We start from the raw sequence: 112,460 nt of genomic DNA, 5'->3' as shown, positions 1-112,460 counted from the left end.
CGTCATCGGCCGCATGGCCGCAGGCGAGGCCCGGGTGACGGTGAGCGCCTGAGTCGCCGGCGGGCAGAAGATGTGGAAATGATAATATAACGCTCCCTCGTCGTCCTTCCATAAGGAGCGTAGCATGAGCAACCGCATCTCGCGTCGTCACTGGCTTGCCGTCTTCCTCGCTGGTTCCACCGCCCCTGTGTGGGCGCTCAACGCTACGGCCAAACCAGCGGCCGACGGCCCGCCCGCCGCACCGGTGGAGCCGGTCGCCGACAACTACTTCGGCACCGAAGTCGTGGACCCGTACCGCTGGATGGAAGCGCGGCCGCGCAGCGAGCGCTGGGATGTCTGGCTCAAAGGCCAGGGTGACTATGCGCGCCGCCAGCTGGACCGGCTGCCACCGCGCGCCTCCATGCTGCGCCGGATAGAGCACTACACCAGTGATCTCGACCAGCTGGCCATGGCCACGCCGGCCGGCGGCAAACTGTTCCTGCTGATGCGCCCCGCCGGCGCCAACAGCATCCAGTTGTTTGTGCGCGACACGCCGGACAGCCCCCGCCGCCTGCTACTCGATCCATCCGCCGGCGCGGCCGCAGGCGCTCCCACGCGAGCGCTGGACTGGCATATCCCTTCGCCCACCGGACGCCACGTCGCCTATGGCTTGTCGGAAGGCGGCTCCGAACGCAGCACGCTGTATATCTGCGATGTCGCCAACGGCAAGTCGACCGAGATCACGCGCGTGATCTCGCGTGGCGCCGGCTGGAGCGCTGACGGTTCCGGCTTCTTCTCCTACCGCCTGCGCGCGGACGCTGTGCCGGGCGCGCCGGACTTCGGCATGGGCGGCGCCTGCTGGTTGCACCGGCTGGGCACCGATCCGTCCAGCGACCAGAAGGTATTCAGCTCCGGCGAAGGCCCGGATTTCGAAACGATGGAAGACGATGCGCCATTCGTGGATGGCGCGCCAGGCAGCAGCTGGGTGCTGGGCCGCCATCTGTTGAACGGCAACGACCTGGCGCAGCTGTATATCGCCCGCGCAGACGATCTGCTGGCGGGCCGCCCGCAATGGCGCAAGCTGGCGGGCCGCAGCGCCGGCGTGCAAATGGCACTGCTGCACGGCGACAGCGTCTACATCCTGGCGCATGGCCGCAGCGACAAGGGCGAAGTCGTCAAAGTCGATGCCGCCAGCGGCGACTTCAATAGCGGCAAAGTGGTGTTGCCGGCATCGGCCCAGGTGATCGACTTCATGGCCGCCGCGCGCGACGGCGTTTATGTGCACGACATCACCGAAGGTCTGGGTGGCTTGCGCCGCATCGACTACCAGGACCGTGTCGAGCGCGTGCAGCTGTCCCGCACCGGCGCCGTCTGGAGCATCGCCACCGCCGTCGACGAAGACGGCGCCTGGTTCCATATGGATGAACTGACCTGGCCGGCCGAATCCTTCCACGTCGATGCCGCCAGGCTGGCGGCACGCCAGGTGGTGCTGGTGCGCGCCCCGTCGTTCAAGACCAACGACTTCGTCACCACCCGGCTGCACGCGCCCGCGCGCGACGGCGCCAGCATCGCGCTGGAAATCCTGCATCGCAAAAGCACGCGCCTCAACGGCCGCAACCCGCTGCTGCTGATCGCCTACGGTGCTTACGGCACCATCATGGACCCTGGCTTCCAGCCCGCCAAGCTGGCCTTCCTCGACGCCGGCGGCGTGCTGGTGTACGCCCATGTGCGCGGCGGCGGCGAACAGGGCGAGGACTGGCACCGCGCCGGCATGAAAGCGACCAAGCCCAATTCGTGGCGTGATGTCATCGACAGCGCCGAACACCTGGTCAAGCTGCGCTGGACCGGCAAGGGGCACATGGCGTTGTGGGGCACGTCGGCGGGTGGCATCGTCGCCGGGCGGGCGATCACCGAACGGCCCGAACTTTTTTCCGCCGTCATCGGCGAGGTGGGCGTATTCAACACGCTGCGTTTTGAACTGACCAGCAACGGGCCGGGCAACGATGCGGAATTCGGCACCGTCAAGAAAGAGGACGAGTTCAAGGCCCTGCTGGCGATGGACTCCTACCACGCGGTGCGCGACGGCGTACGCTACCCGGCGGCGCTAATCATCACCGGTGCCAATGATTTGCGCGTCGAGCCGTGGGTGCCGGGTAAGTTCGCCGCCCGCCTGCAAGCCGCCAGCACCAGCGGCAAGCAGGTACTGCTGCGGGTCGACTATGACGCCGGCCATTTCAGCAACTCACGCAAGGCCGCCAATGCGCTGTCGGCCGACATCCTGTCCTTCGTGCTGGCGCATACGATCTAGGCGGCTTGTCGCGGCGCCTTCACGCATAGGGCCGACAACGCCGTACCGCGCTTTTCCAGGAAGGCGCGCAGCAGGTCCGGATAGTCGGCCGACACGGCCTGCCGCACAGACGGCCGCGCAGCAAGCGCGGCGCGCCATGCGGCCGTTCGCGGCAGCCCGGCCAGCATGCCGAAATCCGCTATCGCGTCGAACACGTCGAAATAGCGGAACACCGGCGCAAAGACCGCGTCGACCATGCCGAATTGGCCGCCCATGAAATACGGCCCTTCGCCTAGGGCGGCCTCCAGCTGCTCGAAGCGTGCGTGGATTTCGGCGGCCTTGGCGGCCAGCGCCTGCCGGTCGGCGGCGTTGTAGAAGCCACCGATCAGATTCAACAGCGCCGAGCCGAATTCCATCCACGAGCGCTGCTGCGCGCGCAGCAAGGCGTCCGACGGATGCAGGCGCGGCGCGTGAGTCTCGTCCAGATACTCGCAGATCACGGCCGATTCGAACACCGCCGCGCCACCGGCCAGCAGCACCGGCGTCTTCCCCAGCGGCGAAACGGCAAGGAACCAATCCGGCTTGGCCGCCAGATCGATATCGCGCCGCTCGTAGGCCACGCTCTTCTCCGCCAGCACAATCGCCGCCCGCTGCACATAGGGGCACAGCGGGTGGCTGACCAGGACGGGCGTCATGCCGGCACCATGGAGCGGCTGCGGCGCAGCGCAAACGCACCGTCGCCGATCAGCCAAAGCGCCAGCGACGCGGACACCAGGAACACCGGATACTCCCAGCCACCGCCGGCACTGGTGTGCACCCAGCCATTACCCGCATGTACGTACGCCGCTGCTGCCATCACCGGCGCCAGGGCGAGTGAGACCTGGCGTGCGTAAATGCCAAGCACCAGCGCGGCCCCGCCCAGCAGTTCGGCCGCAAACACCGGATACGCCAGGCCTCCGGGGAAGCCCACGCTGACAAAGAACTGCGCGGTGCCGGGCAGCGTAAATACCAGCCACTTCAGCATCGCATGCGCGATCCACATCACGCCCAGGCTCACCCGCAGCAGCGTTACGCCGTAAGCGGCGCTGTTCATTTTTGCATCCATTATTAGCTCCCTCCAGAAGTTCGATGGAGTTAATATACGATTTCAATTTCGCAATGAAAATAGGCGACTTCGCACATGTCCTCTGCAAAAACGCAATACAAACTTGGATCGCAAGATCTCGACATCATCCTGGCACTGGTACGCGGCGGCACGCTGGCCGAAGCTGGAGAGCGGCTGTCGGTGGATGCCTCCACCGTTTTCCGCTCGGTGCAGCGGATGGAGAAAGGCCTGGGCACGCGTCTGTTCGAGCGCTCGCGCCTTGGTTATCGGCCGTCGGAACTGGCGCTGTCGCTGGCACAGCACGGCGAGCAGGTCGAAGCGCAACTGGACGCGGCGCGCGCGGCCGCGCAGCAAAGCCCCGAACAGGTGGACGGCACGGTACGCATCACCAGCACCGACACTTTCCTGCATGCGCTGATCGCGCCCGCGCTACGCGATCTGCAGGCCAGCCATCCGCTGCTGTCCTATGAACTGGATACCAGCAACCAGCTGGCGAACCTGACCCGCCACGAGGCCGACATCGCAGTACGCGCCACCAAGCGGCCACCGGCGCATCTGGTCGGAAAACACATCGGTCCCATCCGCGTGGCGTTGTTCACCGCGCGCGGCGGAAAATGGAAGAAGGCCAATGCCGACAAGGCGCCGTGGATCGCGCCGGACGACGCGCTGCCGGAACACCCGTCGGTCATCTGGCGCAAAAAACATCATCCCAAGGTGACGCCGCAATTCCGCGTCAACAGCATCCTGAGCGTGGCCGAGATGGTGGCGCTGGGGCTGGGTGTCGGCATACTGCCGCTGTTCCTGGCGCGGCAGCGCAAGGAGTTGGCGCAGCTGGGCGGAGTGCTGGACGAAGCGCAAACCGAGCTTTGGCTGCTCAGCCACGCCGAGTCGCGCCACCTGCGGCGCGTATCAACGGTGTTCGGCCATCTGTCCCGCAGCCTGAAGCTGGACTGAACGGCGTAGCGCCTTCAGTACCGGCGCCAGTGCAGCGATCAGATGGGCCGGCGACACGGGTTCGCCGCCCTCTTCCCACGCATTCTGAAACTCCGCGATCTCCAGGCCGATCATCTCCGACTCCGCCAGCACGGCGCAGGCGGCGTGCAAGTCATCCAGCGACAGTCCGTCTTCAACCACATAATCGGTCGGCACGATGCCGGGATTGAGCACATCGCAATCGAGGTGCATGTAGACGGCACGCCCGGCGACTGCCGCGCGCAAGCGGTCGGCCAGTTCCGGGCCGGGCGGCACATGCGTCACCGCGCCGGATTCGATCAGCCGCACCTCCGCCGCGTCGAGATCGCGCTGGCCCACCAGAACCACGTTGGACAAAGCCAGGCCTGCGCCCAATCCCGACTCCCACAAGCCCGCAGGTCCGGACAGCGCCATGCCGCCCAGGTAGTCGCTATCGGTGGTGGACGGCGTATTCAGGTCCGCATGGGCGTCGAACCACACCACGCAGACATCCGGGCGGTGGCGCGCCACCACCGGCAAGATCGCCAGCGAGGCGGCACAGCGGTTTGTCGCGCTCAGCGGCCTGGCGCGGCGGGCGAACACCTCGTCCAGCTGCGCGGCCAGCGCGCGCAGGTCCGGCATGGCCGCGTCCAATTCCGTTTGCCATCCAGCGTTGAGTGCAGGCGCCGGTGTGCCGACGACGGTGATGCCAAGCCCCAGCTGGTCCGCCAGCATGCGTGCGACCGACTTCGCGCCCGGTATCGCCAGGTTATTGTGATCCGCCACGCGGCCCTGGAACAGGGTAATCGCCACATCCATCATTGACCGCCTCCGCAAACGAACATCGAGCCGGCTTATTTGGTCCTGAACACCACGTCAACCGACTTGGCAAACTTCATGACCGTAATGCCGGTCATGTCGGCCGCCGGCTCCAGGCGCCTCACCCGATTGGTGGCGCCATTGCTTGTCACGAGTCCGATCGACAAAGTCAGATTGCGCAGCTGCCCGTCGGTGATCGCCGATGCAGTCGTAATCTGCCGGCCAAATGACCGCGCGATCACGTCCGCCCGCTTGCGCGCGCTCTTGCTGGCCTCCTCCAGCAACTGGTTGTCGATGTCCTCACGCTTCGTGGTGTCAAAGAAGACGGACAGCTTGTCCACGTCAGGCATATTGAGCACCGGTGCGATGACGGCTTTCCATTTGCTGAGATCATCCACCTTGATCCGTACGCTGCACTTCATCTGGACCAACTCCGGATTCCCGTCCTTCGCCGCCAACTGTTCGCGCTTTACATCGCCCACGGACAAGGCATCGGGCAGCGACTGCGCTGTCATCAAGGCCTGAAGCTCCGCGATGCGGCCATTGATGCGCGAAAAAGCCTGCTCCGCGCTCGGGTCGGTCGCCCTCAGATCGAAAACGATTTCGCTGTTATCGGGCGCCACGTACATGAACGCCTCGCCGGAGGTGTGAACAAAATGATAGTCGGGGAATTCAGCCGCAGTACCCATCGCGCAAGCCGCGCTCAAACAAAGCAAGGCCCAGAGTCGTGACAGACGAACCATTAGCATCCTCGTAAAGTGGTGGTTTTTGCAACCACCATCCTACCGCATTTCAGGCGCCCGCAAAGAGGTATCGCCGTTCAATGCAAACGGCATGGCCCTGGCCCAGCGATTGGAGGACAGAGAGAACGTCAGCGCCCGCACCTGGTGGTACCAGCCGGCCGGCACGTACAGCATGTCGCCGGGATTGACGATGACTTCAATCGTGGTCGCCTGGCGCGCCAGCGGGAACTTCTCGAAGTCCGGCGCTTCGGGATCGAAGGGAGAGCCGAACAGGATGGCGTTCGCTTCGTTCGGGTACAGGAACTCGTCGTGATGCGGCGGCGCCAGGAAGATGCGCTTGGTGCCCCAGATCTGCGCGAAGATATTGTCGTCGTAATCGCAATGCAGCGGCGTCACCGTGCCCGCAGGCCCGAGCCAGAAGCGCGGCGGACCCATTTTGTCGAAGTACGTGGGCCAGTGGCACAGCCGGTTCAACTCCCGCAATTCCAGATTGCCCAGATACGGCGGCAGGTCGTGCGTGCCCGCGGCCACCAGCTCCAGATACTCCAGCATCGACATGTCCTGCATGGCGCGGTCGGGCGCGAATGCGGTGTTGATGTAGTCGCCCACCCGCGCCCGCACCGGCAGGTGGCTGTAGTGCTCGCGCAAGGCCTGCGGCGTCAGGCCGCACAGTGGCCAGCGGTCGACCAGCCCTGTCATCAGGAACGGCAGGCCTTCCGCCGCGCGCTTGCGGAAGGCGGCGGCATCGAGCGCGCGCATGCGAGGCACTTCGGTGATCGCGGGCAGCGTGCGGGATACGCGCTTGATCGCCTCGCGCATCGCCTGGATCGACGTGACGCCGCGCACCTGTGCATCCCTGTGCTCGCGCGCCAGCTTTTGAGCGGCAGGGTCGGCGGACCACGCAGACTCCGATTCCTGCCTGGTCGGCGGCAGCCGAGGTGCTTCCACCGCTTTCTTCTGTTTCGACATATCCCGAACTTAAATTTTTCGCAGGGCGATAGTATAACTGCTCGACCTCAAAACAGTTCGTCGAGCTGCTCGAAGAACTCTCGCTTCGCGGGGGCGTCGGGCACGCCCAGCCCATCGAGGAACTGCGTGGCGCTGTGTTCCGATACCTCATCGCGCAGATTGCGGTGGATGAAGGCGATGTCCAGCCAGCGGTCGGCCAGCCCTCCCCGTCCGGCATCGATGAAGTGCAGCTCGCCGCGCTGGTCGACAAACACGTTGTTGTCACACAGGTCGCCATGCGAGAACACCAGGTCCTCGTTGGGCATGGTGGCCCGCAAGCGCGCCAGCAGGTCGGCCGGCGTGGCCAGGCCTGGCCACTGTTCGAAATCGTAGTCCTCGTCGATGAGCCCTTTGCCGACCAGGTAATCGAGCTCGCGCAGCCGCACCGCCGCGCCGGAGTCGAACGGGCAATCGGCCACGGACACCGATTGCAGCTGGCGCAGCGCTTCGCGGAACAGCTCCAGCACCGGACGGCCCTCGGCGATCAGCGACGACAGCGGCACGCCCGGCACGGCGCGCGTAATCATGCATTCGCCATCGTCGGCCAATGCGGAGAGGACTACCTCCGGCACGTTCACCCGTCCGGCCAGCCATTGCAGCACGGCCGCCTCGCGCATCACGCTGTAGGTGGTGGACGCGTACACCAGGGGCGACGTCTTCAGGAAAAACACCTCATCCCCGCGCCGGAAGCGATGGACCTGGCAGGGCGATTCGCCGATCTCGTCCCTCTGCAGGACTGCATCGCCGATAAAACCCGCGATGGCGGATGGCAGCTTGAATGGCATACGCCTCCTTTTTCAGATATCAAAAATGCCACGATATTATTCATTCATGCCGCAGAGGTCAAATCTCCTTGACAGCCACGCCGCCGATCTCGTACATTTAAGGCCATGACCTCGCATCTGCACCTATCCGCTTTCCTGCTGCCGTCTGCTAGCGCCCTATCGCTAGCAGCGCGCCTACTAGCACGCGCTTAATCCGCGTTCCAGCTGTACCCCAGTGCCGGCCACAAGCCGCACCTGTCTACAAATCCCAGGAAAGTTTGCACCGATGTTCCCAGCCTTGTCGCTACTGCTAAAACTACCGATCGGTTGCCGAGCCTAGTATCCCGTGGCCGCACGGCAGCCCCTCGCCACAGCACAGCGCCAGCGCACGACGATTCGTCGAACCGCGGCATCCAGCATTTCCCAATTTGAGACACAGGAGTTCCCCATGATGTTGCAGAACCCAGCAGCGAAGTACCGCGCCTTCCCACCAGTTCAATTGTCCGACCGCCAGTGGCCGAACAACGTCATCTCGAAACCGCCGATCTGGATGAGCACCGATCTGCGCGACGGCAACCAGGCCCTGATCGAACCGATGAGCGCCGAGAAAAAACTGCGCTTCTTCGAACTGCTGGTGAAGATCGGCCTGAAGGAAATCGAAGTGGGCTTCCCTTCCGCCTCCCAGACCGACTTCGACTTCGTGCGCAAGCTGGTCGAGGAAAACCGCATTCCCGACGACGTCACCATCATCGTGCTGACCCAGTCGCGCGATGAGCTGATCCGCCGCACCGTGGAATCGGCGGCCGGCGCCAAGCGCGCCATCGTCCACCTGTATAACTCGGTGGCGCCGGTGTTCCGCAAGGTCGTCTTCGGCATGTCGCGTGAAGAGATCACCAACATCGCCACCACCGGCACCAAGCTGGTGAAGGAATTGATCAAGCAGCACCCGCAGACCGAATGGGGCTTCGAGTACACGCCTGAATCGTTCTCCACCACCGAACTCGATTTCTCCAAGCATATCTGCGACGCTGTCACCGCGATCTGGGAACCGACCCCGCAGAACAAGATGATCATCAACCTGCCGTCGACCGTCGAGTGCAGCACGCCGAACGTCTACGCCGACCAGATCGAATGGATGTCGCGCAAGCTGGCGCGCCGCGATTCGCTGATTATCAGCGTCCACCCGCACAATGACCGCGGCACCGCCGTCGCCTCCGCCGAGATGGCCGTGATGGCCGGCGCCGACCGCGTCGAAGGCTGCTTGTTCGGTAACGGCGAACGCACCGGCAACGTCGACCTGGTCACGCTGGCCTTGAACCTGTACACGCAAGGCGTGCATCCAGGCCTGGACTTCTCCGACATCGACGAAGTGCGCAAATGCGTTGAAGAGTGCAACCAGCTGCCGGTGCACCCGCGCCACCCATATGTGGGTGACCTGGTGTTCACCGCCTTCTCCGGCTCGCACCAGGACGCGATCAAGAAAGGCTTCGCCCAGCAGCAGGAAGGCGCGCTGTGGGAGATCCCTTACCTGCCTATCGACCCGCAAGACCTGGGCCGCAGCTACGACGCCGTCATCCGCGTCAACAGCCAGTCCGGCAAAGGCGGCATGGCCTACCTGCTGGAGCAGGACTACGGCCTGGTGCTCCCGCGCCGTCTGCAGATTGAGTTCAGCCGTGCAGTGCAGGCCGTGGCCGACGCCACCGGCCTGGAGATCACCGCCGAAGGCATCTACGACATCTTCAACAAGGAATACTTCGAGCAGACCTCGCCGTACGCCTACAACGCGCACAAGATGGTGGAAGACACCAGCAGCGACGAGCCGGTGCAGATCGATATCTCCCTGACCCACCGCAAGGCGCCGCTGGCGCTGCAAGGCGGCGGCAACGGTCCTATCGACGCCTTCGTCAATGCACTGGGCCTGGACATCAAGCTGATGGACTACCATGAGCATTCGATAGGCTCGGGCGCCAACGCCAAGGCGGCCTGCTATGTCGAACTGCGCCTGGCTAACGGCCCGACCCTGTTCGGCGCGGCCATCGACAGCAACATCGTCACGGCCTCGTTCAAGGCGGTGCTGAGCGCCGTCAATCGCCAGCTCACGCAGCGCGAAACCGCCGCAGCGCCAGCGGGCGCCGACGCTACCGTATAATCCCCGCACCGGCCAGCTGCCGCCAGAGCCGGATTCTGATGGGCGCCCCACGAGGGCGCCCTTTCACCATCCATCTCATTCCTATCCATGAACCATTTCGCTCTCTCCGCCGCCCTCCTGCTGACGGTCGCAGCTGCCCACGCAACGCCACCTGTCGGCCAGGACGCACTGGCCGGCGCACAAATCAAGGTCGATGTCGGCGGCCGCAAACTCAATATGTACTGCACCGGCAAGGGATCACCGACGGTGCTGTTTGAAGCCGACAGCGGCCGCGCAGGATGGGATTGGTCGGCGGTGCTGCCGGAAGTGGCCAAGCGCACGCGCGCCTGCGTCTACGATCGCGCTGGCATAGGCGCCAGCGATCCGATCATGCGCGCATCGACGGTCGCCAACGCCAGCAAGGACTTGAACTTCCTGATCAAGAACGCCCATCTGGATGCGCCCTTCGTGGTGGTGGGCGCGGGCTACGGCGCCATGGTGGCGCAGCACTACGCGCTGCGCTCACGCGGCGCCGTCACCGGCCTGGTGCTGGTGGACGCGATGCATGAAGATGCGCTGCCCGCAGACCGCGCCACCAATCTGGAAGCGGCGCTGGCCTGCCTGAACGCGGCGGAACAGGGCAAGACCGGCGCCGGCTGCGCTTATCCGGCCACCACCATCAATGGGGAAATCGGCCCGCGCCTGGCGGCGGCCCAGGCGGCGCAGTCAGCGCGGCCTACCTACTGGCGCGCCCGCGCCTCCGAGCTTGACAGCCTGGAGACCAGCGCAAGCCAGATGCGCGCAGCGCGCAAGCCTTTTGGCGACATGCCGGTGAGCGAAGTGGCGCATGGCGAACCGGCGACCATCACCGCCGCCATCATGGAAGTGCTGGACAAGCAGAAGTAAAGGCGGCCTCGCGGGCGGCAAGCGCCGCCCGCTTCTCCCTGAAGAATTCCCAGGCGGCTTCCGCCACTTCGAGATCGGCGTTCTGCGCGCCTGCCAGCTTGCTTATCAGCGAGGGATAGCGCCTGCTGGGACTTGGCTCCGCATGGCCGCCATTTTCGATCTTGTACAACCCCACTTGCAACCCGTCTGCAGCGTCGCCCCACATGTAGCGCGTCACCCGCGTCCAGTCCCACTCGTGGCGATGCGGGATCTGCTGCACGCGGGGTTCATCGGAAAGGCCGGCCAGCTCGCGCCATGTCCGCACGCTGTCGTCGATGCTGCTGATCGGGTCCAGGAAACCCAGCATGTAAAAGTATTTGCCGCCCCGGTAAGGCATCAGCGGATCGGCCGTGCAGCCGAAGAACAGCGCCGGCAGCGGCGCCGTGGGCGCTGGCGCCGCGTGCGGCGGCGGCATGCCGGAAACGATGGTGGAAAACGCCGCCAGCTTGTGCGGGATCTCGACCGCCGCGCGGTAGGTCAGATGGCCGCCACGGGACACGCCGATCAGATAAACGCGCTCCGCATCGGCGTCGTATTCGGCGACCGCCTTGTCGATCAACGCCGAGAGCAGCGCGACATCGTCCTTCTTCTCGACTTTCTCCTTGCTAGCAAAGCAGTCGCTCCAACCACCTGCGCCGGCATCGGGCGCGATCACCAGCAGCCCTTCGCGTTCGGCGATCTCCAGCCAGACCGACAGCGGCGACGGCGGAAACGCCTGCCCCATCACCTGCTCGGCCGAAGCACCAGCACCATGCAGCACGATCACCAACGGCCGCTTGCCCGGCAAGCGCCGCCCGGGTTGCGCCAGCAGGTAGCGGCGCATTCCCTCGGGCCGCGCGAGCGTCTCCACGCTGGTGCGCGCGCATGCCGCCGTGGCGGTGACGGTTCCCAGAAAAGCCGTTTTCAATCCTGCGCGCAGGCGTGTCAGCACGTGCTGCTCCAAATGACAAAAATGCCAAGATACTACGCTTCGTCTACCCCGCGCAACACCAGCGTTGATGAGCGATGTCGCACCGCACCATTCTCGCTATACTGGATTCTCGCCTGGTGCCCTCATGGAGTCGTGCATGAATATCTCGAACCTGAAAATCGGTGTGCGTTTGGCTGTCGCATTTGGTGCAGTGCTGGTGTTGATGGCCATACTGATAGGCGTCGGTCTGCAAAGGCTGAGCAGCATCAGCCAGCTCAATGCGACCATCATCGACAAGGACTGGGTCAAGGCCGATGCGGCGGCCACCGTCGGCAGCACCACCCGTGCCAACGCGGCGCTGACGCTGGAGCTGTTCACCGCGCCCGACCCCGCGCGCACGGCCGACATCCAGCGCGAAATGGACGTCAACAAGAAGACCATCAGCGACGCGCTCGAAACGCTGGACGCCCTGCTCTACACCGACGAAGGCAAGGCCCTGCTGGCGACCATACGCGAGCAACGCAAAGCCTACGTGGCGTCCTTCACGCGCGTCTCCAAAATCCTGGCCGACGGCAAGCGCGATGAAGCGCAGGAGGTGCTGCGCACCGACATGCTGCCCAAACTGGCCAAGGTGCAGGCCAGCATACGCCAGCTGGCGGACCTGCAGAAGACCGTGGCAACCGCCAACGGTGAACTGGTCAAGCACGACATCTCCATGGCCGGCCAGATGATGGCCTGGCTGGGCATCGTGGCGCTGGCGCTGGGCCTGGCCTTCGCCTGGCGCGTGACGCGTTCGATCACCGATCCTATCGGCCACGCGCTGAAGATGGCGCGCGCAGTGGCGTCGGGCGACCTGACCTCCCGCATCACCAACGACCAGCGCGACGAAATGGGCCAGCTGCTAGGGGAGCTGGGCAAGATGAACGACAACCTCGCCAACATCGTCGGCCGCGTGCGCAACGGCACCGGCGCCATCACCACCGCCTCAGCGGAAATCGCCAGCGGGAATATGGACCTGTCTTCGCGTACCGAGCAGCAAGCGAGCTCGCTGGAGGAAACCGCCGCTTCGATGGAGGAGCTGACCAGCACCGTCAAGCAGAACGCCGCCAACGCTCATCAGGCCAACGAGCTGGCGCAGTCTGCCTCGCAGGTGGCGCAGCGCGGCGGCGAAGTCGTGGCGCAGGTGGTTGGCACCATGAACTCGATCAACGATTCGTCTCGCAAGATCGTCGACATCATCGGCGTCATCGACGGCATCGCCTTCCAGACCAACATCCTCGCGCTGAATGCAGCGGTGGAGGCGGCGCGCGCAGGAGAGCAGGGTCGCGGCTTCGCGGTGGTGGCGTCGGAAGTGCGCAACCTGGCGCAACGCTCGGCCAGCGCGGCCAAGGAAATCAAGACGCTGATCGACGATTCAGTGGACAAGGTGGCGGCAGGCGCCCGCCTGGTCGACCTGGCCGGCAGCACCATGAACGAGGTGCAGGACAGCGTGCGCAAAGTGACCGACATCGTCGGCGAGATCACGCTGGCCAACCGCGAGCAGACCGGCGGCATCGAACAGATCAACATCGCCATCAGCCAGATGGACCAGGTGACGCAGCAGAACGCAGCGCTGGTCGAACAGGCGGCGGCAGCGGCGGCGGCCATGCAGGACCAGGCCGGCCAGTTGAATCAGGTGGTCAGTCAGTTCCGGCTGGTGGCGTAGCGGCGAGCGCACGCGACATCATGATCTCGTCATAAAACTCGCCATCGACGATCATCGAATCGGGCTCGCGGCCGAACTCCTTGAAGCCCAGCGATTCATACAGGCCGACCGCTTCCGCATTGCCGGCGGTGACAGAGATCGTCATACGCTGAACGCCCTGCATCGTCGCCGCAAACGCCAGCGCATGCTCCATCAGCTGCCGCCCCAGGCCACGGCCGCGGTGGGTCTGTGCGACGTACATGGCGCGCACAAAAGCCTTGTGCCGCACCTTGAGCGCGGTCTCGCGCCCTACGCCGACGATGCCGACCAGTTCATCGCCATCAAAGGCGCCGAACATATTGCGGCCGGAGTCCGGCGCAAACCTGGCCTCTATCGTTGACAGCGGCGTATCGCATTCCTCTTCGTAGCTGGAACCGAAAGCGGACGCCGACAAGCGCAAGCCCTGCAACCGCAGCGACTGAAACGCGGATGCGTCGGATGAAACCAAACGGCGGATGACCATGGTGCTCCCGGCTATTAGTGAATCGCCAATTATAGCGGCAGCTCGAAACGGTAACCTACGCCGTAGACCGATTGCAGGCATTCGGCGTCCGGCAGCTTGCGGCGGATGTTCTTGATGTGCGAATCGACGGTGCGGTCGCTGATGTCGCGCTGGTCCTGATGGGCGAAGTCCAGCAGCTGCTGCCGCGTGTAGACGCGGCTGGGATTGTCGATCAGCTCCGCCAGCAGGCGGTACTCCAACGGCGTCAGCGCCAGCGCGGCGCCGTTGTGCAGCACGCGCATGCCGGCGCGGTCGATCTGGAACGGCGAGGCCGGTGTGGCCGATACAGGCGGCATCGACGGCGGCTGCGACATCCCTGCCCCGCTGCGGCGCAAATGCACGCGCACGCGCGCCACCACTTCGCGTGGGCTGAACGGCTTGCAGACATAGTCATCGGCGCCGCTGTCCAGGCCTAGCAGGCGGTCTATCTCGTCCACGCGCGCGGTCAGCATGATGATGGGCACCTGCGAGAACGCGCGCACCTCGCGGCAGACGCCTATGCCGTCCAGCTCCGGCAGCATCAGGTCCAGCAGCACCAGGTCGACGCCGCCGTCGCGGATGATGCCCACGGCGCTGCGGCCGTCGGCGATGCAGCAGGTCTGCCAGCCGGCGTTGCTCATGTAGTCCGCCAGCAGCGCGGCGATTTTGGCGTCGTCTTCGACGATCAGGATATTGGGCACGTGCTTGCTCCTATTTTTTCAGCGGCAGACGCATCACCATTTTCACGCCGCCCAGCACGGACGGCGCGGCGGCTAGGCTACCGCCGTGCGCTTCCACCAGCGCCTTGCAGATCGCCAGACCCAGACCACTGCCGCCGCGTTCACGCGTACGGGCGCCATCCACGCGGTACAGGCGTTCGAAGATGCTGCCGAGGACGTCCGAGGGCACGCCTGGGGCGCTGTCTTCCACCATGATCTCCGCATGGCCGCCAGCGCTGCTCAGCGCGACCACGATCTGCCCGCCGCTGTCGGTGTAGCGCAGGCTGTTTTCCAGCAGATTGGTGACGACTTGCTGCAAGCGGCCCGCATCGCCCTGCAGCACCAGCGGCACGGACGGCAGGCTCCAGCTCAGGTCCAGGCCGCACTTCTGCGCGCGCGGCTGGTAACGCTCCAGGGTAGGCCGCAGCAGTTCGCCGAGGTTCAGTTCATGCCAGTGGTAGTGCAGGTCGCCGGCATCGGCCATCGTCAACTGGTGCAGGTCGTCGACCAGTTTGTTCAGGCGCAGCACCTCGGCATGGAGCGATTGCAGCGCGTTGGCGTCGGCCTGGCGGATGCCGTCCAGCAGCGCTTCGATCTCGCCGCGTATCACCGTCAGCGGCGTGCGCAGTTCGTGCGAAACGTCGGCCAGCATCTTGCGGCGCTGGCGTTCGCTGTCTTCCAGCGCTTCGGCCATGGCGTTGACGTGCAGCGCCAGCTCCGCCACTTCGTCGCGCGACAGCAGTGGCGCGCGGGCGCTTAGCTCGCCCAGCGCCAGGCGTGCCGTCACATCGCGCAGCGCGGCCACGGGCCGCAGCAGATGGCGGGCCAGCCAGATCGCGGCCAGGATGGCGAGGGCGATCAGCACCGCGGACATCAGCAGGATCGATTGCAGCTGCTCGCGCAGGAAGACGGTGGCGCTGGCATCGGCGCCGCCGGTCTCCCGCAGCGGCATGAGCCGCATGTGGCCGACCACCACGCCGTCAACCTTGATGGCGCGTTCGGCGCCCACCTGGATGTCCGGAGGGCCGATCAACTTGCGTCCCTGCTCGTCGGTGATGGATATGCGCTGCGCGAAGTCCATCGGATCGTTGCGGCGTGGCGGCGGCGCGGCTGGCCGTGGTTCGGCGGATTGCGCATCGGCTGGTGGCGGATCGGTTTCCGGCGGTGGCGGATCGCGCCGCTCCGGTGGGCGGAGGGCGCCGTACTCGCCAGGTTCATCGCCGTGTTCCGGAGGCGGCCCGGCGTGCGGAGGCGGTGGTGGGCGACGGCCCCGATGCGGACGGCGTGCATCGCCATCCGGCTCGAACACCTGGCTGCGCGGCGTGATCCGGTTCAGCAGCTCGCCGAGCGCGCGCGGCTGGCCGCGCAGCCAGTCGAAATTGCCCTCGGTGCGATAGCGCTCCTCCAGCAGCTCGCGCAACTGGTCGAAATCCTGCACCTGTAATTCATTGAGATAGGCGACAAAACCGCGCTTGAGATTACTGCTGGCGACCCAAGCCATCGTGCCCACGCACAGGATGACGATAGCGATCACCGCCAGCGCGATCTTGCGGGCGATGGTCAACCGCATGGCTGGCTCACTGGCTTCATGCCTCCATCATAACCGCCAAATGTGGGGAAAATATGAGGGACTGGCAAAAACGCGACACCTCCGGCGGCCTTCATTTTTTCTACACATTTGAGCGGCAATCTCGCACCGTCATCACACAAGACGGAGACCACCATGTATCAACGCGCGCTTTACCTGGCACCGGCCATCGCCGCCCTGCTGGCCGCCTGCGGCGGCAGCAGCCCGACAGCGGACAACACCAGCACCACCACCCAGCGCGTAGTGCAAGGCGGCGCACAGGGCGCATCCACCACGCTCGCCGCCGTCACCGTGCAGGCCGCGCCCGCAGCAGCGGCGCCGCCCATCGTACTGGCGCCGGTACCCAACGACGAAGGCGCCTCGCTCACCTTCAGCAGCGCGGGCTCGGTGGACACGGCCAATCCCTTCTTCAAACCCTTCGGCAACGGCCGCTCCTGCGCCACCTGCCATCAGGCGGACAACGGCTGGAGCATAGGCCCGGACAAGCTGGCCGCCCGCTTCACCGCCAGCGGCGGCACCGATCCCGTGTTCCGCCTGGTGGACGGCGCAGTCTCACCACTGGCCGCGACGGCCACGCTGGACCAGAAACGCGTCGCCTACAGCATGCTGCTGACCAAAGGCCTGATACGCGTCGGCCTGCCCATGCCCACCGGCGCCGAGTTCACGCTGATAAAAACCGAAGACCCCTACAACTACGCCAGCGCCAAGGAACTCTCGCTGTTCCGCCGCCCGCTGCCGACCACCAATCTCAAATTCACCAGCAGCGTCATGTGGGACAGCCGCGAAACCGCCAGCGACGCCACTTCCACCCTGTGCCTGAAGGACGTGCGGCCCGCCCAGTGCTTTGCCAGCGTCGACGCCAGCCTGCTGCACCAGTCCAATAGCGCGGTGCGCGGCCACGCCGAAGCGGCGCAAGGCCTGACCGCCGCAGAGCAGCGTGCCATCGTCGATTTCGAGAAGACGCTGTTCACCACGCAGATCAGCTCCATCGACGCCGGCAGCCTGACCGACGCCGGCGCGCTGGGCGGCCCGGCCAGGCTGCCGGCCAACGCCTTCTACTTCGGCATCAACGACCTCGAATCGGGCGACTACCAGACCGGCGCGCCCTTCAACCGCAATGTGATGGCGATGTTCGGCGCCTGGCGCAACCTGGACCGCCCGCTCCCGCCGCCACCGCCGGTGCGCGGCCGCCCTGCTCCACCGCCGCCAGCTCCCAGCGCCCAGAACCTGGCCCGCGCCGCCATCGCACGCGGCGAGCAAATCTTCAACAACAAGCCGTTCAACATCACCGGCGTGGCAGGGTTCAACGACGAGCTGCGACGCCCGCTGCAACGCGGCTCCTGCGCCAGCTGCCACGACACGCCCAACTCCGGCACGCACTCGGTCATCCGCATGTTCAATACCGGCGTATCGGACGGCGCACGCCGCACGGCGGACATGCCGCTCTACACGCTGCGCAACAACACCAGCGGCGAGACGGTGACGACCACCGATCCTGGCGCTGCCATGCTGTCGGGGAAATGGAAGGACATCGGCCGCGTCAAAGTGCCTAGCCTGCGCGGCATCGAATCACGCTCGCCCTACTTCCACGATGGTTCGGTGCACACGATAGAAGACATCGTCGCCTTCTACGACAAGCGCTTCAGCATCGGCTTCACCGCGCAGGAAGCGGCCGACCTGGCGGCCTTCCTGAAGGTGCTGTAGGGCCTACGGTGCCAGGCGCGCGAGCCGCACGCCCGTGAACTGCCAGCGGGCGCCGGCAGGGAAGAAATTGCGGTAGCTGGCGCGCGCGTGGCCGTCCGGCGTGGCGCAGGACGAGCCACGCAGCACGTACTGGTTCATCATGAACTTGCCGTTGTACTCGCCCAGCGCGCCGGGTGCGCTCTGGTAGCCGGGATAGGCCGCGTAGCTGCTGCTGGTCCACTGCCAGCAATGGCCGAACATCTGCAGCAAACCATCCGTGCCGGCCGCGCCGGCCGGATGCAGCGTGCCGGTTTCCACAGCCGCCTGCGCGGCGGCGAATTCCCACTCCGCCTCGGTCGGCAAACGGGCGCCGGCCCAGTGGGCGTAGGCATCCGCTTCAAACAGCGACAAGTGCGTGACAGGCCGCGCCAGGTCCAGCGCCTGCGCGCCGTGCAGCGTGAACTCAAGCCACTGTCCCTGCTCGTCCTGCTGCCAGTAGATAGGACAATTCAAATTCTGGCTGCGCACCCAGTCCCAGCCCTCGGCCAGCCACAGCGCGGCATTGAAATAGCCGCCCGCCGCGATGAACTCCAGATACTCGCCGTTCGTCACCAGCCGCGACGCCAGCTCGAACGGCGCCACATACTGCTTGTGACGCGGCAGTTCGTTGTCGAAGCAGAAGCCGGAGCCTTGATGGCCGATGTCGGTCAGCCCGCCAGCGAACGGCAGCCACGCCATCGGCGGCGGCGCCTTGGCGCGCGCCAGCGGCACGGCCATGTACTCGGGCAGCAGCGCGCTTTGCGCCAGCAGGTGCTTGACATCGGTGAGCATCAGTTCCTGGTGCTGCTGCTCGTGCTCCAGGCCCAGCGTCACCAGCATCGCCAGTTGCGCGCGCTGCTCCGCATCCAGATCGCCGGCCAGCAGCCGGGTGATGCGGGCATCGACATCGGCGCGGTAGGCACGCACCTGCGCCATCGCGGGCCGCGTCAACAGGCCGCGCTGCGCGCGCGGATGCTTCTCGCCGATGCCGTTGTAGTAGGAATTGAACAGCACCCGGAACGCTGGATGGAATGGCTTAAAGCCCGCCTCCATGCGCTCCAGGATGAAGGTCTCGAAGAACCAGGTCGTATGCGCCAGGTGCCATTTGATCGGACTCGCGTCCGGCATCGACTGCGCGCCGCAATCCTCGTCGGTCAGCGGTTCGGCCAGCGCCAGCGAACGGCGGCGTACCTTGTCATAGCGGGCGGAGAGGTCTTGCTGCGGCAGGCGCATATCCATGGGCGTCATCGGCTTTCAGGCAGGGATGGCCCTGGCGTGGATGACGGCAAACCAGTTCGACGGATCGGTCCATACCTGGGCCGTGGCGAAGCCGGCGCGTTCCAGCAGGGTGACGAAGGACTGCCGCGTGTACTTGTAGCTGTCCTCGGTGTGGAGTCGTTCGCCGCGCGCGAAATGGCGCTCGCCGCCATCCCAGCGCACGGTCAGCGCGGTGCGCGCTTCCAGGTGCATTTCGATGCGGCTGTCAGTCTCGTTGAAGAAGGCCCGGTGCTGCCATTGGCCGACGTCGAAGTCCGCGCCGATCAGGTGATTCAGGTGGCGCAGCATGTTCAGGTTGAAGGCAGCCGTCACGCCCAGCGCATCGTCGTAGGCCGCGTCCAGCACCGCGCTGTCCTTGATCAGGTCCACGCCGATCAGCAGGCCGCCGTCGGCGCCGGCGTTGGCGCGCAGGCCTTGCAGGAAGGCGACCGCCTGCTCCGGCGAGAAATTACCGATCGATGAACCGGGATAGAAGAACAGCCGGCGGTCACTCCGCACACTGTCCGGTAGCGCGAAGCCGTTGGAAAAGTCCAGCCCCAGCGCCGTCATCTCGATGTCCGGGAAGCGCTGCTGCAAACGGCTCACGGCCTCGGTGAGGAAGTCGCGCGAAATATCGACCGGCACATACTGCGCCGGTTGCAGCAGCGGGAACAGGCTGGCGGCCTTGGCGCAATTACCGGCGCCCAGATCGACCAGCGTGGTGCCGGTGCCGATGGCTTGCGCCATGGCCGCGCCATGCTCGGCGAAGATGCCGGCCTCGGTGCGGGTGGGGTAATATTCGGGCAGCTCGCAGATGGCTTCGAACAGCTTGGAGCCCAGGCCGTCGTACAGGTATTTGGGGGAGGTGTATGGCTTGGCGGCCAGCAGGCCGGCACTGATCTCGGCCACGACCGCCGCGCTGCCATGCGCGCGCTGCCGCAGCTGCGGCGCCAGCGTGTTGCCTGCATCGGTTGAAACAACACGGATCGCCGAGGAGCGGGACATCTGCATAGTTGCTCTGCCTTTAAAGGTGGTCATCCCAGCTGCGGATAACATTTTTGTTATGATAGCCGAATATTCATTCTGCAGTACCGGGCCGATAAAACTGTGCGGCCCTTCACATTAGTCGCTAAACCGGCACAAATCTTACAAAAAGGGCACTGACTATGAAACTCTCCGCCATGCGCGCACTCAAATCCCTGTTCGCCGCCGGCCTGATGCTGGCCGCCGCCCACTCCCACGCCCAGTCGAGCGACCACGTGTTCCGCGTTTCCGCCATTCCCGACGAAGCCCCGACCGAATTGCAGCGCAAGTTCAAGCCGCTGGGCGAATACCTGGAAAAGAAGATCGGCATGAAGGTTGAGTTCACCCCTGTCACCGACTACGCCGCCTCGGTCGAAGCGCTGATCAACAAGAAGGTCGACATGGTGTGGTTCGGCGGCTTCACCTTCGTGCAGGCCAAGGACCGCAGCAAGAACCAGATCACGCCACTGGTGCAGCGCGCCGAAGATGAAAAATTCAAGTCGGTCTTCATCACCACCAACAAGGACATCAACAAGCTGGAAGACCTGAAAGGCCACACGCTGAGCTTCGGTTCGGAGTCCTCGACCTCGGGCCACCTGATGCCGCGCTCCTTCCTGCTGGCCGCGAAGATCAATCCGGACACCGACCTGAAACGCATCGCCTTCTCCGGCGCGCATGACGCCACCGTGGCCGCCGTTGCAGGCGGCAAGGTCGATGCCGGCGCGTTGAACATCTCGGTCTGGGAAAAACTGGTCGCCGAGAAGAAGGTTGATCCAGCCGTGGTCCGCGTGTTCTACACCACGCCCGGCTACTACGACTACAACTGGAGCGTTCGCACCGACATGAACGCCGACCTGAAGAAAAAACTGACCGACGCCTTCCTGGCGCTGGATGCCAAGAACCCTCAGGACAAGGTCATCATGGACCTGCAGCGCGCCTCCAAATTCATCCCGACCAAGGCTGAAAACTACACCGCGATCGAAGCGGCTGCACAAAACGCGGGCCTGCTGAAGAAGTAATCGATGCCCACTTACCACTTGCAGAACCTGACGGTGCGCCACCTCGGCGCATCGCAGGCGGCCGCACTGCATGCGATCTCGTTGACGATACAACAGGGCGAACAACTGGCGATTATCGGCCCGTCCGGCGCCGGCAAGACCACCTTGCTGGCGACGCTGGCCTGCGCCCACCAGCCATCCGAAGGCAGCTTCCAGATTTTCGACACCGATCCATGGGCGCTGGGCCACGCGGAGCGTCACCGCCTGCGCGCGCAGCTGTTCCTGGCGCCGCAAACGCCGCCGCTGCCGCCGCGCCAGCGCGTGGTGACGGCGGTGCTGGCGGCGCGCCTGCCGCAATGGAGCTTGTGGCGCGCGCTGGTTTCGCTGGCCAAGCCTGCCGACCCGGAGGCGGCGTGGCAGGCGCTGTCGCGCTTCAATCTGGGCGACAAACTGTATTCCCGCGTCGACCGCCTGTCCGGCGGTGAGCGCCAGCGCTGCGGCCTGGCGCGCCTGCTGCTGTCGCCGGCCAAGGCGCTGCTGGTGGACGAACCGCTGTCCGCGCTCGACCCGGCCTTGTCCGAACTGACGCTGGCCACGCTGCGCGACGAGGCCAAGGCCCGCAACGCCACGCTGATCTGCAGCCTGCACCAGGTCGACCTGGCGCTGAGCCACTTCCCGCGCATCGTCGCCCTGCGCGACGGCCGCATCGAATTCGACCTGCCGCGCGACCAGGTCACGCCCGACATGATCGCCGCCTTGTATCAGGGCGAACAGCCCGGAGCCAGCACGCCGCCGCCCGAACACGACGCGATGGCGGTCAAACTCGGCGTCGGCGCCTGCCTGTGATGGCGACGCCCGCAGCCCATCCCGACCCGGCCTGGCGCGGCCGCGTCGCCGCCACCGCCGTCTGCCTGCTGATCCTGTGGCCGATGCTGGTGGTCGCCGAATTCAAGCCGTGGATACTGTTCGACTGGCAGAGTCTCAGCGCCACCGGCCGCTTCCTGGCCGATTTCCTCGTACCCGCGCACGGCACCGAATTCCTCGCCATGCTGCTGGAGCAGACCTGGCTGACCATCGCCATCGCCACCTCCGGCCTGGCGCTGGCCCTGCTGGGCGCTATCCCGGCCACACTGATAATCAACAGCCAGCTGTCCGTCTCGCGCCTGGGCACGGGCCGCATGCGGCCGCTCGCCCGCGTGGCGCGGCAAGCGGTGCGCTGGGCCCTGGTGCTGCTGCGCAGCGTGCCGGAGCTGGTGTGGGCGCTGCTGTTCGTCCGCATCATCGGCCTGGGGCCGACCGCCGGCGTGCTGGCCATCGCCCTCACCTACTGCGGCATGCTGGGCAAGGTCTACGCCGAGATTCTCGAATCGTCCGACGCCCACGCCAGCGACACGCTGCTGGCCAACGGCAGCGGGCGACTGGCCGCGCTGCTGTACGGCGCGCTGCCGGAGGCGGCGTCGGAGCTGATGTCCTACACCGTCTACCGCTGGGAGTGCGCGGTGCGCGGCTCGGTGGTGATGGGCTTTGTCGGCGCGGGCGGCCTCGGTCAGCGCATGGATGAATCGATGAAGATGCTGGCCGGCGCCGAAGTGTCGTCGATGCTGCTGGTGTTCGTGCTGCTGGTGGCGCTGGCCGACCAGTTCTCCAAGATCCTGCGGAGGCGCCTCGGATGAACCATCCCACGATGCCGAAGCCGCCGCGCCGCGACTGGACCGTGCTGGCCATGCTGGCGATGGTGGCCGTGCTGGTGGTGGCCAGCTTCGCCTCGCTGCCGCTGAAGTGGCGCGAGTTCTTCACGCTGGAAGCGGTCAACAGCACGCTGGAGCTGCTGGCAGGCTTCGCGCCGCCCGACCTGTCCGCACCCTTCCTGGTCAAAACCGGCTGGGCCGCCGTCGAGACGATGGCCATGTCCGCGCTCGGCACGCTGCTGGCGGTGGCCGCCGGCCTGGCGTTCTCGCTGTCGGCCTCCGGCCGCTTCGGCCGCACGGCGCGTGCGCTGATGCGCGGCCTGCTCAACGTGCTGCGCTCGATCCCGGAGTTGGTGTGGGCCTCGATCCTGCTGATCGCCTGCGGCCTGGGGCCGTTCGGCGGCACGCTGGCGCTGGCCGCGCACACCGCCGGTGTGCTGGGACGCCTGTTCGCCGACTCGCTGGAAAACGCCGCGCCGCTGCCGGAGCAAAGCCTGCGCACCAACGGCGCCTCGGCCTCCGCCGCCTTCTTCTACGCCACGCTGCCGCAAACGCTGCCGCAGATGCTGTCCTACACCCTGTACCGCTGGGAGAACAATATCCGCGCCGCCGCCATCCTCGGCGTGGTCGGCGCCGGCGGCCTGGGGCAGATGCTCAAGTACCACCTGTCGCTGTTCCAGATGCAGCAAGCCGCCACCGTCATCATCGCCATGCTGCTGCTGGTGGCGCTGGTCGACGGCATCAGCTTTGCACTGCGCCGCGCCCTCACCCGCTAACCTCGATAAACCTTCCATGCTCGAACTGCGCAACCTGTCCAAATCCTATGCCAGCGGCCGTCCGGTGCTGTCCAACCTGTCCTGGAACTTCAAGGCCGGCGAGTTCGTCTCCATCATGGGCGATTCGGGTGTCGGCAAATCCACGCTGCTCAACCTGATCGCCGGCCTCGATACGCCCGATGCGGCAGCCGGCGCATCGCCCATCATCGTCGACGGCGTGCCGATGTCCGGCCTGGACGACGACGCCGCCACCAAGCTGCGGCGCGCGCGCATGGGCTTCATTTTCCAGGCCTTCCACGTGCTGCCGCACCTGACGCTGCTGCAAAACGTCGCCTTGCCGCTGCTGCTGAACGGCCTGCCGACCGAACGCGCCACCGAGATGCTCGATGCCGTGGGACTGGGCGGGCGCGGCGGCGACTTTCCCCATCAACTGTCCGGCGGCGAAATGCAGCGGGTCGCCATCGCCCGGGCTTTGGTGCACCGCCCGGCCCTGGTGCTGGCCGACGAACCGACCGGCAACCTCGATCCCGATACCGCCCACAGTATCCTGACCTTGCTGCGCCGGGAGATCAAAGCCACCGGCGCATGCGCGATCATGGTCACGCATTCGCAGGCTGCGGCCGAAATGACAGACAAAATCCTACAACTATCAAAAACCGGCATACAAGAAACAACAATCGTCAACCCGTTTAAGCAATAAACAAGATAATTTTTTTATCAAACCCTCCCATTATTTTCTCGCCGTAGTATTATTGAAATCAACTTGCATGGTTATCAAGAATGTTGAGTTGCGTACCACATTCAGACCAGAAAAGTGTGGACGCTAGCCTTGCCGGGAAACGTAATTTCTTTCACGTTTTGAGCAAAGGAGGAGCAATCATGAACGTACGGCAAAAAAAGCTGGAACTGATCGAAGCCATGAATCGCGCTCGGGCACTGGAACCATCCAGTTTTGTTCCGAACAAGCTTCTTGATACTTTGATCGAAAAGATGAACCTGAAAAACGACGCAGAACTTTGCCGAGTTTTAGAGGTGCAGCCTCCCATTATCAGCAAGATCCGACATCGCAAACTGGCTGTCGGGGCAACGATCTTGCTGCGTATGCATGAGAAATCAGATATCAGCATACGGGAATTGAAGGATCTGTCGACCGCGTCTATGCATTGAGCAGCCCAGCTGAACTTGCCATGCCAGGCGCCGGCATGCGGTATCCGGCGCCCCTCAAATGCACTAGCGTACAGCCCAAACCCCGCTGAACGCCGCATTATTACTACTTCAAAGCACCACCAGCATCAATAAGCAGGCAAACCGTCATCCGGTTTCACCTCGCGCAGCGACAACATGGATTCCACCGAGGTCACCCCCGGTAAAGTCCGCAGCACGTCTCGCATGAAATCACCATATTCATCCAGATCGGTCGCGACTATCTTCAGCAGGTAATCCGCCGTGCCGGAGATATTGTGGCAAGAGATTACACGGTCGATGGCCAGCACTTCGCGTTCGAAGCGGTCGGCCAGCGTGCGGTCGTGCACACTGAACCTGACCTGTGCAAACGCCAGCACGCCCAGTCCCATGGCCCGGCGCGACAGCGTGGCGCGGTAGCCGGTGATGTAGCCGTCCTGCTCCAGCCGCTTCAGGCGCCGCGTGCAGGGGGTTTCGGACAGGCCCACCCGTTCCGCCAGTTTGGCGACGGGGATGCGGCCATCGCGCGTGAGCACCGCCAGGATGGCTCGGTCGAGGTTATCCAGTTCATTCATGACATGTCGCAGTAGTGGAATCCCCTCAATTTTAAGACTTTTACAGAGAAAATAGCCCAAAATCCCCTCAGAATTCTAGGGCATCATGACGGTTTTTTTAGAGGAGATCGTCATGGTGTCGCCGGATTTGCTGCTGGTGTTTATGGGAGCCCTGGCCGTGGTGTATGCGTTGCCGGGGCCGGACATGGCCCTGGTCCTGCAATCGAGCGGCCGCAAAGGGATGCGGCACGGCTTCGCAGTGGCTGCGGGCCTGGCGATGGCGCGCGCGCTGCACGTCACCCTGTCCGCCTGCGGCGCGGCCGCGCTGCTGCAAAGCGCGCCCTGGCTGTTCACGGCGGTACGCCTGATCGGCGCGGTGTATCTGGCGTGGCTGGCGTTGCAGATCTTCCGCGCGCCGTCGGGCGACACCGATGCCAGCGGCGAGCAAGTCGCCAGCGACGGCGGCATCCGCGCCTCGGTCCTGCGCGGCCTGCTGGGGAATCTGTTGAATCCGAAAGCGCTGCTGTTCTGCTCCGTGCTGCTGCCGCAGTTCATCCGCCCGGCGGCGGGCGCCGTCTGGACGCAGATGCTGGAGCTGGGCGTGATATTGGTGTTGTTCGGCGTGGTCTACGATGTCACGCTGACGGTGGCGGCGAAGCGCCTGGGCAGCTACTTGAGCAAGCACCGCCGCGTGCGGGCGGCACAGCGCTGGATCTTTTCCGGCGCCATGCTGGGCTTCGCGGTGCGGCTGTCGATCGAATAGCGCCTCAGCACTTCTCGTACTTCCAGTTGCGCGCCTTGCCTTCCGCGATCCACTCGACCGCCTGTTCGCGGCGGCGGCTGCGGGTCGCCTCGGTCTTGGCTTCGGCGATCCACTCGGCGTAGTCGCGCTTCTTGCTTGGGCTGAAGGCCTCGAAGTGCCGCTGCGCCGCCGGCACTTCCTTCAAGGCCGCGAGCAGATCGTCGGGGATGACCAGCGGGCGCGGTTCGGCGGGCTTGGCGCGCGCCGGCGCGGAGATGCCGTCGTCGTTCAGCTTCATCGCCTTCTTGATGTAGCCGGTCAGGACTTTCTTCGACGGCAGATCCTTGACCGTCTCGATACGGCCGAACTGCCCCATCGCCTCGCGGTTGGCCTCGTCGGCCATCAGCAGCTCGCCCTTCCAGAAGCCCAGCGCGCAGTGGGCCTTGAAGGCCGACATCCCGCACATCATGCCCTTGTACATAAAGTGCGGGAAACTCCACTTCATGGTCTCTTCCACATCCGGACAGGCCTCGTGCACGATGGCGCGCAGATGGTGGAGGATGGGCTGCGCGAATTCGGCGGACTTGGCGATGTAGGCGTCTACACGCGGATCGATGGTGGGCATTATGATGCTCGACTGGTTGTTGTTTGTCTCAATATACCAAATACTCCGGTGCAATTTAAGCCTATCTCTCTGCAACGTTGCTTGTAACATTTTGTTGCGTCATAAACAAAATGAATACAGCAGCCTGCACAGCTTGGCATACTCTGTTCTTCACACCCAGCCGATAAAGACCTCCGCCATGCTGAAACGAACACTTCCCCTCGCCGCTTGCGGCGCCCTGCTGCTGTTGGGCGGCTGCGCCACGCCGGGCGGCGGGGTCTCCGCCGTCAAGCCGGAGCAGCTTAGTGGTGCGCTGAACCGCGTCAGCTGGGGCGTCAACCTGACGACCTACCAGCAGGCCGAGAAGCTGGGCTATGACGCCTGGCTGGAACAGCAGCTGCATCCGTCTCCGGCGCGGCTGCCGGCCGCCGCGCAGGCGCAGATCGACGCCATGACCATCACCCGCAAGCCGCTGATGCAGTTGAACCAGGATCTGGAACAGCAGCGCAAGGACGCCGACAAGATCGCCAACGACGACGAGAAGAAAGCCGCGCAGCAGGCCTACCAGCAGGAGTTGAACCGCATCGCCAAGGAAGCGGCCACGCGCTCGCTGCTGCGCGACCTGTATTCGCCCAACCAGTTGCAGGAGCAGATGACGTGGTTCTGGATGAACCACTTCAACGTCCACCAGGGTAAGAGCAATCTGCGGATACTGGTCGGCGACTACGAAGACACCGCCGTGCGCGCCCATGCGCTGGGCAAGTTCCGCGACCTGCTGTCCGCCACGCTGCGCCATCCGGCCATGATCCGCTACCTGGACAACGAACAGAACGCCGCCAACCGCATCAACGAAAACTACGCGCGCGAGCTGATGGAGCTGCACACGCTGGGCGTGGACGGCGGCTACAGCCAGCGCGACGTGCAGGAGCTGGCGCGCATCCTCACCGGCGTCGGCGTCAACCTCGGCACGACGGCGCCAGGCGTGAAGAAGGAACTGCAAGCGCAGTATGTGCGGCAAGGGCTGTTTGAATTCAACCCGAACCGCCACGACTACGGCAACAAGGAATTCCTCGGCCAGACGGTCAAGGGACGCGGCCTGGCGGAAGTGGACGAAGCACTGGACCGCCTGAGCCGCCATCCCGCCACCGCCCGCTTCATCAGCCGCAAGCTGGCGCTCTACTTCGTCGCCGACGAAGCGCCGCCTGCACTGGTGGAACGCATGTCGGCCACCTTCCTGTCCACCGACGGCGACATCGCCGCCGTGCTGCGCACGATGTTCACGTCGGCCGAATTCGCGCAATCGCTCGGACAGAAATTCAAGGATCCGGCGCACTACGTGGTGTCGGCCGTGCGCCTGGCCTACGACGACAAGGTGGTCCTCAACACCGGGCCAATGCTGTACTGGCTCACGCGCATGGCAGAACCGCTGTACGGCCGCCAGACGCCGGACGGCTACCAGCTCACGCAATCCGGCTGGGCCAGTCCCGGCCAGATGACCACGCGCTTCGAAATCGCCAAGGCCATCGGCTCCGGCAACGCGGGCCTGTTCAAGACCGACGGCCCGCAGGCGCAGGAACGCGCCGCCTTCCCGCAACTGGCCAACGCGCTGTACTACCAGTCGCTGCAAAAGACCATCGCCCCCGCCACCCGCCAGGTGCTGGACCAGGCCACCTCGCCGCAGGAATGGAACACCTTCCTGCTGTCGTCGCCCGAACTGATGCACCGCTAGGAGCCCACAGATGAAACGCCGCACCCTGCTCAAATCCCTGTCCGCGCTGGCGCTGCCCGCCGTTGCCGGCAATCTGTGGGCCGCACCGGCCAGCAAGATCCGGCTGCTGTTCGTCTTCATGCGCGGCGGCTACGACGCCACCAATCTGCTGGTGCCGATCTCCAGCCAGTACTACTACCAGGTGCGGCCCAACATCGCCGTGCCCAAGCCCAGCGCCGACCTCAATTCCGCGCTGCCCATCGACAGCGACTGGGGCTTGCACCCCGCCCTGCGCGACAGCATCTATCCGCTGTTCACGGCGGGCCAGGCGGCGTTCGTGCCGTTCGCCGGCACCGAGGATATCTCGCGCAGCCACTTCGAAACCCAGGACAGCATCGAGCTGGGACAGGCGCTGGACCGCACGCGCGACTACCGCTCCGGCTTCCTGAACCGGCTGGCGCAGACGCTCACCGCCGACAAGGCCAGCGCCATCTCCTTCACCGACCAGCTGCCGCTGGTGATGCAGGGCGGCGTGCAGTTGCCGAACATGGCGCTGCGCACCATCGCCAAGCCTTCGGTCGATGCGCGCCAGGCCAGGCTGATCTCCGCCATGTACGACGGCAGCGCGCTGTCGCAGCCGGTGCGTGACGGCTTCGCGGTGCGCGAGGACGTGATGAAGGAAATGATAGGCGAGATGGATGCGGCCAACCGCAACGCCATCACCGCCAAGGGCTTCGAACTGGAAGCGCGCCGCATCGCCAAGCTAATGAAGGACAAATACAACATCGGCTTCGTCGACGTCGGCGGTTGGGATACGCACGTCGGCCAGGGCGGCGCCACCGGCTACCTGGCCGGGAGGCTGGACGAACTGGGTCGCGGCCTGGCCGGCTTCGCGCAGGAGATGGGGCCGGACTGGAAGGACACGGTGGTCATCGTCGTCAGTGAATTCGGCCGCACCTTCCGCGAAAACGGCAACCGCGGCACCGACCACGGACACGGCACCGTGTACTGGGTGCTGGGCGGCGGCGTCCAGGGCGGCAAGGTGCGCGGCGAGCAGATACGGCTGGAGCAGGCCACGCTGTTCCAGAACCGCGACTACCCGGTGCTCAACGAATACCGCGCCATGTTCGGCGGCCTGCTGGCGCGCATGTACGGCCTCAATGCCGGACAGGTCGAACAGATTTTCGGCACCAGGGGGCGCGATATCGGGCTGGTATGACGGCCGCACGCTCATGTAGAATGATCTCAAACTGCGGTGGAGATCGACATGGCCCGTGCTGCTGTCTGTGCGTTCGCTTTATCGTTTTTTCTATGTTGCCAGGCCGGCGCCGTCACACTGCGCCTCTGCACCATGGAGTCGGGCATACGGCCCTTCATCACGGCGGCCGGCGGCGGCATTGCCGACCAGCTGATACGCCACGCCGCGCAGGAACTGGGCATCTCCGTTGAATTTTATGCCGCGCCTTTGACGCGCTGCCGCGAAGAGATACGCACCAATATCGCCGACGGTTTTCCCTACGCACCCTATACGCCCACGCTGGCCCAGTTCTACGTCTACCCCATGCATGGCGCAGCGGCCGATGCGGCGCGCGCCGTCAACAGCGGCCGCTCGATGGTGTTCCGCCGCGTGGGCAGCAAGGTGGAATGGGACGGCCAGCACTTCTCGCAATTGACCACGCCGGTGCTGGTCCCCTTCGGCATGGTGATGTTGCACGATCACCTGAAATCGCTGGAAGTCGCGATCGACAACAGCGGCAAAACAATGGAAACCAATTTCGCCAAGATGCTGGCCGGCCGCGCCGATGTCGCCGTCGGCACCGAGTACCACGGCCGCGAGCTGCTCGCCCTGCCGCAGTTCGCCGGCAAGATTGAGGAACTGCCGCTGCCCTTCACGGACGCGCCCTACTTCCTCGTCACCTCGCGCCGCTTCTACGACGCCAATCCGCAGCTGATGGAAAAGCTGTGGGACGCCATCGGCCGCATCCGCCGCACGCCGGCCTACCAGGCCAGCCAGCGCAAGGCCTTCGACGATATGGTCAAACCGTAGGAGGCAACAGGCGCCGCTGCATGCGCTCCAGCGTGCGCATGAACAGCGCCGGTTCGTCGGCGGCGCGCGCCAGCACCAGTGCGCCCTGAATGCCACCGACGGCATCTTCGGCCAGCGCCTGCGCGGTGTCTGCGTCGCGGCCGGTGCGCACCAGCGCTGCGGCCAGCGCACCCACCCATTCGGCGAAGTAGCCCTGCACCTTGAGCGCGTAGCGGTCGCGCTCATGGCCCAGCGCGAACACGCCGACCAGGCATACCTTGCGGCCGGACAGGAAGTAACGGCCGACCGCGACGAACATCCGCTCTATCCCCTGCGCCGCATCGTCGGCGGTGCGCAGCGGCTGGAACACCTGGTCGCGGAACCAGCCGTCGATCTCGGCGAGTACGGCGTCCGCCATTTCGTCTTTACCGCCGGGGAAAAAGTTATACATGCTGCCCTTGCCCAGCTTCGTGCCTTCGGAAATCCGCGCCAGGCTCGCGCCTTCGAAGCCGTAAGTCCGAAACACTTCCGCCAGCAGCGGGATCACGTCGCCGCGTTCAACCATCGTTCTTGCCATGTCTGCTTTCTAAAATCCGAAATCGCTCAACCCGGGGTGATCGGCCGGACGCGGGCCGTTCACATCCCAGTGGAACTTGCGGTCGGCCGCCGCGATCGGCGCTTCGTTGATGCTGGCCAGACGGTGGCGCATCAAGCCGTCTTCCGCAAACTCCCAGTTCTCGTTGCCGTAGGCGCGGTACCACTGGCCGGAGTCGTCATGGTATTCGTAGGCGAAGCGAACTGCAATGCGGTTGCCTTCAAATGCCCACAATTCCTTGATCAGCCGGTATTCCAGCTCGCGTGTCCATTTGCGGGTCAGCAGGCCGACGATGGCGGCGCGGCCGGTGACGAATTCGGCGCGGTTGCGCCAGCGGCAATCCTCGGTGTAGGCCAGCGAGACCTTTTCCGGGTTGCGGGTGTTCCAGCCGTCTTCGGCCAGGCGGACTTTCTGGATCGCGGTTTCGCGGGTGAACGGAGGGAGAGGTGGACGTGTCATTTGATTGCCTTTTCATGCTGTTTGTACCGATCGGTACAAATGAAGTTTAATCCTGGCTTCAGGCGATTGCAAGCGGATTTTTATTTCTGCAGGTTTGGCTGGGGTGCGGCCGCCTTGACGGCAGCCGCGTAGCTGCGGCTGGCGCGCAGCGGGCCGCCACGCGTGAGGTGCAATAACGCGTCGCCGTTTGCCAGCGCTTCGAACAAGCGGATGCGGTCGACCGCGACGATCATGCTGCGGTGGATGCGCTGGAACTGGAGGGGATCGAGACGCGCCGCAAAACGGGATACGGTGTCGCGCATCAGATGCTGTTCCGCGCCGACGTGCAGGGCCACATAATTGCCCTGCGCTTCGATCCAGTCCACCTCCGACAGCGGCAGGGAGATGGCCTGGCCGCGCCGTTTGACCTGCACATGGGTCAGCGCGGGTGCGGCATCCAGCGCGGGCGCCGGAGCTGCTGGACGGGGCTGCGACGCAGTCGATACCGTGCGCTGCAAGCCCACCTGCACCAGCGCAGTCAACGCGGCGAGCGCAAACATCAGCAGCGTGAAATTGCTCACCAGCTGGTCCCAAATTTCGTCCCAGGACGGCAGCCAGCGCCTGGCGAAGACCCACGCCGCCAGCAGGCACGAGGCCACCACCAATGTCAGCGCCAGGCCGGCCGCACCGGCCGCGTGGATCAGCAGATGACGGCCGCGCCCCGGCCCGCGCAATGGGAAGCGCTCAACCAGCGCCTGCACCGCCGACGTGACGGTCGTGCCCAGCAAGGCGGCCAGCAGGATGCGGATGACTTCATGGGACAGGCTCAAGGTCTGGCCGGCCTGGCTGGCGCGCACGATATTGCCGGGTTCAAGCACCAGCAGGAAGGCCAGCCAATACAGCAGCACCCAGGCGTGCGGACGCAGCCAGGTGGGCCAGCGCGTATGCGCCGGAGCGGGATGAGCGGAAATCGTCATGCGGACGATTCTAGCAGCGATCTGGGACGGGCCGAGGGGAAAATGTGACCAGCCGGTCTAGCCGGATCGGCGCCGCCCGACGACACTGGCCGCTGACCAATCGAGGAGGAACTGGCATGGGCAAGACGGTATGGAGGTGGTTGCTGACGTTGCAGTTGTTGGCTTGCAGCGGCGCGCAGTCGGCGCAAGCAGCGCAGACGGCGCCGGTGATGACGGGGGATGGTGCGCTGGCGGGACAACAGCAAGACGGCGTGGACGTATATCGCGGCATCCCGTACGCGCTTCCGCCATTGGACGCATGGCGCTGGCGCCCGCCGCAGCCAGTGCCTGCATGGCAGGGCGTGCGCGACGCAGGCAAGCTTGCTCCGGCCTGCATGCAGCAAGGCGTGTCGATGCCGGGCGAGACGCCGCCGGAGGTCAGCGAGGACTGCCTGTACCTCAACGTATGGGCGCCGCCGCGCCGCGTGGGCCAGCGCTTGCCGGTGATAGTCTGGATCCACGGCGGCGGCTATGCCAACGGCTCGGCGTCCGTGCCGCTGTATCACGGCGACCGCCTGGCCCGCAAAGGCGTCGTGGTAGTGACCATCGCCTACCGCCTCGGCGCACTGGGATTCCTGGCCCACCCGGCACTGAGCGCGGAATCGCCCCACCACTCATCGGGCAATTACGGCTTGATGGACCAGATCGCGGCGCTGGAATGGGTGCAGCGTAACATCGCAGCCTTCGGCGGCGACCCAGGCCGCGTGACCATCGCCGGACAATCGGCCGGCGCGATGGCCGTCAGCGCCCTGCTTTCGTCGCCGCGCGCGAAAGGCCTGTTCCAGCGCGCCATCGCGCAGAGCGGCGGCATCTTCGAACCGCTGCAACTGGCGCCCGGCTACCTGCTGGCCAACGCGGAACGCGACGGCGCCAGCTACATGGAGTCGCTGGGCGCCACCACGCTGGAAGCGATGCGCAAGCTGCCGGCAGATCGCCTGACCGGAGGCGGCGCAGGCGCCGTCACCCATCCCGTAATCGAACCGCATGTGCTGCCCCTGTCGCCGTACGACGCCTACACGCAGGGACGCTATCACGACGTGCCTTTGCTGCTGGGCTCAAACAGCGAAGAAGCGCGGGCGCTGGTCAACGTCACGGCGGTGCGCGCCGACAGCTTTGAAGCCGACATCACCACCAGCGTCGGCGCCCTGCCGCCGGCGCTGCTGGCGGCGTATCCGCACGCCACCGACGCCCAGGCGCGCGAAGGCCGGCTCGGACTTGAACGAGACCTGCGCTTTGGCTGGGACATGTGGGCCTGGGCGCGGCTGGCGCAAAAGGGGCGCAGCCCCGTGTACTACTACAGCTTCGACCATCGCCCGCCGTTCCCGGCCGATTCAGTGTATGCCGGCTGGGGCGCCAGCCACTACGCCGAGCTTTGGTATATGTTCGACCATCTGGGCCAAGCTCCCTGGGCCTGGCGCGCCGCTGACCGCACACTGGCTGCGGTGATGTCGAGCTACTGGGTCCATTTCGCCGCCACCGGAGACCCGAACGGCAAAGGCGTGCCGCACTGGCCGGCGTTTCGCGGCACGGAGGGGAAAGTCCAGCGTCTGGGCGATCCGGTAAGCAGTGGCCCGGTGCCGGCCATCGATCATCTGCGGGTGTTCGACGCCGTTTATTCCGGGCTGCGGGGCAAGGCATTTTAAAGTTTGTCGTTGGCCGGTAATAAATCGACATTATCATAAGATCAAGCAAATTTGATAATGGAGTAAGTCATGCGTGTCCCCACCCTGCTGGCCCTGCTGCTCAGCGCCGCCGCACTGATCCCGGCACACGCCGCCGACGCCTGGAAGCTGGCCGGCGTCGACAAGTTTTACATGCACACGCCGACGCCCAATTCCTTCACAGGCCTGTATCGCAGCCAGGGCATGGCCACCGATGGCAAGCAGTGGTTCTTCTCCTGGCAGTACGGGTTGGAACGCGCCGACAACAACTTCGATTCCGTGCAACGCAATTCCTCGTTCACGCTGCCGGGCAACCTGTCGCCCGGCATCCCCGGCGCGCTGATGGCGCAAGGGCTGAACCACATCGGCGACATCGATTATCACAACGGCGTGATCTACGCCTCGCTCGACTCCACGGCCGGCTACACCAAGCCGCACGTGGCGCTGTTCAACGCATCGGACCTGAGCTACACCGGCAAAGTCTATGAGCTGGGCGGCACGCCCGCCAATCCGAACAAGGACCTGGCCAGCTGGGTGGCCATCGACGCCAAGCGCGGCGTCGGCTATGGCAAGGAATGGCAGGGCGGGAACACCATCAACGTCTACAACCTGGACGACTGGAGCTTCAGCCACACCATCACGCTGGACACGTCGCTGGCGCGCATCCAGGGCGCCAAGGTGGTCGGGGACTGGCTGTACATGGCGTCGGACAATGCGACGCAATCGATCTACCGCAGCAATCTGCTGAGCGGCGCTGTGGAGGAAGTGCTGCGCCTGCCGCAGCCGACAGGTGCGCTGGAGATGGAAGGCATCGCCCTGCGCGCGGGCGCGGACGGCACGCTGGACCTGTATGTGGAACAGGTGGTCGATCCGGACCGCAGCGGCCAGTCGCTGACCAATCCGAATCTGCATGTGGCGCTGTACCACTACCAGCTGGCGCCGGTGCCGGAACCGGCCACGTATGGGATGCTGCTGGCAGGCTTGCTGGCCGTGCAGGCAGCGCGCCGGCGTCGCGGAAAATAACTTAAGAGAACAGCTCCCGGCCCAGCTGCCGACCACTCTCGGTCAGCAGCACGGTGCCGGCAACGCCGCCCTCCTCCAGCTCTAGCGCGACCCAGCCGGCATCGACCAGCATCGTCAGCTGGCGCCGCAGCACCGACATCGGCCGCTCCGACTGTTTGCTCAATTTCGCCAGCGAGCAAGGCTTGTCCGGCCATTCGGCGTTGATGCGCCACAGCGCCTCCAGCACGCCAATCAGCGCGGTCGTAATTTCTTCATCCATTGTAATTATCAGCTCATATTTCGCTTTACATGCGGCGTGCAACAACCGGCAGGTTCCGTCCCGAAGCGGACCTTTATCGAAGCATTGCTCAGGGTATCAGGCCAGCAAAGGCTGGCGCGCGATTAGCCAATCGCTGGCACCCGGCTCCCACGGAAACACGCCGCTAGTGCTCGGCCAGATGATCTGATAGGCTCGAAACGGCCGGCCCTTGTACAGCCAACTCGCCCAGTGCATGTAGTCGGCAACTTGCTCGGAGGACACTTCGCCGATAAGGCACTCGAAATCGCCACCGAGCAGACCGGCGATGCGTGCCCCCGGCGCGATCGGCCCGCCCTCCCTCATCTGCCGATAGCACTCGTTGATGGCGCTGTGGGCCACGTTGGACTTGAGGCCGATGACGATCAGCTCCGGCATGCCGAGCGACTGTTCGATACCAATCGAATAAGAGAACGGTACATGTTCATCTTCTTCCATCACGCTTATGATGTGCAGGCCGTACGTTTCGATGTCAGCAAGTGCCTTGGCGTCGGCCTCGGCTCCGCCGCATTCACGCGGCGCGTCTTCTTCCCCGCCGTCCTGATCGTCTTCGGGGTCCAGCGCCCAACGCTCCCATTTGGCCCCTGCAACGTCGCGGTAGGCCCCCCAGCCGCGCGGAAGATCTGCGATAGCCGCGATGTCGGCGTGCTTCTCGAAAAGACAGCCGAGACACAGCATGACGCATTCGCCGGGCTCGTCCGTGGTACCGTCCAGGAACTGCCAGTCCCCGTTGAAATCGTGGGCCACATGCAGCACATCGAAGTCGCCGCGTGCTACTTTGTCCGTGCAGAAGGTGGCCGTGGGAATGGGATCTGGGAATGGCCAGTGGGGAAAGTTGTGAGTATGTGCGGTCATAAATACAGGCGTGCGCCGTTAGGAGATGTTCGTTGAAGCAAAACTGTTGTCCCGGAGTAGCCTGCCACTGCGGTCTGGAAGGGGCATGCGGTTCCGTTCCTTCGCCCACATGGTTGTTGAACCGCCGCTTCCGGCCGTTACTTGTCGACGGGGTGCATCATGAGCGCATAGAGTTCAGCGACTCGTTCGACGGTAATTCCGTTTCGTTGCTCTACAGCCAGCGGATGGTCCGTGGGTTGAAGTTCGATGTAAGGTCGAATTCCATTGTCCCGAATATGGACCATCGTCTTGAGGCTTACTGTGTCCGGATAAGGTTTTAGCCAGGCATTAAGCCAGCCAAAAAAAGGACCTACATGTGACCGGTTATCCAAGTCATAGCACTTTATCCACGCGGAAAAATTGGCCTCGCTGAGCGAAACCCATACACCCCAGCTAAAGGGCTCTGTTTCACCTAACACCGGAATTTCTATACATCCACGAACGAAAAAAAACTCTCCGTCTACTACGCAATCGTCGCTACCCAAGTCACATCGTTCTTCTCGCTCTCCTTCGGGGACCTCGTAATAGGACAGCGGCGCATGCGCATCAAAGCTGGGCATTCCTTCGTGAACTTCGCCACATGAAGCGCATTTAAAAGAGAACATTTCGGACTTATTTTTTTAGTCTGGGACAATCCACCATCTTGCCACGTGGTTGCATGGATGGCAACAAGGCGGCAGGAATTTGAGCGGGAACTTCTGGCCGCAAGCAGCGGCGCTCTAGGGATTCTTCGGGTCGTGCCATTTTGACCATAAAATCTTTGCAAGTAACCAGAAAATTTCAACCGCCAGTACCGAAACTCCGAACATAGCCAAATTAATAAGTCCAGCCGCTCGGTTTGGACCACACTGCATTTCTAAAAGACATAAAAATACTTTGGGTAGCATGTGCGAGCCAAGCCATGTCGAAAATAAAATTGGAAGTAGTACTAGAGCTACAACAAACCCGCTTCGCCGAGATAAGTCTAGTGGGTACTTTATTTTTCTCTTTATAGCGATTGACCATAAATGCATTGGAATTAAAGAAATTCCAAGCATTCCGAGGACACCGAAGATGTATAGCAAGGGTATGATTAAAATACTCATATACAAAAATCAATGTCCATTTTTTTGCTGTGAATTCAATCGGTCGTCCACGTTCTGGATAGTCGAGCGGCAACACAAGGAGGTCACATCGAATAGGGATTGGACCAGACTAGGTGATCGTCAATCTGTAGCGGCAAACGGCAACGTTCGACATTCCCGCATACCCATTTGCCTGGAATTACGACCAAGGGGATATGCTCCAACACTCGAAGTCGGATGTAGTAATGAAAAAAAGCCCCGAAATAGCCACTATTAACGCTACTGCGATGGCGCGCATGGCTATTCGCGTAATCCTGAGCATGTACGCCTTTAGGTGAAGATAATCACGTCTTGGGGGAGCGCATACGTTCCCAAGAAATTAGTTCAATCCAGAACAAAAAAATGCACAGCCGCTGGCCATATTTACGAATCTAACGTCAAACGGACTTTCTACTGAAGTGCAATCCATGGCACGAGGGAAAAACATTCTACATATTGCCAATCAAAAAATGCTCACCAACTGTCACATAGCCCGAAATCGGCATGACCAAGCGTGACGCAAAACACCCTCCTTCAAGCTCAAAAACGTCATTCTGCACTATACTCCGCTCAACAAGAATCACTGGAATATGTTATGCAGAAGACAAAACCCGAAGGACGCATCGAACCCTACCAACACGCAGCCGCAGGCTGGGGCGCTTTGAAGCAGGTAGCGATCAATCTGGTGCGCGAAAAGGTCAGCGGCGGGAATTACAAAACCCTGCTCAAACAAAACCAGCCGGACGGCTTCGACTGCCCGGGTTGCGCCTGGCCGGACCGCGAGCACGCGTCCACCTTCGAATTTTGCGAAAACGGCGTCAAGGCGGTGGCGGCCGAAGCCACCAGCAAACGCGTGCGCCCCGGCTTCTTCGCCGCCCACACGGTGACCGAACTGCTGACGCAATCCGACTACGAACTCGAACAGCACGGCCGCCTGACCGATCCCGTGTTCTACGACAGCGCCAGCGACAAATACCTGCCGATCGCCTGGGACGACGCCTTCGCGCTGATCGCTCGCCACCTGAAGGCCCTGCCCGACCCGAACCAGGCCACGTTCTACGTCTCCGGCCGCACCGGCAACGAGGCCGCCTTCCTGCTGCAGCTGTTCGTGCGCATGTACGGCACCAACAACTTCCCGGACTGCTCGAATATGTGCCACGAACCGACCAGCCGCGGCCTGCCAGGCACGGTCGGCATCGGCAAGGGCACGGTGACGCTGGAAGACTTCGAACACGCCGACACGCTGCTGATCTTCGGCCAGAACCCGGCCACCAACCACCCGCGCATGCTGGGCGAGTTGCGCGACTGCGCCAAGCGCGGCGCCACCATCGTCTCCATCAACCCATTGCGCGAGCGTGGTTTGGAACGCTTCACCAGCCCGTCGCACCCGATGGAGATGCTGACCAATTCCAGCACCGACATCAGCAGCATGTTCGTGCAGCCGAAACTGAGCGGCGACTTCGCGCTGATCAAGGCCGTGGCCAAGCGCCTGGTCGAACGCGACGACGCCGCGCTGGCGGCCGGTGAAGCCAGCCTGCTGGACCGTGAATTCATCGCCACCCACACCACCGGCTACGAAGCCTTCGAACAGGATTTGCGCGCCCAGGACTGGGACCAGTTGCTGACCGAATCCGGCGTGCCGCGCGCGCAGATCGAGGCGTTGGCCGAGGTCTACATCCGTGGCCAGAAAGTGATCTGCACCTGGGGCATGGGCCTGACCCAGCACAAGGGCGCGGTGGCGACGATCCAGATGCTGTCCAACCTGATGATGATGCGCGGGAATATCGGCCGCCTCGGCGCCGGCCTGTGCCCGGTGCGCGGCCACTCCAACGTGCAGGGCGACCGCACCATGGGCATCGAGGAAAAACCGGCCAAGGCCTTCCTCGACCGCATGCAGAAGGTGTTCGACTTCGAACCGCCGCGCGCGCACGGCTACGACACGGTCGAAAGCATCCAGGCCATGTTGGACGGGAAGGTCAAGGTCTTCTTCGGCATGGGCGGCAACTTCGCCATGGCGACGCCGGATACGCCGCTGACCTTCGACGCACTGCGCGCCTGCGACCTGACGGTGCACGTGGCGACCAAGCTCAATCGCAGCCATCTGGTGCACGGCAAGGATGCGCTGATCCTGCCAACGCTGGGCCGCACCGAGATCGACCTGCAACAAGGCGTGCCGCAGGGCGTGACAGTGGAAGACTCGATGAGCATGGTGCACCTGTCCTACGGCATGAACACGCCGGCCTCCGACAACCTGCTGTCCGAAACCGCGATCACGGCGCGCATGGCGCACGCCACGCTGGGCAGCGGCAAGGTGGACTGGCTGGCCTACGGCAGCGACTACGCCAGCATCCGCGACGCCATCGAAAAAGTGTTCGACGATTTCCACGACTTCAACGCACGCGTGGCCAAGCCGGGCGGCTTCCATCTGAAGGTCGCCTCGCGTGAGCGCGAATGGCGCACGACCAGCGGCAAGGCGCAGTTCCTGCCGCGCGCCGTCGATACCGACACGCCTATCCACCGCGCCCGCGCCAAGTACGGCGAGCGTTTGATGACGCTGATGACGGCCCGTTCGCACGACCAGTACAACACCACCATCTACGGCATGGACGACCGTTATCGCGGCGTGTTCGGCTTGCGCCGCGTGGTGTTCATCAACAAGGAAGACTTGCAGATGCTGGGCCTGCGCAACGGCCAGTGGGTGGACATGGTCAGCGTGTGGGACGACGATGTCGAACGCCGCGCCGACCGTTTCCTGCTGGTGGAATACGACATCCCGCGCGGCTGCCTGGGCTCCTACTTCCCGGAGACGAACGGCTTGATCCCGCTGCACAGCACCGCCGACGGCGCCGGCACGCCGACCTCGAAATCGATCCCGGTGCTGCTGCAACTGTCGGACTATCAGTCGTCGGCGGAATAGCTAGGTATATTCGACGCAGCCGTCCTGGCGGCAGAAGCTCACCAGCTTGACGCCCGCTTCGGCGGCGATGTCGATTGCCAGCGTGCTGGGGGCGGAGATCGTCGCCAGCATCGGAATGTGCATGCGCGCCACCTTGCGCACCAGCTCATAACTGGCGCGGCTGGACATGAAGACGAAGCCGCGCCGCATGTCCACGCCCTCCTGCGCCAGATGCCCGATCAATTTGTCGAGCGCATTGTGGCGGCCTACGTCCTCGCACACGCGCAGCACCGCGCCGTTCGCGTCGCACCAGGCGGCGGCATGCACGCCGCCGGTGGCGCGCATCAGTTGCTGGTGTCCGCCCAGCTCCGCCGCAGCGCGGGCGATCGCCGGCGGCAGCGCATCCGCATCGTGCAACACCGGCGCTTCGATCGGCGACGGCTGCAAATCCAGCAGCTCCAGGCTCTCGACGCCGCACACGCCGCAACCGCTGCGGCCCGCCATCGAGCGGCGCTGCTGCTTGAGCTGCATGAAATCTTCCTGGGCGATGGTAAGGGCGACCTCGAAGCTGCGCGGGTGCTCCCGCAGTTCGATATCGAAAACGTCGGCGGCCTTGCCGACCAGGCCTTCCGTCAGCGCGAAGCCGAGCGCGAATGCTTCCAGCTCGCGCGGAGTCACCATCATGACGGCATGCGAAATGCCATTGAAGACCAGCGCCACCGGGCGTTCCTCGGCGACGTGGTCGGTGGTGCGGCTGGCGTCCGGCGACGCCCCGCCGCGACGGCGCAACACGGACCGCTCCTGCGATCCCGTTCGTTCCGTCTCTGTTTCAAACTTCATCACAGCCCCGCTGAATAAGCACAACGGCTTATTCTACACGGGGCCGTGGCGCTGCGTCAGGCAGCCAGCTGTTCGCCGGCCACGCCGTAGTGGCGAGCGTAGCGGCCGTCCAGATTCGCCAGCGGCAGCAGCAGGAACAGGTCGGCGCTTTCGAAATCAGGATCCCATGCCGGTTCGCCGCAAATCCAGGCGCCCGAACGCATGTAGCCCTTCAACAGCGGCGGTACTTGCGGCTTCTGCGCGGCTTCCAGTTTCGAGAACGGGAACGGCAGGTGCGGGGTGACGCGGTATTCGGACGGCGCCAGATGGGCGGCGGCCAGCGACTGGTAGACGGCGACGGCATTGTGGCCGCCATCGGCCAGGCTGATGCTGGCGCAACCAACCAGGTAGTCGCAATTTTCGCGACGCATGTATTCGGCCAGACCGGACCACAGCAGCATGATGACGCTGCCGCCACGGTAGTCGGGATGGATGCAGGCGCGGCCTGCTTCCACCATGCGGCCACGCAGGTTGTTCAGGCGGCCCAGGTCGAATTCGCCCTCGGAGTAGACGCGGCCCAGTTTGCGGGCGCGCGTTGCGCTCAACAGGCGGTAGGTGCCAACCACCTTGAGCGTGCTCGTATCGCGCACGATCAGGTGATCGCAGTGCTCGTCGAATTCGTCGCTGTCCAGGCCATCCTCGCGGACCAGCGAACTCAATCCCATTGTTTCGATGAACACCTTGTAGCGCAGGCGCTGTACTTCGCGCAGCTCTTCCGGTGTGCTTGCCATACTGAGTACCAGCTTACCGGACGCTGCTCGGACGTCGGCTTGTATGATCGAAGTTTGCATGCTTCATCCTTTCTGTGGGAGACGAAGCAAGCGTAACGGTCGAATACTTCAGGAAAATGACAAGGTGGTGTCAGTTCCGTGACAATGGCCGAAGTGTTGTTTTTTTCTTAGCTTTTCTTTGGACGGCCGGTTTTCAGTTGTGGCAGGCCGGCCAACACATTTTGCAGCGTGGCAAGGTCAATCTGGCTAATCAGCGCGACGCCGATGCGCAGCAGTTCGCTCTTTTTGATTTCGAAACCGGCCTTCAGGCAGGCTTTTTTCACCTGGCCCAGCACCGCGTATTCCTGCTCCGGCATGGTGAAGCTGTCGCGCACCAGCTTTTCCTTGCGTGCCTTGTCCTTGGCGGCTGCGTCCACCGGTGCCGGTTTGGCGGCTGCGGCCTTCGGTGCGGCTTTGACGGCGGCTTTAGGTGCAGGCTTGGCGGCAGCCTTCGGCGCTGCCTTAGGGGCTGCCTTAGGTGCGGCCTTCGCAGCAGCAGGTTTCGCTGCGGCCTTCGGCGCGGTTTTTGCGGCGACCGGCTTGGCGGCGGCCTTTGGCGCCGGTTTCGCAGCAGCTGGTTTGGCGGCGGCTTTCGGCGCTGCAGGCTTGACGGCGGCCTTGGCTACCGGCTTGGCTGCGGCCTTGGCGGCAGGTTTCACAACCGGTTTTTTCGGCAGCGCAGGTGCTTTGCCATTAACGAGAACATTGACAGGTTTATTCATAACAACTCCAATTTTAATTCAACAATATAAACAATATATATCATTTACGCTTTTCTTGCTTGTTCTAGCGCAAATGCAGCGCGACGCGGGCGAACAGCACGTCCGGATTGACCGGCTTGCGTAAGAAATCTACAGCGCCCAGGCTCAGGCCCGTGGCCTCGTCCTCGGGCTGGCTTTTAGCGGTCAGGAACAGCACCGGGATGGCGCTGCTGTGCGGGTCGGCCTTCAGGCGGCGGCAAGTCTCGTAGCCATCCATGTCCGGCATCATGATGTCGAGCAGGATCAGGTCCACCTGTGCGCCGGCGACGATCTGCAGCGCCGTCGCGCCACTGGTCGCGACCTTGGTGTTGTACTTATCCTTCAATAAATTGGACAGCAGCGTGATATTGTCCGGCGTATCGTCGACGATCAGTATGGTCGGCCGTCCGTTCTTGATGTTCATGATCCCTCCTGTTCCTGTGCGACCGCCGCCAGCAGTTTGCCGGCGGCCTCGAATTCGTAGTGCTCCATATGCGCGACCAGGCGGCTCATCGTCACCGGCGGCAACAGCGTCGCCAGCGATGCGCGCACGCTGCCGAAATAATCGACGCTGTCGCCGCTGAACTCCGCCAGCAGCGCCCGCAGTTCAGCCAGCGCCTGGCGCGGCTCCACCACGCCGCCATCGGCGCGCGGCGGCAGCGGCGGGATCGCCCGCATCGACAGCCCGAGCCACCGCGACAGCACGCTGTAAAGGCGCTGCGGGTCCACCGGCTTGGCGATGTAGTCCTGCATGCCCTCCTCCAGGCACTGCGCCTGCACCCCGGCCAGCGCATGCGACGTTACCGCGATCACCGGCAGTTCGTTGAAGCGGCTGTCCTGGCGCAGCTGGCGGATGGCCTCATGGCCGTCCATCACCGGCATGCCAAGGTCCATCAGCACCAGGTCGTAGGTATCGGGGCCGGCGGCCAGCAGGCGGTCCAGCGCCTCGCGGCCGTTGCCCACCACGTCCACCGCGATGCCTTGCAGCTCCAGCAGCTCCAGCGTCACGTCCTGATTGTCCGGGCTATCCTCGGCCAGCAGCACGCGCGCGGCGCGGCGCGGCGACGCATGCAGCGTCAGATCGCCCACCGGCCCATGGTGCACGGCCGCCTGCACCGCCACGGCGGCCGCATCGGACAGCGGCAGCTGCAAATCGAAATGGAAGGTCGAGCCGTGATCCGGCTCGCTCTCGACATCGATGCGCCCGCCCATCAGCCGCACCAGCTGCTGCGAGATCGACAGCCCCAGACCGGTGCCGCCGTAGTGGCGGGTGGTGGAGCCGTTGGCCTGGCTGAAGGCGCGGAACAGCTTGGCCTTCTGCTGCTGCGTCATGCCGATGCCGGTGTCGCGCACCGAGAAGCGCAGCGTGGCCATGCCCTCCGGCGCGGCGGCCGGCCGGACTTCGCAGCGCAGTTCCAGCTCGCCTTCGGCCGTGAACTTGACGGCGTTGTTGGCCAGGTTAATCAGCACCTGCCCAAGCCGCAGCGGGTCGCCCACCAGATAGCGCGGCACGTCCGGCGCCACCGACACCAGGTAGCGCAGATGCTTGTCGGCGGCGCGCTGCGCGGTCACGCTGGAGACGTTGGCCAGCACTTCCTCCAGCACGAAGGGGATGGATTCCATGTCCAGCCGGCCCGCCTCGATCTTCGAGAAATCCAGCACGTCGTTGATGATGCCCAGCAGCGACAAGGCCGCGCGGTGGATCTTGCTGATGTAGTCGTGCTGCTTGGGCGTCATCTCGGTGCGCAGCGCCAGATAGGCCATACCGATCACGGCGCTCATCGGCGTACGGATCTCGTGGCTCATATTGGCCAGGAATTCGGACTTGGCGATGTTGGCCGCCTCCGCCATCACGTTGGCCGTCACCAGCTTCTGTTCGCGCTCGCGGCGGTCGCTGATGTCGCGGATGAAGGCGCAGAACTCGTAGCTGTCCTGCCCCTCCGACTTGACCTGGGTGATCGCCAGTTCGATCGGGAATTCCTCGCCGCTGCGGCGCAACGCCACCACCTCGATGCGCGCATCGAGCACGGTGCCGCCACCGCCGCCGGCCATGTAGCGCTGCATGCCGCGCCGATGGTCATAGCGGTAGCGCGGCGGGATGATGGTCTTGTCCAGCGCCAGCCCCAGCGCCTCGTCGCGGCTCCAGCCGAAGATGCGTTCGGCCTGCGTGTTCCAGCCGACGATGCGACCCGCCAGGTCCATGCGCACCACGGCGTCGAGCGCGGTGTCGACGATGGTTTGCAGCTTGGCCTGGCTGTCGCCCAGCTGCTGCATGGAGCTGGTCAGCTCCCGCGTGCGGGTGGCGATGCGCATTTCCAGGTCGCGGTTCAGCTCCCGCAGCTCGTGTTCGGCGTCGCGCAGGCGGGTCAGCGTGTCGCGGAAGCGCAGCACCGCCCCGGACAGGCGGCCCACCTGGTCCTCGCGGCCGATGCCGGACAGCTTGATGTCGGTCTCGCCACGCGTCAGTTTTTCCAGGCTGGTCTGGATGTCGGCGAAGGGCCGCGCCGCGCGGCGCCCGACCACGAAGATCGACAGCACGATGCCCAGCGCCAGCAGCAGGTTGGCCGCCACCGTGTTGTAGATCTGGCGGCGCAGGTCCTGGTCGATCTGCTTGCGCGAGAAAGCCAGGTCGATGGAGCCGACCGGATAGCTGCGGCGGGCGTCGCTGAAGCTGATGTCGCGGTGCACCTTGATCGCCGCCACCGGCTCGCGCAGCGGCGAGACGTAGCTGGCCAGCTCCGCGCCGTTCGGTGCCAGCACGCGCAGCACCAGCACCTCCGGCGTGGCGCCCGAGGCGTCGACCACGCTGGAGACGGCGGCGCTGTTGATGTCGAACAGCGGCCGCGCCAGCGCCTGCGACAGCACCGCCGTCAGCCGCTCGGCGCGTTCGCGCAGATTCTGTTCGGCCTCGCTTTTCAGCGTCTGCATCACATAGGTGGTGTAGATCGCGGTGGACACGGCCACCGATATGAAGATGCCGAAACCCAGCCGCAGCAGGATGTTGCGGCGCCATGCGCTGCGCAGGCGGGCCAGCGGGCCGCCGCTCAGGGCCGGCTCCTGCGCCGGGACCAGCGGATCAATGACGGACTCCTTCCGCCGCTTCCAGCTTCTTGTAGGCGGCGCTGTTGCGGGCTTCCTCGATGGCCCGCCAGATGCGCTCCGCCAGCTGCGGCCGCGCCGCCACCATGCCGTGCGAGAGTATCAGGAAGTACGGTTTTTCGATGATGGGGATGGGCAGCTCCTCCAGCTGCGGCGCCAGCGGGCCGCGCATCAAACCGTGGGCGTCGCTGCCGCCCACGGCGGCGGCCGCCACGCGGCCGGCGATCAGCTTGCGCGCCAGTTCGTCGGCGCGCTGGCTGCCCTCGTCCACTTCCACGTTCTGCGCCCGCAGCACGTCGCCGACCGAGTAGCCCAGCTGGAAGCCGATGGCGCCGTCCAGGTTGCGGAAGCTCTTGCCATCCCATTCGACCTTGCTGCCTTTTTTGCGGATCACGACATAGCTGTCGATGTGCATGCGTTTGCTGGCGTCGATCTGCTGGCCGCCGGGATACTCGCCCAGCTCGCGCCGGTCCGGCTTGTAGCTGACGGCGAAAGCGCCGTCGACCGCGTTGGACTTCAACTCGGCCAGACAGCGCTTCCAGGGAATGGCTTGATAATCGAAGCGGATATCGAGGCGCTGCTCGACCATCTTCAGCAAGGCGAAATTGAGTCCGCCCTGCTTCTCGGTGCGCCATGGCAGCACGTCCTGCTGCTCGAAGCACAGGGAGACGTTTTCCTTGCCGGCGGCCGATGCCGATGCCAGCGACAGCGCCAGCAGCACCCGGGCGCAGCTACGATGCATGGCGTCGTTCCTCATAAACCTCCCAACAGATTTAGCCGATGGTGCGTATGCTGAAGTCTACCCCAACTTCATCCCACTGCTCCTGCTCCTTTTCCAGCCAGTAGGACAGGGTCGGATGATCGCCTATCCACTCGCGGCGGATTTCCAGTTCGATGCGGTTCTTCATGCGCAGCTTGATCAGCGTGAAGTCGATGTCCATGCGCGAGTGCATGAACAGCACCGCCAGCCGCAGCGCCACCACCGCTTTGGTGAAGTCCGGCTCGGCCAGCGCGTCGGCCACCTTGCGCAGATTACCCTTGTGGGCGGCGATCAGACGGGCCATGGTCTTCTGCTCGCGCGCCGTGAAGCCCGGCAGGTCGGCGTTCTCGATCATGTAGGCGGCGTGCTTGTGGTAGCCGGTGTGCGACACCACCATGCCCATTTCGTGCAGCAGCGCGCTCCAGTACAGGTGGCGCGCGTACTGGTCGCCGGCCGGCTTGGTCTGCATGTACAGCGCCAGCGCGTCGTCGGCCACGCGGTTGGCGCGGCGTTCGTCGCAGTGGAACTTCTGCAGGCAGGCCTGCACCGATTGCTCGCGGCGGTCACGCTTGGTCGAACGCAGGTGCAAGTCCCACATCACGCCCATGCGCAGGCCGGCCTCGATCGGCTGCACCACCGGGATATCGAGCTCGCGCACCAGGCCTATCAGGATGGCCAGGCCGCCGATGATGGTGCTGGCGCGGTCCGGGCGCAGGCCGGCCATCTCGATCTTGCTGACGTGGCCGAATTCGATGAAGCGCTGTTTGAGCGCGTTCAGCGTCTCGGCGTTGACTTCGCGGCCGATGCCGTTCTTGACGATGATGTCGGCGATGGTGCGGGCGGTGCCGGACGAGCCGTAGCACTGCTTCCAGTACTGCGGATGATACGGCGGCGCCGCATCCTCGAAATGGCTGCGGGCCGACAGGATGGCCGCTTCGAACGAGGGGCCGTCGACGCGCCCGCCGATGAAGAACGACAGGCTTTGCTTGACCGTGCCGACGCTGAACGATTCGACCCGCTCGATCTCCTGGCCGCGCCCCAGTATCAGCTCGGTGGAGCCGCCGCCGATGTCGATCACCAGCCGGCGCTCGCCGGCCAGCGCCAGCGCGTTGGCCACGCCCATGTAGATCAGGCGCCCCTCCTCCTCGCCGGAGATGATTTCGATCGGATAGCCGATCGCCAGTTCGGCTTCGGGCAGGAAGGAGGCGGAATTGCGCGCCACGCGCATGGCCGACGTGGCGACCACGCGCACACCATCGAGCTTGTAGGCAGCCAGCACGGCGCGGAAGTTTTTCAGGCAGGCCAGCGCGGTCTGCATGGCGGCCGGCGTCAGGTTGCCTTTGTCGTCCAGGCCTGCGGCCAGGCGGATAGGCTCGCGCACGGATTTCAGAACGCGGATCGCCTCCCCGTCATGCTTGCCGATGTGGAGGCGAAAACTGTTGGAACCCAGATCTACTGCAGCGTACATATGTGGAAGCCTCTCTCGGCAAACGGCAACGAAGGCTCGCGGGTGAATCAAACTAAACGATTTACATGATTATAGTCACGATAAGCGCAGTTTGTTACCTGCTGATGACAGGCTGTTGCAATTCAGGCTTCCAGCGCCCCGGCGCCGGTCTGCGCTTCGGCCACGCGATTGCGGCCGGCCTGCTTGGCCTCCTGCAGCGCCTCGTCGGCGCGCTTGAACAGGCTGACGGTGGTGTCGTCGGCGCGGATGGTGGTCACGCCCAGGCTGGCGGTCATGTTGATGACGGCTTTTTCCGCCTTCACCGGCATCGCGGCGACGGCCAGGCGGATACGCTCGGCCACCATGATGGCGTCTTCCAGCGAGGTGCGCGGCAGCTGGATGGCGAATTCGGCGCCGCCCAGGCGGCCCATCAAGTCGCTGTCGCGCAGTTGTTTTTTGCAGACGTCGACCATGGCCTTGAGCACCTTGTCGCCCACCGGATGGCCGTAGTTGTCGTTGACGCGCTTGAAATGGTCGAGATTGAGGATGATCAGCGAGGTCGGCATGCCGGGTCGGCGCGCCAGCGCGATCCACGGCGTCAGCGTCTGGTAGAAGCCGCGCCGGTTCGGCACGTCGGTCAGCGCGTCCACCACTTCCAGGCGGTCCAGCTCGGCCTGCTGCTTCTCGCGGGTCAGCAGCAGGTAGCCGAAGGCGCTGCCCAGCATCATCAGGTACAGCGCGGCGATGCCGACGCCCTGTATCAGCGCCGGGCTGACCCAGCTCCAGCCGTCCGGCAGCAAGGCCGTCAGCAGGCCGCGCGCCATCACGGCCAGCGCCAGCAGCAGCGACGACAGCACCAGGTAGCGGCGCAGCAGCGTGCCGGCGCTCCAGCTCCGGCCCAGCGCGGCGGCGCCGGCGATGAAGAAGAAGCCGATGACCAGCGAGGCGATGGCGATGCGCTCGGCGGCCGGCAAGTCCAGCAGCCAGGCGCCGGTGAACACGCCGATGGCCGCGCCCAGCGCCGGCAGCAGGTAGCGCCGCCAGACGCGGCGGCCGGCCTGCTCCCACAGGGCGGAGGCGTCCAGCGCGAAGCCGGTGAACAGCAAGGCGTTGGCGAGGGGGATGGTGAGGAAGTCCGGCAGCGTGCCGCGCAGGAACAGCAAGCCCCAGGCCACGGCCTGGAACTGCTTGGCCATGCCCCAGGTGGTGCTGGCGGCCGCCAGGCCGGCGCGGCGGCGCTCCTGCTCAAAAAAGGACAGCGCCGCGCACAGGCTCAGATTGCCCAGCGCCAGCGCCAGTACCAAAGTTTTTATATCCATGACCTGCCGCGGGTCAGACCTCGTGCTCGACGTTGGTGCTGCCGTCGCCCATCTTGCTGGCCCAGGCCTGGGCGAAGTAGGCTTTTTCATCCTCGGAAGGCGCGTCGTGCCAGAACACGATCAGCGTGCCCTTGTGGTCGTGCATCTGGCTGACCTTTTCGATAAAGGACTGCTTGCCGGCCATGTCGGCCAGCGCCACCACGTAACCGTAGACGCGGGTCAGCCGCTCCAGGCGGTCAGGCTCGGTGAAGCTGTTGGTGGCGGTAAGCGTAGGGTGGTCTAAAAACATCGTATCTGTCTCCATGAAGGCCGCCGGAGGGGCTGGCCGGTGCTACCGCCAATGTACCTACAATTTTTCCGTCTGTAAATGCAATGTGGCGCGCTGGCGGGCATGCTACTATAAATTGACCCTGTAAATCCACAATACCGCCCACTTGACACCGTCTTCCCCCTCTCACAACCGCCCGCAGGTCCACACGCGCGGCGACAAACGCCTGCTGGAATTCCAGCCCGGCATGGTCCAGAGCGAGATGCGGCTGTCGCGGCCGGACGATCTGGTGCTCAGCTACGCACGGGCGATGATGTGCTTCGTGCTGTTCCATCCCAGGCCCGAACACATCGTCATGGTCGGGCTGGGCGGCGGTTCGCTGGCCAAGTTCTGCTACCGCTACCTGCCGCACAGCCGCATCACCGTGCTGGAGTTGCGCGCCGACGTCATCGCGCTGCGCGAGCAGTTCGCCATTCCGCGCGACGACGCCCGCTTCCGCATCATCCAGGCCGACGCCACCGAGTACATGGCCGGCCTGGCCGGCGCCGCCGACGTGCTGCTGGTGGACGGCTTCGACGCCGAGGGCTTGCCGCCGGCGCTGGGCAGCGCCGCCTTCTATGCCGATTGCCGCCGCGCGCTGCGGCCGGGCGGCGTGATGGTGGCCAATATCTTCAGCTACGATCCGCAGTACGGTCCCATGCTGCGGCGCCTGCGCGAGACTTTCCAGGGCCGCATCTGCTGGTTCCGCGGCATCGCCGGCAACAACCGCATCCTGTTCGCGGTCAAGGGCGGCAAGCCGTCGCCGGCGCTGGCGATGCAGCAGCGGGTGGCGCGCAGCCATGGCCTCGGCTTCGCCATCCTCAACCGGCTGCTGGCGCACTGGATCGTGCTGCGCATGCGCTGGAACGGCCCAGCCTGACGCAGCCCGCCCTTATTTGACGGGCTTGCCGCGCACCGCCACCACCTCGATCTCCACCAGCGCCTTGGGCACCACCAGCGCCGCCACCTGCACCGTGGCGCGGGCCGGCTTGTTCGGCTGGGCCGCCGTGCCGAAGCATTCCTTGTAGGCCTCGTTCATGCCGGCGAAATCCAGCTTGCCGGCGGCGTCCGCCACCAGATAAACCCGCATCTGCACCACATCGCCCATGCCCAGGCCCTGCTCGCGCAGCGTGGCCTCGAACTGCTTGAGCACGTCGGCCGTCTGCGTGCGCGTGTCGCCGTCGAAGGACTTGGCCAGCTTGCCCGATACGTACAGCGTGTCGCCGGCCCACACGGCGTTGGCGATGCCGCTGTCGGCGCTCTGGATATGCTGCACCCTGGTCTGGGCGGCGGCGGGCAAGGCCAGCGACAAGCTCAGGGCGGCGGCCAGCAGGCCTGGCATGCGTTTGAGGGTCATCCTCATGGTCATCCTCATGGTCATCCTTTCAGTGAAAAAAATCAGGCGCGCACCCGCGCCGCCAGCTGCTCGATGGCGTGGTGGGCCGACAGCACCGCGCCCTCCTGCCACGAGCTGAGGTAGCCCAGGTATTCGCCGGCGAAATACATCACGCCGTCCGGCTGCTGCAACAGCCGGTAGACGGTGTCGAACTGCTCCGGCTTCCATTCGGCCCAGGAGCCCAGGCTGTGCGGCACCTTGGGCCAGGCGATGTTGACGCCGCCGCGCACCATGCCGCGGTAGCCGGGGTGGATGGCCTCGCCCGCCGCCAGCGCCTTCTCGATGCGCTCGGCCAGCGGGTACTGGCCCATGTCGTCGCCGGGGAAGGCGCCGAAACAATAGGAGCCGACCAGCACGCCGTCGGCCTGGCCGATGCCGTGCGAGGGATAGAGGATTTGCGTGACATCGCGGCTGGTCCACGACAGGCCGCCGTAGATGCCCTCGTCCTGCTCCCAGAAGCGGCGCGGCGCATAGAACGCGGTCTTGGCCGAGCGCGCGTACTCGACCTCGGCGATGGCCTCGCGGTAGGCCGGCGCGAAATCGTTGGGGATGTCGCGCAACACCGACAGCGGCAAGGTGCAGATCACATAGTCGCTGTCGATGACGCTGCGGACGCCGCCGTGATGGCAGACCACGCGCGCGCCATGGGCCGTCTTGCGGATCTCGTCGACCAGCGTGTCGTAGCGGATCGCGTGGCCCAGCCGCCGGGCGAAGGCGGCCGGGAAGCGGTCCATGCCGCCCACCGGCTGCAGCATGGTGCCGGCCTGGTCGAAGTCTTCGCCGAAGGCCGCCTTGAATTGCCAGAAGTCGGCCCGCAGCAGCTCGGACAGCGGCAGCGGCGCGCGCACCGTGCCGTGCGGCAGGCCGGGCGCCGGCGTCGCGCTGTAGCCGCTGCGCGATGTGCCGGTGTAGCGGCCGTCGCGCTGCAGGTCACCGAAGGTGGCGATGGCGGCCAGCAGCCGCTCGCGGTCTTCCCCGCTCAGCTCCTGGTCCAGCCGGCCGGTGGAAACGGCCTTGCCCAGCAGCTCGCCGAAATAGCCGTGGCTGTCGCCCAGCACCTGCCTGGCCTGCACCGGCCGGCCGCCGAACGCCTGGTCGTCCTGCAGCCAGGCGGCGCGGTTATCGTTCATCATGATTTCCAGCGGCACGCCGAACTCGCGGCAATAGCCCAGCACCGCGCGGTGGTGGTGCGAGATGCGGGCCGGACCCGGATTGAGGTAGAGGTGCGGCGCCTTGGGCCAGTGCGCCTGCTGCACGCCGTCGGCCTGCTCGAAGCGGTCGCCGCCGCGTATGGTCCAGCTGCGGCCGCCGGGACGGTGGCGCGCCTCCAGCACGGTGCAGGCGAAGCCCGCCTTGCCGAGCTCGTAGGCCGCCGTCATGCCGGCCACGCCGGCGCCGAGGATGGTGACGCGCTTGCCCTTGCCCAGCCCGCCGGGCAAGGCCGGCGGTCCACGGTAGGCGCGGTCTTCGCCCCAGGCCAGGCCGGCGCCGCCGAGCGCGTCGAGCGCGGCAAACGCTGCGGCGGCGCCGCCGGTACGCGCTATGCGCGCCAGGAAACTGCGACGGGTAAAGCCATGAGCCTGCTTCATGACGTATGCTCCTGTGGCGCCGGGGACATGGCAATATAACATCAAACCGGCCGGCGCAGACGGGCCAGGCGTGGCTTGCATAAGACAAGCGCGAGCACCGCCCAATGCCAAATTGCTGTTGCAAAAGCATGAGTTATGACACACTAGCATCGTCCGCCAGCCCGCCGTCCCACTAGAAAGCGCCGCATGCCGCTGTCCCTCAAGTCACCCTCGATCTCGCTGGCCGCGACGCTGACCTTGATCACGGGCCTGGCCGTGACCGGCATGCTGTTTGTCGCGGTCAGCGCGCTGGAGTACGGCAAGATGGAGCTGAGCTTCCAGCAGCGCGCCCAGGTGCGCGCGGCCGCCATCCGCCGCGGCCTGGACGACACGCTGGAACTGGTCACCATCATCAACGACCTGTTCAAGTCGGCAGGGCCGGTCAGCCGCGAACAGTTCGGCGACTTCACGCGGCCGCTGCTGGCGCGCTATCCCTTTGTCCAGGCCTTCAACTACCACCGCGTGCTGGACGACGAGGCGGCGCGGCGCCACGAGGCCGAGCTGCGCGGCCACTACCCCGGCTACCGCATCCACGACGGCGGCAACCAGCCGCTGACGGCGCGGCCGCTGCATGCGGTGGTCGACTACCTGGAACCGATGCTGGGCAACGAGGCGGCGTTCGGGCTGGATGTGATGTCGCTGGGGCCGATGTCCAACACCGTCCGGCAAGCGGTGGCGGCCGGCCAGACGATGGCCACGCCGCTGTTGCGGCTGGCGCAGGAGCGCGGCAACCAGAAAGGCTTCGTGCTGCTGATGCCGGTCTACCGCGCGGGCGCGCAAACGGCCACGGCCGAGCAGCGGCGCGCGGCGTGGATAGGCAACACCGGCGCGGTCATCCGCTCGACCGACCTGATCCACAAAATCCTGTACGCCGCCGAGCTGCTGGACGACACCTCGCTGGTGGTGCAAGTGTATGTCGGCGACGACGTGCGGCCGGACAACCTGATCTACCGCTACGGCCAGCCGACCGGGCAGGAAGCGGCCGCCAAGCCGCTGCAGCGCTGGCTGGCCTTCGACTACCACGATGTCTACACCCGCACCTTCAACGCGGCCGGCAAGGCCTGGCACGTGCAGGTGACGCCGCTGCCGCGCTCCTTCCTGTCCAGCCACCTGGGTTCGCTGTCGACGCTGATCGGCGGCCTGCTGTTCTCGCTGCTGACGGCGGCCTTCGTCAATTCGCTGGCGCGGCGCTCGGTGCGGGTGCAGCGCCTGGTCGACGAGCGCACCCGCGATCTGCAACTGAGCAACCAGCGCCTGAACGAGGACGTGGCCGTCCGCCAGCGCACCGAGGAAGCGCTGCAGGAAAGCGAGCTGCGCTTCCGCCGCCTGCTGGCGCTGTCATCCGACTGGTACTGGGAGCAGGACCACGAATTCCGCTTCACCAGCATCACCGGCGGCTTCTTCGACAAGGGCAAGCAAGACCCGGCCGGCTTCATCGGCAAGACGCGCTGGGAGCAGCATCCGGAAATGGCGCAGGCGCGCTGGGGCCAGGACCACATCGCGCTGCTGGAGGCCCACCTGCCCTTCCTCAACTTCGAATACGCGCTGCCCGGCACCGACAACCAGCTGCACTGGTTCAGCATCAGCGGCGAGCCGCTGTTCGACCAGGACGGCGGCTTCAAGGGTTATCGCGGCACCGGCACCGACATCACCGAGCGCAAGCTGTCCGAGCAGCGCATCCACCACATCGCCCATCACGACGTGCTGACCGGCCTGCCCAACCGCGTGCTGCTGCAGGACCGGCTGACGCAGGCGGCCGCCTTCGCCAACCGCAGCGGCATTCCGCTGTGGGTCATGCTGATCGACCTCGACCGCTTCAAGTTCGTCAACGACAGCCTGGGACACAAGGCCGGCGACCTGCTGCTCAAGACCGTGGCCCAGCGCCTGCAGGACAGCGTGCGCGAGAGCGACACCGTGGCGCGGCTGTCGGGCGACGAGTTCGTCGCCATCCTGACCGAGTATCCGGACGAGGCGCTGTCGCTGGACGTCACGCAGCGCATCATGCGGGCGGTGGCGCAGCCGGTGCTGTTGGAGGGCAAGGAGTTCTTCGTCACCTGCTCGATCGGCGTGGCCGTCTACGACCCCGACGGCACGCCGGCGCAGCGCTTGATTGAGCATGCCGACATCGCCATGTACCGCGCCAAGAAGCTGGGCCGCAACAACACGCAGTTCTACCAGCCGGCCATGAACGAAGAGGCGCTGGAGCGGGTGCGCATCGAGACGGCGCTGCGCAGCGCGCTGGAGCGCGACGAGTTCATCCTGCACTACCAGCCGCAGGTGGATCTGCGCAGCGGCCGCATCGTCGGCATGGAGGCGCTGATACGCTGGCAGCATCCCGAGCTGGGCATGGTGGCGCCCTACCGCTTCATCGGCCTGGCCGAGGAGACCGGGCTGATCGTGCCGATCGGCGCCTGGGTGCTGCGCACCGCCTGCGCCCAGGCCAAGGCCTGGCAGGACGCGGGCCACGGGCCGCTGCGGATCGCGGTCAACCTGTCGCCGCGCCAGTTCGGCGAGCCGAATCTGCTGGCGTCGATCGCCGAGGTGCTGGAGCAGACCGGCCTGCCGCCATCGTGCCTGGATATCGAGCTGACCGAAGGCCTGTTCATGAACGACGTGGCGCTGGCGGTGGAGCTGCTGCACAAGCTCAAGGCGCTGGGACTGGCGCTGTCGATCGACGACTTCGGCACCGGCTATTCGAGCTTCTCGTATCTGCGCAAGTTCCCGATCGATGTGCTGAAGATAGACCGCTCCTTCGTCAGCGACATCGGCGCCGATGACGAGGCGGCCATCGTGGTATCGATCATCGCGCTGGCGCACAACCTGAAGCTGCGCGTGATCGCCGAGGGTGTGGAAAGCGCGGCGCAGCTGGAGTATCTGCGGCTGCACGGCTGCGATGAAATCCAGGGCTACTACTTCAGCCAGCCGGTGGCGGGGGATGCTTTCGAACAGATGCTGATCGAGGGCAGGAACCTGGCCAGTACGGCGCCCATCACTGCATGAGGTGCGCTTAAGCGCTATTCGTCGTGCAAGTCGATGTCCGCCCGCTCGTTCTCGCTTTTGCCCAGCCAGCGCTTGTGCAGCATGCGCTCCAGCGGGTGGCCGAGCAGGAACAGCAGCATCACCAGGATCAGGCCGATGCCGGCGACCCGCCATGCGCCCATGCCGCACACGATGCCGATGCCCGCCGTCACCCAGATCGAGGCGGCCGTGGTCAGGCCCTTGATCTTGGAGGTCTCCGCGTGGAAAACAATCACCCCGGCGCCGAGGAAACCGATGCCGGTGATGACGCCCTGCACCGCGCGGCTCAAGGCGTCGCGGCCGTATTCGCTATCCAGCGGAGCGAACTGCATGCTGGCCATCGTCACCAGCGCGGCGCCGAGCGCGACCAGGCCCAGCGTCTTCATGCCGGTCGGCTTGCCGCGCAAGTTACGCTCCAGGCCAACGATGCAGCCGAACAGCAAGGCAATCGCGAGACGGGCCGTGATATCCCAATAGTCCAGCATCTGTGAAGGCCTCAGGAACGGCGCCGCTTCTTGGGCTCCAGCATGGTGCCGGTACAGCCCGGCGCGCCGCAGTGGCAGGCGAAGGAGCGCTTGATGGCCGGCGTGTGGCGGCCTTCGTAGATCAGCGGATAGGAGTAGCTGAGCTCGTCGCCGCAGCGGATGTCGTGCAGCGCGTAGATGTAGATGCGGCCCTCGTCCTCGATGGCCTGGCAGTTCGGCTCGCACGAATGGTTGATGTAGCGCGCCTCGTTGCCCTGGTCGCCGCCGTCGATGACGTTGCCGTTGGCCAGGCTGAAGAAGAAGGTGTGATTGTGCGGCATGTTCTGCGCGGCGGCGCGCTCCAGCGCCTCCGACCAAGGGATCTCGCGCCCCGTGTACTCGATCACGCATTCGCTGACCGCGATGTCGCGGTTGGCGAACACGCCGCGTCCATGCACCGGCGACGTCCTGACGACGTAGGCCAGCTGGTCGGACAATACTGCGGAACTTTCCAGGACGTTTTCAGTGAGCATAAGTACGGATCAGGTTAAGTGGCATCGCCGCCGGGCGGCTTGAACAGGTCTTCCAGGTCGGCGCGGCTGGTGGGCTTGCGCACGACGTCGCGCCGTCCGGTGAATTCATCCTCGATATTATCGCGGTAATAGCTCCACGCGGCGCCCGATGTGGACAGCTTGCGCCACACCTCGTTGCCCACGCCGGAGTAATCGATGGCGCTGCCGTCGTCGAACTCCACCCGCAGCATGCGGTCGCGCGCATCGTACCCGATGGCGCGCAACTTGCCGGCATTGATGCGCTTCATTTCCATACAGCCTCCTCAGGCTTTGCGAGCTCCATGCACCATTTGACGGGCCTGCTTGCGCAGCAGGGCCTGGTCCCAGCGTTGTTTCTGTTCGGTGGTTTCCGGCACCAGCGTCGGCACTTCGACCGGCTTGCGGCTTTCGTCCACCGCCACCATCGTAAAGTAGCAGCTATTGGCGTGGCGCACCAGACGCTGCTGGATATTTTCCGTCACCACGCGGATGCCCACCTCCATCGACGTGCGGCCGGTGTAGTTGATCGACGCCAGGAAAGTGACCAGCTCGCCCACGTGGATAGGTTGCAGGAACATCACCTGGTCCACCGACAGCGTCACCACATAACTGCCCGAATAGCGGCTGGCGCAGGCGTAGGCCACGCTGTCCAGGTACTTGAGGATGGTGCCGCCGTGGACGTTGCCCGAAAAATTGGCCATGTCCGGCGTCATCAGCACGGTCATGCTCAGTTCATGGGCGGTCCAGCTCATCGGTTTTTCCATTGCATACTCCCTAGTTGTTTTCTACATGCTATCCGCTCATGTCCTCATTCGCAAATAGTTATCAAAAACAACTAACTTTATCGTATGCTTTGCGCTTCACGCACAAAGGAGCACTCATGAAATGGAAAGTCCTGGCCGCCAGCGTCATGCTCGGCATGGCCGCCACCGCCCAAGCCGTCACGGCTGACGAGGTCCACACCTTCACGCTGGCCAACGGCATGAAGTTCATCGTGCTGGAGTCGCACACCATCCCGAACGCGAATATGTACACGTTCTGGAAGGTCGGCTCGCGCAATGAAGCGCCCGGCATCACCGGCCTGTCGCACTTCTTCGAACACATGATGTTCAACGGCTCGAAGAACTTCGGCCCGAAAATGTTCGACCGCACCATGGAAGCCAAGGGCGGCTCCAACAACGCCTACACCAGCAACGACCTGACCGTGTACCAGGACTGGTTCCCGGCTTCGTCGCTGGAAACCATCTTCACGCTGGAAAGCGACCGCATCGCCCACCTGTCGATCGACCCGAAAATGGTCGCCAGCGAGCGCGGCGTGGTGCTGTCCGAGCGCAGCACCGGCCTGGAGAACTCCAACATCCGCGCGCTGCACGAGGAAATCAACGGCGTCGCCTTCCAGGCCCACCCGTATTCGTGGCCGGTGATCGGCCACGAGTCCGACATCAAGGCCTGGACCCAGGACGACCTGCAGCGCTACTTCACCACCTACTACGCGCCGAACAATGCGGTGTCGGTGATCGTCGGCGACGTCAAGACCGACGAGGTGAAGAAGCTGGCCACCAAATACTTCGGCGGCATTCCGAAGCGCGCGCTGCCGCCGGCCGTACGCACCGTCGAGCCTGAACAGAAAGGCGAGCGCCGCCTGTTCGTCGCCAAGGAATCGGCCACCTCGGCCAATCTGGTGATCGCCTACAAGGTCCCGGCCGCCAACAGCGCCGACTACTACGCACTGGAAGTGCTGCAAAGCATACTGGGCGACGGCAAGACTTCGCGCCTGTACAAGGCGCTGGTCGAGCAGCAGCTGGCCACCCAGGTCAGCGCCAGCAGCATGGATGGCTTCGACCCGGGCCTGCTGTACCTGTCGGCCGTGGCTACCGCCAAGACCGCGCCGGCCCAGCTGGAGCAGACGCTGCTGGCCGAAGTCGAGCGCCTGATCAAGGACGGCGTATCGGCCGACGAGCTGCAAAAGGTCAAGAACCAGAAGCTGCTGAACCTGTACCGCGAACAGGAAACCATCAACGGCAAGGCCCAGCAGCTGGGCAATTACGAGGTGTTCTTCGGCGACTACAAGAAAATGTTCGACGCCCCGGCCGCCTACGAAAAACTGACGCCGGCCGATATCCAGGCCGTCGCCGCCAAATACCTGAAAAAATCGCAGCGCACCGTCGGCGTGCTGGCTGCGAAGGAGGATTGATTACATGAGCATCAAAGTAACTGTGATGGCCGCCGCCGTGCTGGCGACCATGGCCGCCGCGCCGCTGGCCGGCGCCGCCGATTTCCGCCTGCCGGCCTTCGACACCGTCACCCTGCCCAACGGCCTGACCGTCTACCTGATGGAGCGCCATGAAGTGCCGCTGATCTCGGTGCGCGCCGTGGTCAAGGCTGGCGCCGTCAATGACGCCAAGCAGCCTGGCCTGTCCAACCTGACCGGCGACGCCCTGCTGCTGGGTAGCAAAGCCCACAACAAGACCGCCATCGACCAGGCCTTCGACTTCCGCGGCGCGCGTCTGGCCGGCGGCGCCGGCACCGAGGCCAGCACCGTGCAAGCCAACTTCGCCCGCGCCGACAGCGCCACGCTGCTGCCGCTGTTCGCCGAGATCATCCAGCAACCGAGCTTCGACGAAGCCGAGCTGGTCAAGCTGCGCGACCGCAAGGTCAACGGCCTGAAGCAGGCCAAGGAAGCGCCGCGCAACGTGGTCAACAACTACTACAAGGCCATGCTGTTCGGCACTTCGCCGTATGCGATTCCGGCCAGCGGCACGGTCAGCAGCGTCAGCGCGCTCAAGCAGAGCGACGTGCAGGGTTACTACCAGCACTACTACCGTCCGGACAATGCCGCCATCATCGTGGTCGGCGACTTCCAGGCGGCCGAGATGCGCAAGCAGATCGAATCGCTGTTCGGCGCGTGGAAGGCCAGCGGCCCGGCGCTGCCGCAGCAGGACAACGGCAAGGTGCAGGCCGACAAGGCGCGCGTGTGGCTGGTCAACAAGCCGGATGCGATTGAGACCACCTTCCTGATCGGCGGCGTGGGCATCGCCCGCAACGATCCGGACTACGTGCCGCTGCAAGTACTCAACACCATCGTCGGCGGCCGCTTCACGTCGTGGCTGAATGATGAGCTGCGCGTCAACTCGGGCCTGACCTACGGCGCCCGCAGCGAATTCGCGACGCTGTCGCAGACCGGCACCTTCGCCATCTCCAGCTTCACCGCGCTGCCGAAGACCGAGGCGGCGCTGGCGCTGGCGCACAAGACCTATCAGCGTCTGTGGGACAAGGGCATCGACAAGGCGACGCTGGAATCGGCCAAGGCCTACGTCAAGGGCCAGTTCCCGCCGCGCTACGAGACCAGCGAGCAGTTGGCCGGCTTGCTGGGCGATATGTACGCGTCCAAGGTAGGCCGCGAGCAGATCGACAACTTCATGAAGGACGTGGACAGCCTGACGCCGGAGCGCGCCAAGGCGCTGGTGGACAAGCACTTCCCGCGCACCAAGCTGCAAACCGTGCTGGTGGGGAAAGCCGACGCCATTCGTGATATCGCCAAGACTTACGGTGAAGTGACCGAGCTGCAAATCAGCGCGGATGGTTTCCAGCCGCAGTAATCCGTCGGCTGCTGTGTTCGACTCACGAGAGAGCCGGCAATTTATACAACGCTGAAATCAAAGGGTTGGCCTTGTGCCAGCCCTTTTTTGTTCGGCGGGCGCTGATTGCACGCGCCGTTGGAGCCTTGCGGCTCCGGTTGACGTGACAATCCGAGAATATTCCCTTCATGCAACCTGCTATGCTAGGCGCTTGACGGCTGGCTGAGTTCGGCCAAAAGCAGACGATTCGTACTATGTGGCTACCTCAATGATCAGCCTAGTAAAATAGCATGATAAAAATACTTTTTATATCAATATTATTTATCGCTAAACTGGCATTTGGTGCAGATGAAATTACGCTTCCCCCGGAGGGTTTTTCCTCGGCTGAAAGCATACGCAAATGTGAAGTCCAATTAGCTCAATTGAAAAGCTATCAGAAGAAGGTAAGCGAAACGGCAAACGGCTACACGAAAATAGATCCAAATGCAGATTCATTTATTTATGTTTTTACTACTCCGGCAGAACCTGCTCACCCAGCCATGATAAGAATCACGCTCCACCGCATGGCTGATTTTCGCCATCCCGCGCAGAGTGAAATCGAGACTTTTGGCTCCTACGCGGGCAAAGAAGATGATTTTCTCGCTTGGGGAAAGCGCATTACATATGATCTAGGACGGGGTTTTGGCGATGCAGTGAATGGCAATAAGTAGCCACTTTCAAGACCTGGCTTGCGCCGCAATCGGCCAAAAGCCGTCACTCATCACGATACCGATTTTTTGAAGTTAAATTTATTGCGAATGGAAAAAAATGAATTTTCTAACCGATGTGTCGCCGCTATTGATTCCAATAATCGCTCTTCTCGTCCCGATTGCTGCAATCATTGCATGGGCCGTAGTGAAAATTACACGAATGAATTTATTGCATGAAACGGCACGGCATTTGAGTTCAAATGGCCAGTCAATTCCGCCCGAGCTATTGGCTGAGATAACGAGCCACAAGAATTCGTAACTGATATGATTTTTTAGCTAGTGGCCTCGTGAACGATGATAAAGACCCGCTTCCGTAAGTGGCCAACAGCCGCCATTAAAACTTGACGATAGATTTGTATGAACGAACGTCCAATACCTACTGCAGCACAAAGGGACGCGGCATCGGTGGAAATGCTGCGCGTATGGGTAGCTGAAAAGCAATTGCATTGCTCATTGAAGATCGGCATGTACAGGGACGGGATGGGCGTTGACGAGGAATTGGCTTGGGGGACGATACTTGCGGATGCGGCTCGGCATATTGCGCGAGCACTTCATCCTGAAAATGCTGATGAAGAGCAGGTAGCTCTGCAAAAAATTCGCCGTGGGTTAAACGAGGAGCTCGCCGCGCCGACCTCGGATCTCAAAGGTGGGTTTGTATAATCGACTCAGTTCGGCCAACAGCAGACCATCGCGAGACGACCATGAAGAACAAAGGAAAAAGGCTACTCTTGGCAAGATAAGATTCTTCGCAAGGCGGGCCCGGTAATTAAAGCAAATGTTAGGGAACCACAGTGCTAATTCGTACACTCGTTATTTCTACACCGTTGTTTTTGCTTTCGTTGATAGCTGGAGGAGCTGCGGCTTTGGAAACAGATTTCTCTAAACTGAAACCTACACCGGAGATGATTCAAGAGGCGAGGAAGCACCCGAACGGTTGGGTGTACGTTATTGATGGCACTTACGGGCCAAATGATACTGTTCCGCCGGAAGCGATTGCCGGAGCGTGGGAGGTTGACGCTATAGGAAATATCGTTCCAAACAGTTTTCTAGCTAACCCGAAGTACAAGCCCAAACAGGGCAAGTGATGCACTCAAAATAGCGTCAGCCATTGAAGGCTGAAACCGGCCAATAGCGGCCATGTTCAGATACGATAAAGTAAGCATCAATGAACGAAAACATGAGTGAACCTGAAATTTTAAAATGGGGGCGATATCGCGTGATGCGATTCCTTCCTGGGGACAAGATTGCGTCTCTTCGATCTTATGCTGAGCAGAATGCTGACGGTATAAGTCTTTCATCTCGTGATGGATGTTCAATCGATTCACTCAAGGTGCTTAGCGAATTTAAGGGATTGAAGATACTTCTTCTCCGGGGACTGCCTGATTTAGACATGGAGGGATTAAGTGCTCTTCCAGAGCTGGAGGAGCTATCGCTTGATGACGTAGTTCGAGTAATTGACCTTTCGATGCTACCGCCTCTTAGAAGGCTGTCTGGGGATTGGAGGAAGAACTTACTAAGGAATGCACATCAATCAGGTATTACATCGTTGAGATTATCGAAGTACAAATCTGTTGCAGGTGATCTTGCTGATTTTCCAGCCTTTCCCGAATTACAGGAACTTGAATTGGTTCAGTCGACAATTCACAGCTTAGGCGGGGTTTCCAGATTTGATAAATTAAGGAAAATTGAGTTGCATTACATGAATAAGCTTGAGGCGCTGGGGCCGTTGCATCTGCCGCATCTACGTTCTTTCATTGTTTCCGACTGCAAGAAGATAGCCGATTACGAACAACTGGGGAATTGCGGAAATCTTGAAGAGCTGAAGTTACATGATTGCGGCCCGATAAAAACGATTGCATTTGTTGAGCGCCTAAAGAAGCTGAAAACCTTTCGGTTCATGAAGACCGATGTCTTAGACGGCGATCTATTGCCTTTGCGACGACTGGACGATGTGTACTTTACCGAAAAGAGGCACTTCTCTCACAAAACGTCTGATTTGAACCAAAGTTCTTATTCCGTTGCATATAAATAAGGCTGCGCCAGGGGGCCCTGTCCGTGTTGATTTGCATTCGGATATGCCCCGGTCTCAAGCATAGATTACTCCCGCTTTGGGGTGATTTCGATAATAAGTGCGAAGGTCCGAGATGGGGCGTAACCGGAAGTGCATGAGTTTAATTTCCCAAGATTGCTGTTTAATTTTGAAATAAATTGAACAAAATCAGGCAAAACTCAATGAACATCAGGCGCCGGCTGGGTCCAGCTGGCGCACCAGATGTTGGACGTCGTCCTGCACGCCGGGAACGGCGTCCAGCACCAGGGTCAGTTGATCCCAGGCTGCATCACCGGTTCCAGCCTTCAGCGCCAGTTCGGCCAGTTGCGACAATCCGGCCAGGCGGTCGGCGCCTACCGTGCCGGCCAGGCCTTTGAGCGTATGCAGTAGTGGCAGCGCCGCACCGGCGTTGCCATCGACATGGGCAGTTTGCAGTTTCCCTGAGAGCTGTCCCGCCTCCACCACAAAACTCCGCAAGGCCATCAGGTAGACCGAGTGCAAGCCGCCCAGGCGCTTCAGCGCGGCCGCGCTGTTGATGCCCGCTTCCGGCAACGGTACCGCGCCGGCAGCAGTGCTGGCGTTTATGGCCGCGGTCGCTGCGGTGACAGCGGCCGCCGCAACTCCGTCACCTGCCGCCGGCGCTGCACCATGGCGCCGCGCGTGCTTCAGTATCACTGCGATCAACTGCGCCAAGTCGAAAGGCTTGCCGATGTGATCGACCATGCCCGCGTCCAGCGCGGCGACGCGGTCGGCCGGCATGGCGTTGGCCGTCATCGCCACGATGGGCGGCGCCTTCGCGCCCAGCTTGCGACGGATCGCCGACGTCGCTTCGTAGCCATCCATCTCCGGCATCTGGATATCCATCAAAATCAAATCCGGCAGCGGCCCGTGGCGCGACACGGCGGCTATCGCCATCGCCCCCGAACTGGCGACCTCAACCTCCGCGCCATCATTGCTCAACAGTTCGCTGGCGACCTGCTGGTTGGCCGGATTGTCGTCCACCAGCAGCAAATGCAAGCCCTCCAGCCGCCGCATCGACGGCAGCGCGACTGCGGCCAGCGGCGCCCGCTGCTCCATGCGCGCATCGGCCACCGCGTCGAACAACATCGAGGCCGTCACCGGCTTGACGACAAAGCCATCCAGTACCGGCTCCATTTCCAGATGACGCTGCGCCAGCAATTCACGGTCATGCGCCGTCACCATCACGATCAGCGGCAGCTTGCCTGACGGCGCCAGCCGGCGGATATGGCAACTGGTTTCCCAGCCATCCAGCGCCGGCATGCGCCAGTCGATGAAGACCACGTCGTAAGCTTCGTTGCGCACCATGCGGTCGCCGACAGCCGCCAGCGCCTCGTGGCCGCCCTCGGCCACGTCGACCTGCCAGCCGAACGACAGCGCCATCTCGCGCAACACCATGCGCGCGGTCGGGTTGTCGTCCACCACCAGGCAGCTCAGGCCGCTCAACGACGTCTGATCGGACGGCGGCTCAGACGGCGCTTCCTGCTGCGCCTCCGCCACACCCAGATCGACGATGAATTCGAACACGCTGCCCTTCGCCAGTTCGCTGGTGACGCGCAAGGTGCCGCCCATCAAGCGCACCAGACGCTGGCTGATCGCCAGGCCCAGGCCGGTGCCGCCGTAACGGCGCGCGGTTGACGCCTCGGCCTGCGAGAAGCCGTCGAAGATGCGCTGGCACTGTTCTTCCGAAATGCCAATGCCGGAGTCGCGGATGGCGAAGGCGATCGACAAGGCGTTGCCCTTGCGCTCCAGCAGCCGGGCCGACAGTACCACCTCGCCCCGCTCGGTGAACTTGATGGCGTTGCCCGCCAGGTTGAGCAGGATCTGCTGCAAGCGCAGCGCATCGCCCACCACCATCGCCGGCAGTTGCGGATCGATATGGAACAGCACCTCGATATTCTTGGCGCCGACATTGGCCGACAAAATCACGGCCAGGTCGCGCCACAGCTTGTCGAGCCTGAACGGATGGGGATCGAGCGCCAGCTTGCCCGCCTCCACCTTGGAGAAATCCAGGATATCGTTGAGCAGGCCCAGCAAGGCGCTGGCGGCCGCGTGGGCCTTGGCCGCGTAATCCTGCTGGCGTTCGCTCATCTCGGTCTGCTGCAGCAATTGCAGCATGCCCAGCACCGCGTTCATCGGCGAGCGGATTTCATGGCTCATGTTGGCGACGAACTCGGACTTGGCGCGGCCGGCCTGATCGGCCGCCTCCTTGGCCAGCAACAGCGCCTCGTGCGCTTCGCGCGCCTCGGTGTGGTCGGTGCTGCTGCCGACCCAGCCCAGCACCCTGCCCTCGGCATCCTTCTGCGGCAGCGCGTGGTTGTCGAAGATGCGCCACACGCCGTCATAGCGCAGCAGCCGGCAATCGCAGCGGAAGGCGCCGCCGGTGGCCTGCGCGCGCTGCCACTCGGCCAGCAGCGCCGGACGGTCGTCCACATGCAGCACCGGCGACCAATCGCCGGCCGCAAGCAACCGCGCCGTCGGCACGCCGCTGAAGCGCTCCCAATGGTGGCTCATGAAATCGATGCGCAACTCCGGCGTCACCGTCCACACCATTTGCGGCAAGCCCTCGGTCAGCGAGCGCCAGCGCGATTCCGATGCGGTCAGCTGCGCCATCGATGTCTGCAATGCGCGGTCGGTATCCAACAATTGCAGCACCGACTGGTACTGCTTGCGCATCGCGTACCACACGCCTGCCAGCAGCGCCGCGGCAAACGCCAGCAGCAGGCAGAGGAAGATCACGGCATTGCGCACCTCCTTGTGCCACGGCACCAGGAAATCGTCGCTGGCCAGCCCCACCACCACATAGATGGGATAGTTGCCGACGCGCTCCAGGCTCAACGTGCGTTCGCGGTTGTCGCGCGAACTGAATACGGTGTAGGTATCGTCCTTCTGCCGGCCCTCCAGGATCGCCTGGGTCTGCGGCGACACCTTGATGGTGGTGCCGATCGCCATGTCTTCGACAAAGGGATAGCGGTGCAGCACGCGGCGGCGGTCGTCCAGCAGCAGGATGGAGCCGTTGGGGCCGATGTTCAGCGACGAAAACAGCGTGGTCAGGCGCGAGCTGGTCATCAGTGCGTAGGCGGTGCCGCCGAAGCTGCCGTCGGGCATGGCCAGCGGATAGACCAGCGGCAGCACCCACTCGCCGCTGATGCGCGACTTGACCGGCAAGCCGACAATCAAATCGTGCTCGACCTGGGCGCGCGGGAAGAATTCGCGGACGGTCAGGTCTTGCGGATGGGCCGGGTCGACCTGCTCGCCGTAGATCACGCGGCCGGCGGCGTCCGAGCCGCGCACCGCCTGGGCGTTGGGGATGCGCTCGCGCAGCGTGCGCAGGTAGGCGCTGAATTTTTCGTCGTCGAAGCGGCCGGCCTCGTGCATGGTGCGAAACTCGACGCCGGCGCGGCGCATGGCCAGGTCGACTTCTTCGAAATGCGAGTGCAGGAAGTTTTCCAGCGAGACCGCCAGGTTGTGCGCCGTTTCGGCGGCGTTGGCGTAGTAGCGCTCCTGGCTGACCTGCAGCACATGGACCACGAATAGCGTAACAAGCAGCAGCACCGCAGCGACCGCAGCGACGAGAATGCCGAACAGTTTTCGGAACTTCTGCAGGGTCGTCAATCTCATGGCGGCTTGGCGGTCTCTTCTTGTTTTGTTTTATAGCTCTACATTAACGCAAAAAAAACGCTCCGGCGGAGCGTTTTTTTGTATTACAAGCCTTGGCTGGCGATGTCCGCCAGCGACTCCTTGCCCTTGTCGCTGATCGCGTAGCCACCTTCGGCGCGCGGCACGATGTGCGACTTCTTGCCCAGGAACAGGGCGACGTCGGCATCGATAGCGCTGGCCGGATCGGCTTCAATGGCGCGCAAGCCCAGCACGCAGCGGCGCAGGAACAACAGTTCCTCGCCCTTGTCGGTGAGGGAAATGCGGCCGTTCTTGGCGATGCTGAACAGCTTGAGGCCGGCCAGGCGCTTGGTGTTACGGCCGACGCAGGCGCTGACGCGCTCGCCCTTGATGCCGCGCTTCACTTCATCGAGTGCGTTGTATTCGTCTTGCGTTAATTTCTCGTTCTTCATTGCCATTTTTTCCATAAGAGACTGCTGCGGCCCTCATGGTACGCGCCCGGCGGAGCGACGGCAAGAAAATGCGCCTCTCCCACGCCTCCGGCACGCGACCGGAGGCGGCATGGCCGCTTCAAGACGAGAATAAAGTGTGATTCACAACGCTCGAATCGCCAGCCAGATCAGGCCGATGGTGGCAAACGCCGCTACACAAATCAGGGCTTGGACACGCTTCGCACTAAAGGCGACGCTACGACGGCCGAGGTAGATTTTGTTGTGTAAGGAATTGCCCATGATGCTCTCCGTGAGAGGAAAAACGATGACCTGACTAAATTATAGAAACTCTTTGATTACGCCGGTGTGACGGACAACACAAAGTTTAAAATATGTATCCGTTGAGCAACAACAATCACACTTTGTCACTGTTGGAAACTCAGGTCTTGATCGGCGGTTGCTTGGGCTGGGGCTCTTCGATCGGCGCCTGGTCGGGCAGCGGCATATTGTCCGGCGGCGGATCTTTTTCCGGCTCGGGCGGCGGCATGTCGGGCTCGGGCGTGGTGTGGGCGTGGGTCGTCATGGGGCTGTCCTCCTGAAGTGGGCGGGTTCAAGAAGCAGATTAGGGGAAACGACGGATAAACAAGGAAGCGATGCGCGGCCAGCGTGCGGTGACGCACGCTGGTCGTCGCATTATCCGACTGCTGTCGAGATCCGTCTATTCCTGCATAGGTTGGTCGTCAAGCCACCGAAACCATTCCCCGGCATAGCTATCAGGCACGTTAAACACTGCGCTTCCTGACTCAAGGTCTAAAAATCTCATCAATATCTTGATGACCCCTTGTGCAGTTTCCATACTCCAAGGCGACGCCTCGAAGAGCTGGTCTGGAGGAAGCCGTTCGCCTGTCCGGTCCAAGTACCAGTCTTCAGGCTCGGACTCAACGAGCTTTCGCAACTCAGCTCGCCGCTCAGTATTCAGAACCAATACTCCCTGGAATTGAGAATTGGTAAGATTGCATTCGAATTTTTGGTTGCTGTGAATCAGTATCATTTTAGATGGATAGAGGTATTGAGTAAGCTGTGTCCGCAGCTGTCAGAAGCCTAACCCGAGTCGAACTGCGACCACATAAAAAGGACCAGGTAGCGGCCATAAGTGGAAGAACTTTTCGTTAAACAAAAACGTTACGACTACTAGAGAGAGACTCGATAGGCCAAGCCCCAATATCGTCCAGCGAATGAACATCCTGATTCTTGTACCAAAGCGCCGCGTATTTCGGAAAATTAGATTTCCAATCCACGTCCAAAAAAATAAATCCAGAATAAGCGGAATGACATAGATATCTTTCCCCAATGAAACCGCGACGCCTCTGGAATTCCAAGGAAAAGGGAAGCCAAAGTAAGTTGTTTCTGCTCCATCTAACGCAAGGTCGTAGTTCAAAGACGGAAAGCAAATTAACGCGACCACGATTAACGCAAGTAATATGCGGTCTAAGTTTCTCATCTGCTGAAGTTTTCTCTTATCTTGTATCAACCTTCAATTCTGAGTCCATGCTTACCTTCAAAAATTTTTCGAAGGGCGTCACGAAGGGTTTCCAGCTTACGGGCCTCAATACCAATCAAACAAATTGTATAACTGCCATGGCCGTCAAGTTGCGCCGCAAGCTCGTCATCCAACGCAATGTTCAAAGTCGAACCTTCCAGTACGACGGAAAGATCGCTGACCTTACGATTAACTTGATCAAGCACCATAACTTCAATTTCATTTTCACCTGGAAACCTGGAAAGTGAAAAGCAATAGTTCTGATCTTGGTCAAAACAATAGATCAACGCCATTTGGTAATGGTCGTCAAACGGCGAGGCAGAGAAGGTTGCATTAAGATACATTGGAACTTTTAAGTGTTAGATACAGTGGAACGTCGAGAATTTTCTCATAAGTCGCTTGCAATAAAACCAGATTCGACTTCGGCGCGATCGCCCGGATGAATCCACAGCTGATGCCAGCTAAGTCCGCGTTGAGCTTCTGCTGGTTAGTGATCTCAAGAAGTACCCGAATAATGATGCCCCAAGGTAGAGAAGAAAATAGCCGGGGGTAAGAACGAGGGCATAGAAGAATACCTCAGCACCCTCCCCCCCATTGGGATTTATGCATCACAAGCCACGGCGGGGACAGAATGCATAAGCAGCTTACTGTTGGTGCAATTAAGAGGTAACCAATTTTGCGAGTGCTGAAAAATCCGATTAAAAACGCAGGCAGGACGGCAGCATTCATAATGACGGAGTAATCCAATCTAGTTGAGGATCCAAACACTATCCACACTATGATAGAGAAAAATCCTATACAAAGCGAAAGTAGAATGTTCACTATAGGTTCTTCGTCCTCATTTTTCACAAAGTCTGCGCTCAGAATGACGGCTTTTTTGGCCAGCAGGAGCCTATGCCACCTGCGCTTCCAAGTCAGCGCCCCCCACCCAGGCGGGCCAATACGTCGTCCAGCGCCACCAGTTCTTCTGTGCCCCCTATCGAGGTCGGTACCCCGCCTATGCTGCGCAGGCGCTTGGGGTCGATGAACAGCTTGCCATCCCGCTCGGTCGCCAACGACCAGGAAACGGAGCCGCCCTCCTGGCTGACGACGATCGCCTGTTCGGTCACAGGGAAACTCGCCCCCCATTCGCCGACGCGGGACTTGAATTGCCATATCTCACGGCCCGCATCGCCGCGATAGACGTGATCGGGCTTGACCTCCATAGTCTCGCACCCTCCACCGTTATAAATGCAGATGGCGCGCAGGCCGGTCACCTCAACCAGCACCTCGGCAGGACAAGGCGGCGGACAATTCTCGGTCCCCGACGGCTGCAGAATAACCCTCTGCACATGGCCGACCAGCAACACATCCTGGGCCGACGCCAGCGAGCACAGGCCCAACAGAACCACCATCACGAATTTGACGATCAACATGCGCTTCCCTTCCTGCTTATTTGATGCGGTAGATAACGTCCACGGTCTGCGACCATTGCAGCGACTGGATCGTCAGGAAATCCTTCTCGCCCGCCTTGGCGTTGCTGCCGCGGCGGTTGTTGTACATATCGGTCGGCAGCAGGCCGACGGCGTTGGTCAGGTTGCGCAGCTGGCCGTTGGTGATGGCCGTGACGGCGCCCACTTTCTTGCCCAGGCCGGTCGCCAGATTCTCGGCGCGGCGCTGCGCATCCTTGATCGCAGTGGCCGTCAGTTCGGCCTCAACCTTGAGACGGTCGCTCTTGCCGAAGCTGGTGCTCATGTGGTCGATATTCGGCTTGCCCAGCAGGCCCAGCATGACTGCGCGCCATTTGGTCAGATCGCGCACTACGATGTGCACCGCGCTGCGGATCTCGTAGTCTGGCGCGGCGTTCGGATCGGGATTGGCCGGCTTGCGCATTTCCTTGCGCATGTCGGCGAAGGAAGCCTCGGCTTCGGTCTCCGCGCCGGCATCGCCGCCCTGCTCGGCCAGCAGCGCCTGGATTTCCGCCACCCGCGCCTGCACCACGGCCACGGCGGCGTTGGTGTCGGCGTCGTAGGCGCTGATGTCGAAATCGATCTCGCCCATGTCAGGCATCAGCCGCAGATAGCCTTCGCCGGCGACGTGAATGAAGGGATATTCAGGCAGGTTGGACGCGTGGGCGGCGAACGGCAGCAAGGCCAAGGCAAAAGCGAGCTTCTTCAACATCGGACATCCTCAATAGGGAAAGATTGGAGTATCCAACACTTTTTACTATTTGACAACTTGCAAAAAGCGGCCCTATCCCCATTTGCCACTCCAACAATAATCAACAGGGGATAAACATGCTGGCTCCAATGCGTCCGAGGTCGGTGCACGACAACCGGCCCGTCGCCGTACAGGTGGTCAAGCAGGAAAAGTCGGGCGCCGTCGACAAGCATGTGCTGATCGTCGAGACGCCCAAGCTCACGCCCGAGCCGCCGAAAACGAAATAAACTATTTACCCTTATTGATCTCGCCAATCAGCACGAAGGCTTCGTGGTGGATGGCCTGTTCGGCGGCCTTGAACTCCTGGTTGGCTTTGACAAATGCCGGCTGCTTCAGTTCCGTCTTTTCCTTGGCGGTCGGGACCGGGTCGGCAGGATACAGGCGCGGCGGGCCGTTGTAGGTCTGGTTCAGTACTTTCTGGCCATAGCTGGACTGGTAGTAGCGGGTCATCTCGACCGCCGTGGCGGTGCTCAGCAGACGCGCCACCGGCAGCGCCAGCCGGGTGTAGACGGTTTCATTGGGCAGCTTGTCGAGCTTGGCCATCATCAGCTCGCGCTGGGCCGGGCTCGGGTATTTGCTCATGCCGGCGGTGGTGCGTACCATTTTCTCGGCCTGCATCGCCACCAGCAGATCGTGCGCGGCCTTGACCTGGGCGGTGTCGGGCACGGCGGTGGGCGCCGCCTGGGTACACAGGGCGGTCATCATCAGGCCGGCTGCGGCCAGCGTTTTCATCAGTCTCATTTCTGCTCCTTGTATGTGGGTATTGGATGGTGCTGAAGCGCATCATATTGCTAAAGTCACAAACCTGCCCACATGATTGATGCGTAGAATGTCGGCTCATACAGCAACGAGGGCCAGACCATGCAGCACACACCACTGAACGACGACGAATACGATGCGCTGGACGCGCTGCAGGACGTGTCCTGGCTGGAAGGCTTCCTGACGGCCATGGTCATCGGCCCGGGCGCGCCGGCGCCGGAAAGCTGGCTGCCTGCAGCGCTGAAGAATCCGGCCGCCGAGCCGCTGGCGCTGCGCCACTACCACTACATGCAAACCTGGATGAACAAGGATCCGGGCAGCTTCGAGCCGATCTACGAATGCGGCGGCAGCTGGGGCGCGGAGCAATGGTGCGACGGCTTCATGGCCGGCGTGCAGGCCCATGCGTCCGCCTGGGCGCCGCTGCAAGCCAGCCATCCGGAATGGCTGGCGCCGTTCCAGCATCAAGGCGACGATTGGGAAGACGCCGTCACGCCGTCGGTCATCCAGATCAACGCCTACTGGCATCCGCCCAAAGGCCCGAAAGTCGGCCGCAACGATCCCTGCCCTTGCGGCAGCGGCAAGAAGTACAAGAAGTGCTGCGCTGACGCCTAGCCTATCGTATCGGTCTGCTGGGAGGCGACCAGCGTGGCGCCGCAGGAGGTCTTCATGCCCTCCACCGCGGTGCTGATGCCCATGATGGTGTGCGTGACCGCGCCTTCGACGATGGTGTGCGTGCCGGGGCATTTCGGGCACGACACCTTGTGGCCAACGCCGGCGGCCGGCTTGCCCATGACGATCACGTCCTGATGGCCTTCCAGCACGGTGCCGTTGTGTGAGGTCTTGTCCCCCAGCCTGATGATCGCCTTGCCGCCCATATCGCCTCGCATGAATTCATTGGCGCGATCATAGCATTGCATTTTTCGCCACGTCGCACGCTATGGAAAACGCGGACGAAAAAAAAGCCTCCTCCCGGAAGCTTTTTTTTCTACTGCTATTCGTGGCGGAGAGGGTGGGATTCGAACCCACGGTAGGGTCGCCCCTACGCTTGATTTCGAGTCAAGTACATTCGACCACTCTGCCACCTCTCCTGGTGGTACATTTTCTTACAGCAGCGTTTTGTGGCGGAGAGGGTGGGATTCGAACCCACGGTAGGGTCGCCCCTACGCTTGATTTCGAGTCAAGTACATTCGACCACTCTGCCACCTCTCCGTTTTCCCACCTGCTGCTGCGAGAAGGCAAGATTATAGCAGGCCGCTGGGAAAATGGAAGGAGTATTTACGCCTTCAGATGAGTTAATCCACCCATGTACGGACGCAGCACCGGCGGGATCTCCACCGAGCCGTCCGCCTGCTGGTAATTTTCCAGCACGGCGACCAGCGTGCGGCCCACCGCCAGGCCCGAGCCGTTCAGCGTGTGCAGCAGTTCCGGCTTGCCCTGGGCATTGCGGAAGCGCGCCTGCATGCGGCGGGCCTGGAAGGCTTCGCAGTTCGACAGCGACGAGATTTCACGATAGGTGTTCTGCGCCGGCAGCCATACTTCCAGGTCGTAGGTCTTGGTAGCGCCGAAGCCCATGTCGCCGGTGCACAGCGACATCACGCGGTACGGCAGGCCCAGACGCTGCAAGATGGTTTCCGCATGGCCGACCATTTCGTCCAGCACGGCATACGAGGTGTCCGGATGCACGACCTGCACCATCTCGACCTTGTCGAACTGGTGCTGGCGGATCATGCCGCGGGTGTCGCGGCCGTAGCTGCCCGCTTCCGAGCGGAAGCATGGTGTGTGCGCGGTCATCTTCAGCGGCAGCGCGTCGGCCGCCACGATCTCGTCGCGCACGATGTTGGTCAGCGTGACTTCCGAAGTCGGGATCAGGTAGAAGTTCTCGCCCTCGCCTTCCGCACCGCCTTTTTTCACCGAGAACAGATCGGCTTCAAACTTCGGCAGCTGGCCGGTGCCGCGCAGCGAATCGGCGTTGACCATGTAAGGGGTGTAGCACTCGGTGTAGCCGTGCTCGTCGGTGTGGGTGTTCAGCATGAACTGCGCCAGTGCGCGGTGCAGACGGGCGATGCCGCCTTTCATGACCGAGAAGCGCGAGCCGGTCAGCTTGGTCGCCACATCGAAATCCAGGCCCAGCGGGGAGCCGACATCGACGTGATCTTTTACTTCGAATTCGAAGCTGCGCGGGGTGCCCACTTTGCGCACTTCCACGTTGCCGCTTTCGTCCGTGCCTACCGGGACCGATTCGTGCGGCAGATTCGGGATCGCCTGTACGAAATCGCCCAGCTTGGCCTGCAAGGCGGCCAGTGCCGTCTCGTTGGCCTTGAGCTCGTCGCCCAGACCGGCCACTTCCGCCATCAGGGCGGTGGTGTCTTCGCCCTTGCCCTTCATCATGCCGATCAGCTTGGACTGCGAGTTACGCTTGCCCTGCAGCTCTTCGGTGCGCATCTGGATCGCTTTGCGTTCCGCTTCGAGGGCGTTGAACGCCTCCACGTCGAGCTGGAACTTGCGGGTCGCCAGGCGCGCTGCGACGTTGGCTATATCTTTACGGAGAAGTTGGATATCAATCATGGGAACAAGTGCCGTTGTATGGAGGGTAGGAAGGAGCCGTTTCCGGCATCCCTCCCCCCTAAGAACCGTGCTTGCTACTTTCGCAGCACACGGCTCAAGCAAAATAAAAAGCTTCTATTCAGAAGCCGGTTTCACAAGTTTCAAGCCAAGGCTATGAACTTGGGTATGACAAGCGGGGTGCAGGAGTACGCGATTTCCGAGAACGTCAGTCCCGCCGGCCACACGATAAACTATGTGGTGGTCGTGCCATCCCGTCTCGACATCCATCTCGCACCCGCACAACGCGCACATGCCACGTTGGCAAACGTATAGTTTAACCCATTCCTTGCGGTATCGCATCTTATCCAGCATGCGCTCCTGCCGAAGAGTCTCTCCATATTTTTCCCAATATGGGTCGTAGGGGTGATACTTCCCGACGATTTTCTTGTGACGCTTGATGGGTGTACGCGCTAACGAGTACAACTCCTTCAATTCACCGTTGCCATTTTCATCATACACTTCAGCTGCAAACACCCAACTTCGCGCATCGACCGAATGCCAATACTTCTGGCGTATCCAGCCCATGTTCTTGCTCGGATGCCTGCGTTTCGCCCAACGCATCAATCGCCAAAACAGCAAGCCATCGATGCGCGTGAACGCCTCCTTCGCCACCACGGGACAGTGATACTGCGCCCATCCCCGCAATATCGGATTGAGCAGGCGAATCAAGTCCGCCTGTTTCAAACCGAGATTGCTGCCAACGACATCTCTGAGCTTTTCATAGAACGTCTTAACGTTTTTCTTACTAGGCTTGATCAGCAACTTCCCAGAGTATTTGCGGAAGTTCCATCCGAGAAAGTCAAAGCCCTCGTCAATGTGCACGATCTTGGTTTTGGACTGAGCCAGACGCAGTCCCCGTTGCGCGAGGAATGCTTCCACCCAGGGTCTGATTTCAGTTTCCAGGAACTCTTGTGAAGCTCCCGTCACCACAAAATCATCCGCATACCGTATGACACCAACTTTGAACCCACGGACCTTCGTCACACCCCATTTCGCGTTCAGATGCTCGATGAGCTGGGATTCCAATCCATTCAGCGTCCAGTTTGCCAAGGCGGGGGAAATAATCCCCCCTTGCGGCGTTCCGGCCGTCGTTGCCAATAACTGCGCTCGATCAACGACACCGCTTTTCAACCATTTCCGGAGTATCGACCTATCCATACAGACGTTGTCGAGCATCCAGTTATGATTGATGTTGTCGAAGAATCCTTCGATATCAGCGTCCAGCACCCATTGGGCCGAAACCTTCATGGACATTTTCACGAATATCTGGGACATGGCGTCGGCAGTTGAGCGATTTTTCCTGAACCCGTAAGAGTTCGGATCGCTCAGCGTTTCCAAAATCGGATCCAGTGCGAGCAGATACAACGCCTGCATAGCCCTATCACGCATGGTCGGGATGCCCAACGGGCGCATCTTTCCATTTGATTTGGGAATGAACACCCTCCGCAATGGCAAGGGCCGATAACCTTGCTTCTTCAACCGGGCGATTGCAGCAAATTTCTGCTGCGCCGTTCCCCATAGTTCACGGTCGACTCCCGCCGTCCGTTTGCCTTGATTCTCCGTCACTCGCTTGACTGCCAGCGCTTTCGCGCTAAACGAGCGGGTCAGCGACCTCTGCAAGGCTTTCACCCTGCGCCAGTCGCCTTCCTGTGTTGCCTTCGTTAACCGAATCTGCATGACTCTCACATTCTGTTGCACGCGTCGCCAATCGATGGCGAACCAGTCCGTCGGAATGTGCGAGGACGCAGAACCAATCATGCTGCGATCAGTCGTTTCCATGCTGAACCTCGGATAGTAGATACCCTCCAAGGACGCAGGCCTCCCCCGAAGGGCAGTTTGCGTTCCCTTCGGGGCAGTTAAGAACTATTAAAATCGATACAGTCGTTGCACGACTATTTCACCAGATGGAAGTCTGCACCCTTTCAGGTTGGGACAAATTTTGAATCCCTATCCGCGCCATTACAGAACGGCCTTCGCTTTTTCCATCCTCCTCTGCCCGCTAACTCATCAGCTCGCCTTGCGGTTCACTTGCCGTCACCCGATAACCTGGATGGTGAGGCGAATTATCGGGTTTACCACGTTCCCGGCAATGCCGACGCGATCAAGTGCTTCGCATCTAGCCGTTTAGGGCCTGCCTATCCTCCGGTAGCATATTGACGACGTGCTCCCTGTTTCGACGGAAGCATCCCGCTACACACCATTTGGTTAAGGCCAACAGCAGCTTGGGCCTTTCAATTGTCACGAAGGTTCAAACGACAGTTCACTTGGGTTACCCATGCGGCACTAGCCTAGCTCCTCAACCGTCACGCTGCTAACAGTCTCTGCCGAAATTGCTCACGCAAATTCAGTACCGATGAAATCGGGGATCATTGTCCTCAAGGCTTCATACCCCGCCGTTACCAGCGACGCATGCTTGAGTAGGCTACGAATGGTCGTACATCCGGTCGTGGCATCTGCCGAGCCGAATACTGGCTTGGTGGAGCACGACAAGGCATTGCAGAGCTTTGCGCTCTGAATCTTTGGACCAGAAGGAAAATCCATCAGGTCCTACTTTGAAGGTGACAGAGGTGACAAAAGGAAAGTTGTAAGCAGTTGTATAAATCGCTTACGTTGTCACCGCAACGCATCACTTTTAACCCGGGTCGGGCTAAAAATCAGACAGACTCCCAATCGAGGTTGCGGGAAGACATGCAACTACTTCGATCCTCATCTGTTCCGTGAAGTAAATTATGCTTAGATCATCTCAGCATTGCAGACGATCCTACTTCACAACTCCCCGGAAAATCAGGGACTTACACGCATCCACGTGACATCTTCAAAGGCTTGGAATACTGCAAGAGTCCCAGCTGCTCTGAGCGCGACACGATGTCGCACCGAAAACGTCAATTGTACCAAGAGGATGCCACTTCCCTGCGAGTTTTGAGCAGCCCGCCGGCTGCGGCGATTACAGTGCGGCTTTTTCGGCGGCGCTCAGGCGCTTGGCGGTCACGGTGACGACTTGCATCTTGGCGGTCGACACGGCGACTTTGGCGGCTGGGGCGACCGGTGCGACGGTGGCGTCGGCTGCGGTGGCGAAGGTCGTGGCGGCGGCCAGTACGGTAGCGGCGACGAAGATGATTTCCATGTTTTTAGCGATGTTCATGATGTACTCCTTCAGGTGGTTGGTTTCGCGTTCTTTTGTAACGCTGCTTGGTATGGTTGTACTGTACCTAAAGGCCCTACACGTCGCCATCGGGATGCGACGAAGCGTCCGAAACGGCGGCTGAAGTGCAAAAAACGGGTGGGAAACGGGCGGAGAACGGCGGCGTCAGGCGGCGCTGCGCAGCGCGACCGGCTGGTCGGCATGGCGGTGCACCAGCTCGCCCAGCGTGGCGATGGCGCCTTCGGTGCGCAGCCCCCAGGGGTTGCCGCAGTTGAGGCGCAGATAGTTGCGGAACTTGCCCGTGGCGGAGAACAGCTGACCCGGCATCAAGGCCACGCCGGCGGCCACGGCGTCGCCATGCAGGGCCAGCGCATCGACATGCTCGGGCAGGCCGACCCAGACCACGAAGCCGCCCTGCGGCTCCGACACCGTGCACTGGTGCGGGAAGCTCTCGCAGATCGCGTCCGACATGCGGGCGATGCGCTGCGACAGCGCGCGCCGCATCTTGCGCAGCTGGTTCTCGTAGGCGCTGCCGGTCAGGAAGTCGGCCAGCACGGCCTGGAAGAAATGGCTGGTGGCGCCGCTGGAGATCATCTTCTGCACCACGATATCCTGTGCGTAGCGCCCCGCCACCACATAGCCGACCCGCGAACCGGGGCTGATGGCCTTGGAAAACGACGAGCACAGCATCACATGGCCGCTGGTGTCGTAAGCCTTGACCGGCCACGGCCGCTGCGGCGTGAAGCACAGGTCGCCGTAGACATCGTCCTCGATCAGCGGAATATCGTGCTGCGACAGCAGCTTGGCCAGCCGCTGCTTGTTCGCCTCCGGCATGATGCAGCCCAGCGGATTGTTGGCGTTCGGGATCAGCAGCACGGCCTGCACCAGGCCGGCGTTCATGGCCAGCTCCAGCGCGTCGATCGACGGCCCGGTCTTAGGATGGGTGGGTATCTCCAGCGCCTTCATGCCCAGCGACTCGATCAGTTGCAGCAGCACGAAGTACGTCGCCGATTCGATGGCGATGGTGTCGCCGGCCTTGGCCACGGCGCGCAGGCACAGGCTCAGCGCCTCGGTGCACGAACCGGTGACGACGATCTCGTTCAACTCCAGATGGCCCCAGTCCAGCGCGCGGCGGGCGATCTGGCGGGCGAATTCCGGATAGTTGGTGTCGTAGCAGCTGACCGTGCTCAGCAAGCCCGGATCGCGCCGGGCCACGGCGGCCACGGTTTTCTGCATGCGCTTCATCGGCAGCAGTTCCTGCAGCGGCCAGGCCGAGCCCATCTGCACCAGACCGGGATCCTCGTTGGCCTTCAGCACGCGCATCAGCAGGTTGTTGATGCCGACAAAGGCCGGCTCCTGCAAATGCTCGGTATGCGTCATCACCGCCGACATGCGCGCGCGATGGCGCACGTAGTAGCCCGCCTGCGGCTTGGCGTCGACCAGGCCGCGGTCCTCCATCAGCCGCAGCGCCTGCATCACCGTGCTGACCGACAGCCGCTTCTGCTGCGCCAGGTGGCGGATCGACGGCAGGCGGTCGCCGGGCGCGAACACGCGGCTGGCGATCAGCCCGCCCAGTTCGTTGGCCAGGTGCTCGTACAGGTTCAGTTGATTGGACATAGTGCGATTGTGCCCCGCCCCCGCTACGCCGCGACAGGTACAGCAAGTGAAAATTTCGACCATAACAGTTTAGCCAATACCGCACTGTCACGGTGACAATTTCGATTTGTTGCGTCTGTTATGGTCGGCCGCCGCTGCGTATTCTGGCTGCACGACTCACCACAGCAGGAGGCAGCAATGAAACCGGAATTACTGGCGTTGACACAGGACCAGGCGGAATACCGCCTGACGGCCAACCATCCACTGCGCATCGCCGGCGCGGCGGGCCGCCAGATCGAATGCCTGTCCGGCACCGCCTGGATCACCGCCTACGGGGAGTACACCGATTTCATGCTGCGCCAGGGGCAGCGCTTCGAAGTGCCGAACGACGGCCTGATGCTGATCGACGCGGCCGGCGCCGGCACGGTGCACGTGCGCTTGCCGGCCGATACCAAAGTGCCGCACGGCTGGGCCGCCTTGCAGCGCAAGTTCGCTTCGACGCTGCAGAGTGTAGGATTTCTCCTACGCAACTAATCGTGCGCCACGCTATCCTCGGACTATGTACGATGCGTCAACAGTACAGACCACGAGGAGAGACTTTTGAAAACCACATTCCTGAAAATCGGCGCCGCTGGCGCCGTCATGCTGATGGCAGCCGGCTGCTCGACCATGGGTGGCGCGGCCAAGGACGAAGCACCGCCGCCGGCCAATCCGGCTTTCGCCACCGAGATGGCGAAATTCAATGCCCAGTTCCCGAACGACAAGGCCAGCAAGTACGAGGACGTGTCGATCAACTTCAACAACACGAACAAGCTCGACGAGCGCGGCAACTGCCACGACAAGTCCAAGTATCCGGTGGTGATCGTGCTGACGCTGGACGCCAGCGGCAAAGTCATCCGCAGCACCACCGATGTGGAAAACAGCAAGGCCGAGTGCTTCCGCCAGGCCTACGCCTCGGTGCAGCTGCCGGCGCCGCCGTTCGCGCCCTATCTGAAGCCGATCAAGCTGCGCTGACCGGCCCGGTGCGGGATCAGGCCGCCGCGTCCTGCTCGGCGGCCTCGTCGTTGTCGGCCGGCTTCACCAGCCAGTCCAGCACCACCTCATTGAAGCGCTCGGGCTGGCGCAGCATAGGCCAGTGGTCGGTATCGAAGGCCACCACCTTGCAGCCCTCCTTCGCCGCCAGCTTCTCGGCCCAGCTGTCGGAATGGAACATGAAAGGTTTGCGCACGCCATAGATGAACAGCACCGGCACCTTGGGCACGAAGGGCACCATCGAACGGTAGGAACCGGCCTCGCCGGCCGCCATGATGTAGTAGGGGAAGTTCATCTTGACGCTGATGAATTCCGACGGCGACGGCACTTTGAGCATGCGCGCCATCGAGCGCGTCATCATATTGCCGATCGGCCCGCCGATCGCCCAGGCCAGCGCCAGCGTGCTCTGGTAGCCCTTGACCATCATTTTCTGCGACAGGCTGCGCGAGCTGCGCACCGCCTTCGACTGCGCATCGCCGATGTCGACGCCGATGATGGCCGACACCGCCTGCTTGTTGCGCATATAGTATTCGTAGCCGAACATGCAGCCCCAGTCGTGCAGCATCAGGATCACCTTCTGCTTCTGGTTCACGCTGTTGACGATGTAGGAAATGATGCGGATGGTGGCATCCAGCGAGTAGGCGCGGCGCGGCTTGGTGACGTCGAAGCCCGGCAGCGTGAAGCGCACGCAACGGTAACGATGCTTGAGTTCCTCGACCTGGGCGTCCCACACGCGGTAGGTGTCGGGCCAGCCGTGGATCATGACGATGGTCTCCGTGCCCTCGCCTTCGCTATAGACTTCGATGCCATCGACCTTTGTTACCTGCTGCATTTTCTTCCTCTAAGCCGCCTCGTCAATCCTTCATCTTACATCATCCCCGCGCCCGCAGCACGCGCTCGGCGCCGACGTGGTTGACGGCAAAGCCGTTGCGGCCGGCGGCCTTGACGCCGTACAGCGCCTGGTCGGCGGCGCGCATGATCTCGTCGACCGTGACGGTCGGGCTGGTCGTCAGCGCGATGCCTATGCTGGCCGTCACCGCGCGCTGCGCGCCGCCGCCCAGGAAGGGCTGGTGCATGGCGTCGATGATTTTCCGTCCCAGCACATCGATCTCGGTGTTGGTCGCCAGCTGCTCGAACACGATCACGAACTCGTCGCCGGCCAGCCGGGCCACCGTGTCCGTGGTGCGTACCGCGCCGACCAGCCGGCGCGCAAACTCGACCAGCACCTGGTCGCCGGCCGCATGGCCCAGCGTGTCGTTGATGTCCTTGAAGTGGTCGATGTCGAGGATGGCCAGCCCCACCTGCTGGCCCGCGCGCGCGGCGCGCGCCAGCGCCTTCGGCAGGAAGTCGTCGAACATGCGCCGGTTGTGCAGGCCGGTCAGCACGTCGGTGGTGGCCAGGCGGTGCAGCTCCTGCTCGGCCCGCTCCCGCCGCTGCGACAGCGCATAGAACGCCCGGCTCAGGTGGCCGAACTCGTCGGCCCGGTCGACGTCGAACACGGTGATGTCGGCGCGGCCGGCGCTGATGTCTTCCACATGGCGGTGCAGCCGGCCCAGCGGCAGCAGCAGCTTCTTCGTAATCACCCAGCCGAACAATCCGGCCAGCCCGGTCAGGATGGCCGAGCCGACAAACGCCCGCAGCCGCACGCTGTGCATGGGTGCGAACGCGCTCAGCACCGGATAGGACAGTGCGACGGTCCAGTCCACCTCGCGCAAATGCTTATGCACCAGCAGCACCGGTTCGCCATCGTCGAGGATGCCGTCTTCCCAGCCCTCGGGACTGCGCAGCGCGGCTTCGACGATCGTGCCGGGGCCGTCGTCGCCCTTCTCCAGGATCAGGCTGCGGTTGGGGTGGTGGATGGTGGTGCCGTTGTCGGTGACGATGAACAGATAACCGGCCGAGTTGGAACGCAGCGCATCGAGCTGCGCAGAAAACGAGGGCCGCTGCAAATCGATGGCGCCCAGCAGCACGCCGATGATCTTGCCCTCGCCATCGTGCAGCGGCTGCGTCAGCACGACCACCGGACGGCCGGACAGTATGCTGCGGAACGGCGCCGAGATCACGCCCTCCTTCAGCCTCAGCGTGTCCTGAAAATACTTGCGGTCGGAGATGTTGATGCGCTTGGCGTTGCGGTCGCGCAGGCTTGCCACCAGCGTGCCCGAAGCGTCGAAGGCGGAGACGTTGAAGAACTCTTCGCGCAGCGTCTGGTGCGCTTCCACCAGCTCCTGGATCTCGCCCAGCGTCACCTCGCGTCCCCGCATCTGCTCGGTGAGCGATTTCAGCAGCTGGCGTTTATCCTGGATGTCGCTGTCGATGAAAGCGGCCGCGCTGGTCAGCAGCGACAGCTCCTGGCGGGCGATCACCTGGCGCAGCTCGGATTCGGCGATCAGCAGCGCGATGCCGCCGGCGCCTATGCCAGCCACCAATACCAGCGCGATCACGAGGGAGGTGATTTTAAACTTGAAGCTTAAAAGCATCCCGAAAAAAGGCCGCATACGAACTCCCGGGAGGTTATCCCGTCCGATGTGTTAGCCCTATCTTACGCCGATTTACGATGGCGCCCACCCCGTTGCCGCGAAACAACAGTAGCGGGTGTTTCAGCTCTTGCCGGCGTCCTCGTCCAGCTTGCGCAGGAAGGCCAGCTTGTCGATGACCTTGCTTTCCAGGCCGCGCGGCACGGGCCGGTACCAGCCGGGTTCGCGCATATCGTCGGGGAAGTAGGTTTCGCCGGCCGCGTAGGCATGCGGCTCGTCGTGGGCGTAGCGGTATTCGTGGCCGTAGCCCAGCTCCTTCATCAGCTTGGTCGGCGCATTGCGCAGGTGGACCGGCACTTCGCGCGACTTGTCCTTCTTGACGAAGGCCATCGCCTCGTTGAAAGCGTTGTAGCCCGCATTGCTCTTGGCGGCAATCGCCAGGTAGATCACCGCCTGCCCCAGCGCCAGATCGCCCTCCGGCGAACCGAGGCGCTCGAACGTGGCGGCCGCGTCGTTGGCCAGCTGGATCGCGCGCGGATCGGCCAGGCCGATGTCTTCCCACGCCATGCGCACGATGCGGCGCGACAGGTATTTGGCGTCGGCGCCGCCGTCCAGCATTCGGCACAGCCAGTACAGGGCCGCGTCCGGGTTCGAGCCGCGCACGGATTTGTGCAGCGCCGAGATCTGGTCGTAGAAATTATCGCCGCCCTTGTCGAAGCGGCGCGCGTTCAGGGTCAGCGCATTCTGGATAAACTCGGGCGTGACCTGGTTGGTCTTGGCGGCGTTGGCGGCCGTGCTGGTCTGTTCCAGCAGATTGAGCAGGCGGCGGCCGTCGCCGTCGGCGTAGCCGATCAGCGTATCGATGGCGGCGTCGTCGAACACCAGATGCGTCAACACCTTGGCGCGGGCCTTGTCGACCAGCTGGCGCAGCTCGGCCTCGTCGAAGGACTTCAGCACATAGACCTGCGAACGCGACAGCAAGGCCGAGTTGACTTCGAACGAGGGATTCTCGGTGGTCGCGCCGATCAGCGTCACCAGGCCGGACTCGGCGTATGGCAGCAAGGCATCCTGCTGCGATTTATTGAAGCGGTGGATCTCGTCGACGAACAGGATCGTATGCTTGCCCATGTCCAGGTTGTGCTGGGCCTGCTCCATCGCGGCGCGGATATCCTTCACACCCGAGAACACGGCCGACAGCGCGATGAACTCGCATTCGTAGGCATGGGCGGTCAGCCGCGCCAGCGTGGTCTTGCCCACGCCCGGCGGCCCCCACAGGATCATCGAATGCGGCTGGCCGGACTCGAACGCCAGGCGCAGCGGCTTGCCCGGCCCCAGCAGATGGCGCTGGCCGATGACGTCGTCCAGCGTCTTGGGCCGCAAGGCTTCGGCCAGCGGCTGGCGTGGTTCGGTGGTAAATAAATCAGCCACGATAGGTCAACCCGTAAAAATGGAAAAACGCCGCAGCGTCGCAGCTGCGGCGTTGGCGCCCGGCTCGGCGGACTTTAATTATTGAATACGTCGGCGCCCTTCGGCATGACGAATTTAAAACTCGTCGCAGTCAGCGCAGGATTTTTTTCGATCTTGCGGAACGACAGCACCGAGGTCTGGCCGAACGAGTCCTTCAACTCCATCGCTTCCGGCAAGCCATTGCGCAGGCCGATGGTGATTTGTTCGAAGCTGGTGTCCTTGGCTTTCGGCACGGCCTTCATCCATTCCAGGCCGTCCTTGGTGCCAGCTTCGGTCAGCGTGAAATTCTTTTCCAGATCGTTGCTGCCGAACAGGATGGCGGCCGGCGACGAGCCCAGCGCATCGCCCAGCTTCTTCACCGTGACCTGGTTCAAGTCCTTGTCGAAGATGAACAGCTGGTCGCCGTCGGCTTGCAGCACCTGGTCGTAAGGCTTCACATAAGTCCAGATGAACTTGCCCGGACGGGCGAACACAAAGGTGCCGGTGGCGGTGTTGGAGGCCTTGGGCGCTTCGCCGTTGGTGTTCTTGATCTGCTTCTGGGTGAACTCGCCCTTGGCCGACTTGGTCGAAGCCACGAAGGACTTGAACTGCTCCAGCGCGCTCGCCTGCGCGAACGCCACTGCCAGCAGGCCGGCGCCCAGCACCACGATATTCTTGAAACGCATCATACGGTTTATCCTCTTTTATTCTGCACTGGCAGCCGGCACCAGAATGTCGCGGTTGCCGTTCGACTGCATCGCGGAGACCACTCCGCTATTTTCCATTTGTTCCAGCAGGCGCGCCGCGCGGTTGTAGCCGATGCGCAGATGGCGCTGCACCAGCGAGATCGATGCGCGGCGATTCTTCAACACCACCTGCACCGCCTGGTCGTACATCGGATCGGCCTCGCCGCCCGCCTCGCCCGCCTCACCGGATGCACCGCCGCCCTCGCCCTCCAGCGTACCGCCTTCGAGGATGCCGTCGATGTAGTCCGGCTCGCCGGTGGTCTTCAAGTGCTTGACCACGCGGTGCACCTCGTCATCCGACACGAAGGCGCCGTGCACCCGCACCGGCAAGCCCGTGCCCGGCGGCATGTACAGCATATCGCCCATGCCAAGCAGCGCTTCCGCCCCCATCTGGTCCAGAATCGTGCGCGAGTCGATCTTCGACGACACCTGGAAGGCGATACGGGTCGGAATGTTGGCCTTGATGAGGCCGGTAATCACGTCTACAGATGGGCGCTGTGTCGCCAGAATCAAGTGCAGGCCGGCCGCACGGGCCTTCTGCGCGATACGGGCGATCAGCTCTTCCACCTTTTTGCCGACGACCATCATCAGGTCGGCCAGCTCGTCGATGATGATGACGATGGTCGGCAGTTTTTCCAGCGGCTCCGGCGAATCCGGCGTCAGGCTGAATGGATTCGGGATGTGCTCTTCCTTCTTCTTCGCCTCGGCGATCTTGGCGTTGTAGCCGGCCAGGTTACGCACGCCCAGCTTGGACATCAGCTTGTAGCGGCGCTCCATCTCATTGACCGCCCAGTTCAGCGCGTGGCCAGCCTGGCGCATGTCGGTCACGACCGGCGCCAGCAGGTGCGGTATGCCTTCGTACACCGACATCTCCAGCATCTTCGGATCGATCAGGATCATGCGCACATCGGCAGGATCGGACTTGTACAGCAGCGACAGGATGGTGGCGTTGATGCCCACCGATTTACCCGAACCCGTGGTACCCGCGACCAGCAAGTGCGGCATCTTGGCCAGGTCGGCGACCACGGCCTTGCCGGCGATGTCCTTGCCCAGCGCCACGGTCAGCGGCGATGGATTGTCGTTGTAGACCTTGGAACCGACGATCTCGCTCAAACGCACGATCTGGCGCTTCGGATTCGGCAGTTCCAGCGCCATGTAGTTCTTGCCCGGAATGGTCTCGACCACGCGGATCGAAGTCAGCGACAGCGAACGCGCCAGGTCGCGCGCCAGGCCGACGATCTGGCTGCCCTTGACGCCGGTGGCCGGTTCGATTTCGTAACGCGTAACGACCGGACCCGGATAGGCAGCCACCACCTTGGCTTCGACGCCGAAGTCGGACAGCTTCTTCTCGATCAGGCGGCTGGTGAATTCCAGCGTTTCGATCGACACGGTTTCCTGCACCTCGGCCGCCTCGTCCAGCAGGGACAGGGCCGGCAAGCGGTTGTCGCCGTTCAGATCCTGGAACAGATTGGCCTGGCGCTCCTTCTCCACGCGCTCGGACTTGACCACCGTGACCACCTGCGGCTCGATCTTGACCGGCGGCGCCGCCACCGGATGCTTCTCGACGTGCTTGGCGCGCTCGATGACCACCACTTCCTCGCGCTTGACGGCCGCGACCTCGCCCTGGCGGCGGTCTTCGCGGTACTGGTAGCGCTGGATGAACCAGTCGATCACCGTCTCGATGCCGGCGCCGATGCGCTCGGCCAGCGTCAGCCACGAGACGTGGAAGAACAGGCTCAGGCCCAGGCCGAACATCAGCAACAGCAGCAGCGTGGCGCCGGTAAAGCCGAACGCGACGTGGGCCGAATGGCCGATCAACTGCCCCAGCACGCCGCCCGGCGCGCGCGGCAGCTGCACATGCAGCGTGTACATGCGCAGGTATTCCAGCCCGACGCTGCCGACAAACAGCAGCAGGAAGCCGATGGTGCGGATGATGGGTTCCTGCGCGTGTTCCGGCTCCGGCTCGCGCGACAGCACGTATTTCTGCGTCAGGCTGCGATAGCCGAGCCAGACGATGCGCAGCACGTAGAATGCCCACCACCAGGCGGAAATGCCGAAGATGTACAACAGCAGATCGGACAGCCAGGCGCCAGCCCGCCCGCCCAGATTGTGCACTTTGGGCACCAGCGTGCCATGGGACCAGCCCGGGTCCATCTTGTCGTAGCTGACCAGGATCAGCACGAAATACAGGCCCAGCACGGCGAGCGCCAGCCAGCGCGCCTCCGACAGCAGCCGCACCAGCCGGTTGGGCAAGGGCTGGCGTTCGGTCGGGGTGCGGGTGTAGGCGGAAGAACCGGCGGAAGTAGCTTTCGGCATGCGTTCCTGAACTTTTTTACTGCTCATAGGTATAAAGGTGTTGCAATGTTATCGGTCAGGAAATATCTATATATGGCTATTCTAAGGCATCTGGGCTGCAACTGGCCCGACGATTCATCCTGATGCGCAGCTTGAACTATAATCTTGCATTGCCTGCTAATTCAACATACACAGAAGCCATCCCATGACCACTCCTAAACACGCCCGCGTCTTGATCCTTGGTTCCGGCCCCGCCGGTTACAGCGCCGCCATCTATGCCGCCCGCGCCAATCTGAAGCCGATGCTGGTTACCGGCGTCGAGCAAGGCGGCCAGCTGATGACCACCACCGACGTGGAAAACTGGCCTGCGGACCCGATGGGCGTGCAAGGCCCGGACCTGATGCAACGCTTCCTGCAACACGCGGAACGTTTCAATACCGACATCGTGTTCGACCACATCCACACCGTCAAGCTGCAGGAAAAGCCGATCCGCCTGATCGGCGACAGCCATGAATACACCTGCGACACGCTGATCATCTCGACCGGCGCCTCGGCACAGTACCTGGGCCTGCCGTCGGAACAAGCCTTTATGGGCAAAGGCGTGTCCGCCTGCGCCACCTGCGACGGCTTCTTCTACCGTGGCCAGGAAGTGGCCGTGGTCGGCGGCGGCAACACCGCCGTCGAGGAAGCGCTGTACCTGTCCAACATCGCCACCAAAGTGACGCTGATCCACCGCCGCGACAAGTTCCGCGCCGAAGCCATCCTGATCGACCGCCTGAACGCCAAGGTCGCCGAAGGCAAGATCGTCATCAAGTACAACCACACGCTGCAGGAAGTGCTGGGCGACGACAGCGGTGTCACCGGCATCAAGATCGCATCGACCGACAACGGCGCCGTTACCGACCTGACCGTGCACGGCCTGTTCATCGCCATCGGCCACAAGCCGAACACCGGCATCTTCGAAGGCCAGTTGGAAATGCACAACGGTTACATCAAGACCAAGACCGGCACCGAAGGCATGGCCACCGCGACCAGCGTACCGGGCGTGTTTGCCGCCGGCGACGTGCAGGACCACATCTACCGCCAGGCCATCACCAGCGCCGGCACCGGCTGCATGGCCGCGCTGGACGCCCAGCGCTACCTGGAAGGCCAGGAGTAAATCGTGGGCTTGAAAGACTTCGCCGACCTGAAATCCCTGAGCAAGCAGCTCAAGGAACAGGCTGAAACGCGCGCGGCCGCCGAGGCCGAGCGCGTCAAACAGGAAAAAACCCGGGCCGTGGAAGCGAATATCTTCCAGTCCAGCCTGGGCGGCGTGAAGCGCATGCCGGTGTCGGACCGCTATGTGCCGTCGCTGCCGAAGTCGGCCGCCGCACCCGCGGCGCCGGCCCGCAAGCTGACGCAGGCCGAGGACGACGCGGCTGTGTTGCGCGAGTCGCTGTCCGACCTGTTCGAAGTCGATCACTACCTGGAAGACGATCCGTCGCTGAACTACGCCGCTCCCGGCGTCGGCCCGGATGTGGTGAAAAAGATGCGCAAGGGCCACTGGCCGGTGCAGGATGAGCTGGACCTGCACGGCCTGCGCCGCGACGATGCGCGCGACGCCATCGGCGATTTCCTGCGCAAGTCGGCCATGCGCAACCATCGCTGCGTGTGTGTGATCCACGGCCGCGGCTTCGGCTCCAAGGGCCAGGAGCCGGTGCTCCGCTCCATGGTGCACAGCTGGCTGGTGCAGAAGGAAGAAGTCGTGGCCTTCTGCCAGGCGCGTTCGTCCGAAGGCGGCGAAGGTGCGCTGATCGTGTTGCTGCGCGCCGCGCTCAAGCCTGTCCGCTAACGTTCCAATTAAGAAACAATATTACACGTAGTCTGTTTGTCATGTTAACCTACGAACATTGCAACCTTGTTCGTAGCCTACATGAAGCACGTCCCTGTTCCGCACGTTTCCCTGATCACTGTCATCGAGATTGTCGCGATTCTGGTGGGCGCGTTTTCCGGCTTCGTTGAGGCGCGCCGCAAACGCATGGACGTGGTTGGCGTGTTCACGGTGGCCTTCATCACCGCGTTCGGCGGCGGTACGCTGCGCGACATCCTGCTCGACCGACGGCCGCTGTTCTGGGTGCTGCACCAGGAATACGCGATCCTGATCTTCATCCTGGCGCTGGTCGCCGCCCCGCTGATGCGCACCCTGCGCCAGATCCTTTCCGAACGTCTGATCGTGGTGGCCGACGCCATCGGCCTCGGCTTGTTCGCCGTGGCCGGCGTATCGCAGGCGCAGGCGGCGCATATGCCGCTGTTCATCGCGTCGATGATGGGCGTCATCACCGGCATCTTCGGCGGCGTGCTGCGCGACATCGTCTGCAACGAAGTGCCGATGGTTTTCCGCGACGGCAAACCCTACGCCATCTGCGCCTTCTTCGGCTGCTGGATGTACATCGGCCTGCAGTACACCGATGTCTCCGACGACTTCGCGCTGTGGGCCAGCGCCGCCACCATCACCGTGCTGCGGCTGGTCACATGGAAGTTCGAGCTGCACGTCCACTATCACAAGAACTGATGGCGCCCCAACCCAAACGCATCGCCTTGGCGGCCGCGCTTCTGAGCGCCGCACTTGCCACCGCCGCACCTATCGCGATCGAAGTACGGGGCAGCCAGTTGCTCGGCCCCGACCAGCAGGACGTGGGCGAAGCCGACTGGCTCGCCCGCCTGAACAACTGGAAACGCGATCCCAACGGCCAGCATGCCGCATGGCTGGAAGCGATGCGTACCTGGCGCAGCGCCCAGCTGGCCAAGATCGACTACGACGACGCGCAATACCGCCGCCCTGAACTGCGCTGGACCCAGCGCAATTTCGTGCAGCCGCAGGCGATGGTCGAGGACCGCTATCTGTACGACCCGGTTGCCGGCCGCTACACCGTCGAGCGCTACCTGAACGACCTCGAACGGCGCTATGGCGGCATCGACAGCGTGCTGCTGTGGCCGGTCTATCCCAACATCGGCATCGACAACCGCAACCAATGGGACATGGTGCGCGACCTGCCCGGCGGCATACCCGGCGTGCGCCAGCTCATCAAGGATTTCCATGCGCGCGGCGTCAAGGTCTTCTTCCCGACCATGCCGTGGGATACCGGCTCGCGCGATGTCGGCGCCAGCATGCACCAGGCCACCGCCGCGCTGATGGCCGAGATCGGCGCGGACGGCATCAACGGCGACACGATGGATGGCCTGCCCATCGAATACCGCACCGCCTCCGACGCCACCGGCCACCCGGTCGCACTGGAGCCCGAGCTGGCGTTCAAGAGCGACGCCATGCTGGCCTACAACCAGCAGAGCTGGGGTTACTGGCCGACTTCGCTGGTGCCACTGGTCAGCAAATGGAAGTGGCTGGAACCGCGCCACATGGTGCACGTATGCGACCGCTGGGCGACCGACCGCACCAACATCCTGCAGGATGCCTTCTTCAACGGCGTCGGCATCGAGAGCTGGGAAAATGTCTGGGGCTGGTGGAACCAGTTCACGCCACGCGATGGCGAGGCGATGCGCCGCATCTCCAGCATCTACCGCGCTTTCCCCGAATACCTCGTCAGCGCCGACTGGCGGCCGCATGTGCCGACGCTGCATTACGGCGTCTACGCCAGCGAGTTTCCGCTGGCCGGAAAGACGCTGTGGACCCTCATCAATCGCACCGACTGGAGCGTGAGCGAGAGCATCATGCGGGTGCCGCATCAGCCTGGGCAGCGCTACTTCGATGTCTGGAACGGCAAGGAACTCACTGCGCTGATCCGCGACGGCTACGCCGAGCTGAGCATGCCGTTGGAGCCGCACGGCTACGGCGCCGTGCTGCGCCTCGACCGCGATACGCCAGTTGCCGGGTTGGACAGCATCATGAAGCGACTGGCGCAGCAAGCGGCCAAACCGCTGCGCGCCTATTCGAACGAATGGGCGCCGCTGCCGCAGAAGATGACGCCGATCGAAGCGACCGCGCCTGCCCGCAATGCGCCGGCCGGCATGGTCAAGATACCCGGCGCCACGTTCGACTTCCAGGTACGCGGCATTGAAATCGAGGGCGAGAACAAGCCGGGGCTGGATGTGCAGTATCCGTGGGAATCCTCCGCCAGACGCGGGCACTTGCATCGGATCGCGATCAAACCGTTTTACATCGACAAGCATCCGGTCACCAATGCGCAGTTCAAGCAGTTCATCGCCGCCAGCGCCTACCGCCCGAAGGACGACCATAACTTCCTGAAGCACTGGGAGCATGGCAGCCCCAAGGCCGGCGATGAAGATCGTCCTGTCACCTGGGTATCGCTGGAGGACGCCCGCGCCTATCTGCGCTGGGCCGGCAAGCGCCTGCCGAATGAATGGGAATGGCAGTACGCGGCGCAAGGCAACGATGGCCGGCTCTACCCCTGGGGTAACGAGTGGGATGCCGCCATGGTCCCGACGCCAGCCAAGAGCCGCGACCTGCCGCCGCCCGAGCGCGTCGGCCAGCATCCGCAAGCCGCCAGTCCGTTCGGCGTTGAAGACATGGTCGGCCATATCTGGCAGTGGACCAACGAGTTCGCCGACGAACACACCCGCACAGCGATCCTGCGCGGCGGCAGCTACTACCAGCCGCAAGACTCGTACTGGTACTTCCCGCAAGCCTACAAGCTCAATGAACACGGCAAGTACCTGCTGATGGCGCCCTCCAAGGACCGCTCCGGCGGCCTGGGGTTCCGAGGCGTCAAGGATGCGCTTTAATTCAAACCAATTTAAAAGGACAAACACCGCATGAGCAACATCAGCATCCGCCAGGCCGCGCTTTCCGACATCGAAGCGTTATCGGTTTTGTTTGACGGCTACCGCCAGTTCTACGGCCGCGACAGCGATGTAGCAGCGGCGAGGAAGTTTCTGGTGGACCGATTCAACCACGGCGAATCGGTATTGTTCATCGCCCACGACGGCGCGGAGCCGGTCGGCTTTACCCAGCTGTATCCGAGTTTCTCCAGCGTCTCGCTCGGCCGGATTTACGTGCTGAACGACTTGTTCGTCAACGAATTGGGGCGCCGCAAAGGCGTCGGCGCCGGGCTGCTGTCGGCGGCGGTAGATTTTGCAAAAGAAGTCGGCGCCATCCGCCTGGCGCTCTCCACAGCCAACGACAACGCCACGGCGCAAGCGCTGTACGAGTCCAAAGGCTGGGAGCGTGACGACGACTTTTTCTACATCTACCCTATTCGCTAACGCTGCCCGCTGGCGGCACGCCGTAGCGGTCCGCTTGCACCTTGCCGCTGACGCCATGCGTACGCACGTCGGCGGTGATCGGCAGCATGTCCTGGTTCCACTGTTCCCATTGCGACTTCAGCTTCGCGAACACTTCAGGATGGCGCTTGGCCAGGTTGGCGCGCTCGCGCTGGTCCTTGACCACGTCGAACAGAAACTCGTTGCCGCCGATTTTCAGATACTTCCAATTGCCCGAGCGGATAGCGCGCTGCGCGTTGGACTTGTAGCGCCATAACAGCGTGCGCTCCTGCGGCGCGGCCTGGCCCAGCAATTGTGGCAGCAGGTTGCGGCCGTCCGTCGGATACGCGGGATCGGGCGCACCGCCTGCCGCCGCCAGCAAGGTCGGCAGCCAGTCCATGCTGATCGCCACCTGCTCCGACACCTGCCCCGCCGCGATCTTGGCCGGCCAGCGCACGATGGCCGGCACGCGAATGCCGCCCTCCAGCAACTCGGTCTTCTGCCCCGTCAGCGGCCAGGTCTTCGAGAAGCGCTCACCGCCGTTGTCGCTGGTGAAGATGACGATGGTGTTCTCCGCCAGCCCCTTGTCCTCCAGCGCCTTCAGCACGCGGCCTATCGACGCGTCCAGCGATTCGACCATGCGGCCATACGTGGCCAGGTCGCCGCCATCGTAATGGAAGATGTTGTCGATATCGCGAGAGATAGCCTCGTCGCCCGGACCTTCCCACGGCCAGTGCGGCGCCGTGTAATGCAGCGACAGCAGGAAGGGTTTGCCGGCCTGCTGCTTCTGCACGAAGTCCACCGCGCGCGCGCCCAGCAGATCGGTGTAGTAGCCGATCTGATGCACCGGCACTTCGCCCTCGTACAAATCCTCCTTCACCTGCGGGCCCACGCCCGGCTTGTGCGTGAAGTAGTCGATAGCGCCGCCGTAGTTGCCGAAGAAGCTGTCGTAGCCGCTCTTCAGCGGGCCGAAGGTCGGCAGATATCCCAGGTGCCACTTGCCGATCAGCGCCGTGCCGTAGCCCTGCTTCTTCAGCAGCGACGGCAGCGTCGGATGCGTGCGCGGCAGGCCCAGCGTGTCGGAGGCGCCGGCAATCGGCTCCTCCAGCCCGCCGCGCAGGCGGTACTGATAGCGGCCGGTGATCAGCGCGAAGCGCGTGGCCGAGCATACGGCCGAGTTGGCGTAAGCCTGCGTGAAGCGGATGCCCTGCCCCGCCAGCTTGTCCAGGTTGGGCGTGCGGAAATCGGTCTGGCCGTAGACGCCCAGGTCGGCGTGGCCCAGGTCATCGGCCAGGATGAAGATGATGTTGGGCTGGTCCTTGCCGGCGGCCAGGCCGTTCGGCAGGTAGCCGGCCAGCGCCAGCGCAGGCAGGGATTTCAGGACGCGGCGGCGGTTGTTATTCGTCATTCATGGTCTCCAATCAAAAGTCTGCGCGGGCGGTCACGCCAACCTGGCGAGGCGTTCCGATCACGGCGTTATAAGCACTCGGGCTGGTGTTCCAGGTGCTGGTGTAGTAAGTCTTGTCGAACACGTTCTTGGCCCAGACCGAAATATCCCAACGGGCCTGGCCGTTTTTCACTTTCACGCCGGCCGACAGATTGGTCAGGCTGTAGGCGGGAATGCGCGAGTACTCGGAAGCGTCTAGCGTACCGTAAGTACCGCTGCGGTAGGCATAATTCACGTTGGCGTAGCCTTCCACGTTGGCCTCCAGCGTGCGCGCATACTGCGCGCTGAGATTGCCGATCCAGCGCGGCGCATTGACCAGCGCGGCGCGGCCGGACAGGTCGCACGAAGCACCGGGACGCTCGCTCGGGCACGGCGCGTTCTTGTACTCCTTGTACTTGACGTCGTTGAACGAACCGTTGGCGCCCAGCGTGAAGCCGCGCACCACGACGAAGCTGGTGTCCAGCTCCAGGCCGCGGCTGCGCACATTGCCGGCGTTGGTCAGGTAGGACGTGGCGCTGACCGGATCGTAGGCATTGCTCTGATAGCCCTTGACCTCGTTCCAGAACAGGCTGGAATTGACTTGTGCGCGGCGCTCCAGCAGATTGCTCTTGATGCCCAGCTCCAGGTTGTTGGCCTTCTCGTTGTTGACCTTGAGCGAAGCGACGCCCGCCGCGCCCGGCACCGACAGATTGATGCCGCCCGATTTCTCGCCGTGCGAGATGCTGCCGAAGGCCAACACATCGGTATCGACCTTGTAGGCCAGCGTCACCAGCGCCGACGGGCTGAGGTTGTTCAGGTGAACGTCGCCCGAGTTGTAGACGCCGTAGCGGGCGGTGCGCGAGGCCAGCGCCGGGCCGCTGACGATTGCGCCGCCGATCGGCGCGTCGCGCGTCACTTGCGCGATCTTGTCTTCATAGGTAGCGCGCAGGCCGCCGGTCAAGTCCCACTTCGGATCGATGTGCCAGATCGACTGGCCGAACAGGGCGTAGCTGTTGACGCGCAGGTGGCCGTTGCCGATGCTGGTCACATTGCTCCAGGCGCCGGCCGGCGTGGCGTTGAACTTGTCGGCCAGCGGGCCGTTGTAGGTGAAGCTGACGTTGTCCAGGTTCTGATAGTAGTAGTACGCGCCCAGCACCGATTCCACCGGCTGGCCCAGCGGCGTCGCCAGGCGCACTTCCTGCGTGAACTGGCGGTGCCGCGCCGAGGCGCCCACGTTCAGCGTGATCGGCACGTCGAGGCCGTCGTCGTTGTGCGGCGTGAAGTTCCAGAAGCGGTAGGCGCTGATGGAGGTGAATTTGTAGTCGTTGTCCAGCTTCCAGTTGACCTCGCCGGAGACGCCGCCCTGATGCACGTCCACATGCGAGCCGCTGTCCAGATTCACTGCGCGCTTGGTCGGATCGGTGATCGGGTGGCCGCCGACGGCGGCGGCCTGCGTCAGGAACTTGCCACTCGGGCCGGCGCTGTAGAAGATCAGCGTGCCGTTGTTGGAGTCCTCGACGTTGTAGTCGGCGATCAGGCGCGCGCTCACTTTGTTGTTCGGCTCCAGCAGCAACTGGGCGCGCACGCCTTCGCGGTCGCCGCCCTGCACCTTGCTGTTGTTGTAGACGTTGGTGATGTAGCCGCCTTCGTGCGTCTTGTAGGCGGAGATGCGGCCGGCCGCCGTGTCCGAGAACGCGCCCGAGATCACGGCCTTGGCCTGCACATAATCCTGCTGGCCGAGCGACAGCTGGGCGCTGTTCTCGGTGCGGAAGGTGGGCTGCTTGGTGGTGATGTTGAGCACGCCGGCGGTGGTGTTCTTGCCGAACAGCGTGCCTTGCGGGCCGCGCAGCAGTTCCAGTTGCTGAATGTCCAGCGCATCGAAGGCGGCCATGCCGGGACGGGCCAGGTAGACGTTGTCCAGATAGACGCCGACGCTGCCTTCCAGCCCGTCGCTGGCCGGGTTGTTGCCGAGGCCGCGCACGGCAAAGCTCATCTGGCGGGCATGGACGTAGTTGACGGTGGTGCTGGGCAGCAGTTGCTGCAAATCCTGCACGCGGTAGACGCGGTTGCCTTCCAGCGCGCTGCTGTCGAGTACGCTCATCGAGGTCGGCACGCTCTGCGAAGTCTCGTTGCGGCGGCGCGTGGAAACAGTGACGCGGGCCACTACTTCCAGCGATGCATCGGCTGCTGCGGCGGTGGTCGCTGCCGGATCGGCGGCACCCTCTGCGGCAGCCGTTTCAGCGGCGGCGCCGGAGACGGCCGATACACCCAGCGCCGCAGCGCTCTGCGCCTGCGCCGGAGCGGCGGCGACCAGCAGGAGTCCGTATGCCGCTGCGACGGCGGCGGCCAGTTTATTCTGTTGCATAGCATTCTTCCATTCAAATAAGCGGGCGTGAACCGCCCCGCGCGCCGGCATGAAGGCCGGCGCGTTCTGTTGTTGTAGGTATGTGATGGCGCTGCCGCGATCGGCAGCGCGGGGGCGTGTTCGCGCTTAGTTCGTGGCTACGCGGAACTTGCCTGGCTCCGGCGGCGTGACCGCTTTCTCGGAGCGCGGAGTGCCTTCCGGCACCCAGTTGTACGGCACCGGTTGGGCGCGGTACAACCAATTACTCAACACCGGCTTGCCCGCGCCGGCTACCGGCGTCGGCGCGAAGTACGGGCTGACATATTCCCAGGCGATGTCGCCCTTGCTCGTCACCTGGAAGATGCGGCCGTTCATGCCTTCATCGATCAGCGTGTTCCCGTTCGGCAGGCGGCGCGCGCTGCTGATGAAGGAGCTGTAGAAACTCCACTCCGGCCCGTTCGAATCGCCGCCCGTGTATTCCCAGACGATCTGCTTGGTGATGGGGTCGATCTCCAGCACGCGCGAACGCGGCTGCACGCCAACGCTGACGCGCGGATAGCCCGCCTCGCCCTGGTTGTCGAACACCAGGATGTGACCGGCGCCCGGCAAGCCCGGCTCGATCAGATGCGCGTCATGCTGGCCGACGATCTGGTCCACCGGGCGCGGCAGCACACGCGGGCCGCGCACCTGCGCCGGATAGTCCGGCCCCAGCGACCACACCACCTTGCCGGTCTGCTTGTCGAGGATGACGATGAAGTTGGCCTCGCGTGAATCGATCAGGATGTTCTCGGGATTGAAGCGCTGGTCGCCCGCGTCGAACCAGCGGTTCGGGCCCAGCACCGACATGTTATTGATGTGCAGGTAATCGAACGGCGCAGCCTTGCCGCGTGGCGAGTAGCCGTTCTTCACCAGCTTCAGCGATTCCGGCTTGAAGCCGAACTCGTTCAAATGATCGGACGCCACCCACTTCCAGACGATGTCGCCACCCGGCGTCACTTCGTAGATCACGTCATCGAGCACCTGCGGCGCGGCGAAGCCAGCGACCGGATGCACGAGGTTGGCCAGCACCAGCGTATTGCCGTTCGGCAGACGGCGCCAGTCGTGGTGCTGCTTGGCGCTGCCGCCCGGCACTTGCGAGGACGCCTTGCCTTCGACCGGCGCCGCATACGCATCCTGCGCGCCGCCTGCCGCGCCCCATTGCCAGATCACATTGCTGTTCCAGTCCAGCTCACCGATGGCCTGGTTGCGCAGGCCGTTGCCTTCGTTCGAGGTGCCGGTGGTGCTGGCCAGCTGCACCAGCACGTGGCCGCGCTTGCCGCCGGTCAGGGCCGGGTCCAGCAGCACCGGAGGGAAGCCCTCGGCGTTCCAGCGATGAACCTCGTTGCCGTTCATGTCGATCAGGTGGGTGTTCTTGTCTTGGCCGCTGAAGATCACGTAGCTGTTGTACGCGGTGGCGGTGTCGTAGCGGGTGACGCCGGTAGGATAGACGCTGGGCGCGGCGCCCAGGTTGGCTGCGACGGACAACAGCGACAGTGCAGCAAGTGTACGAGTGCGAGTGGTCATGACACGAGTTCCCAGTGAGTGGACAGTGTGTCTATATTACTAATCCACGTAGAAAACTCGAACTAATATAACCAAACATCGTTATACAAAAAATGCCGGATTGGCCGGCATTCCTTGATATGACAGCAAAGGCGAAATTACACAGCGTCGGCGCCGGTTTCGCCGGTGCGGATGCGGATCACCTGCTCGACGTTTTGCACGAAGATCTTGCCGTCGCCGATCTTGCCGGTGCGGGCGGCCTTGATGATGGCGTCCACCACCTGCTCGGCCACGCCGTCGTCGACCACGACTTCAACCTTCACTTTCGGCAGGAAGTCGACCACGTATTCAGCGCCACGATACAGTTCGGTGTGGCCCTTCTGGCGGCCGAAGCCTTTGACTTCGGTAACGGTCAGGCCGGTGACGTTGACCTCGGCCAGTGCTTCGCGCACCTCGTCCAATTTGAACGGCTTGATCACAGCGGTAATCTGTTTCATGACTTCTCCTTATTTTGTTTAAATCGAAAATCTGTAGCCGGGCAAGCCGCGAGCCTTGGTTCTATTGTAATCGACACGCACACGCTGTCCATCAACGTATGCGAATACCGGTCAATTCCTTTCATCCTGCACCGGAATGGAGCGCAATTCCTCCAGCCATACAACGCTTTGCGCATCGCTAGGCGCGCGCCAGTCGCCGCGCGGCGACAGCGAACCGCCGCTGCCCACCTTTGGTGCGTTCGGCACGCAGCTGCGCTTGAACTGGCTGGTGCGGAAGAAGCGGTCCAGGAAGATGCCCAGGTTGTGCTTGATCGCGCCCAGGCTGTACTGGTTGCGCGTGACGTGGTCGCCGTCCGGCCAGCGGCCCTGCTCCTTGTCCTGCCACGCGGTCAGCGACAGGAACGCCACTTTGGATGGACGGAAGCCGAAGCGCAGCACGTAGTACAGGTTGAAATCCTGCAGCTCGTACGGGCCGATGGTGCTTTCAGTGCGCTGCTCCGGCTGGCCGTCTGCCGTACCCGGCACCAGCTCAGGGCTGATCTCGGTGCCAAGGATGTCGAGCAGCACCTGCGCATCGTTGCGTCCGATCACGCCGGACTCGGCGACCCAGCGCACCAGGTGCGAGATCAGCGTCTTCGGCACGCTGGCGTTGACGTTGTAGTGCGACATGTGGTCGCCCACGCCGTAGGTGCACCAGCCCAGCGCCAGCTCGCTCAGGTCGCCGGTGCCGCAGACGATGGCGTGGTGATGGTTGGCCAGGCGGAACAGGTGGTTGGTGCGCTCGCCGGCCTGCACGTTTTCAAACGTGATGTCGTACTGCGCCTGCCCTTCCGAGTATGGATGGTTCAAGTCCTTCAGCATCTGGATGCAGCTTGGGCGGATGTCGATTTCCTGCGCCGAGCAGCCGACCAGCTTCATCAGCGCATGCGCCTGCATCAGCGTGCGTTCGCTGGTGGCGAAGCCGGGCATGGTGTAGGCCAGGATATTGGTGCGCGGCAGTTTGAGCTTGTCCATCACGCGCGCGCAGACCAGCAGCGCGTGCGTCGAATCGAGGCCGCCGGAAATGCCGATGACGATCTTCTTGATATTGCTGGAGGTCAGACGCTGCGCCAGCGCCTGCACCTGGATGTTGTAGACCTCGTTGCAGCGCTCGTCGCGGCGACGCGCGTCGGACGGCACGTACGGGAAGCGTTCGACGCAGCGCTTCAGCGCCAGCGGCTGTTCGCGGCCGATCTCCAGTTCGAAGAACACGGTGCGGAACTTGTTGACCTCGGCCGCGTGGCGCTGCACCGATTGCGCGAAGGTGTTCATGCGCATGCGCTCGCGCGACAGGCGCTCCAGGTCGATGTCGGCAAAGGTCAGCGTGGCTTCGTCGGCGAAGCGTTTGGACTCGGCCAGCATCTCGCCGTTCTCGCAGATCACGCCCTGCCCGTCCCAGGCCAGGTCGGTGGTCGATTCGCCGCTGCCGGCCGAGGTGTACAGATAGGCCGAGATGCAGCGCGCCGATTGCTGCGACACCAGCTGGTTGCGGTAGCCGGCCTTGCCGACCAGCGCGTTCGACGCCGACAGGTTGACCAGCACGGTGGCGCCGGCCAGCGCCGCGAACGACGACGGCGGAATCGGCACCCACACGTCTTCGCAGATCTCGACGTGGAATTTGAACAGCGGCATGTCGGCCACTTCGAACAGCAGGCCGGAGCCGAACTGCACGCGCTCGCCCAGCAGGTCGATCTCGGTGGCGACCGCGTAGTCGCCGCTGCTGAACTGGCGGGCGTCGTAGAACTCGCCGTAGTTGGGCAGGTAGCTCTTCGGCACCACGCCCTGGATCTGGCCGTTAGCGATCACCACCGCGCAGTTGTACAGCTGATGCTCAACCCGCAGCGGCACGCCGACCACCAGCGCCAGCTTCCACTGCACCGAGGCGGCGACGATGCTGTCGAGCGCATCAAGGCAGCCGTCCAGCAAGGCGCGCTGGTGGAACAGGTCGTCGCAGGTGTAGGCCGACAGGCCCAGCTCGGGGAAAGCCACCAGCGCCGCGCCTTGTGCGGCGGCTTGTTCGGCCAGGGCGATGGTCTGGGCGGCGTTGTGGGCGGGGTCGGCGATCCGGCAAACCGGTGCGGCGATGGCGACGCGGGCGAAATCGTGCGTGTACAGATTCAGGAAATTCGAGGTCATGTGTAGTCTTTCACGGGCACATCGGATAGACAAAATCGAATTATCGCACGGGGACAGCCGCGCCGCCGCCAACAGACACGGCCCAGATAGGCTAGACTTGCGCCAACATCAAGGGCCGGAGGCAGGCGTGGCAGAAGCAGAGTTTACGATCATCAATTCGCTCGACGGCGTCGACACTGCACAATGGCAGGCGCTGGCCGGCGACAACCCGACGCTGAGCCACACCTTCCTGCACGCGCTGCACGAAAGCGGCTGCGCCGCCGAGGACACCGGCTGGACCCCGCGCTACCTGGTGCTGCACCGCGACGGCGTGCTGGACGGCGCCATGCCGCTGTACCTGAAGGATCACAGCCGGGGCGAGTACGTGTTCGACCACGCGTGGGCCGACGCCTTCCACCGCAACGGCATCGAGTACTACCCCAAGCTGTTGTCGGCGGTGCCGTTCACGCCGGTGACGGGCAGCCGTCTGCTGGCGCGCACGCAGGAAGACCGGCAGTTGCTGGCGCGCGCCGCGTTGCAGGTGGCGCGGCAGCTGGGCACGTCCTCGCTGCACATCCTCTTCCCCGACGAGCAGGACAAGCAGGCGCTGGCCAAGGCCGGCTTCATGCTGCGCGAGGGCGTGCAATTCCATTGGGAGAACGCCGGCTACGCGGACTTCGAAGCCTTCCTGTCCAGCATGAAGATGGAGAAGCGCAAGAAGATCCGCCAGGACCAGCGGCGCGTGCTCGATGCGGGCATCGCCTTCGAACACCTGGCCGGCGAGCAGATCGGCGCCGGGGTGCTGGAGTTTTTCTACAGCTGCTACGTGTCGACCTACCACGCGCATTATTCCAAGCCGTACCTGTCGCTGGAGTTTTTCCAACGCCTGCTGCGCGAAGCGCCGGACAGCATGATGATGGTGCTGGCCAAACGCGGCGACGCGCCGGTGGCGGCCGCGCTGAACCTGGTGGGCGGCGGCATCATGTACGGGCGCTACTGGGGTACGCAGGAATTCGTCTCGGGCCTGCACTTCGAGACCTGCTATGTGCAAGCTATCGATTACTGCATTCGGCACGGCCTGGCGCGCTTTGAAGGCGGCGCGCAGGGCGTGCACAAGATGTCGCGCGGACTGGTGCCGACGCCGACCTGGTCGGCGCACTGGGTGGCCGACCCGCGCTTTGCCGACGCCATCGCCGACTTCCTGCAACAGGAAACGGCAGCCATGGACGAGTACATCGATGAGCTCGGTGAGCGCACCCCGTTCAAGGCACAGCTGCCCTAGCCTTCCTGCTTAAGCTGCGTTGCGACGACGGCGCGCTGCGGCGCCCATCACGCCCAGGCCGGCGAGCAGCATGCCATAGGTTTCAGGCTCAGGCACGGCGGTCACGTTCAGGTCGGTGACGACCACGCCGCCGAAACCACCCAGATGGCCGGGGCAATTGGCCGAATTGCAGGGATCGAACACGATGCGGCCCACGTTTGCCGCCGGAATCGAGAAGGTGTACCACTGGTTGTTGGGATTGGTGCCGAAGGTCGGCGAATACCAGGTGCCCAGCAGCGCGTTGCTGCCGAACGCGTAAGCGGTGATGCCAAAAGCATCCGCATCGCCGGCGCCGTCGCCGGCACGGATCGAGATGTTGCTGACCGCGTGCGCGAAGGTGAAGGTGATATCGCTGTCGCCGCCGGTACCGGCAAACAGGCCGCCGCCATACGAGTCCACGTACTTCAGGTTGCCTGCCTCGGAACTCATGGTCAGGTCGCCGAACGTCGCATTCTCGTAGCCCTGGCCATCGGTCATGAAGGTGCTGAAATCGTAATTGGTGGCGGCGGCGCCAGCGCTCCAGCCCAAACCAAGGCACAGTCCGGCGGCGGCAAGCAAACGCGTCATCAAAGTCGTCATAAAATTCCCCATTCAGTTAGTTATAAAAATACAAACTTAATGGTACATGGTTATCATTTCAACATCAATGAATATGTGTCAAAATGGCACGACACAGCAACAAAGCCGGCTGGCGGCACGGAAACTCTCAAACGGTTAGAATGGTAGCGTTAACTATTATCTTCCCGGGGATGAAACCAGTTTGCTTCACAGCAATTTCAATCGGGCCTATACTCTGGGCCCCTTGGAGGGTTTTATCAGGAACGTGGCAAGCAAAGCATGAATGCAGATTTTATAAGACAGCGTGACCGGTTCAAGACCGCCACGATGAAGCGGATCGACGTCAGCGATGAATCCTACAGCAACGTAACCGAGCTATTGGCACCGATCGCCAAGCCTTTCCACGTCCGCAAGGGGGAGTTTCTGCAACGCGCCGGCGTGCCGGCGACCCATGTGCACTGGATCAGCAGCGGCGTGGTGCGCAGCGGTTTCTTCAACCGCGACGGCCTTGAAGTGACGCTGCGTTTCTACCGCGAGGGCGAATCGGCCACCACGCTGACCGACCTGATCGCCGGCGAGAACGGCCAGGCGGCGGTGCAATTCTTGGTGGCGGAAACGCCTATCCATGGCTTTACCCTGGATTGGAAACGTTCCTGCGAGCTGCGCGCGCAGCACGAGGTGATGCAGCACTACCATCTGAACATCGCCATGCACGGCCTGCAGACGCTGGCGCAGCGCGCCTACACCAATGGCGAGACCTCGGCCCACGAGCGGCTGGCGGCCTTCCGCGAAGAGTATCCGGGGCTGGAGGCGCGCATCTCGCAGCGCGCGATCGCGTCCTACCTGGGCATTACGCCGCAATACATGTCGCGCCTGCGGCGTGAGGCGGAAGCGGCCAGCGGCGCACCGCGCGGATAAAAAAAAGCCCCTTGCGGGGCTTTTTTACTGGTCGCTTGAATTACGCGATACCGTTTTCTTTTTTGTACGCAGCGACGCCGCTCAGGATTTCTTCCTTGGCTTCGTCCGGGCCGTACCAGCCGTCGATCTTGACCCATTTGCCCTTTTCCAGATCTTTGTAGTGCTCGAAGAAGTGCTGGATCTGGCGCAGGCGCAGTTCGTTCAGGTCTTCCGGCTTCTGCCAGTGGCTGTAGATCGACAGTACTTTGTCGACCGGCACGGCCAGCACTTTGGCGTCTTCACCGGCTTCGTCGGTCATTTTCAGCACGCCGACAGGACGGCAGCGCACCACCACGCCCGGGATCAGCGGGAACGGGGTGATGACCAGCACATCGACCGGGTCGCCGTCTGCGGACAGGGTGTTCGGCACGTAGCCGTAGTTGCATGGGTAGTGCATGGCGGTGCCCATGAAACGATCGACGAAGATCGCGCCCGACTCCTTGTCAACTTCATACTTGATCGGATCGGCGTTCATCGGGATTTCGATGATGACGTTGAAATCGTTCGGCAGATCGCGGCCGGAAGATACTTTATTCAAGCTCATGGGGGTTTCCTCGTAAGTGCTGGCAAATGTTTAACCGCGTAATTATAGCGAACTACAGCCCGCTTGTGCAGCGCAGCAGCGCGGCGGCGTGGCCGAAAGCCGGTTTCACGACAATCTTGTTACTCCCCGCTGCGCCGCCGAAGGCCTAAAGTTGTCCTGCGGCGCCGATCCCTGGCGCCTCCAAAGGAGACAGCAATGACCAGCACTATCAGCAATATCAGCCGCAAGGCGCAGACCGCCGGAACCTTGAGCCACGCCGTCGTCTCCCCCGCCCAGTGGCTGCAACAACGCCACGCCCTGCTGGCGCGCGAGAAGGAATTGACACGCCTGCACGACCAGGTCGCCCGCGAACGCCGGGCGCTGCCGTGGGTGCGCGTTGAAAAAAACTATGTGTTCGACACACCGTCAGGCCGGCGCACGCTGGCCGATCTGTTCGAAGGCCGCAGCCAGCTGGTGGTGCAGCACTTCATGTTCACGCCCGGCGCCGAGCAGGGATGCGCCCACTGTTCCTACATGGCCGACCATACCGACGGCGCTCTCGCCCACCTGGCGCAGCGTGACGTGACCTTCGTCGCCATCTCTCGCGCGGCGCTGGACGACATCGAATGCTTCCGCCACCGCATGGGCTGGCGCTTCAACTGGGTATCGTCGGGGGATGGCGATTTCAACTATGACTTCCACGTCAGCTTCCGGCCCGAAGAGCTGGCCAGCGGCGCAGTCGATTACAACTACCAGCGCCTGTCCATGAAAAATCCCGACATGCCCGGCGTTAGCGTGTTCTGCAAGGATGACGATGGCGTGGTCTACCACAGCTACTCGACCTACGGCCGCGGCGTGGAGGTGATGATGCACACCTATAACTTCCTCGACCTGACCCCGCTGGGCCGCCACGAGGAAGGCCTGCCCTACACGATGGCGTGGGTGCGTCACCACGACCGTTACGAGGCCGCGCCGGCGGCGTCCGCGTGCTGCCATGCGCAGGCATGAACAGGCGCTGCGGACGCTGACGCCCATCGCGGCCGGCCAGGCCGCCTCGGCCGCCTTGATGACGGCCCTGCACGGCGCCGGCCTGATGCTGGCGCCGGTGCTGGTTCCGCTGTGCAGCAGCGACGGCACCGTGCGCGAGGTGGCCGTGGCGGGCTCGCAGACGCTGATGCTGGCGGCGTGCGCCATGCACGCGGCGGCGATGCTGGGCATGACCGCCGCCGTCAACGCGCTGCTGAAGCGGTACTACGCGATATAAAAAAACCCACCTGCACTGAACGCGATCTTGAGCGCGTTCAGGCCGGTGGTTTTTTTAGAGGATGGTAGCCAGCGCGCACTGGCGGTAGTGGTTCGCGGCTTCTTCCGGCTGGGCCAGCGCTTCGTGCAACTGCGCCAGCTTCAGGTGGGATTCGCGCACCATGCGCGGGTCGGCGGCGTCCGACAGGGCCTGCTCCAGATAGCGCTGGGCTTTGCCCCACAGCTTCTGCTTCAGGCACAGGGAACCCAGCGTCAGCGCCAGCTCGGCGTCGGTCGGACGCGCGTGTATCCAGTTTTCGCAATGCTCGATCTGCACCAGCAAGGCGGCGGAACCGGCCGGCGCCGCCGCTTCGCGGTAGGCGCGCACCACGCGGTCGTCCCAGTCGGCGGCCAGCGATTCTTCCGCCACCAGGCGCGCTTCGTCGTGCAGCCCGCGCGCGTTCAGCGCGGTGGCGGCGCGACAAGCCACGTAGGGCTTGATGCGGTCGGCGGTCGGCACCGTGGCCCAGACCCGCATCAGCGATTCGGCATCGTGGGCGCTGTCGGACAGCATGTCGTCATACGCCAGCTCGCGCAGGCGCGACGACAGCGCCGGATGCAGCGCGCGATGCTTGTCCAGCGAACGCACCAGACGCAGTACTTCCGGCCAGTTCTTGGCCTGCTGCTGCGCCTTCAGCGACCACTGCAGCGCATGGATGTGACGGGTGCCGCTGGCGTTGAGCTCGCGCACCGCTTCCAGCGCCTGCTCAGGCTGATGGTCGTCGACCAGCAGTTCGGTCATCGTCATCAGGCGCGCAGTCTTCATCGCCTGGTCGTCGGCCAGCTTGGCCAGCCAGTTGTCGCGGCGCGCGCTTTGACGCATGCGGTGCGCGGCGCGGGCGCCGATCAGCGACGCCACGCCGGCGTTTTCCGGCAGCTCGGAGGCGCGCATCGCGGCCTTCTCGGCATGGCCGAAGCGGCCTTCAAACAAGGCCTTCAACGCTTCGCGCAGCCCCTTGTTGCCATCGCGTTCGCGCTTGCGCTGGCGGTAGGCGGCAACCTTGCCCGGCATGCTGATGGTGGCGCGGAAGGCGCGGATCACGAAGTACAGGAAGGCGAACAGCGCCACTTCCAGCACCACGAAGAAGTTCAGCGACAGGTCGATCCGGTGCGGCGGGTAGAACAGCACCACATTGCCCGGGTTGAAACGCGCCGTCACGGCGATACCGATGGCGGCGGCCATCAAAGCGACTATCCAGAGAAATAAACGCATGACTTATGGCTTCGCTTTGTAGTTGCGCACGGCGTTCAGGCTGTCCGACAGGGTCGGCATCTCGATCGCCAGGTTGCTGGTCTGGACCTGACGCAGCAGCGTCTGCACCGTCTGCGTCGACTTGGCGCGCACGTCGAAGTACTTGACCAGCGCTTCCTGCGCCGCGATCAGGTCGGCGCGGAAGGCCGCCTCGTTGCGCGACAACAGCGCCATGCGCGCGTTCAGCAGGCGCAGCTTGAGATTCTCGCGCAGGAAGTAAGCCTGCGTCGGCGACAGCATCAGCGCATCCGGCGTGTCGACGCTGCGCACGCGGATCAGCTGGCGCACGTCGGTCCACATCTCGCTGCTCCAGCTGTTCCAGGTGTCCTGCACCGCTTGCAGCCACGGGCTGGTCGGCTCGACCGGTTCAGGCTTGCCGCCCTTGCCGCCGGCCGCCTTGGCCTTGGATTTTTTCTCGGGCGGCGCCGGCAGCGTCGGCTTTTCGTCCGACAGCATCGGCAGCGTATCGATCTGCGCGATCACGTTATCCAGGCGCAGCGCCATGCCGACCGAATCCACGCTCGGCAAGGCCTTCAGCTTCTCGGTGTCCTTGGCGATGGCGCGGCGGATGGTGATGAATTGCGGCTTGTCCGAACGCGACAGGCTGCGGTCGGCGTTTTGCAGCGCGATCAGCGCGCCCGGCACGTTGCCGGCCAGTTGCAGCTGCTGGCTGGCGGTCGACAGCACTTGCTCGATCTCGGTCAGCGCCCATTCGTCGCGGTTCTTGGACAGGTCCTGGTACAGCTGCTCCAGCGCCAGTTGCTGGCTCTGAGCTTCCTGCTGCTTGCTTTCCAGCAGGCCGACCTTGGCTTGCAGCTCCTTGCTGGTTTCCTGCACGGCACGGGCCAGCGTGCCGGTTTCGGCATTGCTGGCGTCGCCCTTTTGCAGGCGGCGCGCCATTTCCTCGCGCAGGTTGCGCACCTGGTTGTGCGAGGACCAGGTTTGTCCGGCCAGCAGGATGGCCAGCACGACGATACCGACCAGCAGCATTTGCGGCTGTTGCACGGTTTCGAGCAGGCTGGGCTCAGGCTGCGGCTTGGACGCAGGCGGGGTCTCGGCGGCGGCGCCGGCGGAGACGACAGGATCGGGTAAGGTAGGCAAATCGTTCATAGGCGTGATTGTAACGCGGCCAGCAGGCGTTCGTCGCCTGATCCGGTGAGCGTCAGTCGGGAAAAGCCCAAATTGTTTGCCGTTTCGGCAATTCGGGCGTGCGGGATGATCAAATGCTGTTGTTGCATCAATACAACGGGATTCTGTTGCGCCGCATCAGGATAGTCGGCGTCGAGCTGCGCCAGCAGTGCGCACAGGCCGCGCAGGGCCTCGGAACTGGTGATGATCCAGTCGTTTTGCTGCAACAGCAAACGGCGCAGGGTCGCGGCCAGCTGCGGCGTCAGGTGCGGCACGGAGCGGCGGTAGGCCGGCACCACGTCGACCACGGCGCCGGCCGCGCGCAAGCCGTCGGCCATCAGCTCGCGGCCGCTTTCGCCGCGCACGATCAGCACCGGCTGGCCGTTCAGCGCGGCCAGGTCCAGCGTTTGCAGCAAGTGTTCGGAATCGCTGTGGGCGCTGTCGGCCGGGCTGACGATGTCGACCGTCTCCGGCGTCACGCCGTGGGCGGCCAGCGCGGCGCGGCTGCCCTCCCCCAGCACCGCCAGCCTGACGCCGGCCGGCCACTGCTGGATATGCGCGAAAGCGGCGTCGATGGCGTTGGGCGAGACGAAGGCCACCATCTTGTAGCCCGGCTGCGGCGCGCACAGGCGTGACAGCGCGGCCAGCAAGGCGGCCGGCTCGGGCAAGGCTTCGATTTCCAGCAGCGGCAACAGTTCCACCTGGCGGCCCAGTGCGCTAACACGGGCCGCCAACGGCAGGGCTTGCGCCAGGGGACGGGTGATGACGACGGCGCCGGTCATCCGCTGGTCAGGTGGCGGAGGACGGCGCGTCGCCAGCCAGCGTGGCCGAACGGGCATCGGCGTCGGCCTGGGCGGCTTCGCTCAGGCAGGACGACAGGATGTCGACCGCGTCTTGCGCGCGCAGCAGCGCGGCGACCTGCTCGCCCAGCGCTTCCGGGTCGGCGGCCGCGCCGCGCACCTCGGCGCTGGCCATGCGGGCGCCGTCCGGCGTGGCGACCATGGCGCGCAGATGCATCTGGCCGTCCTGCACGGTGGCGAAGGCCGCCAGCGGCACCTGGCAGCTGCCGCCAAACACCTTGGACACCTTGCGCTCGGCCGTGACGGCCTGGAAGGTGGCTTCATCGTTCAGCGGCGCCAGCAAGGCCATCAGGTCGACGCCGCCGGCGTCCTTGCGCACGGGGATCTCGATCGCCATCGCGCCCTGGCCGGCGGCCGGCAGGCTGTCAGCCGGGTCCAGCAGCGCGCGGATGCGCTCTGGCAGACCCAGGCGCTTGAGGCCGGCGGCGGCCAGGATGATGGCCGCGTAGTCGCCGCGATCCAGCTTGCCCAGGCGGGTGTCGAGGTTGCCGCGCAACGGTTTGATCACCAGATGCGGGTAGCGCGCCGCGATCAGCGACTGGCGGCGCAGGCTGCTGGTGCCGACCACGGCGCCGGCCGGCAGCTCGCCGAGCGAGGCGTAGTCGTTGGAGACGAAGGCGTCGCGCGGATCTTCGCGCTCCAGCACGGCGGCCAGGGCGAAACCTTCCGGCAGCTCCATCGGCACATCCTTGAGCGAATGGACCGCCAGATCGGCGCGGCCTTCGGCCATCGCGACTTCAAGTTCTTTAACGAACAGACCCTTGCCGCCCACTTTTGATAAAGTTCGATCAAGAATTTGATCGCCTTTTGTCGACATTCCTACAATTTTAATATCGCACTGCGGATATAATAAAGTCAATCGAGCCCGTACATGCTCGGCCTGCCACATGGCAAGCCGACTTTCACGCGAAGCGATCACCAAGGTGGACGGAGGATTTTGTAGTAATTCCGATATTTTCAAAACCAGTTCTTTCGCTGTAGCTAACGCTAACCGGCGCAGGCCAGTTAAAACGCGCGTGTTTAAGATCACAAATTTTATCACGCTCCCCTTCTTGCAGAACCGGGCCACAAGCCTTTGCACCGACTTTTCACATCTTTGCGGCTTATCTCATGGCAAACCAATCTAGTGCAACGAACGATCAAACGGCTGAACAACCTGGCGTGGACAAAGACGCGCCCCTTAAAGAAGACATCCGCCTGCTAGGCCGCCTGCTGGGCGACGTGCTGCGGGACCAGGAAGGCGAGGAAGTCTACGCCGTGGTCGAAACCATCCGGCAAACGGCTGTGCGCTTCCGGCGCGAGGCCGACGCCGGCGCCGCCAAGGAACTGGACGGCATGCTGAAAATCCTGACCCGCGAGCAAACCATTTCCGTGGTGCGGGCGTTTTCCTACTTCTCGCACCTGGCCAATATCGCGGAAGACCAGCACCACATCCGCCGCCGCCGCGCCCACTTGCTGGCCGGCTCCAACCCGCAGCAGGGCAGCGTCAACTTCGCGCTGTGCAAGCTGAAGGAAGCCGGCGTCAGCCAGGAAACCGTGGCCACCTTCTTCCAGGACGCGCTGATTTCGCCCGTGCTGACGGCCCACCCGACCGAAGTGCAGCGCAAGTCCATTCTTGATGCGGAACACGACATCGCCCGCCTGTTGGCCGAGCGCGACCTGCCGCTGACGCCCAAGGAGCAGGCCGCCAACATGCACCTGTTGCGCGCCCGCGTCGCCACGCTGTGGCAGACCCGCATGCTGCGCTACTCCAAGCTGACCGTGGCCGACGAGATCGAAAACGCCCTGTCCTACTACCGCATCACCTTCCTGCGCGAGCTGCCGGGCCTGTACGACGATATCGAGACCGACATCGCCGCCCACTACGGCCAGGCGCAAGCCACCACCGCGCCCTACGTGCAGATGGGCAGCTGGATCGGTGGCGACCGCGACGGCAACCCCAACGTCAACGGCGGCACCATGGAACACGCGCTGACACGCCAGGCCACCACCATCCTCGACTTCTACCTGGAGGAAGCGCACACGCTGGGCGCCGAACTGTCGGTGTCGACGCTGATGATCGCCTGCAGCCCCGAGCTGCAAGCGCTGGCCGACCAGTCGCCCGACCTGTCCGACCACCGCGCCGACGAGCCGTACCGCCGCGCCCTGATCGGCATCTACGCCCGCCTGGCCAGCACCGCCCGCGCGCTGGGCGCGACCAACATCCTGCGCAAGGAAGTGGGCCACGCCGAGCCGTACGCGGCGGCGGCCGAGTTCGCGGCCGACCTGCAAGTGCTGGTCGATTCGCTCAACGCCAACCACGGCGCCGTGCTGGTGCAGCCGCGCCTGTCGACCTTGAAGCGCGCGGCCGACATCTTCGGCTTCCACCTGGCTTCGCTGGACATGCGCCAATCGTCGGACATCCACGAACGCGTGCTGGGCGAACTGTTCGCCAAGGCCGGCGGCCAGGCCGATTATTCGTCGCTGGACGAGGACGCCAAAGTGGCGCTGCTGCTGAGCGAGTTGTCGCAGCCGCGCCTGCTGTACTCGCCGTACATCGCCTACTCGGCCGAGACCGATTCCGAGCTGGGCGTGCTGCGCGCCGCGCGCCAGATCCGCGCGCTGTACGGCGCCCGCGCCATCCGCAACTACATCATCTCGCACACCGAAACCGTGTCCGACCTGCTGGAAGTGCTGCTGCTGCAAAAGGAGATGGGCTTGCTGCGCATCGCCGAGCAGGAGCTGGACCTGATGGTGATCCCGCTGTTCGAAACCATCCCCGACCTGCAACGCGCGGCCGGCATCATGGAAGCCGTGATGGCGATCCCGCTCTTTAAATCGCTGATCGCCAGGCAGGGCCAGATCCAGGAAGTCATGCTGGGCTATTCGGATTCCAACAAGGACGGCGGCTTCCTGACCTCCAACTGGGAGCTGTACAAGGCCGAAACCCACCTGGTCACCGTGTTCGAAAAGGCCGGCGTCAAGCTGCGCCTGTTCCACGGCCGCGGCGGCACGGTGGGCCGCGGCGGCGGCCCGTCGTACGAGGCCATCCTGGCGCAGCCGCACGGCACCGTCAACGGCCAGATCCGCCTGACCGAACAGGGCGAGATCATCGCCTCCAAGTTCTCCAACAAGGACATCGGCCGCCGCAACCTGGAGCTGCTGGTCGCCGCCACGCTGGAGGCCAGCCTGATGCCGCAGTCGGAAGACGCCGACCACCAGGCCCAGCTGCGCCAGTTCGAAGCCATCATGGCCGAGATCTCGGACCGCGCCTACAAGGCTTACCGCAACCTGGTCTATGAAACCCCGGGCTTCACCGACTACTTCTTCGCCGCCACGCCGATCGCCGAGATCGCCGAGCTGAACCTCGGTTCGCGCCCGGCCTCGCGCAAGTCGACCAAGCGCATCGAAGACTTGCGGGCGATTCCATGGGGCTTCTCGTGGGGCCAGTGCCGTCTGCTGCTGCCGGGCTGGTACGGCTTCGGCAGCGCGCTCGGCGCCTGGGTCGCGGACGGCAAGCGCGACGAGCGCCTGGCCCAGCTGCAGGCGATGTTCAGGCAATGGCCGTTCTTCGCCACGCTGCTGTCGAACATGGACATGGTGCTGGCCAAGACCGACCTGGCGATCGCCTCGCGCTACGCCGAGCTGGTGCAGGACAAGGAACTGCGCGAACGCATCTTCAAGCGCATCACCGAAGAGCATGCGAACACGCTGTCCATCCTGCAAAGCATCACCGGCGCCACCGAGCGGCTGGCCGGCAACCCGCTGCTGGCGCGTTCGATCCAGAACCGCTTCGCCTACCTCGATCCGCTGAACCACTTGCAGGTGGAGCTCATCAAGCGCCACCGCGCGCTGTCCAGCGAGCCGGGCAAGGCCGATGAACGGGTCCATCGCGGCATCCACCTGTCGATCAACGGCGTCGCCGCCGGCCTGCGCAACACCGGCTAAACGTCGCGCGCTCCGCTCTGAACGCCCAGGTCTGCACCTGGGCGTTTTTTTTATTTCCTTAGAGATTAATCAAACTGGTTAAATTGGCATTACAATATAAACAAGACCACTTCTATCCGCCAATATGAAAAGCTTGATTGAATCGCTGGGAAAATCGAACATTGAAGAGGTCGTAGCGCGGCTGCAAGCCGCCATCGGCGGCATGCAACCGGCCGACGGCGAACTGCACAACATCATCGCCATCATGCCGCTGGCCTTGTTCATCAAGGATGCGCAATCGCGCGTCGTGCTGATGAACCCGGCCTGCGAGGCGCTGTGGGGCATTTCCTTCGCCGACCTGCAGGGCAACGACGGCGCCGACTTCTTCCCCGCCGACCAGACCGCCTACTTCCTCGAACACGACCGCGCCGCCTTCGCCAGCGGCAAGC

The 112,460-nt window shown here is 63.3% G+C and carries 107 protein-coding genes and 2 tRNA genes (2 of these 109 running past the window's edge); 43 read left to right on the top strand and 66 right to left on the bottom strand.

Features of this window, described 5'->3' with window-relative positions:
* Both selD and GEV02_RS12040 read left to right on the top strand, forming a co-directional pair.
* Positions 1-52 carry the 3' end of a selenide, water dikinase SelD gene (gene selD / locus GEV02_RS12045; RefSeq protein WP_152838217.1) on the top strand. It extends 998 nt beyond the left edge of the window, so the window shows 52 of its 1,050 coding nt (coding positions 999-1,050); the start codon falls outside the window, past its left edge; the stop codon is at positions 50-52.
* A gap of 72 nt (positions 53-124) precedes the next feature.
* Positions 125-2,287 (top strand): prolyl oligopeptidase family serine peptidase, encoded by a 2,163-nt coding sequence (locus tag GEV02_RS12040; RefSeq protein WP_152838216.1) that lies wholly within the window; start codon positions 125-127, stop codon positions 2,285-2,287.
* On the opposite strand, the gene GEV02_RS12035 is transcribed toward GEV02_RS12040, so the two are convergent.
* Together GEV02_RS12035 and GEV02_RS12030 are read right to left on the bottom strand one after the other, a co-directional pair.
* Positions 2,284-2,961, bottom strand: a complete 678-nt coding sequence (locus GEV02_RS12035) for a glutathione S-transferase family protein (RefSeq protein WP_152838215.1) — start codon at positions 2,959-2,961, stop codon at positions 2,284-2,286. The genes GEV02_RS12040 and GEV02_RS12035 overlap by 4 nt on opposite strands.
* Complete coding sequence (locus tag GEV02_RS12030) at positions 2,958-3,359, bottom strand: DoxX family protein (protein ID WP_328595794.1); 402 nt, start codon at positions 3,357-3,359, stop codon at positions 2,958-2,960. Before GEV02_RS12030 ends, GEV02_RS12035 begins: the two co-directional genes overlap by 4 nt.
* A gap of 87 nt (positions 3,360-3,446) precedes the next feature.
* On the opposite strand from GEV02_RS12030, the gene GEV02_RS12025 reads away from it, so the two are divergent.
* Positions 3,447-4,325: a LysR family transcriptional regulator gene (locus GEV02_RS12025; protein ID WP_152838213.1), complete on the top strand. Its 879-nt coding sequence runs from the start codon at positions 3,447-3,449 to the stop codon at positions 4,323-4,325.
* On the opposite strand, the gene GEV02_RS12020 is transcribed toward GEV02_RS12025, so the two are convergent.
* From GEV02_RS12020 to GEV02_RS12005, 4 genes are all read right to left on the bottom strand, one after another.
* The gene (locus tag GEV02_RS12020) at positions 4,281-5,144 is read right to left on the bottom strand and encodes an arginase family protein (RefSeq protein ID WP_152838212.1); all 864 of its coding nucleotides are present in this window, start codon (positions 5,142-5,144) and stop codon (positions 4,281-4,283) included. The genes GEV02_RS12025 and GEV02_RS12020 overlap by 45 nt on opposite strands.
* Before the next feature lie 32 nt (positions 5,145-5,176).
* The gene (locus GEV02_RS12015) at positions 5,177-5,830 is read right to left on the bottom strand and encodes an SIMPL domain-containing protein (protein WP_174999074.1); all 654 of its coding nucleotides are present in this window, start codon (positions 5,828-5,830) and stop codon (positions 5,177-5,179) included.
* Between the two features lie 93 nt (positions 5,831-5,923).
* Entirely contained in the window at positions 5,924-6,853 is a 930-nt protein-coding gene (locus tag GEV02_RS12010) for a cupin-like domain-containing protein (protein ID WP_070359050.1), read from the bottom strand.
* A 47-nt stretch (positions 6,854-6,900) separates the two neighbouring features.
* Positions 6,901-7,677, bottom strand: a complete 777-nt coding sequence (locus tag GEV02_RS12005; protein ID WP_152838210.1) for an APH(3') family aminoglycoside O-phosphotransferase — start codon at positions 7,675-7,677, stop codon at positions 6,901-6,903.
* A 427-nt stretch (positions 7,678-8,104) separates the two neighbouring features.
* On the opposite strand from GEV02_RS12005, the gene leuA reads away from it, so the two are divergent.
* Both leuA and GEV02_RS11995 read left to right on the top strand, forming a co-directional pair.
* The gene (leuA, locus tag GEV02_RS12000; RefSeq protein WP_152807376.1) at positions 8,105-9,805 is read left to right on the top strand and encodes a 2-isopropylmalate synthase; all 1,701 of its coding nucleotides are present in this window, start codon (positions 8,105-8,107) and stop codon (positions 9,803-9,805) included.
* An 87-nt stretch (positions 9,806-9,892) separates the two neighbouring features.
* Positions 9,893-10,690: an alpha/beta fold hydrolase gene (locus GEV02_RS11995; protein WP_152838209.1), complete on the top strand. Its 798-nt coding sequence runs from the start codon at positions 9,893-9,895 to the stop codon at positions 10,688-10,690.
* Here the strand turns inward: GEV02_RS11995 and GEV02_RS11990 are convergent.
* Entirely contained in the window at positions 10,662-11,660 is a 999-nt protein-coding gene (locus tag GEV02_RS11990) for an alpha/beta hydrolase family esterase (protein ID WP_152838208.1), read from the bottom strand. The two genes, GEV02_RS11995 and GEV02_RS11990, sit on opposite strands and share 29 nt — an antisense overlap.
* 136 nt (positions 11,661-11,796) lie before the next feature.
* On the opposite strand from GEV02_RS11990, the gene GEV02_RS11985 reads away from it, so the two are divergent.
* Positions 11,797-13,344 carry a methyl-accepting chemotaxis protein gene (locus GEV02_RS11985; protein WP_152838207.1) on the top strand — a complete coding sequence of 516 codons (1,548 nt, stop codon included), beginning with the start codon at positions 11,797-11,799 and terminating at the stop codon, positions 13,342-13,344.
* Here the strand turns inward: GEV02_RS11985 and GEV02_RS11980 are convergent.
* From GEV02_RS11980 to GEV02_RS11970, 3 genes are read right to left on the bottom strand one after another with little or no spacing between them, the layout of a single operon-like run.
* Positions 13,319-13,846, bottom strand: coding sequence for a GNAT family N-acetyltransferase (locus tag GEV02_RS11980; protein WP_152838206.1), 528 nt, complete (start codon positions 13,844-13,846; stop codon positions 13,319-13,321). The genes GEV02_RS11985 and GEV02_RS11980 overlap by 26 nt on opposite strands.
* Before the next feature lie 29 nt (positions 13,847-13,875).
* Entirely contained in the window at positions 13,876-14,565 is a 690-nt protein-coding gene (locus GEV02_RS11975; RefSeq protein ID WP_328595793.1) for a response regulator, read from the bottom strand.
* Between the two features lie 10 nt (positions 14,566-14,575).
* Positions 14,576-16,153, bottom strand: a complete 1,578-nt coding sequence (locus tag GEV02_RS11970; protein ID WP_152838205.1) for an ATP-binding protein — start codon at positions 16,151-16,153, stop codon at positions 14,576-14,578.
* 153 nt (positions 16,154-16,306) lie between these two features.
* Here GEV02_RS11970 and GEV02_RS11965 point away from each other — a divergent pair, with 153 nt between their 5' ends.
* Entirely contained in the window at positions 16,307-17,875 is a 1,569-nt protein-coding gene (locus tag GEV02_RS11965) for a cytochrome C (RefSeq protein ID WP_152838204.1), read from the top strand.
* 3 nt (positions 17,876-17,878) lie between these two features.
* Here GEV02_RS11965 and egtB read toward each other — a convergent pair whose 3' ends face one another.
* Both egtB and egtD read right to left on the bottom strand, forming a co-directional pair.
* A complete protein-coding gene (gene egtB / locus GEV02_RS11960) occupies positions 17,879-19,132 on the bottom strand; it encodes an ergothioneine biosynthesis protein EgtB (protein ID WP_152838537.1) in 1,254 nt (417 codons plus the stop codon).
* A gap of 15 nt (positions 19,133-19,147) precedes the next feature.
* Positions 19,148-20,161, bottom strand: coding sequence for an L-histidine N(alpha)-methyltransferase (gene egtD, locus GEV02_RS11955; protein ID WP_235922749.1), 1,014 nt, complete (start codon positions 20,159-20,161; stop codon positions 19,148-19,150).
* Between the two features lie 155 nt (positions 20,162-20,316).
* Between egtD and GEV02_RS11950 the strand changes: the two genes are divergently transcribed.
* The 6 genes from GEV02_RS11950 (at position 20,317) to GEV02_RS11925 (ending at position 24,802) form a co-directional block, all read left to right on the top strand.
* Positions 20,317-21,192: a putative selenate ABC transporter substrate-binding protein gene (locus GEV02_RS11950; protein ID WP_152838203.1), complete on the top strand. Its 876-nt coding sequence runs from the start codon at positions 20,317-20,319 to the stop codon at positions 21,190-21,192.
* A 3-nt stretch (positions 21,193-21,195) separates the two neighbouring features.
* Entirely contained in the window at positions 21,196-22,017 is an 822-nt protein-coding gene (locus tag GEV02_RS11945; protein ID WP_152838202.1) for a phosphonate ABC transporter ATP-binding protein, read from the top strand.
* The gene (locus tag GEV02_RS11940; protein ID WP_152838201.1) at positions 22,017-22,844 is read left to right on the top strand and encodes a PhnE/PtxC family ABC transporter permease; all 828 of its coding nucleotides are present in this window, start codon (positions 22,017-22,019) and stop codon (positions 22,842-22,844) included. The genes GEV02_RS11945 and GEV02_RS11940 overlap by 1 nt, the downstream gene beginning before the upstream one ends.
* Positions 22,841-23,635: a phosphonate ABC transporter, permease protein PhnE gene (gene phnE, locus GEV02_RS11935; protein WP_152838200.1), complete on the top strand. Its 795-nt coding sequence runs from the start codon at positions 22,841-22,843 to the stop codon at positions 23,633-23,635. Before GEV02_RS11940 ends, phnE begins: the two co-directional genes overlap by 4 nt.
* Before the next feature lie 16 nt (positions 23,636-23,651).
* A complete protein-coding gene (locus GEV02_RS11930; protein WP_152838199.1) occupies positions 23,652-24,335 on the top strand; it encodes an ABC transporter ATP-binding protein in 684 nt (227 codons plus the stop codon).
* A 179-nt stretch (positions 24,336-24,514) separates the two neighbouring features.
* Positions 24,515-24,802, top strand: a complete 288-nt coding sequence (locus GEV02_RS11925; protein ID WP_008447145.1) for a hypothetical protein — start codon at positions 24,515-24,517, stop codon at positions 24,800-24,802.
* A 125-nt stretch (positions 24,803-24,927) separates the two neighbouring features.
* Here the strand turns inward: GEV02_RS11925 and GEV02_RS11920 are convergent, their stop codons facing one another.
* Positions 24,928-25,392, bottom strand: coding sequence for an Lrp/AsnC family transcriptional regulator (locus GEV02_RS11920; protein WP_008447142.1), 465 nt, complete (start codon positions 25,390-25,392; stop codon positions 24,928-24,930).
* Between the two features lie 112 nt (positions 25,393-25,504).
* On the opposite strand from GEV02_RS11920, the gene GEV02_RS11915 reads away from it, so the two are divergent.
* A complete protein-coding gene (locus GEV02_RS11915) occupies positions 25,505-26,134 on the top strand; it encodes a LysE family translocator (protein ID WP_152838535.1) in 630 nt (209 codons plus the stop codon).
* Positions 26,135-26,138: 4 nt separating this feature from the next.
* Here GEV02_RS11915 and GEV02_RS11910 read toward each other — a convergent pair whose 3' ends face one another.
* Positions 26,139-26,738, bottom strand: a complete 600-nt coding sequence (locus GEV02_RS11910; RefSeq protein WP_152838198.1) for a YdeI/OmpD-associated family protein — start codon at positions 26,736-26,738, stop codon at positions 26,139-26,141.
* A gap of 178 nt (positions 26,739-26,916) precedes the next feature.
* Here GEV02_RS11910 and GEV02_RS11905 point away from each other — a divergent pair, with 178 nt between their 5' ends.
* Genes GEV02_RS11905 through GEV02_RS11895 form a run of 3 tightly spaced genes read left to right on the top strand, consistent with a single transcriptional unit; the run spans position 26,917 to position 30,472 of the window.
* Positions 26,917-28,446 carry a DUF1800 domain-containing protein gene (locus GEV02_RS11905; RefSeq protein WP_152838197.1) on the top strand — a complete coding sequence of 510 codons (1,530 nt, stop codon included), beginning with the start codon at positions 26,917-26,919 and terminating at the stop codon, positions 28,444-28,446.
* Positions 28,447-28,456: 10 nt separating this feature from the next.
* The gene (locus GEV02_RS11900) at positions 28,457-29,644 is read left to right on the top strand and encodes a DUF1501 domain-containing protein (RefSeq protein WP_152838196.1); all 1,188 of its coding nucleotides are present in this window, start codon (positions 28,457-28,459) and stop codon (positions 29,642-29,644) included.
* Between the two features lie 48 nt (positions 29,645-29,692).
* The gene (locus GEV02_RS11895) at positions 29,693-30,472 is read left to right on the top strand and encodes a type 2 periplasmic-binding domain-containing protein (RefSeq protein WP_152838195.1); all 780 of its coding nucleotides are present in this window, start codon (positions 29,693-29,695) and stop codon (positions 30,470-30,472) included.
* Here the strand turns inward: GEV02_RS11895 and GEV02_RS11890 are convergent.
* The 3 genes from GEV02_RS11890 to GEV02_RS11880 all read right to left on the bottom strand — a co-directional run bounded on the left by GEV02_RS11890 (position 30,462) and on the right by GEV02_RS11880 (position 32,461).
* On the bottom strand, positions 30,462-31,028 hold the full coding sequence (locus GEV02_RS11890) for a TetR/AcrR family transcriptional regulator (RefSeq protein ID WP_152838194.1): 567 nt from the start codon (positions 31,026-31,028) through the stop codon (positions 30,462-30,464). The two genes, GEV02_RS11895 and GEV02_RS11890, sit on opposite strands and share 11 nt — an antisense overlap.
* 9 nt (positions 31,029-31,037) lie before the next feature.
* Complete coding sequence (locus tag GEV02_RS11885) at positions 31,038-31,505, bottom strand: nuclear transport factor 2 family protein (RefSeq protein ID WP_008447129.1); 468 nt, start codon at positions 31,503-31,505, stop codon at positions 31,038-31,040.
* A gap of 80 nt (positions 31,506-31,585) precedes the next feature.
* Complete coding sequence (locus GEV02_RS11880; protein ID WP_152838193.1) at positions 31,586-32,461, bottom strand: LytTR family DNA-binding domain-containing protein; 876 nt, start codon at positions 32,459-32,461, stop codon at positions 31,586-31,588.
* A 116-nt stretch (positions 32,462-32,577) separates the two neighbouring features.
* Between GEV02_RS11880 and GEV02_RS11875 the strand changes: the two genes are divergently transcribed.
* Positions 32,578-34,143: a carboxylesterase/lipase family protein gene (locus GEV02_RS11875; RefSeq protein ID WP_152838192.1), complete on the top strand. Its 1,566-nt coding sequence runs from the start codon at positions 32,578-32,580 to the stop codon at positions 34,141-34,143.
* Between the two features lie 69 nt (positions 34,144-34,212).
* Positions 34,213-35,184, top strand: a complete 972-nt coding sequence (locus GEV02_RS11870) for a PEP-CTERM sorting domain-containing protein (RefSeq protein WP_152838191.1) — start codon at positions 34,213-34,215, stop codon at positions 35,182-35,184.
* A 1-nt stretch (position 35,185) separates the two neighbouring features.
* Here GEV02_RS11870 and GEV02_RS11865 read toward each other — a convergent pair whose 3' ends face one another.
* From GEV02_RS11865 to GEV02_RS11855, 3 genes are all read right to left on the bottom strand, one after another.
* A complete protein-coding gene (locus tag GEV02_RS11865; RefSeq protein WP_152838190.1) occupies positions 35,186-35,443 on the bottom strand; it encodes an ArsR family transcriptional regulator in 258 nt (85 codons plus the stop codon).
* Positions 35,444-35,539: 96 nt separating this feature from the next.
* Positions 35,540-36,334 carry a DUF4262 domain-containing protein gene (locus GEV02_RS11860; RefSeq protein ID WP_217433125.1) on the bottom strand — a complete coding sequence of 265 codons (795 nt, stop codon included), beginning with the start codon at positions 36,332-36,334 and terminating at the stop codon, positions 35,540-35,542.
* A 137-nt stretch (positions 36,335-36,471) separates the two neighbouring features.
* Positions 36,472-36,978 carry a DUF2199 domain-containing protein gene (locus GEV02_RS11855; RefSeq protein WP_152838189.1) on the bottom strand — a complete coding sequence of 169 codons (507 nt, stop codon included), beginning with the start codon at positions 36,976-36,978 and terminating at the stop codon, positions 36,472-36,474.
* Positions 36,979-38,071: 1,093 nt separating this feature from the next.
* Between GEV02_RS11855 and GEV02_RS11850 the strand changes: the two genes are divergently transcribed.
* Positions 38,072-40,393, top strand: a complete 2,322-nt coding sequence (locus tag GEV02_RS11850; RefSeq protein WP_152838188.1) for an FdhF/YdeP family oxidoreductase — start codon at positions 38,072-38,074, stop codon at positions 40,391-40,393.
* On the opposite strand, the gene fdhD is transcribed toward GEV02_RS11850, so the two are convergent.
* The 9 genes from fdhD to GEV02_RS11805 all read right to left on the bottom strand — a co-directional run bounded on the left by fdhD (position 40,394) and on the right by GEV02_RS11805 (position 49,675).
* On the bottom strand, positions 40,394-41,212 hold the full coding sequence (fdhD, locus tag GEV02_RS11845; RefSeq protein ID WP_152838187.1) for a formate dehydrogenase accessory sulfurtransferase FdhD: 819 nt from the start codon (positions 41,210-41,212) through the stop codon (positions 40,394-40,396). It abuts the gene before it with no gap.
* A 56-nt stretch (positions 41,213-41,268) separates the two neighbouring features.
* On the bottom strand, positions 41,269-42,042 hold the full coding sequence (locus GEV02_RS11840; RefSeq protein WP_008447113.1) for a GNAT family N-acetyltransferase: 774 nt from the start codon (positions 42,040-42,042) through the stop codon (positions 41,269-41,271).
* Positions 42,043-42,149: 107 nt separating this feature from the next.
* Positions 42,150-42,743 carry a hypothetical protein gene (locus GEV02_RS11835; protein WP_152838186.1) on the bottom strand — a complete coding sequence of 198 codons (594 nt, stop codon included), beginning with the start codon at positions 42,741-42,743 and terminating at the stop codon, positions 42,150-42,152.
* A 64-nt stretch (positions 42,744-42,807) separates the two neighbouring features.
* Positions 42,808-43,185, bottom strand: a complete 378-nt coding sequence (locus tag GEV02_RS11830) for a response regulator (protein ID WP_152838185.1) — start codon at positions 43,183-43,185, stop codon at positions 42,808-42,810.
* Positions 43,182-45,719, bottom strand: coding sequence for a hybrid sensor histidine kinase/response regulator (locus tag GEV02_RS11825; RefSeq protein ID WP_328595792.1), 2,538 nt, complete (start codon positions 45,717-45,719; stop codon positions 43,182-43,184). Before GEV02_RS11825 ends, GEV02_RS11830 begins: the two co-directional genes overlap by 4 nt.
* A gap of 118 nt (positions 45,720-45,837) precedes the next feature.
* Positions 45,838-46,602: a substrate-binding periplasmic protein gene (locus GEV02_RS11820; RefSeq protein ID WP_152838183.1), complete on the bottom strand. Its 765-nt coding sequence runs from the start codon at positions 46,600-46,602 to the stop codon at positions 45,838-45,840.
* Between the two features lie 31 nt (positions 46,603-46,633).
* Positions 46,634-48,088, bottom strand: coding sequence for a Ppx/GppA phosphatase family protein (locus GEV02_RS11815; RefSeq protein WP_152838182.1), 1,455 nt, complete (start codon positions 48,086-48,088; stop codon positions 46,634-46,636).
* A gap of 122 nt (positions 48,089-48,210) precedes the next feature.
* Complete coding sequence (locus GEV02_RS11810) at positions 48,211-49,386, bottom strand: GGDEF domain-containing protein (RefSeq protein ID WP_152838181.1); 1,176 nt, start codon at positions 49,384-49,386, stop codon at positions 48,211-48,213.
* A 13-nt stretch (positions 49,387-49,399) separates the two neighbouring features.
* Entirely contained in the window at positions 49,400-49,675 is a 276-nt protein-coding gene (locus GEV02_RS11805; protein ID WP_152838180.1) for a hypothetical protein, read from the bottom strand.
* Positions 49,676-49,820: 145 nt separating this feature from the next.
* Between GEV02_RS11805 and GEV02_RS11800 the strand changes: the two genes are divergently transcribed.
* Positions 49,821-50,573 (top strand): spermine/spermidine synthase domain-containing protein, encoded by a 753-nt coding sequence (locus GEV02_RS11800; RefSeq protein ID WP_152838179.1) that lies wholly within the window; start codon positions 49,821-49,823, stop codon positions 50,571-50,573.
* 12 nt (positions 50,574-50,585) lie between these two features.
* Here the strand turns inward: GEV02_RS11800 and GEV02_RS11795 are convergent, their stop codons facing one another.
* The gene (locus GEV02_RS11795) at positions 50,586-51,056 is read right to left on the bottom strand and encodes a Rid family hydrolase (RefSeq protein ID WP_235922748.1); all 471 of its coding nucleotides are present in this window, start codon (positions 51,054-51,056) and stop codon (positions 50,586-50,588) included.
* A gap of 35 nt (positions 51,057-51,091) precedes the next feature.
* Complete coding sequence (locus tag GEV02_RS11790) at positions 51,092-52,678, bottom strand: flavin monoamine oxidase family protein (RefSeq protein WP_174999072.1); 1,587 nt, start codon at positions 52,676-52,678, stop codon at positions 51,092-51,094.
* A 186-nt stretch (positions 52,679-52,864) separates the two neighbouring features.
* On the opposite strand from GEV02_RS11790, the gene GEV02_RS11785 reads away from it, so the two are divergent.
* Entirely contained in the window at positions 52,865-55,717 is a 2,853-nt protein-coding gene (locus GEV02_RS11785; protein WP_152838177.1) for a bifunctional diguanylate cyclase/phosphodiesterase, read from the top strand.
* 14 nt (positions 55,718-55,731) lie between these two features.
* On the opposite strand, the gene GEV02_RS11780 is transcribed toward GEV02_RS11785, so the two are convergent.
* From GEV02_RS11780 to GEV02_RS11765, 4 genes are read right to left on the bottom strand one after another with little or no spacing between them, the layout of a single operon-like run.
* Complete coding sequence (locus GEV02_RS11780) at positions 55,732-56,220, bottom strand: MgtC/SapB family protein (RefSeq protein ID WP_152807418.1); 489 nt, start codon at positions 56,218-56,220, stop codon at positions 55,732-55,734.
* An 11-nt stretch (positions 56,221-56,231) separates the two neighbouring features.
* Positions 56,232-56,732: an SET domain-containing protein gene (locus tag GEV02_RS11775; RefSeq protein ID WP_152838176.1), complete on the bottom strand. Its 501-nt coding sequence runs from the start codon at positions 56,730-56,732 to the stop codon at positions 56,232-56,234.
* A gap of 14 nt (positions 56,733-56,746) precedes the next feature.
* A complete protein-coding gene (locus GEV02_RS11770; protein ID WP_008447084.1) occupies positions 56,747-57,025 on the bottom strand; it encodes a KTSC domain-containing protein in 279 nt (92 codons plus the stop codon).
* A gap of 9 nt (positions 57,026-57,034) precedes the next feature.
* Positions 57,035-57,514 carry an acyl-CoA thioesterase gene (locus GEV02_RS11765; RefSeq protein ID WP_408014848.1) on the bottom strand — a complete coding sequence of 160 codons (480 nt, stop codon included), beginning with the start codon at positions 57,512-57,514 and terminating at the stop codon, positions 57,035-57,037.
* 116 nt (positions 57,515-57,630) lie between these two features.
* Between GEV02_RS11765 and GEV02_RS11760 the strand changes: the two genes are divergently transcribed.
* The 6 genes from GEV02_RS11760 to GEV02_RS11735 all read left to right on the top strand — a co-directional run bounded on the left by GEV02_RS11760 (position 57,631) and on the right by GEV02_RS11735 (position 63,109).
* A complete protein-coding gene (locus GEV02_RS11760) occupies positions 57,631-58,944 on the top strand; it encodes a M16 family metallopeptidase (RefSeq protein ID WP_152838174.1) in 1,314 nt (437 codons plus the stop codon).
* Between the two features lie 4 nt (positions 58,945-58,948).
* Complete coding sequence (locus GEV02_RS11755; protein WP_152838173.1) at positions 58,949-60,349, top strand: M16 family metallopeptidase; 1,401 nt, start codon at positions 58,949-58,951, stop codon at positions 60,347-60,349.
* A 269-nt stretch (positions 60,350-60,618) separates the two neighbouring features.
* Positions 60,619-61,038, top strand: a complete 420-nt coding sequence (locus GEV02_RS11750) for a hypothetical protein (RefSeq protein WP_152838172.1) — start codon at positions 60,619-60,621, stop codon at positions 61,036-61,038.
* 396 nt (positions 61,039-61,434) lie between these two features.
* Positions 61,435-61,737 (top strand): DUF5076 domain-containing protein, encoded by a 303-nt coding sequence (locus tag GEV02_RS11745; protein ID WP_152838171.1) that lies wholly within the window; start codon positions 61,435-61,437, stop codon positions 61,735-61,737.
* Positions 61,738-61,940: 203 nt separating this feature from the next.
* Complete coding sequence (locus tag GEV02_RS11740) at positions 61,941-62,162, top strand: hypothetical protein (protein WP_217433124.1); 222 nt, start codon at positions 61,941-61,943, stop codon at positions 62,160-62,162.
* A 92-nt stretch (positions 62,163-62,254) separates the two neighbouring features.
* Positions 62,255-63,109 (top strand): leucine-rich repeat domain-containing protein, encoded by an 855-nt coding sequence (locus GEV02_RS11735; protein ID WP_152838170.1) that lies wholly within the window; start codon positions 62,255-62,257, stop codon positions 63,107-63,109.
* Positions 63,110-63,316: 207 nt separating this feature from the next.
* Here the strand turns inward: GEV02_RS11735 and GEV02_RS11730 are convergent, their stop codons facing one another.
* The 7 genes from GEV02_RS11730 to GEV02_RS11710 form a co-directional block, all read right to left on the bottom strand.
* Complete coding sequence (locus GEV02_RS11730) at positions 63,317-66,766, bottom strand: response regulator (RefSeq protein WP_152838169.1); 3,450 nt, start codon at positions 66,764-66,766, stop codon at positions 63,317-63,319.
* Between the two features lie 83 nt (positions 66,767-66,849).
* Entirely contained in the window at positions 66,850-67,215 is a 366-nt protein-coding gene (locus GEV02_RS11725; protein ID WP_152838531.1) for a hypothetical protein, read from the bottom strand.
* 141 nt (positions 67,216-67,356) lie between these two features.
* A complete protein-coding gene (locus GEV02_RS32845; RefSeq protein WP_008447073.1) occupies positions 67,357-67,494 on the bottom strand; it encodes a hypothetical protein in 138 nt (45 codons plus the stop codon).
* Positions 67,495-67,633: 139 nt separating this feature from the next.
* Positions 67,634-67,777, bottom strand: a complete 144-nt coding sequence (locus GEV02_RS32840; RefSeq protein ID WP_174999071.1) for a hypothetical protein — start codon at positions 67,775-67,777, stop codon at positions 67,634-67,636.
* A gap of 944 nt (positions 67,778-68,721) precedes the next feature.
* A complete protein-coding gene (locus GEV02_RS11720; RefSeq protein WP_152838168.1) occupies positions 68,722-69,078 on the bottom strand; it encodes a transcriptional repressor in 357 nt (118 codons plus the stop codon).
* 570 nt (positions 69,079-69,648) lie between these two features.
* On the bottom strand, positions 69,649-70,149 hold the full coding sequence (locus tag GEV02_RS11715) for a hypothetical protein (protein WP_152838167.1): 501 nt from the start codon (positions 70,147-70,149) through the stop codon (positions 69,649-69,651).
* Between the two features lie 16 nt (positions 70,150-70,165).
* Positions 70,166-70,894 (bottom strand): SIMPL domain-containing protein, encoded by a 729-nt coding sequence (locus tag GEV02_RS11710; protein ID WP_152838166.1) that lies wholly within the window; start codon positions 70,892-70,894, stop codon positions 70,166-70,168.
* A gap of 116 nt (positions 70,895-71,010) precedes the next feature.
* On the opposite strand from GEV02_RS11710, the gene GEV02_RS32835 reads away from it, so the two are divergent.
* Positions 71,011-71,160 carry a hypothetical protein gene (locus tag GEV02_RS32835; RefSeq protein ID WP_008447065.1) on the top strand — a complete coding sequence of 50 codons (150 nt, stop codon included), beginning with the start codon at positions 71,011-71,013 and terminating at the stop codon, positions 71,158-71,160.
* A 1-nt stretch (position 71,161) separates the two neighbouring features.
* On the opposite strand, the gene GEV02_RS11705 is transcribed toward GEV02_RS32835, so the two are convergent.
* Complete coding sequence (locus GEV02_RS11705) at positions 71,162-71,674, bottom strand: hypothetical protein (RefSeq protein ID WP_152838165.1); 513 nt, start codon at positions 71,672-71,674, stop codon at positions 71,162-71,164.
* A 120-nt stretch (positions 71,675-71,794) separates the two neighbouring features.
* On the opposite strand from GEV02_RS11705, the gene GEV02_RS11700 reads away from it, so the two are divergent.
* Positions 71,795-72,304 carry a UPF0149 family protein gene (locus GEV02_RS11700; protein ID WP_152838164.1) on the top strand — a complete coding sequence of 170 codons (510 nt, stop codon included), beginning with the start codon at positions 71,795-71,797 and terminating at the stop codon, positions 72,302-72,304.
* Here the strand turns inward: GEV02_RS11700 and GEV02_RS11695 are convergent.
* The 7 genes from GEV02_RS11695 to GEV02_RS11660 form a co-directional block, all read right to left on the bottom strand.
* Complete coding sequence (locus GEV02_RS11695; protein ID WP_235922747.1) at positions 72,301-72,609, bottom strand: PAAR domain-containing protein; 309 nt, start codon at positions 72,607-72,609, stop codon at positions 72,301-72,303. The genes GEV02_RS11700 and GEV02_RS11695 overlap by 4 nt on opposite strands.
* An 81-nt stretch (positions 72,610-72,690) precedes the next feature.
* Positions 72,691-72,780, bottom strand: a tRNA-Ser gene (locus tag GEV02_RS11690).
* Between the two features lie 31 nt (positions 72,781-72,811).
* Positions 72,812-72,901: transfer RNA gene (locus GEV02_RS11685), tRNA-Ser, on the bottom strand.
* A 66-nt stretch (positions 72,902-72,967) separates the two neighbouring features.
* Positions 72,968-74,257: a serine--tRNA ligase gene (serS, locus tag GEV02_RS11680; RefSeq protein WP_152838163.1), complete on the bottom strand. Its 1,290-nt coding sequence runs from the start codon at positions 74,255-74,257 to the stop codon at positions 72,968-72,970.
* A gap of 114 nt (positions 74,258-74,371) precedes the next feature.
* On the bottom strand, positions 74,372-76,075 hold the full coding sequence (gene ltrA, locus GEV02_RS11675) for a group II intron reverse transcriptase/maturase (RefSeq protein WP_152838162.1): 1,704 nt from the start codon (positions 76,073-76,075) through the stop codon (positions 74,372-74,374).
* A gap of 1,165 nt (positions 76,076-77,240) precedes the next feature.
* The gene (locus tag GEV02_RS11665) at positions 77,241-77,438 is read right to left on the bottom strand and encodes a hypothetical protein (protein WP_152838160.1); all 198 of its coding nucleotides are present in this window, start codon (positions 77,436-77,438) and stop codon (positions 77,241-77,243) included.
* A gap of 165 nt (positions 77,439-77,603) precedes the next feature.
* Positions 77,604-79,055 (bottom strand): aminotransferase-like domain-containing protein, encoded by a 1,452-nt coding sequence (locus tag GEV02_RS11660; protein ID WP_152838159.1) that lies wholly within the window; start codon positions 79,053-79,055, stop codon positions 77,604-77,606.
* Positions 79,056-79,232: 177 nt separating this feature from the next.
* On the opposite strand from GEV02_RS11660, the gene GEV02_RS11655 reads away from it, so the two are divergent.
* Together GEV02_RS11655 and GEV02_RS11650 are read left to right on the top strand one after the other, a co-directional pair.
* Positions 79,233-79,568, top strand: a complete 336-nt coding sequence (locus tag GEV02_RS11655; RefSeq protein ID WP_152838158.1) for a DUF2917 domain-containing protein — start codon at positions 79,233-79,235, stop codon at positions 79,566-79,568.
* A gap of 66 nt (positions 79,569-79,634) precedes the next feature.
* A complete protein-coding gene (locus GEV02_RS11650) occupies positions 79,635-80,048 on the top strand; it encodes a hypothetical protein (protein WP_152838157.1) in 414 nt (137 codons plus the stop codon).
* A 16-nt stretch (positions 80,049-80,064) separates the two neighbouring features.
* Here GEV02_RS11650 and GEV02_RS11645 read toward each other — a convergent pair whose 3' ends face one another.
* The 5 genes from GEV02_RS11645 to GEV02_RS11625 all read right to left on the bottom strand — a co-directional run bounded on the left by GEV02_RS11645 (position 80,065) and on the right by GEV02_RS11625 (position 87,048).
* The gene (locus GEV02_RS11645; protein ID WP_152838156.1) at positions 80,065-80,898 is read right to left on the bottom strand and encodes an alpha/beta fold hydrolase; all 834 of its coding nucleotides are present in this window, start codon (positions 80,896-80,898) and stop codon (positions 80,065-80,067) included.
* A 40-nt stretch (positions 80,899-80,938) separates the two neighbouring features.
* Positions 80,939-82,561, bottom strand: coding sequence for a diguanylate cyclase domain-containing protein (locus tag GEV02_RS11640; protein ID WP_152838155.1), 1,623 nt, complete (start codon positions 82,559-82,561; stop codon positions 80,939-80,941).
* A 102-nt stretch (positions 82,562-82,663) separates the two neighbouring features.
* A complete protein-coding gene (locus GEV02_RS11635) occupies positions 82,664-83,968 on the bottom strand; it encodes a replication-associated recombination protein A (protein ID WP_328595791.1) in 1,305 nt (434 codons plus the stop codon).
* Between the two features lie 74 nt (positions 83,969-84,042).
* A complete protein-coding gene (gene lolA, locus GEV02_RS11630) occupies positions 84,043-84,675 on the bottom strand; it encodes an outer membrane lipoprotein chaperone LolA (RefSeq protein WP_152807434.1) in 633 nt (210 codons plus the stop codon).
* 15 nt (positions 84,676-84,690) lie between these two features.
* On the bottom strand, positions 84,691-87,048 hold the full coding sequence (locus GEV02_RS11625) for a DNA translocase FtsK (RefSeq protein ID WP_152838154.1): 2,358 nt from the start codon (positions 87,046-87,048) through the stop codon (positions 84,691-84,693).
* A gap of 184 nt (positions 87,049-87,232) precedes the next feature.
* On the opposite strand from GEV02_RS11625, the gene trxB reads away from it, so the two are divergent.
* The 5 genes from trxB (at position 87,233) to GEV02_RS11600 (ending at position 92,244) form a co-directional block, all read left to right on the top strand.
* Positions 87,233-88,186 carry a thioredoxin-disulfide reductase gene (gene trxB / locus GEV02_RS11620; protein ID WP_152838153.1) on the top strand — a complete coding sequence of 318 codons (954 nt, stop codon included), beginning with the start codon at positions 87,233-87,235 and terminating at the stop codon, positions 88,184-88,186.
* A gap of 3 nt (positions 88,187-88,189) precedes the next feature.
* Positions 88,190-88,858 carry a Smr/MutS family protein gene (locus GEV02_RS11615; protein ID WP_328595790.1) on the top strand — a complete coding sequence of 223 codons (669 nt, stop codon included), beginning with the start codon at positions 88,190-88,192 and terminating at the stop codon, positions 88,856-88,858.
* 81 nt (positions 88,859-88,939) lie between these two features.
* Positions 88,940-89,578: a trimeric intracellular cation channel family protein gene (locus GEV02_RS11610; RefSeq protein WP_008447024.1), complete on the top strand. Its 639-nt coding sequence runs from the start codon at positions 88,940-88,942 to the stop codon at positions 89,576-89,578.
* Positions 89,578-91,764: a formylglycine-generating enzyme family protein gene (locus GEV02_RS11605; protein ID WP_152838152.1), complete on the top strand. Its 2,187-nt coding sequence runs from the start codon at positions 89,578-89,580 to the stop codon at positions 91,762-91,764. The genes GEV02_RS11610 and GEV02_RS11605 overlap by 1 nt, the downstream gene beginning before the upstream one ends.
* A gap of 30 nt (positions 91,765-91,794) precedes the next feature.
* Entirely contained in the window at positions 91,795-92,244 is a 450-nt protein-coding gene (locus GEV02_RS11600) for a GNAT family N-acetyltransferase (protein ID WP_152838151.1), read from the top strand.
* On the opposite strand, the gene GEV02_RS11595 is transcribed toward GEV02_RS11600, so the two are convergent.
* From GEV02_RS11595 to GEV02_RS11575, 5 genes are all read right to left on the bottom strand, one after another.
* A complete protein-coding gene (locus tag GEV02_RS11595) occupies positions 92,234-93,649 on the bottom strand; it encodes a sulfatase family protein (RefSeq protein WP_235922746.1) in 1,416 nt (471 codons plus the stop codon). The two genes, GEV02_RS11600 and GEV02_RS11595, sit on opposite strands and share 11 nt — an antisense overlap.
* 13 nt (positions 93,650-93,662) lie before the next feature.
* On the bottom strand, positions 93,663-96,032 hold the full coding sequence (locus GEV02_RS11590) for a TonB-dependent receptor (RefSeq protein WP_152838150.1): 2,370 nt from the start codon (positions 96,030-96,032) through the stop codon (positions 93,663-93,665).
* Between the two features lie 126 nt (positions 96,033-96,158).
* Positions 96,159-97,574 (bottom strand): aryl-sulfate sulfotransferase, encoded by a 1,416-nt coding sequence (locus GEV02_RS11585; RefSeq protein WP_152838149.1) that lies wholly within the window; start codon positions 97,572-97,574, stop codon positions 96,159-96,161.
* 137 nt (positions 97,575-97,711) lie between these two features.
* The gene (locus tag GEV02_RS11580) at positions 97,712-98,050 is read right to left on the bottom strand and encodes a P-II family nitrogen regulator (protein WP_008447011.1); all 339 of its coding nucleotides are present in this window, start codon (positions 98,048-98,050) and stop codon (positions 97,712-97,714) included.
* Between the two features lie 111 nt (positions 98,051-98,161).
* A complete protein-coding gene (locus GEV02_RS11575) occupies positions 98,162-100,225 on the bottom strand; it encodes an NAD(+) synthase (RefSeq protein WP_152838148.1) in 2,064 nt (687 codons plus the stop codon).
* A gap of 127 nt (positions 100,226-100,352) precedes the next feature.
* Between GEV02_RS11575 and GEV02_RS11570 the strand changes: the two genes are divergently transcribed.
* Positions 100,353-101,486, top strand: coding sequence for a GNAT family N-acetyltransferase (locus GEV02_RS11570; protein WP_328595789.1), 1,134 nt, complete (start codon positions 100,353-100,355; stop codon positions 101,484-101,486).
* A 9-nt stretch (positions 101,487-101,495) separates the two neighbouring features.
* Here the strand turns inward: GEV02_RS11570 and GEV02_RS11565 are convergent, their stop codons facing one another.
* Positions 101,496-102,104, bottom strand: coding sequence for a PEP-CTERM sorting domain-containing protein (locus GEV02_RS11565; protein ID WP_235922745.1), 609 nt, complete (start codon positions 102,102-102,104; stop codon positions 101,496-101,498).
* Positions 102,105-102,410: 306 nt separating this feature from the next.
* Here GEV02_RS11565 and GEV02_RS11560 point away from each other — a divergent pair, with 306 nt between their 5' ends.
* Complete coding sequence (locus GEV02_RS11560; RefSeq protein WP_152838146.1) at positions 102,411-103,001, top strand: Crp/Fnr family transcriptional regulator; 591 nt, start codon at positions 102,411-102,413, stop codon at positions 102,999-103,001.
* 40 nt (positions 103,002-103,041) lie between these two features.
* On the opposite strand, the gene ppa is transcribed toward GEV02_RS11560, so the two are convergent.
* Complete coding sequence (gene ppa / locus GEV02_RS11555; RefSeq protein ID WP_008447002.1) at positions 103,042-103,584, bottom strand: inorganic diphosphatase; 543 nt, start codon at positions 103,582-103,584, stop codon at positions 103,042-103,044.
* 195 nt (positions 103,585-103,779) lie between these two features.
* On the opposite strand from ppa, the gene GEV02_RS11550 reads away from it, so the two are divergent.
* Positions 103,780-104,571, top strand: a complete 792-nt coding sequence (locus tag GEV02_RS11550; protein ID WP_152838145.1) for a DUF899 domain-containing protein — start codon at positions 103,780-103,782, stop codon at positions 104,569-104,571.
* Positions 104,558-104,827, top strand: a complete 270-nt coding sequence (locus tag GEV02_RS11545) for a hypothetical protein (RefSeq protein WP_152838144.1) — start codon at positions 104,558-104,560, stop codon at positions 104,825-104,827. The genes GEV02_RS11550 and GEV02_RS11545 overlap by 14 nt, the downstream gene beginning before the upstream one ends.
* Positions 104,828-104,881: 54 nt before the next feature.
* Here GEV02_RS11545 and GEV02_RS11540 read toward each other — a convergent pair whose 3' ends face one another.
* The 4 genes from GEV02_RS11540 to hemC are packed head-to-tail and all read right to left on the bottom strand — an operon-like array spanning position 104,882 to position 109,066.
* Positions 104,882-106,078, bottom strand: a complete 1,197-nt coding sequence (locus GEV02_RS11540) for a heme biosynthesis protein HemY (protein WP_152838143.1) — start codon at positions 106,076-106,078, stop codon at positions 104,882-104,884.
* Between the two features lie 3 nt (positions 106,079-106,081).
* Positions 106,082-107,227: a uroporphyrinogen-III C-methyltransferase gene (locus GEV02_RS11535; RefSeq protein WP_152838142.1), complete on the bottom strand. Its 1,146-nt coding sequence runs from the start codon at positions 107,225-107,227 to the stop codon at positions 106,082-106,084.
* Positions 107,224-108,027, bottom strand: a complete 804-nt coding sequence (locus tag GEV02_RS11530) for a uroporphyrinogen-III synthase (RefSeq protein ID WP_152838526.1) — start codon at positions 108,025-108,027, stop codon at positions 107,224-107,226. Before GEV02_RS11530 ends, GEV02_RS11535 begins: the two co-directional genes overlap by 4 nt.
* Before the next feature lie 7 nt (positions 108,028-108,034).
* The gene (gene hemC / locus GEV02_RS11525; protein WP_268878628.1) at positions 108,035-109,066 is read right to left on the bottom strand and encodes a hydroxymethylbilane synthase; all 1,032 of its coding nucleotides are present in this window, start codon (positions 109,064-109,066) and stop codon (positions 108,035-108,037) included.
* 149 nt (positions 109,067-109,215) lie between these two features.
* Between hemC and ppc the strand changes: the two genes are divergently transcribed.
* Together ppc and GEV02_RS11515 are read left to right on the top strand one after the other, a co-directional pair.
* The gene (gene ppc / locus GEV02_RS11520) at positions 109,216-112,032 is read left to right on the top strand and encodes a phosphoenolpyruvate carboxylase (RefSeq protein WP_152838140.1); all 2,817 of its coding nucleotides are present in this window, start codon (positions 109,216-109,218) and stop codon (positions 112,030-112,032) included.
* Between the two features lie 124 nt (positions 112,033-112,156).
* Positions 112,157-112,460, top strand: the 5' end (the start) of a protein-coding gene (locus GEV02_RS11515; protein WP_152838139.1) for a PAS domain-containing sensor histidine kinase. Its footprint extends 818 nt past the window's final position; only the first 304 of its 1,122 coding nucleotides appear in the window; the start codon lies at positions 112,157-112,159; the stop codon falls past the right edge of the window.

Source organism: Rugamonas aquatica, from assembly GCF_009380215.1.
Classification (GTDB): domain Bacteria; phylum Pseudomonadota; class Gammaproteobacteria; order Burkholderiales; family Burkholderiaceae_D; genus Rugamonas; species Rugamonas aquatica_B.
Note: the sequence above shows the minus strand (reverse complement) of the source record. Positions and strands in the feature narration are given on the sequence as shown.

What these genes read in the sequence shown, in the direction of transcription:
- GEV02_RS12040 (WP_152838216.1), top strand. Translation starts at nt 125, where the DNA reads ATGAGCAACCGCATCTCGCGTCGTCACTGGCTTGCCGTCTTCCTCGCT.
- GEV02_RS12035 (WP_152838215.1), bottom strand. Translation starts at nt 2,961, where the DNA reads ATGACGCCCGTCCTGGTCAGCCACCCGCTGTGCCCCTATGTGCAGCGG.
- GEV02_RS12030 (WP_328595794.1), bottom strand. Translation starts at nt 3,359, where the DNA reads ATGAACAGCGCCGCTTACGGCGTAACGCTGCTGCGGGTGAGCCTGGGC.
- GEV02_RS12025 (WP_152838213.1), top strand. Translation starts at nt 3,447, where the DNA reads ATGTCCTCTGCAAAAACGCAATACAAACTTGGATCGCAAGATCTCGAC.
- GEV02_RS12020 (WP_152838212.1), bottom strand. Translation starts at nt 5,144, where the DNA reads ATGATGGATGTGGCGATTACCCTGTTCCAGGGCCGCGTGGCGGATCAC.
- GEV02_RS12015 (WP_174999074.1), bottom strand. Translation starts at nt 5,830, where the DNA reads ATGGGTACTGCGGCTGAATTCCCCGACTATCATTTTGTTCACACCTCC.
- GEV02_RS12010 (WP_070359050.1), bottom strand. Translation starts at nt 6,853, where the DNA reads ATGTCGAAACAGAAGAAAGCGGTGGAAGCACCTCGGCTGCCGCCGACC.
- GEV02_RS12005 (WP_152838210.1), bottom strand. Translation starts at nt 7,677, where the DNA reads ATGCCATTCAAGCTGCCATCCGCCATCGCGGGTTTTATCGGCGATGCA.
- leuA (WP_152807376.1), top strand. Translation starts at nt 8,105, where the DNA reads ATGATGTTGCAGAACCCAGCAGCGAAGTACCGCGCCTTCCCACCAGTT.
- GEV02_RS11995 (WP_152838209.1), top strand. Translation starts at nt 9,893, where the DNA reads ATGAACCATTTCGCTCTCTCCGCCGCCCTCCTGCTGACGGTCGCAGCT.
- GEV02_RS11985 (WP_152838207.1), top strand. Translation starts at nt 11,797, where the DNA reads ATGAATATCTCGAACCTGAAAATCGGTGTGCGTTTGGCTGTCGCATTT.
- GEV02_RS11980 (WP_152838206.1), bottom strand. Translation starts at nt 13,846, where the DNA reads ATGGTCATCCGCCGTTTGGTTTCATCCGACGCATCCGCGTTTCAGTCG.
- GEV02_RS11970 (WP_152838205.1), bottom strand. Translation starts at nt 16,153, where the DNA reads ATGCGGTTGACCATCGCCCGCAAGATCGCGCTGGCGGTGATCGCTATC.
- GEV02_RS11965 (WP_152838204.1), top strand. Translation starts at nt 16,307, where the DNA reads ATGTATCAACGCGCGCTTTACCTGGCACCGGCCATCGCCGCCCTGCTG.
- egtB (WP_152838537.1), bottom strand. Translation starts at nt 19,132, where the DNA reads ATGGATATGCGCCTGCCGCAGCAAGACCTCTCCGCCCGCTATGACAAG.
- egtD (WP_235922749.1), bottom strand. Translation starts at nt 20,161, where the DNA reads ATGCAGATGTCCCGCTCCTCGGCGATCCGTGTTGTTTCAACCGATGCA.
- GEV02_RS11950 (WP_152838203.1), top strand. Translation starts at nt 20,317, where the DNA reads ATGAAACTCTCCGCCATGCGCGCACTCAAATCCCTGTTCGCCGCCGGC.
- GEV02_RS11945 (WP_152838202.1), top strand. Translation starts at nt 21,196, where the DNA reads ATGCCCACTTACCACTTGCAGAACCTGACGGTGCGCCACCTCGGCGCA.
- GEV02_RS11940 (WP_152838201.1), top strand. Translation starts at nt 22,017, where the DNA reads ATGGCGACGCCCGCAGCCCATCCCGACCCGGCCTGGCGCGGCCGCGTC.
- phnE (WP_152838200.1), top strand. Translation starts at nt 22,841, where the DNA reads ATGAACCATCCCACGATGCCGAAGCCGCCGCGCCGCGACTGGACCGTG.
- GEV02_RS11930 (WP_152838199.1), top strand. Translation starts at nt 23,652, where the DNA reads ATGCTCGAACTGCGCAACCTGTCCAAATCCTATGCCAGCGGCCGTCCG.
- GEV02_RS11925 (WP_008447145.1), top strand. Translation starts at nt 24,515, where the DNA reads ATGAACGTACGGCAAAAAAAGCTGGAACTGATCGAAGCCATGAATCGC.
- GEV02_RS11920 (WP_008447142.1), bottom strand. Translation starts at nt 25,392, where the DNA reads ATGAATGAACTGGATAACCTCGACCGAGCCATCCTGGCGGTGCTCACG.
- GEV02_RS11915 (WP_152838535.1), top strand. Translation starts at nt 25,505, where the DNA reads ATGGTGTCGCCGGATTTGCTGCTGGTGTTTATGGGAGCCCTGGCCGTG.
- GEV02_RS11910 (WP_152838198.1), bottom strand. Translation starts at nt 26,738, where the DNA reads ATGCCCACCATCGATCCGCGTGTAGACGCCTACATCGCCAAGTCCGCC.
- GEV02_RS11905 (WP_152838197.1), top strand. Translation starts at nt 26,917, where the DNA reads ATGCTGAAACGAACACTTCCCCTCGCCGCTTGCGGCGCCCTGCTGCTG.
- GEV02_RS11900 (WP_152838196.1), top strand. Translation starts at nt 28,457, where the DNA reads ATGAAACGCCGCACCCTGCTCAAATCCCTGTCCGCGCTGGCGCTGCCC.
- GEV02_RS11895 (WP_152838195.1), top strand. Translation starts at nt 29,693, where the DNA reads ATGGCCCGTGCTGCTGTCTGTGCGTTCGCTTTATCGTTTTTTCTATGT.
- GEV02_RS11890 (WP_152838194.1), bottom strand. Translation starts at nt 31,028, where the DNA reads ATGGCAAGAACGATGGTTGAACGCGGCGACGTGATCCCGCTGCTGGCG.
- GEV02_RS11885 (WP_008447129.1), bottom strand. Translation starts at nt 31,505, where the DNA reads ATGACACGTCCACCTCTCCCTCCGTTCACCCGCGAAACCGCGATCCAG.
- GEV02_RS11880 (WP_152838193.1), bottom strand. Translation starts at nt 32,461, where the DNA reads ATGACGATTTCCGCTCATCCCGCTCCGGCGCATACGCGCTGGCCCACC.
- GEV02_RS11875 (WP_152838192.1), top strand. Translation starts at nt 32,578, where the DNA reads ATGGGCAAGACGGTATGGAGGTGGTTGCTGACGTTGCAGTTGTTGGCT.
- GEV02_RS11870 (WP_152838191.1), top strand. Translation starts at nt 34,213, where the DNA reads ATGCGTGTCCCCACCCTGCTGGCCCTGCTGCTCAGCGCCGCCGCACTG.
- GEV02_RS11865 (WP_152838190.1), bottom strand. Translation starts at nt 35,443, where the DNA reads ATGGATGAAGAAATTACGACCGCGCTGATTGGCGTGCTGGAGGCGCTG.
- GEV02_RS11860 (WP_217433125.1), bottom strand. Translation starts at nt 36,334, where the DNA reads ATGACCGCACATACTCACAACTTTCCCCACTGGCCATTCCCAGATCCC.
- GEV02_RS11855 (WP_152838189.1), bottom strand. Translation starts at nt 36,978, where the DNA reads ATGTTCTCTTTTAAATGCGCTTCATGTGGCGAAGTTCACGAAGGAATG.
- GEV02_RS11850 (WP_152838188.1), top strand. Translation starts at nt 38,072, where the DNA reads ATGCAGAAGACAAAACCCGAAGGACGCATCGAACCCTACCAACACGCA.
- fdhD (WP_152838187.1), bottom strand. Translation starts at nt 41,212, where the DNA reads ATGAAGTTTGAAACAGAGACGGAACGAACGGGATCGCAGGAGCGGTCC.
- GEV02_RS11840 (WP_008447113.1), bottom strand. Translation starts at nt 42,042, where the DNA reads ATGCAAACTTCGATCATACAAGCCGACGTCCGAGCAGCGTCCGGTAAG.
- GEV02_RS11835 (WP_152838186.1), bottom strand. Translation starts at nt 42,743, where the DNA reads ATGAATAAACCTGTCAATGTTCTCGTTAATGGCAAAGCACCTGCGCTG.
- GEV02_RS11830 (WP_152838185.1), bottom strand. Translation starts at nt 43,185, where the DNA reads ATGAACATCAAGAACGGACGGCCGACCATACTGATCGTCGACGATACG.
- GEV02_RS11820 (WP_152838183.1), bottom strand. Translation starts at nt 46,602, where the DNA reads ATGCATCGTAGCTGCGCCCGGGTGCTGCTGGCGCTGTCGCTGGCATCG.
- GEV02_RS11815 (WP_152838182.1), bottom strand. Translation starts at nt 48,088, where the DNA reads ATGTACGCTGCAGTAGATCTGGGTTCCAACAGTTTTCGCCTCCACATC.
- GEV02_RS11810 (WP_152838181.1), bottom strand. Translation starts at nt 49,386, where the DNA reads ATGGATATAAAAACTTTGGTACTGGCGCTGGCGCTGGGCAATCTGAGC.
- GEV02_RS11805 (WP_152838180.1), bottom strand. Translation starts at nt 49,675, where the DNA reads ATGTTTTTAGACCACCCTACGCTTACCGCCACCAACAGCTTCACCGAG.
- GEV02_RS11795 (WP_235922748.1), bottom strand. Translation starts at nt 51,056, where the DNA reads ATGAGGATGACCCTCAAACGCATGCCAGGCCTGCTGGCCGCCGCCCTG.
- GEV02_RS11790 (WP_174999072.1), bottom strand. Translation starts at nt 52,678, where the DNA reads ATGAAGCAGGCTCATGGCTTTACCCGTCGCAGTTTCCTGGCGCGCATA.
- GEV02_RS11785 (WP_152838177.1), top strand. Translation starts at nt 52,865, where the DNA reads ATGCCGCTGTCCCTCAAGTCACCCTCGATCTCGCTGGCCGCGACGCTG.
- GEV02_RS11780 (WP_152807418.1), bottom strand. Translation starts at nt 56,220, where the DNA reads ATGCTGGACTATTGGGATATCACGGCCCGTCTCGCGATTGCCTTGCTG.
- GEV02_RS11775 (WP_152838176.1), bottom strand. Translation starts at nt 56,732, where the DNA reads ATGCTCACTGAAAACGTCCTGGAAAGTTCCGCAGTATTGTCCGACCAG.
- GEV02_RS11770 (WP_008447084.1), bottom strand. Translation starts at nt 57,025, where the DNA reads ATGGAAATGAAGCGCATCAATGCCGGCAAGTTGCGCGCCATCGGGTAC.
- GEV02_RS11765 (WP_408014848.1), bottom strand. Translation starts at nt 57,514, where the DNA reads ATGGAAAAACCGATGAGCTGGACCGCCCATGAACTGAGCATGACCGTG.
- GEV02_RS11760 (WP_152838174.1), top strand. Translation starts at nt 57,631, where the DNA reads ATGAAATGGAAAGTCCTGGCCGCCAGCGTCATGCTCGGCATGGCCGCC.
- GEV02_RS11755 (WP_152838173.1), top strand. Translation starts at nt 58,949, where the DNA reads ATGAGCATCAAAGTAACTGTGATGGCCGCCGCCGTGCTGGCGACCATG.
- GEV02_RS11750 (WP_152838172.1), top strand. Translation starts at nt 60,619, where the DNA reads ATGATAAAAATACTTTTTATATCAATATTATTTATCGCTAAACTGGCA.
- GEV02_RS11745 (WP_152838171.1), top strand. Translation starts at nt 61,435, where the DNA reads ATGAACGAACGTCCAATACCTACTGCAGCACAAAGGGACGCGGCATCG.
- GEV02_RS11735 (WP_152838170.1), top strand. Translation starts at nt 62,255, where the DNA reads ATGAGTGAACCTGAAATTTTAAAATGGGGGCGATATCGCGTGATGCGA.
- GEV02_RS11730 (WP_152838169.1), bottom strand. Translation starts at nt 66,766, where the DNA reads ATGAGATTGACGACCCTGCAGAAGTTCCGAAAACTGTTCGGCATTCTC.
- GEV02_RS11725 (WP_152838531.1), bottom strand. Translation starts at nt 67,215, where the DNA reads ATGAAGAACGAGAAATTAACGCAAGACGAATACAACGCACTCGATGAA.
- GEV02_RS32845 (WP_008447073.1), bottom strand. Translation starts at nt 67,494, where the DNA reads ATGGGCAATTCCTTACACAACAAAATCTACCTCGGCCGTCGTAGCGTC.
- GEV02_RS32840 (WP_174999071.1), bottom strand. Translation starts at nt 67,777, where the DNA reads ATGACGACCCACGCCCACACCACGCCCGAGCCCGACATGCCGCCGCCC.
- GEV02_RS11720 (WP_152838168.1), bottom strand. Translation starts at nt 69,078, where the DNA reads ATGTATCTTAATGCAACCTTCTCTGCCTCGCCGTTTGACGACCATTAC.
- GEV02_RS11715 (WP_152838167.1), bottom strand. Translation starts at nt 70,149, where the DNA reads ATGTTGATCGTCAAATTCGTGATGGTGGTTCTGTTGGGCCTGTGCTCG.
- GEV02_RS11710 (WP_152838166.1), bottom strand. Translation starts at nt 70,894, where the DNA reads ATGTTGAAGAAGCTCGCTTTTGCCTTGGCCTTGCTGCCGTTCGCCGCC.
- GEV02_RS32835 (WP_008447065.1), top strand. Translation starts at nt 71,011, where the DNA reads ATGCTGGCTCCAATGCGTCCGAGGTCGGTGCACGACAACCGGCCCGTC.
- GEV02_RS11705 (WP_152838165.1), bottom strand. Translation starts at nt 71,674, where the DNA reads ATGAGACTGATGAAAACGCTGGCCGCAGCCGGCCTGATGATGACCGCC.
- GEV02_RS11700 (WP_152838164.1), top strand. Translation starts at nt 71,795, where the DNA reads ATGCAGCACACACCACTGAACGACGACGAATACGATGCGCTGGACGCG.
- GEV02_RS11695 (WP_235922747.1), bottom strand. Translation starts at nt 72,609, where the DNA reads ATGCAATGCTATGATCGCGCCAATGAATTCATGCGAGGCGATATGGGC.
- serS (WP_152838163.1), bottom strand. Translation starts at nt 74,257, where the DNA reads ATGATTGATATCCAACTTCTCCGTAAAGATATAGCCAACGTCGCAGCG.
- ltrA (WP_152838162.1), bottom strand. Translation starts at nt 76,075, where the DNA reads ATGGAAACGACTGATCGCAGCATGATTGGTTCTGCGTCCTCGCACATT.
- GEV02_RS11665 (WP_152838160.1), bottom strand. Translation starts at nt 77,438, where the DNA reads ATGAACATCGCTAAAAACATGGAAATCATCTTCGTCGCCGCTACCGTA.
- GEV02_RS11660 (WP_152838159.1), bottom strand. Translation starts at nt 79,055, where the DNA reads ATGTCCAATCAACTGAACCTGTACGAGCACCTGGCCAACGAACTGGGC.
- GEV02_RS11655 (WP_152838158.1), top strand. Translation starts at nt 79,233, where the DNA reads ATGAAACCGGAATTACTGGCGTTGACACAGGACCAGGCGGAATACCGC.
- GEV02_RS11645 (WP_152838156.1), bottom strand. Translation starts at nt 80,898, where the DNA reads ATGCAGCAGGTAACAAAGGTCGATGGCATCGAAGTCTATAGCGAAGGC.
- GEV02_RS11640 (WP_152838155.1), bottom strand. Translation starts at nt 82,561, where the DNA reads ATGCGGCCTTTTTTCGGGATGCTTTTAAGCTTCAAGTTTAAAATCACC.
- lolA (WP_152807434.1), bottom strand. Translation starts at nt 84,675, where the DNA reads ATGATGCGTTTCAAGAATATCGTGGTGCTGGGCGCCGGCCTGCTGGCA.
- GEV02_RS11625 (WP_152838154.1), bottom strand. Translation starts at nt 87,048, where the DNA reads ATGCCGAAAGCTACTTCCGCCGGTTCTTCCGCCTACACCCGCACCCCG.
- trxB (WP_152838153.1), top strand. Translation starts at nt 87,233, where the DNA reads ATGACCACTCCTAAACACGCCCGCGTCTTGATCCTTGGTTCCGGCCCC.
- GEV02_RS11610 (WP_008447024.1), top strand. Translation starts at nt 88,940, where the DNA reads ATGAAGCACGTCCCTGTTCCGCACGTTTCCCTGATCACTGTCATCGAG.
- GEV02_RS11605 (WP_152838152.1), top strand. Translation starts at nt 89,578, where the DNA reads ATGGCGCCCCAACCCAAACGCATCGCCTTGGCGGCCGCGCTTCTGAGC.
- GEV02_RS11600 (WP_152838151.1), top strand. Translation starts at nt 91,795, where the DNA reads ATGAGCAACATCAGCATCCGCCAGGCCGCGCTTTCCGACATCGAAGCG.
- GEV02_RS11595 (WP_235922746.1), bottom strand. Translation starts at nt 93,649, where the DNA reads ATGACGAATAACAACCGCCGCCGCGTCCTGAAATCCCTGCCTGCGCTG.
- GEV02_RS11590 (WP_152838150.1), bottom strand. Translation starts at nt 96,032, where the DNA reads ATGCAACAGAATAAACTGGCCGCCGCCGTCGCAGCGGCATACGGACTC.
- GEV02_RS11585 (WP_152838149.1), bottom strand. Translation starts at nt 97,574, where the DNA reads ATGACCACTCGCACTCGTACACTTGCTGCACTGTCGCTGTTGTCCGTC.
- GEV02_RS11580 (WP_008447011.1), bottom strand. Translation starts at nt 98,050, where the DNA reads ATGAAACAGATTACCGCTGTGATCAAGCCGTTCAAATTGGACGAGGTG.
- GEV02_RS11575 (WP_152838148.1), bottom strand. Translation starts at nt 100,225, where the DNA reads ATGACCTCGAATTTCCTGAATCTGTACACGCACGATTTCGCCCGCGTC.
- GEV02_RS11565 (WP_235922745.1), bottom strand. Translation starts at nt 102,104, where the DNA reads ATGACGACTTTGATGACGCGTTTGCTTGCCGCCGCCGGACTGTGCCTT.
- GEV02_RS11560 (WP_152838146.1), top strand. Translation starts at nt 102,411, where the DNA reads ATGAAGCGGATCGACGTCAGCGATGAATCCTACAGCAACGTAACCGAG.
- ppa (WP_008447002.1), bottom strand. Translation starts at nt 103,584, where the DNA reads ATGAGCTTGAATAAAGTATCTTCCGGCCGCGATCTGCCGAACGATTTC.
- GEV02_RS11550 (WP_152838145.1), top strand. Translation starts at nt 103,780, where the DNA reads ATGACCAGCACTATCAGCAATATCAGCCGCAAGGCGCAGACCGCCGGA.
- GEV02_RS11545 (WP_152838144.1), top strand. Translation starts at nt 104,558, where the DNA reads ATGCGCAGGCATGAACAGGCGCTGCGGACGCTGACGCCCATCGCGGCC.
- GEV02_RS11540 (WP_152838143.1), bottom strand. Translation starts at nt 106,078, where the DNA reads ATGCGTTTATTTCTCTGGATAGTCGCTTTGATGGCCGCCGCCATCGGT.
- GEV02_RS11535 (WP_152838142.1), bottom strand. Translation starts at nt 107,227, where the DNA reads ATGAACGATTTGCCTACCTTACCCGATCCTGTCGTCTCCGCCGGCGCC.
- GEV02_RS11530 (WP_152838526.1), bottom strand. Translation starts at nt 108,027, where the DNA reads ATGACCGGCGCCGTCGTCATCACCCGTCCCCTGGCGCAAGCCCTGCCG.
- ppc (WP_152838140.1), top strand. Translation starts at nt 109,216, where the DNA reads ATGGCAAACCAATCTAGTGCAACGAACGATCAAACGGCTGAACAACCT.